The following is a 115,343-nucleotide window of genomic DNA, read 5'->3' as shown; positions in this document are numbered from 1 at the left end:
GAAACAGTAGATATTTCTACTCAATTGCAAATTTCCCTGTCAGTCAAAAACTTTCAAACTAGCCCGTGTCCTATAGTTCTTCAACAAGCACACATATTTTTTGTGATTAAAACAAATAAAATTTTCCCAGTCGTCCTCAGTCACACTACATAGTGCAACTTCCCAGACGACTAATTATTTTGCTCGACGTCTACAATAGATATCTTACAAAAGATACTGTTGCACTCTAGTGGTTATAGGTTACAAGGAAAAAGAAGACGGTTAAAGGGAAAAGGGGAAACAAAAGCATCCCTTACCGTTTTATGCCTTAATCCTTTCCCCTGAACCTTTGCCCAGGTTCTGCAAAAAGTTTAAGGACTGCTTGGTGAATTTAGAGTTTTGTGGTGGTAATTACCGTACAAAAGCGAATTTACCAGTAATTTAGTAGAGTTTGTTATGGTATAGTTAAAAAGTTAAGACTAGCTTTACCAAAATTACACCACTCTACGATCCGGCAACAATTGCAGAATGGGAAGCAGTTTTAATTAAGTATTTACCAACAAAATCTGAATTCAATCGAGGTTATGACTCAGCAAGTGATTCACCCAATGGTGAAATTGCAGCGCAACGTGCAATCACTCATAGAATCGAACATTATCAAGCCAAGCGATAGCATCTGGAAAATCGCCTTGCTCTACGGTAATGAATGGCAGCACTGGAAACAGGAACTGCTTGACTTTGGCTTTAGTATGCAAGACCCAGTTAGTGAATTGCTAGCTGTAGAGACTTGGGATGAGGAATAGGGAATAGGGGGAATGAGGGGGATGAGGAAGCAGGGGAAGTAGGGGAAGAATTCTAACTCCTAACTTTTGTAGAGACGCGATTAATCGCGTCTCTACTCCTAACTCCTAACTCTCTAAACTTGGCAGCCAGCTAACGCCGCAGCTAATTCCTTTGCAGTTTGATAGCGATCGCGTGGCAATGGTTCTGTAACGCGATCAATTACATCCCTTAATTGGGAACTAATAGTGGGAACTTTTGCCACATCAAACCTGAAGTTTCGCCCTTGTTGGCGGTAATACTTGAAAGGGTTTTCGCCTGTGAGCAGAAAAATCACCGTTGGCCCAATTGCATACAAATCAGATTGAGTCAAAGGTTGTCCTCGTTCTTGTTCAGGAGCGCAATAACCTTCTGCACCAATGCGAGTACCGGGCGCTGTGCCAATTTCCTTAACTGCGCCAAAATCTAGCACCACTATGCGATTTAGTGAACTTCGCACCATTAAGTTGGCGGGTTTAATGTCGCGGTGAATCAGTGGAGGCTCTTGGCTATGAAGATATTCTAAAATATCGCAGGTTTGGATCATCCAAGCGATCGCTTGGTTTGGCGTAACTGGCCCAGTAGTATAGACACGTCTCTCTAAATCCTGTCCGTGGATTAGTTCCATTGCCAAGTATTTTTTTCCGTCTTCTACAAAGAAATCGTAATACTTGGGAATTCCCGGATGGTTAAGGGATTTGAGAGTATACGCCTCCCGCTCAAATAATTCTTGAGCTTTGGCAATTTTTACCATATCAGCATTCATTTGCTTCAACACCAGCAGTTGTGGCATACCCGCAATCTGACCAGCCGCATCCCAAGCCAGATAAGTAGTACCCATGCCTCCTTGTCCGAGAGTTCGCAACACCTGATAATGGCGAATTTTCTGTTGTACTGAGAGAGGTTGGCCGCAGTGGATGCAAAACAGATTGTTTGGCGAATTGCCTTCATGGGTGCAAGTGGATCTACCTTCGGCTGAGTGGAGTGTTGCAACGGCGTTTTCGTCTGTTTCTTGCAGCTGTTGCGATCGCACACCAGTTTCCAGTACTGTTACATCCTGAATTTGGAATTTCAGTATTGGGCCTCCCTGTGCCAGTTGCAACAGGGAATTATCTGGTAACGGACTCTGAATTACAAGGACACCGTTGAGGAAAGTCCCATTAGTACCCTGACTAATCAGCCGCCAACCACCGCCATTGTCAGCAGAATCTACTTGTCTCAGTTCTAGATGATGCCGCGAAACTAAAGTATCAGTTAAAACAACATGATTATCTGCCGCTCGACCAATCCGAATTATGGAAGAGTTCTCAAAGCACCACTGCTGGAGGGGCGTTTTCTGTTGCGGTTCTAACAGAGTCAGACTAACCACAATACAACCTAAAAGGTAAGAGGGAGTGGGGAGTGGGGAATAGGGAGTGGGGAGTAGGGATTAGGAGAATTATTTCCCAGTCTTTATGCCCCATTCGCCACCCCCCATTTTTTTTAACTTTCCAGATTTGGACGTACTTTTGCTCGAATAAGTATACCAGTAATATTGTCGTGACCATTGTGTTGGTTCGCCAAATCAATTAAGTCTGTAACGCCCCGTTCTAAGTTAACGCCAGAACTAAGTAACGGTTCTAAGTGAGTCTGCCAATGGGTTTCTATTAAATCATTATCTGATAGACCATCCGATGCCAACAGCAGAAGAGTATCTTCATTGATTTCAAAAAAGCCCACATCGGGATTAATCGACTTTTCGTCACGAGGCCCCAAAGCTTGGGTGAGTTGGTAGGCATCTGGGCGGGCGTAAGCGATGCTTGCTTCCACTCCGCGGATAATTTCCCGTTGCCCAACTTCATGATCTACTGTGACTTGTTCTAGTCCCCGCTTGCGCGTTAAACGATAGAGACGGCTATCTCCCACATGAGCAACTGCGGCTTGAGTGTCTTGAATTAACAGCATTACCAAAGTTGTACCCATGCGCCCAACTCCAGAACGGGCATCTTCTTGATTGAGCTTGTAAATCGCCTCATTCGCTAAAAACACTGCCTCACGAATGCTATCTTCCGTTGGCAGTTGGTTGGTAATCCAGTATTCTTGAAAGTATTGCCGTAGGGTGGTGACTCCTAACTCACTGGCTATTTCGCCGCCAGCATGTCCACCCATGCCATCACAGAGAATATACAAACCATGCCCTTGGAGAACTCGACTTTTTGGCAACTCCAGCTTTTGAATTTTGGTTTCAATGCCAAAGTAGTCTTCGTTATGATGACGCTGACGCCCCACATCTGTGCGTCCTGCATCTTCTAAGCTACTTAACTGCATCGTCAGCACAACCGTCGGCATATCATCACTTTTGCTAATGATATCTTCTGGCTCATCTGATTGCGGTATAGTGGGCACAGCAGTATTTTTCTCCTTTATTGGGGGTAAAGTTTCGGTTCCTAGTGCTTCCAGTTCAATAGAGATTTCCTCCAAACGCGATCGCACTTGTGTGAGCGTCTGAATCTTACCTACCTCTAAATCCCCCAACATCTGGACTACAGGGCCAAATTGAGTGCGTTGAGATTGCCTAAATAGCGCTTGCCAAACCCGTCCCAAAGCTTGAATGCTTAAGGGTTGCTCTGCCATAGCAGATATTTGGGCTTCGGCATCTTCTGGCGACTCGGTGACAGGCAAAGAATTGGATGATTCCACATACAACCTTTGTAGCGCCAGCGTTTGGTCTTCATCCAATCGCAAATTCGACAAATCTAAAAGGCTTTGACGACAACCTACTGGTTCCAATAATGCCCAAAGTTGGGTCATTTCATAACACCAGTGTAAAATTTTTAACGAACTTGTTGTTTCTTCTTGCCATAAATCGAGTAAAAACTGCCAATGTGAGCGGTCTTCGATTATGACTACCTGCATATTGCCCTGCTGCCATGCATCGTGAATCGGCGGTATCCCCGGCTGACCTTCGCATTGTAAGGCAATATAAAGTTTAGCAAGGTGAGGAATTCCACTTGCTTCCACTGATGGCGTTAGCAAATCCGATTGCTGACTTGCTAATATTGCCTCAATGGGTGATATTTGATACGGCTGGCAGTCTAGAACTCTCACACCAACATCAGTAATGGTGGCAGTTTCCGTTTGAGCAGGTAGCGGATCTAACAATTGATAGCGCTCTTGGGAGTCTAAATAGGAACCTAATGCAATCTGAGAATTAGCGGATACAGGAGATGAAGAAGATATTGCTCCCTCATCTCCCTCATCTCCCTTTTCTGCTGCATCCTCCTCTACTCCCAAAGCTTTCGCAGTCGTTTCCTGAGCAATAATTGCCCAAAACACTGTTCCACATTCTGTGCCACAGTTATGACAACTTAGTGCATTCAAAGGTACATCATCGGTACTGCATTCAGGACAAACCTTGTGAGTCAGGGATGTGCCACAGCTTTGACAAAATTTATTGCTATTGGGGTTTTCAAATTTACACTGAGGGCAAATCAGCATAGTGGAAGTTCCTTTATTCCTGCTCCAAGGTGCTTCTAGCCACTAAGATCCAAGGTGCCACAATTGGCTGTCCCTGACTACAGTAGACCTATAAGAGATTGTAGTTTATCAATGAATTTTGGTGGCAGTATTAATTGTGACGCATATTAGGTAAATATTTAATATATTGGCAGGCAATTGCTTATAAATGGGGAGTGGGGAGTGGGGAGTGGGGAGTGGGGAGTGGGGAGTGGGGAGTTAGGAGTTAGGAGTGAGGAGTGGGGAGTTAGGAGTGAGGAGTGAGGAGTTAAGAGTTAGGAGTTAGGAGTTAGGAGTGAGGAGTGAGGAGTTAAGAGTTAGGAGTTAGGAGTTAGGAGTTAGGAGTTAGGAGTGAGGAGTTAGAATTCCTGCCCTGCTTCCCCTGCTTCCTCATTCCCCCTATTCCCTATTCCCAAGAATCTGGCAATTGCGGGGGGTCAACGTTAAACCATTTTAGATAAATTTGCTTGTAAGTGCCATTGGATAACAAGGTCGCTATACCGAATGGCACTAAGAAAAGCGCAAAGGCTTGTGTCGCCTCGTTAAGAGCCTCCAGGCTGGGAATGTATTCTCATAGGCTCTGCCTCTGGTCAAGCTACTGGAGGCGGAGCCTCCTAGAATGGGTTCCCAGCCTGGAGGTTGGGAATCAGTCAGGACAAGGTCTGTATCTTTTCTTAGTGCCATTCGTCGCTATACCTTTGTTAATTGCATCTAGATGGGGGGAGTCTTTAGGTGTAGCAATCCCGTAGTATTCTTGAGTGAGCAGGTCGGCAACAACTCTGATGCCTTGGAGTTTACCATTTTTAATCGCATACAAAGTTGCGAAAGCATCACTAACGACAGCATCAATATTGCCATTGAGTAAGTCTTGGAAAAATTCTGGCCCAGAACTAAAAGTACTAATTTTGGCGTTGGGGATGGTTTTGGCAAAATCTGCCCCAGTGGAACCAATTTGGACAGCGATTTTTTTACCTTTGAGACTATTGAAGTCTTTAATATTTTCATTGTCTTCGCGGACAGCGTAGGCGTAGCCCGTCGTAGACATCGCTAGTCCGGCTTTAAAATAAGGTCGTGAAAAAGCAATTGTTTTTAGGCGTTCAGCGGTAATTGTGATTCCGCTAATTGCTGCATCGACTCTTTATGACTTGCAAAGTTGAGATCATGCCATCAAAAGGCAGACTTTCAAACTTGACTGCAAAACCTGCTACTTTAGCGATGCCTGCGGCGGGCTGCGCCAACGCATTCATCAAATCAATATCAAAACCTTCCAAGTTCCCGCTAGCCCTTTGGATTTCAAAAGGGATAAACGTAGGATCTGTGGCAATTTTGAGAAGTTTAGGATCTGGGTTAGTAGTGGGATAGAAACTTTTACAGGCAATAATCAGTAGTAGACAGCCTAAGCTTAGAATTAGCTGCTGCCACTTGAGGTTAATTAATTTCACTGTCAGTAATTCCGTTCTATCAGTCATCATGTTATAAGGAAGAATACATCCGTCAGCAGCCAGAATCCACCATGAATTCTGGGCGATTAACGAAAGTTTAACACCCCCACTTTCTTGAAAAGTGATGCTCGTTCCGACGCTGCGCTAACAGATCGAAGGCTTCCTCCAATCTGACTTTTCACTAATTGTCTTCTTGTCTGTATTCTGACTTCCAATTTTAAACTTCTTATGGCTGCCACTACCCCTGCTTACCGAATTACTGATTTGTTCGCCGAACGGGCTAGAAACATCGCACCACCAACCTATAGTACAGAGTTAAGCAAAATCACCACTGTCAGCTTTACCTATGGTCTAGCTGACCCAATTCTTTTTCCTCACGCTCACTTGGCTACTGCAAGTGCTGCTGTGCTGGCAGAAGAGGCCCCCCTTGCTCTCAATTACGGCCCACCTTCAGCTCAACTATACGAGCAAATTATCCTCCGCTTGCAGGCTAAAGGAATCAGTACCGATCGCGATCGCCTAATCATTGGCTATGGTTCTGGTCAGATTCTGGGCTTGCTACCAGATGTGTTTATCGAACCTGATGATGTGGTAATTGTCGAAGGCCCAACTTTCCTGGGAGTAGTTGCTAGATTTGTCCAAGCTGGCGCACGCATAATTACCATTCCTGTGGATGAGTTGGGGATGGATGTAGATGCCCTAGAAGTAACTTTGAGCGACTTGAAGAAGCAGGGCATCCGGCCCCGGTTTATTTACACCATCCCCACCTTTCACAATCCCACAGGCACTACTATGCCGTTATTTCGCCGTCAAAAACTGGTAGCATTAGCGGCTGAATATGGCGTGGTGGTGGTGGAAGACGATGCTTATAGCGATTTGCGTTTCCAAGGTGAAACTGTGCCCCCCCTGGCAACCCTCGACCAAGAGGGGTGGGTATTATATGTAAGTACCTTCTCGAAAATTATTGCGCCTGGTATCCGTCTGGGCTGGGCTTGCGGCGCTCCAGCGATTATTGAGCGGCTAGCAATGTTCAAAAGTGAGGGGCCTGTGGGGCCATTTGTCAGTCATGTGGTCGCCCGCTATTGTGCCACAGGCAAACTAGATAATCACATTCAAGAGTTAATTGCCTGCTACAAGCATAAGTGCAATTTGTTATTAGAAGCGATCGCTCAAGAGTTTCCCAGTGATGTAGTTGCAAAGCGTCCTGATGGCGGCTTCTTCGTTTGGTGTAAATTGCCGTCAGACATTAGCGCCAAAGCACTCTTAATGGCTGCCAGTGAACACGGCGTCACTTTTCTGCCAGGGACTCGCTGCTACACCAATGGACAGGGGGATGATGCTATCAGGTTAGCTTTTAGCTTTCAGCCAACTCAGAAGATTGTTGAGGGAATCGCTACATTAGGAGCAGTATTACGCGGATGGCGGTAATTCGTAATTCGTAATTCGTAGTTCGTAATTCGTAATTCGTAATTAATTACCTCGTTCCCAGTCTCCGACTGGGAATGCTTTTTGGGAGGCTCCCGCCTCCCGTCTTAGGAATAAGAATTAAATAACATACAATTTATGTCCCTGGCTTACCTCACCCTCAATCCCTCTCCGATATATTGGAGAGGGAAGCTAGATATTGTCAATATTTAAAAAATTTGTTCTAATCGTTGAAAATCGCGCTGCACTTCATACCAGAGACTTTTATTATGGGGGTCTGTCTTCAGAGCTTTTTTGAGATAAATTCTGGCTTTGAGCAACTGGTTTTGCGAAATTAGCGCCCGTCCCCAAATTTGATAAGCGATCGCTAGCCATTGGCGAACTTCTGCATCTGTTGACAAACGATCTGCTAAAGCTTCCGCTAGGGCGATCGCTTGCGGAAATCGTCTTTCTTGCAAAAATCGCTGCAATTGATCGTAAGTCTTCCACTTCAGCCGTTCTTCTATTTCCAACACATTAGGCGGCTTTGGTTTCCCTGGTTCTTGGCTTGTCACCGTTGTTGTCGGCGTTTTCTGCCTATGCGTTGCCTTAGCGTCATCACGCCCACCAGATGTTGACACCTGAGTTGAATGTGCCACACTTTCCTCTGGCAGTACCACAGTCAGCAGGAGTTTGTACGCCTCTGTCAACGCAATAAACTTATCTTTGGCTTTGTTGTCATCTGGGTTGATATCGGGGTGATATTGCTGCGCCAATCGTCGGTAAGACGCTTTGATGTCAGCAAAAGAAGCTCCTGATCTCAAACCTAGTAAACGGTAACAATCTCCAAGATCCATCTTGAGCTATGAGCTATCGAATATCCAGCAAAAGGCTATCAGCTATCTGCTTCACGCCTAAACTATTAATAATAAGGGCTAAGTTGCTATTTTTAAGTTCAATGTTGACATTTCGTTTAGGGGAGGGAGTGGGGAGTTAGGAGTTAGGAGTTTTTACTCTCCCCCTGCTCCCTGCTCCCTGCTCCCTGCCCCCTGCCTTCCTACTCGCCTGTTACTATCGAGGTTCGGTCTTCAATCACACGGTCAATTAAACCGTATTGTTTTGCTTCTTCGGCAGACATGAAAAAGTCGCGATCCATATCTTTTTCAATCTTTTCTATAGTCTGACCGGTTTTATCGGCATAAATGCCATTGAGCTGGTGACGAATCCGCAGAATCTCTCTAGCTTCAATTTCGATATCGCTTGCTTGTCCACGGGTGCCACCTGAAGGCTGGTGAATCATAATCCGTGAGTGAGGCAATGCTAGGCGTTTGCCTTTGGTGCCAGCAGCCAGCAGGAAAGACCCCATTGAAGCCGCTAAACCGACGCAAATAGTCACTACATCTGATTTGATATGTTGCATGGTATCAAAAATAGCCATGCCAGATGTAACCATCCCACCGGGGGAATTGATGTATATATAAATATCTTTACCTGGATCGTCTGAGTCCAGATACAGCATTACAGCGATAATTTGATTGGCAATTTCATCATCAATATCTCGCCCCAAGAAGATAATCCGTTCCCGGTAAAGGCGATCGTAGATGCTAATCCAATCTGTATATTGTCCACCGGGCATCCGGTAAGGAACTTTAGGAACGCCTATAGGCATAATTTACTCCGTTTTTAATTAGTCATTGGTCATTGGTCATTGGTCATTGGTCATTAGTCATTGGTCATTAGTCATTAATAATTTTTGGTTATTAACAAAGGACGAATGACAAAGGACAAAGGACAAAGGACAAATTAAAGGACACTGGCAGGGAGTGGGGGATTGGCGAGTTCTTCTTTCTCAAAAACTCGGTCAATAAGCCCGTATTCCTTAGCTTCGTAGGGTGTTAAATATAACAGCCGATCCATGTCTTTGGTAATTTTTTCTGGGGGTTGTCCAGTGGTGCGATGTAAGATATCAACTAACGCCCCTTTATTTACCAAAACTTCCCTGGCGCGAATTTGAATATCCGTTGCTTGACCTTGGGCGTAGCTCTTGGGCTGATGCAGGATAATCGAGGAGTGAGGCAAACTAGCACGGCAACCTTTTGTACCAGCACTGAGTAGCATCGCTGCCATTCCCATCGCGGAACCGACGCAAATGGTGTGGATAGGAGGTTTGATATATTTCATGGTGTCAAAGATGGCGAAGGCTTCGGTTTCAAAGCCAATGGGTTCGCCACTGTAACCGGAAGTGCCGGTGGAATTGATATAGATTTTAATCGGTTTTTCGGGGTCGTCGGATTGCAAAAATAGCAATTCGGCCACGATTAATTCCGTGACAGCAGGCACCAGAGGCATCCCAATATAGACAATTCGCTCCTTCAATAAGAGGGAAGGTAAATCTGGCGGTGGTGTCCGGTAAAAGTTATCGCCGTAATATGGGGCTTGAACAGCCTTAATTGGGGAAATGTCCATAGCAACTGATCGCCTGAAACTATGCCGTTAACTGTAATACATCCTAGCGCGATGCCAGCCTGACTCAAGGTGCGGATTTCTCCCTAATGCTGAAGGTGGCTTCGCATCTGCCAATGCTTGGCTTCTAAGATATTCTGATTATATTAGTGTATTTGTGTTGGATAGGTTTTCCGTAGAGTTAAAGTGTTGCTTTGAAGTTATTTTTTAATATGTATATCCTGAATAGGGACTTTGAGTTATGAAGGTTAATTTGCAGCCTGCCTTGAATGATGGTAATTTGGACGCGAATCAACTGAATAGTCAACGTCAGTTGGGAATTTCGATTTCAGCGATCGCAGAAAATCTAGACCGCGATGTACCCCTGAATTTATGCTTAATTCTCGATCATAGTGGTTCGATGAGTGGGCGATCGCTAGAAACGGTCAAAAAAGCCGCGAATCGTCTGGTGGATAGACTCAATCCTGGCGATCGCCTCAGTGTTGTAGTTTTTGATCACCGTGCCAAAGTCTTAGTACCCAGTCAAAGTGTCGAAGATCCAGAGAAAATTAAACAGCAAATTAATCGCCTAGCCGCCGATGGTGGAACTGCGATTGATGAAGGATTGCGCTTGGGGATTGAGGAGTTGGCGAAGGGCAAAAAAGATACTGTTTCCCAAGCTTTTTTATTAACCGACGGTGAAAATGAACATGGTGATAATAATCGCTGTTTAAAATTCGCTCAATTGGCTGCTAGCTATAATTTGACTTTAAACACTTTGGGATTTGGTGACAATTGGAACCAAGATGTTTTAGAAAAAATTGCTGATGCTGGCTTAGGTACTTTATCTTATATTCAAAAACCCGAACAGGCAGCCGAAGAGTTTAATCGCCTGTTCAGCCGTATTCAAACAGTGGGATTGACTAATGCTTATCTGTTATTCTCCTTGATGCCCAATGTCCGGTTAGCAGAACTTAAACCTGTGGCGCAAGTTTCCCCAGACACAATTGAGTTACCACTGCAACAAGAAGCTGATGGACGTTTCGCTGTGCGGTTGGGAGATTTAATGAAAGATGCAGAACGGGTAATCTTAGCTAATATTTATTTGGGACAATTGCCAACAGGTGAACAAGCGATCGCTAATGTGCAAGTCCGCTACGATGACCCAGCCGCCAATAAGGTAGGTTTAGTTACACCAAATATCCCAGTTTACGCCCATGTACTCAAAAATTACCAAGCAGACCCAAATCCCCAGGTGCAACATTCTATTTTAGCATTAGCTAAGTATCGCCAAACCCAGCTAGCCGAAACGAAATTACAACAGGGCGATCGCTCTGGTGCGGCGACAATGTTACAAACGGCTGCGAAAACTGCCTTGCAAATGGGAGATACTGGGGCGGCGACGGTGTTGCAAACTTCTGCCACCCAGCTACAATCTGGTGGAGATTTATCTGAAAGCGATCGCAAGAAAACCAGAATTGTCTCCAAAACAGTTTTGCAAGATACCCCTCCCCAGTAAACTCAGGTTTAGATGAAAGTTAAATTGCTCTCGGCGTTAAATGACAATAATGTTGATGTCGCTCAAACAAATAGCCAACGTCAATTAGCAATTACAATTTCGGCGTTGGCGCAGCCCGCCGAAGGCATCGCTGGTGAGTCCGATCAAAATCTCCCCCTTAATCTCTGCCTGATTTTGGATAAAAGTGGTTCCATGCATGGACAACCAATTAAAACGGTGATCCAGGCAGTGGAAGGATTAATAAATCGGTTGAAAGTAGGCGATCGCATCTCAGTTGTGGCTTTTTCTGGTTCTGCGTCAGTCATTATCCCCAACCAAGCGATTGAAGACCCCGAAAGCATCAAATCTCAAATAAAAAGCAAACTGACTGCTAGCGGCGGCACTGCGATCGCTGATGGTTTGGAACTGGGAATTACAGAATTGATGAAGGGGACAAGAGGCGCTGTTTCCCAGGCGTTTCTGCTGACGGATGGGCATGGTGAAAGCGGTTTGCGGATTTTGAAGTGGGATATCGGGCGAGATGACAACAAACGCTGTCTTCAACTCGCGCAAAAGGCTGCCAAGCTGAACCTAACTATCAACACTTTCGGATTTGGCAATAGCTGGAATCAGGATTTGCTGGAAAAAATTGCTGATGTCGGTGGTGGGACTTTAGCTTATATTGAACGCCCTGAACAAGCTGTGGAGCAATTTAGCCGACTGTTTGGACGGATTCAGTCGATTGGGTTAACTAATGCCTACCTGCTGTTATCTTTAGTGCCTAATGTGCGATTAGCAGAATTGAAACCCATTGCCCAAGTTGCGCCAGACACAATCGAGTTACCAGTGGAACCGGAAGCTGATGGTAGCTTTGCTGTGCGTTTGGGAGATTTGATGCAGGATGTAGAAAGGGTAGTTTTGGCAAACATTTATCTAGGACAATTGCCAGAAGGTAAGCAAGCGATCGCTCATTTGCAAATCCGTTATGATGACCCGTTGGTTAACGAACAAGGCTTACTTTCGTCCCTCATGCCAGTATATGCAGATGTAGTGCGGGCATATCAACCGACATCTAATCCCCAGGTGCAACAGTCTATTTTAGCATTAGCGAAGTATCGTCAGACCCAGTTAGCCGAGGCGAAATTGCAACAAGGCGATCGCACTGGTGCAGCCACGATGCTACAAACAGCTGCTAAAACCGCTTTACAAATCGGAGATAAAGGGGCAGCGACAGTGTTGCAAACTTCCGCCACTCGTTTGCAAGCTGGAGAAGAACTTTCTGAAGCAGAACTCAAGAAAACTAGGATTGTGTCAAAGACTGTTTTACAGGAATAGTAAAAATTCAGCCTTGCTGATTAACGGGATGAGAGTTTCGCGCTTTGGCGCAAAGCGAGAAAAAATATTTTATTCCTCAATTGAGCAACAAAGTAATAGCATATTCCTAATTTAACGTGAGTTCGATAAACCTCTCCCAGCCTTGAACTAAAGTTCAAGGCTGTCCCTCTCACCCGTCGGAGAGGGAAGATTTTGCGTAGTAAAATCTCTTAGAGGTCTTTTTGATTGAGCTAATTAAGCGGACACTATATAAGCCGTCGAATTCACGTTAACTTATTGATTAACAACTAGCGAAGAGTTTGACTTATGCTTATCCAGAAGATTGTCCAAGAATTGCAAGACATCCCTGAAGACAAACTAGCAGAACTTTATGACCTAATTCACTACTTTCGACTAGGTTTAAGTCAAGAACGTACACAACCCCTTGCGGTGAGCGAAGTCGAACCGCGCACCCCTGGTTTATTAAAAGGACAACTCGGCGATGCTTTCTTTGAACCACTGCCAGAAGAAGAACTCCAGCAATGGGAATAAGCTACCTTATCGACACCCATATCCTGCTGTGGTGGCTCTTTGATGATCCAAAACTCCACACTGACTGCCGAGACATCATTCGCAACCCAGATCATCGGATTATTGTCAGCAGTGCTTCTGCTTGGGAAATTGCCACCAAATACCGTATGGGTAAACTACCCGAAGCCAAACAACTTGTTGAGCAATATTCACAGATATTGCATCAGGCTAAATTTATCGAACTTGCCATCACCACAGCCCATGCGCTCAGAGCAGGAAGCCTAGCGATCGCCCACCGAGATCCCTTTGATCGCATGATCATGGCTCAGGCTGAACTCGAAAGTTTACTTGTCATCACCTACGACAAAGCCTTCCAGACTGGACTGATTCAGGTAATTCCTGACCTCAAGTAAAGCCAAGTATCACCAAACCCAGTTAGCCGAGGCTAAATTGCAACAAGGCGATCGCACTGGTGCAGCCACGATGCTACAAACAGCAGCTAAAACCGCTTTACAAATTGGAGATAAAGGTGCAGCGACAGTGTTGCAAGCCTCAGCGACTCGCCTGCAAGCTGGAGAAGAACTTTCGGAAGCAGACCTCAAGAAAACTAGGATTGTATCAAAGACCGTTTTACAGGAATAGTAAAAATACAGCGTTGCTGATTAACGAGGCTTTTCATAAACTAATGCTGCTTGGTGATGCCTGCGGGGAGCAATTGGGGGAGATTAAGCCACGACCTCGCAACTTCCTTGCTCGGTGGCAACTAGATCAATTGCTTTGCAAATTAAAGCTGATCAACTGATCACTACTGAAAAGCCAACCAAACCAATGCACCGAGTAACGGAAATCCAGATTATTTCAACTAGATAAAATCTGCTACTACCAAAACATAACCAAAAATTACTGATGGCTTAACCATCAACCATAAATATCTGTACTTGAATACTTAAATATTTGGATTAAAGAATTTTGGATAAATAGCAAATGAGTGAGCTATTTGGTAAAATTCTAAAATTTTTGACAATATCTGTAAATTTTTAGCTGAAAATTTCTCCAGCGATTTCGCCACTTGGTTATTAGGTGAACCTATTACTTTAACCGAACTAAGTCCAAAAGAATTATCTCTCGAACCCATTCGTGCTGATGCCCTAATTCTGCTACAGTCGGAGCAAAACATCTTACATTTGGAATTTCAAACCCAAGCTGATCCTGAAATTCCTTTTCGGATGATTGACTATCGGTTGCGAGTATATCGCCGCTTTCCAGACAAAGCAATGCATCAAGTTGTAATTTATCTTAAGCAGACAAATTCAGAGTTGGTGCAACAAAATACATTTACAATTGCTGGGACACGCCATGAATTTTCAGTTATCAGACTTTGGGAACAACCAACTGAAGTATTTCTGAGAACGCCTGGACTGTTACCCTTTGCAGTTTTGAGTAGTACAATTGATCCAGAAGCCGTGCTTAACCAAGTTGCACGAGAAATTAATAGTATGACAGAATCAAGAAATCAAAGTAATATTGCTGCTTCCACGGCGATTTTAGCTGGTTTAGTATTAGACAATAAATAATCGGTGCAGTCAACCTGCACCGATTAGTAAGTGGACTCGAATTAAACATCCCATTGTTTCACGCTAATGCTGAAGCTTGGGGTTTGGCAAAAATCATTCTTCCTGCGGTGGTTTGTAAAGCACTGGTGACTACTACTCGCAGTTCACCACCCACATAATTGCTACCTTCTTCAACGACTACCATTGTGCCGTCATCTAGGTAGCCAATACCTTGACTGGGTTCTTTGCCTTCCTTGAGAATTTTCAAATCAAGGTTGTCGCCAGGTAAATAACTGGGACGGACAGCGTTCACTAAATCATTTACATTTAAAACAGGTACTTTCTGAACACTGGCGACTTTAGACAAGTTGTAGTCGTTGGTTAGCAATGTACCGCTAATTTCTTGGGCAAAGCGCACCAACTTGGCATCTACTGTGGGAATATCTTCGTAGTCAATTGTATTAATCACGATGCGATCGGGATATTCTTCTTTAATGCGGTTGAGAATTTCTAGTCCTCGTCTTCCCCGCACCCGCTTTTGGTCTTTGCTAGCATCGGCTACTTGTTGGAGTTCTTGCAAGACAAACTGCGGTACAAGAATTTGCCCTTCTAAAAACCCTGTTTCTAGTAACGCTTCAATGCGACCATCAATAATGCAGCTAGTATCTAAAACTTTCGTATTGGCTGGTTTTAATGTTCCTTCCACTACCATTGATTCGACGGTGTTGGGATTAATGAACCGCAATAAACCTCGCCCGTGGGTGTCTGCCAAATTCATGCCAGTCACGGAGAGGATAATACTGCCGACAACTGCCACTAGTGGCTTAATAAATCCAAAGTCCGCCGGGATGGGTAGCAAAAATAGTGGGGCTAGCATCAGGTTAGCTAGTAATAGCCCAATCACTAAGCCGATCGCACGAGTTAAGATCACTTCCAGAGGCATTTCTTTGATTTGTGATTCTAGGCGACGATATGTCGTCTGGAAACTCAGCCCGATCGCACCACCAATAATAGCGGCAAAGACGGCAACAACTAATCGTAAAGCTTCAAGATTTGTTACCTGATCTAGCGTGCCATTGGGTAGCAGTTCAATGCTGTAGAACCCTATTCCCGACGCTGCTAGGATAAATGAAAAAATAATAATGGCGTCAAGCATGGTTGTCTTGTTTTCCTGCAACTGTGGTAACCGATAAAGTTAAGTATTTTTTATTTCATCGGTAAGATAAACTCATCAATATTGACTTACACTAAGGGTTTAGTAGGACAATATCTGCAATTATTATAACCAAAGGCTTTTATCTTCATATTTTTCATTGTTTCGTTGTAAAACGACAAAAACTTGTAAAGAAACTACTTATTTTGCAAGAATTTAGAATCCAGAATCCAGAATCCAGAAGTCAGAATTAAGAAGACTTTGATACCCAAACTTGATAATTTTAATAAAATCAAGAAGTTATTTCACGCTTGATTTTACAGTTATTCTGGCTCCTGACTCCAGAAGGACTGAATTCTTACCTCATTTTCATTGCCTCTAATTCGCAGTTGGCTTAACTTCATCTTTTCTCAAAATGAGTCAAAAATTTAGTGTTTCTGAAATTGCCAGTTCTGCGTATGTGCATATTCCTTTTTGCAGACGGCGGTGTTTTTATTGTGATTTCCCGGTGTCTGTTGTGGGCGATCGCTTGCGGGGCGAAACATCTGGTACTATCTCCCAATATGTTGAGGTGCTATGTCAAGAAATTGCCATTACACCAGCATTTAGTCAACCTCTGAAGACAATTTTCTTCGGTGGTGGTACTCCTTCACTGCTATCAATAGAGCAGTTACGACGGATAGTAACAGAGCTAGAGAAGCATTTTGGTATTGCCTCTGGGGCAGAAATTTCTATGGAAATTGACCCAGCCACCTTTGATTTAGCCCATATAGCAGGCTATCGCCATGTCGGCGTGAACCGCGTAAGTTTAGGTGTACAAGCCTTTCAAGGAGAATTATTGCAGAGGGCGGGGCGATCGCACTCAGTTGAAGATATTTTCGCAGCTGTGGAACTAATCCACCAAGTCGAGATTCCCGAATTTAGCTTAGACTTAATTTCTGGGTTGCCGCATCAGTCTTTGGATCAATGGCAAGATTCTCTCGCTAAAGCGGTAGCGATCGCACCCACTCACATCTCCATCTACGATCTTACCATCGAACCAGGTACAGCCTTTGGGCGTTACTACAAACCTGGTGATACTCCTTTGCCTACGGATGAAGCCACAGTCAAAATGTACCAGATGGGGCAGCAGGTTTTGACTAGTGCAGGTTATGAGCATTATGAAATTTCTAATTATGCTCAACCTGGTCATCAGTGTCGGCATAATCGAGTCTATTGGGAAAACCGCCCTTACTATGGCTTTGGTATGGGTGCGGCGAGTTATGTTGACGGGAAACGGTTCACTCGTCCCCGTAAAACTAGGGAGTATTATCAGTGGGTGCAAGCTGGTGGTGTGATTGATTGTGATGTGACTCCCCCAAAGGAAGTATTGTTAGAAACGTTAATGTTGGGGTTGCGTTTGGCGGAGGGTTTGAGTTTGACGGCGTTGGCAAAGGGGTTTGGGGAAGAGAAGGTAGAGGAAATTTGCTGGTGTTTGCAAGGGTATTTTGATCAAGGTTGGGTGGAAGTTGCAGAGGGAAGGTTGCGTTTGATTGATCCCCAAGGGTTTTTGTTTTCTAATGTGGTGTTGGCGGAGTTGTTTGAGAAGTTGGGGTAACGAACCGCAGAGGCGCAGAGGACGCAGAGAGAGGAAGAGAGGTTTATGCAGAAAAATAAAGTTAGAAAAGCTGTGATTCCGGTAGCTGGTTTTGGGACTCGGTTGTTTCCAGCTACTAAAGTTGTGAAAAAAGAACTTTTTCCGATTATTGATCGAGATGGTAGGGCAAAACCTGTGATTTTAGCAATTATTGAAGAGGCAATTAGTGCTGGAATTACAGAAGTGGGGATTGTGGTACAGCCGGATGATAAAGAAATATTTGAAGATTTTTTGAAAAACCCACCCAAAAAAGAACTTTTAAATAAACTTTCACCGCAAAATCAAGAATATAGCCGATATCTTGAAGATTTAGGTAGCAAAATTACCATATTATTGCAGGAGGAGCAATTAGGCTATGGTCATGCGGTATTTTGTGCTAAAGATTGGTTACAAGATGAGCCGTTTTTGCTAATGTTGGGCGACCATATTTATGCATCTGATATTGACAAATCTTGTGCTAGTCAACTTTTAGATGTTTATGAACAAGTTAATCAAAGCGTTGTGAGCCTAACTACAACGCCAGCAGAAAATCTTCATACATCTGGGTGTGTAACAGGAGTTTGGCAAGAGTTTAACGCGATTCTGGAAGTTACACAACTCTATGAAAAACCTACCATTGACTATGCACAACAACATTTGCGCGTACAGGGAATGGTAGAAAATGAGTTTTTATGTATATTTGGTTTGTATTTACTAACGCCGAAAATTTTTGACTTTTTAGCAGAACACATAAACCAAAATTTCCGAGAACGAGGCGAATTTCAGTTAACATCTTGTCTTGATAGATTGTGTCAGGAAGAGGGAATGAGAGGATATGTTGTTAAAGGCAAGTGTTTTGATACAGGTTTGCCAGATGCTTATCGTCAGACAATGATTGATTTTAGAAATTGCTAGATTGAATCTCAGTTCGATTCGTTTGCCTGGGAGCATCTCACCTTTACTGAGTAGTTTATTCCTTGGAAGTCTCTTGTGTAAAGTTGAAAATTAAGCTAAATCAATCACAAAACTATCTCAAAACTAGCGGTAGTTAGAGCAGGAAAGGAGCTAGCACCCAATTGTGCAAATTTACCCCCCCCGGAATTTAGATCAGCAAAATCATCCGCCGAACCATTGGGGTTATAAAAGAGACTACCATTTGCGCTATTGTAAACAATCACCGCACTACTACTTGCTGCTAAAGTATCGTTCGTCACTGTGGCAAAGTCTGCGAAATTTAATTCAGTTGGAAAAACTGAGTTACTTAGAGCGATAAAGGTAGATTTAGATAGTTGGATGTTGTCTTGCGTAGGATTGAAGTCATCAATAATATCAACTCCGAGTTCGTTAATATCAAACTTTGATCCTGTTGCAAATGCAAACTTATCTGAACCACCGCCTCCTTTTAAGAAGTCATCCCCACTATCTCCCTGTAGGTAATCGTTGCCTTGATTCCCAATCAGAATATCTTTTCCACTACTGCCAAAAAGAATATCATTACCCTTGCCCCCCAGAAGGTTGTCGTCACCACTACCCCCATCTATTCTGTCTGCACCATTTCCACCAATAAGGATGTCAGAACCTGCTCCCCCATCAATGTAATGATTACCAATAACACCAGAAAGCGAAATACTGTCATCACCGTTTCCAGCAAAAATAACCTTATCGCCATCTGAGAAATTCCCCCAACTAAAGGTATCGTCTCCATTTGTGGTAATAACATCAGTACTTATCACATTTCTGGCTCGAGCAACTGCCTCTTTTATGGCATCAGCAAAATTCTCACTTTTAGAATCAAGAGTCAGTACACCACCTCTACCAAGCTGGGTAACTAGTATCTCGTAATCGAGTGCAACATCACTCGTAGTTAGAAAAATTGGAATAATGTTATTTGCTTCTAGTGCAGTTTTTACTTGTCCAATCTCTGGATAATCTTCATTAGGATCAATTACACCATCTCCATTATTGGGAATAGTATGACTTGGACTAACTGCTGCCCGATCGCCAGCAACGTGATAAAGAGCATCGGTGGCTATTATAACAACACGAAATGAACCCACTCTATAACCGAGACTACCACCGCTATCTAAAGCTGTGTACAAGAGTGCGTCTAATTGTGATTCGGAGCCATCATTCCCACCAAAAGCTTCCAAATCAAAGATTTTGTCTTTAATTGTTGTTACATTATTTGTTAAAGCGACTTCTGGTTTATATACATAGTCAGCGAAACCCCCAAAAGGCGGTATTGGCTTATCCTTGAAGGAAGCAATACCAAATTTTAGGTCATTACCAAAAATTCTTGCTAATTTCGGGTTAGTTAACCGATTTACCGTCGCCGGAAGTACGGATTTTAGCTTGCCCAAATCATCATTAGATGACGATGTTAAGTCTTTTAGCAGAACAATATCAGATACGAAAGTCATAGCTTATCCCTCTGGCTATTTTAATTAATGGGTTGTATTGCAAAGTGCCTGAACACTTCAGATTGATGTTATCAGGGTTAATTAGATTTAAGATAGTACTTAAAATGAAGAAATAATAATCTCTGTCCACAAATATTTGCTGTGTCCTTACTCCGGCTTAATTTCCTTTGTCTGGGGCTTGTTATGCTGGCGTTGCTGATTAAATGTATAAGTCTGGGTGTAGGAAAGTTTTGAAATCACGCAAAATCATTTTTATACCTCAATTCAGCAACGCCAAAAGGTTATAATCGCAGACTTAACAGAGAATGTCACAATATATGAGTTAAGCTAAAGTGCGTCAATGGGTCAGCAGTGAAGACAATGCTTTGGATTAGAGGATGAATCAGTATTTTGCAACGGTTGCTCGTGGATTAGAAACCCTTGCGGCTCAGGAGTTAGAGCAGCTAGGCGCTCATTCAGTGGAGCCTGGGTTTTGCGGTGTAGCCTTTGAGGGCGATCGCACCCTACTTTATCGCGTCAACCTCTGGGCTAGGCTGCCGTTCCGAATTTTGGTGAATATCCATGAATTTCCTTGCCTTGATGCCAAGGATCTCTATCGCGGCATTCAGACTATCGATTGGCAAAACTATCTCACGCCAGATATGACGCTGGCAGTGAATACCACAGGTAAAAACAATAATCTCAACCACACCCACTTCACATCTCTCCAGATCAAAAATGCGATCGTTGATCAGCAGAAAGAAAATCTGGGCGAACGTTCAAATGTAGAGCTTCATGAACCAGATGTGCGGGTCAATGTTCATATTGAACGCGATAGTTGTACCGTTAAACTCGACAGTTCTGGAAATAGTCTGCATCGCCGAGGCTACCGTCCTGCGGTTGGCGCAGCCCCTCTAAAGGAATCTCTAGCTGCTGCCCTGATTCAACTTTCGGGTTGGCAGACAAACCAAATGTTTTATGATCCTCTCTGTGGATCTGGCACTTTACCTCTCGAAGCTAGCTTAAAGGCACTGAATATCGCACCAGGATTGTTTCGTGAATCCTTTGGATTTGAAAATTGGCTCGATTTTGATTTAGCCCTTTTAGAAAAGCTGCTGCAAGAAGCTAAGGATAGCCAACTGGATACTCTACCCGCGCCGATTTGGGGAAGCGATCGCGATGAAAATATAATTGAGCAAGCGATTAACAATGCTCAAAACTGCGGCGTTGATAACCATGTATGGTTTTCTCAAATGGAGCTTGCTGATATTGTCGCCCCCGCAGACAGTGGGGTTTTATTCTGCAATCCACCTTATGGCGAACGGCTGGGGCGAGATAGCGATTTAGGGGCATTTTACAAACTTTTGGGCGATGTGCTGAAACAACGCTTCAAAGGCTGGACTGCGTTTGTGCTAAGTGGCAATAAAGAACTGTCTCAATCGATTGGGCTAAAATCATCGCAGCGAATCGCGGTGTATAACGGAACGTTGCCCTGTCAGTTAATGAAATATGAGTTGTACTAAGATAGAATCGAGCAGATTTTGCAATTTGGATTATGGTTTAGCGATCGCTCTCAACTACAATTTTTTTAATCTCCATAAATTAATCTAGTTGCTCTGCATCCAAATTATTTTTTGGTCATCAAAAACAGTCAACCGTTTTGGTGTAACCGGATTTTTTAAAGGCAGGCGAATATGCATACTGTAATTACACCTGAAAGAATAGAGTTGCCACCTGGTACAGTCGTAAGGATGTTGGGATCTTGGCAAGATTATCAAGTGCTGAGTCAGCAACTTGGAGATCGCTCCTCACCTCGCATTAAATATCGACCTGGAGAGATTTTGCTAATGGCACCGCTACCAGAGCATGGAAGAGATGCAAGCTTGCTGGGATTGATAGTAACAGCTTTACTTGACCACTTAAACCGCACATACGACTCATTTACGCCCATCACCATGAGCAAGCCTCTTGTTAGCGGTATTGAGCCTGACTATTGCTTTTATATTGAAAATTGGAGATCCGTAGTAGGTAAGAATCGTATCGACTGGCAGAATGACCCTCCACCAGATTTAGTGATTGAGGTAGATGTTACTAGCTATACCAATATTAATGACTATCTTCCTTATAAAGTGCCAGAGGTTTGGCTGTTAAAGAATAAGCAGCTATTAGTTTATAAATTGCAGGGTGAAAATTACGCAATTACAGAAAGCACCTATTTTCCTAACATAAGAGAAATTGTCCAGCAATGCCTTCAAATTGGAAACGAGCAAACAACAAGTGAGGCGATTAAGTGGTTAAGAAACTTTTTGCGTGGGTAAATAAAAGTAGTAGAAGTAAGCGAATTTGTTTCTAGTACTTTCTTCAAAAATTGGTTCTTGTGTTATCGAAACCCTAGTCCGTTTGCCTACAAGATTATCCCGTTATATTGAAAGGCATTATCCCAAACATAATCAATCACTGCTTTAGCATCATCCAAGGGGAGAACTTGACACGCTCCCTGCTGATTATAGGTTAATAAAGGGATTTCTGGTACATTGTCTGTTGTTTTGCTGTTGGGAATTACTTGACCACGAATATCTTCTAGATTGCTTAGAGGCCCTTGAATATCAAAGTTAATCTTTGTGCCTAATTTATTCTCCATCCAAGTTTCGATGCGAGAATCTAATTGTTCAGGCTTTAACGGTGTCGGGCTGGTAAGTAAGTGATAGTATGCCAGAATAATTTCCTTACATTCTTCTTCTTCTGCCAATTCAATAAACATTTGAAAGACACTGGTATTGTTGGCTAAATTCTGGAAAAATAACGTATCGGTAACTGTTTTTTGGAATTTAATTTTTTTATTTTTGTAATTAGTGTATTGCTTAAAGGCAAATCCACCCAAAGATATCGTTAATGATAAAGTTGCCACCAAAATTGGCATAAAATTTCTGACTTGCTCCAACTCTACATTTAATAATTCAATTAAAAATGATACATTTAGTACTAGTAAAATTGCCGCAACCAGCAATAATAAATTCGGCAATGTTCTTAATATCAAAGGAATTGCTGCCCCAATAGCAGGAATTCCAAATAGTAAGCGATCTTTCCAAGTCATACTCGTTTTCACGTTGGGAAAGAGTAAGTCAATATCTAGCTTGGGAATATTTTTGTAGCAGTAAAGATACATCTTACCGGGAATGAATTTTAAATCTTGGATGTTGGCTTTTTTTGCACGAAAGTAAGCCGCTTCTTTGAATTTGACAAATAAAACAATCCGTTCCAAGATATCAATAGTCTTTTCTTCTCGCCAAAAGAAGAATTTTTTTACCGAAATTTTTTTATAACTATCACCCCGGTAGTAACAGATAAAGCGGTCAAAATCCTCAAAATCGACTTGAGTTTTCAAATCAATTAGAGATGTGGTTGCCAGCGATCGCTTGACAATCGATTCAGGCAAAAGAAGATAATTCGCTCTTTCGACAATATGCTGAAAGGCATCAACTACCTTTAACTCCATTTCATCATATTGCTCGAAGGTTGGTGGAGTTATTGGTTGAATATCTTCATTGGGGTTAAAGGGTACATAATTATCTTTGATAATTTCTAAGGTTTTATGAAAGCGAAAGTGATAGTATGCAGTGAGGATTTTGCAGAAATCTTGAAATTTTTGGGCATCAGCTTCATTTAGTTGACCGTCTTGCAGGCAAAGTTTGATAATATCGCTGCGAGTATAAGGAATGAATGCTTCTCGATTTTTGTCAACAACCATGTTCTTTTTTAACGAACCGCCAAGGACGCAAAGGACGCAAAGAGAAGAAAGAAATGCTTAACTGACCTGTATTGGTTTTTATTAATAACTAAATTTTAGTATCTTGCGTGGGAAGTCTGACAATTTTTCCTGAGCAGAGAGGGTAAATAAAGTTCGTAGTAAGGACTTTAGTCCTGGATTTTTAAGCACGTTTTGTGCTTAGGGACTTCCAAGAAATAAACGAACCACAGAGACACAGAGAACACAGAGGAATAAGGAGGAGAGAGTTTTTTCGCCAGTTTGTTGAGTATTTTTTATTTGGAAGTCTTTTACTAAAAACTCACATTCCTCAAAATACTTAAAGCCACTGCCTCTGCCACCTTGATACCATCGATACCAGCTGAGAGAATTCCCCCTGCGTATCCTGCGCCTTCACCAGCCGGATAAAGTCCGACTGTATTTAAACTCTGATAATCTTCTTTGCGTTTAATCCGAATCGGTGATGAAGTGCGGGTTTCTACCCCAGTCAACACGGCATCATCCATCGCAAATCCTTTAATTTGTTTGTCAAAAGCAGGAAGTGCTTCGCGGATGGCTGCGATCGCATAATCTGGTAAACTCTCACTCAAATCACCCAAATGTACCCCTGGTGTATAAGATGGTTTAACTGTACCGAATGCTGTGGAGGGGCGATGGTTGAGAAAGTCTCCCACCAACTGCCCTGGCGCTTCATAAGTTCCACCGCCCAATTCAAAAGCTCGTTCTTCCAAGCGCCGTTGGAAGTCAATTCCCGCCAAGGCATTGCCCGGATAATCTTCGGGGGTGATGCCCACAACGATCGCACTATTGGCATTGCGCTCATTGCGAGAGTATTGGCTCATCCCATTGGTGACAAGTCGCCCCGGTTCTGATGCGGCTGCAACTACTAAGCCTCCTGGACACATACAGAAACTATAGACGGAACGACCATTTTGGCAATGGTGAACCAGTTTGTAATCGGCAGCACCTAAAAGCTTATGACCAGCTTGAGCGCCGAAACGACATTTATCGATGAGAGTCTGGGGATGTTCGACTCGAAAGCCGATGGAAAAAGGTTTCGGCTCGATGTAAACTCCACGATTAAATAGCATTTGGAAGGTATCGCGGGCGCTATGACCGACTGCGAGAACTACATAATCGCTGGCGATATATTCCCCACTAGCGAGGGTTACTCCCCGCACCTGTCCATTTTCGATGTTGATATCTTCCACCCGGCTTTGAAAGCGAATTTCACCGCCGAGGGATTCGATTTTGGCACGCATACTTTGGACGATTCCCACCAGTTTGAAAGTGCCGATATGCGGTTTGTTGATATAGAGAATTTCCGGTGAGGCTCCCGCATTGACGAGTTCGGTTAGTACCTTACGCCCATAATGCTGAGGATCTTTGACTTGACTGTAGAGTTTGCCATCGGAGAATGTACCCGCGCCACCTTCGCCAAACTGGGCATTAGATTCGGGGTTGAAGTCTGATTTTTTCTTCCAAAAGCCAAAAGTATCAGCAGTGCGATCGCGGACTTGTTTGCCACGTTCTAAAATGATGGGACGGAACCCCATTTGCGCCAGCATCAAACCCGCAAATAAGCCACAAGGCCCAGTACCAATGACGATGGGGCGAATCGTCAAATTGCTTGGTGCTTGTGCCACTGGGCGATAACTCATGTCTGGCGTAGCCATCACATGAGGATCTTTTTTCAGGCGCTTAAGTAGATGAGTTTCCTGAGTCGTTTCTACATCCAGAATATAAACAAGGGTAATCTCTCCTTTCTTACGGGCATCATAGCTACGCTTGAAAATGGAATAGCTGATCAAATCTTCGTCCGTGATTTGCAGCTTTTTAAGGATGGCAGCCTTGATCTCATCTTCAGGATGATCAAGCGGAAGCTTTACTTCTGTTAGTCGTAACATGGCGAGGAGAAATGCATACTGTCTATCAAAATTTTAATCAAAACCATCTTATTTTAGATTTTAATTTTTGGATTTTGGATTTTGAATCTTCAATCCCAAATTTAAAAAGGTCTAAATGTGAATTTATCTCTAAGAGTTGCGCCCGAATTTATACTCGCTCCCCAATAAGCAAGCTACGCAAAATAAATCTAAAATCTAAAATTATTTGACTTTTGACTTTTGACTTTTGACTTACCCAAAGGGGCTGACTGCCTCCTCTAACATTCTTATTGTCCCAAGTTCAGCATTTATTTCCACTTCCACACCGATTGGCAAAGTAAATTTATCCTTAATATGACCAATCATTGAACCATACCAAGCAGGAATACCTAAAGGTAGTATGTGTTGTTGCAATACTTGCATTAATGTAAACGATGGTTCATCTCCAAGACTACATTTAGTGCATTGCCCAAAGATAAAGCCAGCAATTTGGTTGATTATCCCAGCAGTTTTTAACTGCGTCAGCATCCTATCTATACGATAAACATCCTCGCCAACTTCTTCCACAAACAGAATGCTTTTGTTCCAAGAAGGTAAATAAGGTGAACCTACCATTGCTGATAAAACTGACAAGTTTCCACCTACAAGTTTACCCCTCGCCTTTCCCGGTGCTATAATCTCCATCCGCACTTCGCTAGGGTTGAGATTTTGCATAGTCACAGCTTCAGCATTAAATAGGATGCGCTTGAAGTAATCGACTGTAAATTGATTCCAGGTAGACGTAGCAACTGGCCCATGAAAAGTAATCATTTGACTACGGGCATTAATTGCCAACAACAGCGTCGTAATATCGCTGTAACCGATGATAATTTTCGGATGGGAGCGAATTAGCGAGTAGTTGAGTAGGGGTAAAATGCGATTACAACCCCAACCTCCACGCATGGGAATAATTGCTTTTATGGTGCGATCGCTAAACATTAAGTTTACATCCTGGGCGCGATCGCCGTCTTTACCCGCTAAATAGCCGTAACGATCTAAAATATGCTTCCCCAGCTTGACTTTTAACCCTAACTGTGAAATTGATTGTTGCGCTGTTTCAATGTCTTTAGCGTCAACGATACCCGCAGGGGAAATCAATCCTACGGTATCGCCAGCTTGCAGGCGGGGCGGCTTGCGGATAGTGTTTAAAGATGGCTTACCCTCAGCAGTAAGTGGTGATATTTGGGTGGCTAGGGTAGCTAGTCCACAAGTTGTGAGAAATTCCCGACGTTTGATATTCATAATCATTTAGTTGGGGATTAGGGATTGGGATAGTGATACCATTTCACGAAAATCCTGATACATATAGATTTATCGTAGGGGCATGGCAAAGACAAGCCCAAACAGCAGCGTATTTGTATCATTATTAAAGTGAAATGGTATGACGAATTGTAATAGGTTATAGCAACGCCTAAATTAGATCCCCGACTTCTAAAAGAAGTCGGGGATCTGGACACCGCGAATTTTCACAGAGATTAAAATTAAACCTCTTATACCGAATCTGAAACCAAAAACTCATTTTTAACAAACTTACCAACACTATCAACCGAATCACCAATCACAGGCAAAAGATTGTCATATAATTGCATCGTCTGTAAACAACTATTAATACTAGAAGCTGCTGAATTATATGCTGCAATATTTTCTTCAACAACACTCAATAATCGGCGATTATTCGCAATTTTTTCTTCAGCTTCTTGTTCTAATGTTTTCTCTAAATAAGCACGCGCTTGTGGGTATTGCTGCAAAATTTCATCTGCTTGCTGATCTGCCATTGGCAATAAGTGAGTTTTGAGCGTTTGATTAATGGTTTGACGGAAAGATTTACGAATAGTGTGGGAAACTTTTGGTTCAAAATCTAACTTCAATAATTGCCTAATTGCCGGTTCTGCTTCCACAATACTTTCAGCGTCGTAACCTTGAGAAGTTTGTGATAAAGTTTGGCGAAATTGATATATAGAAAAAGTGCCTTCATCATAAAATCTGGGACTTTCTCGCACAAAGCGATCGCACTCTACACTAGCTGCACTAAATAATGCTTGAGCAACTCCTTTTTCTAAAATTCTGATCTCTAGTTCAATACCACCATCATTATCTAATAAACGATACAACTGGCGATAATATTCTGACTTGCGAATCTTTTCAATCAATCGCTGGAAATAATTCGCCACTACTTGCTGAGAAGATTCAACCAAAATATCTTCTAATTGATTTGCTAAGTAATAAAATGCCTCTACTAAAATAGCAAGCAAAGGTGCGGTAGCGTTGCGAGGATGGCTGATGGTTGCACGTTGATAAGCAGAAGCTACAGAAAAAGTATCTAGCAATTCATCTAAACGGCGAATCATTCGTGATTGCAATTGCTTAAAATCTGCTTCAAAAGCATCACAAGAATTATTAATTATTTGGTTAACTTCTTCTGTGATATGCTCATGAAAGTCTCTACCAATTTGCTGGAGTTGCTGATTTAGGCGTTGTAATTCTTGCGCCTTCATCGTCTCAATTTCTTGGGGCTGACTATCTAAATCGCGTTGGACACTCTGATAATGTTTCTTCAGCTTAATACAAACATCTTCTAAATCATCAGCAAGATTTTTAAATAATTGGGGGCGCTTTTCTTCGGTAAGATAGCGAGTAATTGCTGTGCGGAATTCTTCAGTACCACTATCTTTAATTAGCTGTTCGATAATTTCATTTCCCCAATCTCCTAGAATCCGCACATAATTTTGATTTGGGGTTTCAAAGCCGTTAACAGAGACACGGAATTTACTAGAAGACAGCTTTCCTGAATTTACACAGTAGTTGTTAAACGCATAGACAAATTGTGGTGTTTCTTCTTTACCATCTAAACCTTTAATACTTTCTGCAAAAACAGAATCTAAACCAAATCTATCTTGTTGGCTTGTCTGTTTAATCTGACTGCCATAAAATCCTAATAATCCACTCGTTTTATAAACCTTGTTTGAATTGTGAAATTGCCCAATAATTAAATCGTCTAATCGTTGCCGTAGCTGAGTATTATACCAAGTTTCATCGATGCGGTTGAAAATATAGAAAACGCGATCGCGTACTCCCCCATTCTCCCGCATTAGTTCCAAAAGTTCTGTTTCTTCTTTTGTCATCTCACCCGCCGCAGCAGGCTTTAGCACACACACCACCGCCGAAGTATCAGGATGTTGAATTTTGGCATAAGTTAGTTGGGCATCTTTCTCTACTGGTGCATCTATACCCGGCGTGTCAATAATTACATTACCATCTTGTAGCAAAGGATGATTGCAATAATATTCTATTCGCTTCAATACTGCACTATTACTACCACGACGGGCATATCCAGCCGCTTCCTTGAGATTAGAAAAGTTAAATTGTTCCATTGAGTATGTAGCATTATTAACCGTGTTGATGCGATCGCGGTTTGCTATATATCCCTCTACCAACAACATTAACGCCTTCGCCTGTTTTGCACGTTCTGATTTATTCTCACCACCCTCCTGCTGAATAATAGTTTCAGAATATTGACGTAGCAAGTTAATTAAATCAGCTTGGTTGATATTAGGTACTGTCTTAAATCCTAGTTGCTGACACAAATAAGCTACTTGTTCTCGAATCTCTACTTCACTTAAAAATGTCAAAACAACACGTTCTTTATCTACTTCTGCATACTCAATTTTGCATTCTGTACCTGTAGCGTGTCCCTCTGCACTGTAAAGTAATTCCCTCTCCAATAGGGCATTGATTAGCATTGATTTCCCGGCACTAAACGCACCCGCAAATACAATTTCAAACTTGGGAGAAATAGCTTTACTTAGGGAAGTTCGTATAGGTGTAATATCTTGAGAACGTAGCGTTGGTTCTTGTTGTAAAAGTTGTAATATAGACTCAACCTGCTCTTTCAAATTTTTGCACTGAAGCGGTAAATCTGACATATTCAGCATCCTGATAACATTTATGTATATATTAGTAATATTTATTGTGGAGATGGTTCAGAAAAATTACTGATAAAGTTAATGCTGTTTAAGCTGCTGGATATTAGATAAACGACTAATTAATGACTAATTAAAATTTTTGCTATCAGATTAAAACCCCATGACGATTTAAGACAAAGCTTAAAGAATTTTGTCAAATGAAATAGTCATTGGTGCAAATGAAGAATTTAGGTTTAATAGAAGTTTTGACAAACAAGTGTAGGTTGGGTTGAGGAACGAAACCCCACAATATGTTGGGTTTGTTGGGTAACACTAAAGTTCAACCCAACCTACAAATATTCTTAACTGTTGTAAGGGTAAAGCGCATTGCTCATTTGTGTCAACTTAACGTGAAACCCTTGTCAAAACGTGATATTCAATTCTTTGGCTGACCATCACTCAACGCGTTACCCCACCCTAACCCTCCCCTTATAAAGGGGAGGGAACTGGATTTTCTTGTTTCCCCCCTTTATAAGGGGGGACTAAGGGGGGTAAAACGTCTGTGGGATAAGCGCTTGAGCTTAAGTTGACACCTATGAGCAATGCGCTTTACCCCTACCGCATGGTCTATTTACCTGAAAATAGCTGTAAATAAAATGCTTTTGAACCGCAGAGGGCGCAGAGAGAAAAAAAGAGATTTTACCAGTCACCTTGAAAGGGTTAGAAAAAGCATCTACTCAATCTTCAAGTTGAAAGGCAAGCGGGCGTAAACCCCTCGTGGATCGTTCATATTTTGCAGAATTCCGATTTCCTGTTGCAACTTTTGGAATTCATTGGTGAGAGGATTGGATTGTTTGAGTTGCGTTCCCTCAATTCCTAAAGCAGTCCGCACTTCTTCAGTTGCACGCCCAAAAAACCGTTCTCCAAAAGTGCTAGTGCGAGGATATTCTTGCACTTCCCAATCTTCTCCTAGTTTCGCCTGCTTGGCAGTGTATGCGATCGCATTATTCAACCCGCCAATTTCATCCACTAAACCAATTTCTTTAGCCGCTACACCAGACCAAACCCGTCCTTGAGCAATTTCTGCTACTTTTTGTTCTGGGAGTTTCCGACCTTGAGAAACTTTATTCAAAAACATATCATAAATTCGGTTCACACTCCGTTGATAAAGTGCCAACTCTTGAGGCGATTTCGGACGCGAAACTGTTTGACTATCAGCATAAGTTGCAGTTTTCACCGAATCCCAGGTGATGCCGTTATTACTCGCTAGCTTTTCACCATTAAATAGCAACCCAAATACACCTATTGAGCCTGTAATGGTATTTGGTTCGGCAAAAATGCGATTAGAGTCGCTAGCAATCCAATAACCACCAGAGGCGGCTACATCACCCATTGACACTACAACCGGTTTCGCTGCACGAGTTAATTTCACCTCTCGCTGCATAACTTCGGCTGCGGTAGCGCTACCACCAGGACTATTAATTCGTAATACAACAGCTTTTACATCCTTATCTTGTCGGAGTTTCTTGAAGATTTTGGCAAAGCGATCGCCTCCTACTTGCCCATCTTCTCCTTTACCATCGACAATCTCGCCCTCAGCATAAACCACGGCAATTTCATTTTTTGAACTACGTTCTACACCGAAAGATTTGCCAGAAACTTCTGCATAGCTATTCAGGCTAATTTGTCGGAATGTTTTGTCGTCTTTATCGCTATCTGTCAACTTTTTCAGGTCAGTTACCACTTCATCAGGGTATTGGACTTGATCAACTAAACCGCTAGTTTTAGCTTCTGTGGCTTCTAGTATTGCTTGACCATCTGCGATCGCTTGCAACTGCTTAGGTTGAATTTTCCGACTTGCGCCTACAGTAGTGCGCCACTCTCCCCAAACATCATCCAACAATTTCTGAGTTTGTTCGCGGTTTTCTGGACTCAATTTTGTGAGGATAAACGGTTCTACAGCCCCCTTAAATTTCCCCACCCGCACGACTTGAACACCAATGCCATATTTTTGCAATGCACCCGCTAAGAACATCGGTTGTGAACTCAAGCCGTTGATTTCCATCATTCCCAGAGGATTAAGTACAATGGAATCTGCCACTGAACTAAGATAATATTCCTTTTTACTCCAATCGCTGCCATAAGCAACAATCTTTTTCCCCGCCGCGCGAAACTCCTCCAACGCTTTCCGAATTTCTTTCAGGGAGGCATAGCCCAGGTTACTAGCTTGGCTTGTGCTTGTTGCATCTAAATAGATCCCGACAATTCGCGGATCGCGCCGCGCCTTTTCCAAAGTTTCCACAACTTTGCGGAGTGCCATCCTATCGTCATCCACACCTGATAATGTGTTTTGAAACAGTTCGCCAGAACTAGGTTCGCTATCAGTAATTTTCATTGACAAGTCAAAAACCAGCATTGACTTATCTTTCACATTTGGCCCAGTATCTTTAGAGGAGCTAGCAGCCAATATTAGCAAGAATAATCCAGTAGTTCCCAGACCACCGAAAATAATTAGTCCTAATAAAGTGCCAAGTAAACTAGCAAAAGTTTGTTTGATAAAATTACGCATTAGTTATTAGTTATTAGTTATTGGGCATTGGGCATTGGGCATTGGGCATTGGGAATTGGGCATTGGACATGGGGCATTGGGCATCCCTTCGGCTTCGCTCAGGGCAAGTGGGCATTGGGCATTGGGTATGGGTTAATTCTTGTCCCTCATCTCCCTCATCTCCCGGTTGGTGAGCGAAGTCGAACCACATCTCCCTCATCTCTTCATTCCCCATTCCCTATTCCCCATTCCCCATTCCCCATTCCCCATTTACTTATTCTATGCGCTGTAAACTACCAGAGTGCTTTAACTGATACAAGCTAGCGTTACCAGTGCAAAATAAGACTGTGGTGATTTCGGCGATTAATACTTCAGCGAGTTCTGCAACTGCTGTCTCTGATGTTGCTGCTGCTTGCAAAAAAGGCATTGCTAAACCAGCTATATCTGCTCCCAAGGCGATCGCGGTTGCAACATCCAATCCATGACGCAAACCTCCCGAAGCAATTAAGGGCACGTCTTTGGCCATCGCTCTAATAGTTGTAATACACTCTGCTGTCGGTAAACCCCAATCAGCAAAAGTCCTTCCTAAGCGACGTTGTAAGGGATTTTCAGCCCGTTCGCTTTCTACTTTTGCCCACGAAGTACCCCCCGCACCAGCCACATCAATTGCTGCTACTCCGGCGGCGAGAAGTTTTTGGGCGATCGCTGCTGAAATGCCGTTACCAACTTCTTTTGCAATTACTGGTACTGGCAGTTTACTGCACAAATCAGATATCTTGTCAAGCAAACCCCGAAAATTAGTATCACCTTTGGGTTGAATGCACTCTTGTAGAGGGTTAATGTGTAAAATCAGGGCATCAGCTTCTAGAATATCAACTACCCGCAAACATTCATCTAAGCCGTACTTGTAGTTAAGTTGCACAGCGCCCAAGTTTGCAAATAGCAGAACATCGGGGGCATACTTGCGGACAGCAAAAGTATCAGCTACTTGGGGTTTTTCTACTGCTACGCGCTGGGAACCGACACCCATTGCAATTTTGTAGCGTTGCGCGACTTGGGCCAAACGTTGGTTAATGATTGCAGCTTGTTCTGTTCCCCCAGTCATAGAAGAAATTAACAAAGGTGCGCCAAGGTGTTTCCCCAGGAAAGTTGTACTGATATCAATATCGTCGTGGTTGAGTTCGGGTAAGCAAGAATGGGTAAAGCGATAACGTTCCAGTCCATTGGTGATTTGGTGAGACTGAACATCTTCCTCTAAACAGATCCGAATGTGATCGGCTTTGCGATTCTGAGTTTGTGCAGAGATGTTGGTAGGGGCGTTCACTGGTGGGTATGGCTAAAAGTATTGGCTTGCGATCGCTATTGTTACATTGTCTGCAACCGTATTTTTATAACAAAAATATTTATTTTCCCTATCTTTAGGGTACGTTACGCTATTGATAACATACCCATTCCCTCATTTTGTGAGTTAATTAATATGGTTTTACAAACAGAAAAGCGCTACTACACTCCAGAAGAATATTTGGAATTAGAAGAGAAGGCTGAATATAAAAATGAATACAGAGACGGAGAAATTATACCCATGACAGGTGGAACAACTAACCACAACAAAATTGCACTTAATTTTTGTCGCAAGTTTCCCTTGACAGTGCAAGGGCAAGATTCTGAGATTTACATAGGGGATGTGAAATTATCAATACCTCGTTATCGCATTAATACTTATCCTGATGTTATGGTCATCAAAGGTAAGCCTATTTATGAGGGAACAGGTAAAACAATTATCACTAATCCCTTATTAATTGTTGAAGTCTTATCAAATTCAACTAAAAATTATGACAAAACAGATAAGTTTAAATATTATCGTTCAATTCCTGGTTTTCAAGAATATATTATGATTGACCAGTATAGTTTTGCTGTGGAACAATTTGCAAAGCAAGCAGAAGGTCAATGGATTTTTAAGGAATATGAAGGTGAAGAAGCAGTTTTAGTTTTAGATTCTATCGATTTTCAAATTGCCTTGCGTGATATTTATGAGCGAGTTGATTTTGAGTTGATTGAGGAATATAGCAATCCGATTTGATTTCTGAATCACTTGTAGAGGTAAGGGACTGGGGATTGGGGACTGGGGACTGGGAAGAAAGAATAAAGGTGTACTGAGTTTTGTTCAAAAATCAAATATGAGTCCTATATTAACCAAGTTATTAACGCAGCGATCGCGATACTCAGGTTCAGCAAGCAACCGATCAATATTTCCTATCGTAATAACAGGAAGCGATGTCGGCGTATTCTCCTCGCGCATCACTTTTACTAAACTTTATCTTTCTAGAGTGTCTCAATGGGACAGTATAGTGGTTCAGTAAATGCAAAAAAAGGTGTGTTTTGTAATAGGATTGGATTGCTAGCTCAGTAATTACACGATAACAAACTTGTGTTCTGGACGAATGGGGTTGTGTTCTGAACGAATGGGGTTGTGTTCTGGACGAATGGGGTTGTGTTCTGGACGAATGGGGTTGTGTTCTGGACGAATGGGGTTGTGTTCTGAACGAATGGGGTTGTGTTCTGAACGAATGGGGTTGTGTTCTGAACGAATGAGGTTGTGTTCTGGACGAATGGGGTTGTGTTCTGAACGAATGGGGTTGTGTTCTGGACGAACAAGAGAGACGCGATAAATCGCCGTCTCTACAAGGCGTTTTTGTTATCTATTATCATTTTTATCAAAAAACCCGATCCGAACCGGATTGCACGCAATCGAGAAACGTAACAAATAGACCATACATCTTGTAGAGACGCGATTCATCGCGTCTTAAACCAAGGATGTGTTGCAATCATTAATTAAATTGTTATTAGATTTTTTCACGCGATTAAACCGGATTCCTATATAAATCAACCAATATAGCCACAGCCCCTCTTTGCTTGCAGAGAGGGGCTTGTGATCTTATTGATCCTCAGAATAATGAATGGGTAAAATTTATCACACCAATTCCACAGGAAGCAATGACAGCAATGCTTCAGACAAATCGCATAAAAGCGATCGCTGTTAATAAAACAGATATTGTGAACAGAATGGGAATGCGTAGGCGTAGCCCGCCCCAGGCATCGTTTTTGCGATCGCCCCTTGTAGAGACGCGATTCATCGCGTCTTCTTCCTTATTTCCCATCATTTACATAGCGCCAATAATTCCGAGTTTTTTGGGTTGGCAATTACATCAATGCAAAGCAATAATTGCATAAATTTTTGTATCAACCAAAGATGTAATCATGAATCATTCCGATCCTCAACCAGAAAACAACAAACCCAAATACAAAGGTAAATATCGAATTGACTCAACCCGTTTGCCAGCATGGAGTTATGCTAGTAATGCTGGATATTTCGTTACTATTTGCACCAACGGTAAAAAATGCTTTTTTGGTGAGGTTGTGCAGGGTGAAATGCACTTATCATCAATTGGAGAAATTGCTCATAAATTGTGGTACGAGATTCCTAATCATTTTTCTAATTGCCAGATAGATTCGTTTTGCGTCATGCCTAATCATATTCATGGGATTTTGGTTATTAATCAAATACGAGAAGGAGACGCGATGAATCCACGAACACAAGAAGAAGACGCGATGAATCCACGAACACAGGAAGAAGACGCGATGAATCCACGAACACAGGAAGAAGACGCGATGAATCGCGTCTCTACAAGTCAACGGGGGGATGGTGAACGGGGTGGGGTTACTGGGTTATTTAATCCGATGTTGTCTAAAAATTCCCTTTCTAAAATTGTTAGGTGGTATAAAGGACGATGTTCATTTGAAATTAATCAAATTTATGAAGGTTTTGGATGGCAAGGAAGGTTTCATGACAACATAATTCGTAATGAATTCGCCCTCGATCGCATTAGGCAATATATTATCAATAACCCAATCAATTGGGAACACGATTGCGAACAACCACCCCATCCCCCCTTGTAGAGACGCGATTCATCGCGTCTTCTTGTGTTTGATTCATCGCGTCTTCTTGTGTTTGATTCATCGCGTCTTCTTGTGTTTGATTCATCGCGTCTTCTTGTGTTTGATTCATCGCGTCTTCTTGTGTTTGATTCATCGCGTCTTCTTGTGTTTGATTCATCGCGTCTTCTTGTGTTTGATTCATCGCGTCTTCTTGTGTTTGATTCATCGCGTCTTCTTGTGTTTGATTCATCGCGTCTTCTTGTGTTTGATTCATCGCGTCTTCTTGTGTTTGATTCATCGCGTCTTCTTGTGTTTGATTCATCGTTATTGACGCGTATAACGATGTTTCACCCCAATAGGAAAATATTCAAAATCCCCCATTGGCGCTAATGTAACCTGTGGTGTTTGATATTCTGCGGGAACATAATTAGCAAACTCGCTATTTAGACGTAACAGTTGTGAAAGAATAGAAGATGCGATCGCAAGTCTTCGATCTTCACTACCCTCTACCCCTGCTCCTAATTCCACAACCACAGATAAAAATCGATTCTTATCTGCATCTTCCTTCACCTGCAACACAAATTTACCCGTCACCCATTCTTGAATTCCTGGTTGTTCTAATCCCACCGTCACATTTTCGGGATAGATATTTGCACCAAAGTAAGAAACTGTAAAGTTAGAACGCCCGAAGACATAAACGAAAGGTAGCTGATGAATACCTCTAGGGGAGTGGGGAGTAGGGAGTGGGGAGTGGGGAGTGCTGTTAGCGATAGCGGGGCGTTGAGGCAGTGCTGAGTTTTCTAACGCTGCAACAGGGTTAAATCTCCATTCAGCTAAAAATTGCAGCATGGCATCATAACTAACTATCCCCCCAGTATCTAAAATGTCATAACGCACTAAGGGAATACCGTTGTCTCCCGAAAACAGCAATCCGCCATCTTGAACCTCAAAAAAGCGAGTGAAAGGATCATATTGTACCAGCGTGGGTAAACGCGATTCCCCAAATAAAGCTCTAGCTGCATCGGGATTTTGTGCCAAAAAACGACGAATGCAGATACTTAACGGTGTTTCATTACCTAAAACTCCTGCATCCGCAGTACCATAAAGTGATGCAAAATCATAGCAAGGATTTTGTGAACCAACTCTTTCACCAACTAAACTCCGCCATTCTTCACTAAATACTTCTCCCGCCATCACTAATTTAATCTGATATTGCTGCCACTCCACACCACGGGCGATACCAGTATCAATCACATCTTTCAAAAATGGCGGGTATCCCAATAACACCACTTGTTCAAATGCTGAACCTAATTCTTCGACAACTCGCAAGATTTCTTCTTTGTTGTTACCAGGAGTAATTACAGTGATGGGATAACCTTTGCTAGCAAGATAACGACAGCAATTGCTGGTGAACATTCCACCTACCCAAGTGCCTAAAGTGAAACAAATCACTGCTAGGGTACGTCTGGTATCTGTGTAGAAGCTATCGTGAAAAATTTGTTCAAAGCGTGTGGCGATTTGGAGTTCATCTGTGAAAAAACGAGGCCAAAATGTCGGTTTACCACTAGAACCTGATGAAGCAGCTATCATGTCGCACCCTTGGAGTTGTCCGTTGCGGCACAAGTCACCCAAAGGATAACGCAGTATATAATTTTGTTTAGCGATCGCTGGTAGTTGTTGAAACTCCTCTAAGGTTTGAATAGTCGCGGGATTAATTTCCCTTTCTGCTAAAAACGCCTTATAAGCTGGCACATTAGCCGCTACATCGTGAAATAAACTCAAAGCTGCCGAAGTTTGAGTGTTAAGATGCCGTTGCAGTACTGTTTCTAGGGGGGTAGACAAAAAATCTTCAAATGCTTTAATTACTTGCTGCTGTCTTGATTTCGGGTTCATAATAATTCGTAATTCGTAATTCGTAATGACGCTCTCTACGAGACTCTGCGCGTAGCTTGCTTCCCTGCAAGGGTACGCCGACTCGCTACTGCTTTGCTAACGTAATTCGTAGAATATCCGAAAATGAGGGTATGCGAGTTGTAATCATTCAATAAAACCTTAATTCATCCTTGGGCACCATGCAGCTCTATTGCAGTAAACAACACACAAATAATGGTGGGAACCGCTTTTGCACCCATTGCGGTGAACCATTACCTCTTGCTGTGGGACAGATGGTGGATAATCGCTATCAAATTATCCGTCATCTAGGACAGGGTGGCTTTGGACGCACCTATTTAGCGGAGGATAGAACTAAATCCCATCAAACCTGTGTGCTGAAGGAATTTGCACCCCAAGTAGAAGAAAAACAAGATTTACAAAAAGCTAAAGAGTTATTTGAACGAGAAGCAAATGTTCTGAAAACACTTCAGCATCCACAAATTCCCCGTTTTCACGCCTCGCTACAAGTGAAGATAGGTACTAAAGATTTTTTCTTTCTAGTGCAAGATTATGTGGATGGTGATAATTATTACCAATTATTAGAACAGCGTGAAACTCAAGGAAAGACCTTCAGTGAAGAAGAAGTAATCACCTTACTGCAACAGATTTTACCCGTATTATCATACATCCACTCACGGGATGTAGTTCACCGTGATATCTCTCCTGATAATTTGATTTGGCGGCGTTCTGATAATCTCCCCGTATTAATTGATTTTGGTGGTGTCAAACAATTACCAGCTTCTCAAGGGTTTTGGCGGACTAAGTTGGTTGGAAATAACACCTTGCTGGGTAAAAAGGGTTACGCGCCAGAAGAACAGTTACGGCAAGGAAAAGCATTTTTTAGTAGTGATTTATATTCTTTAGCGGTGACATCACTGGTGTTGCTCACCGGGAAAGAGCCACAAAAATTATACGATAGCTATCAGGGAATTTGGGGATGGGGAAAGGAAATTAGAGTTAGTCCGCAACTGGAAGCGGTGTTAAAAAAGATGCTGGCTTATAAACCGAGCGATCGCTACCAACGAGCCGAGCAAATCCTCAAAGATTTACCATCACCAACTGCGACTAAATCCACAGGTAATTATATTACCACCAAGATTAAGACGATGGTAGTTGCTCCGGGAAGACAACACGCCAGTGCTGTTGTCAGTAGATTCCAGAACAAAACCCAAGCGATAGCGAAACCAATATCTTGGCCTGTTTGGATTCGCCCTTTTGTGATGAGTTTAGGGGGAACAGCAATAGTAGGATTAACTGTGGCGGTGGGAAATGCAGTGATTCGTAGCGTATCTTCAATTACCATTCCATCAATCTCATTACCGCAAATCCCACAATTACCAAATCCAATCGGTAAACCAGTCAGCGACAAAGGAAAAAATCGCAATCTTCAGGAAATTATCAGTCGTCGTCAACAGCTAGAAATTACTGAAGGATTTTTTACTCCCTTTGTAGATGATTTATTTTATACAAAAAAACCAGAATTAAAGAGACGTAGCCTAACATCTAAATCTGAAGACGCTGGTTTACGAGATGAATGGTCTGGTATCGCAGACGATTTATTGGATAAAATAGAACGGGCTGACCTCAGTACAGCATCTCGTCGGAAATTGGGTAAATATAGTCAAAAAGATTATACAACATGGAGACGACTTGCGCGATCGGGGCAGTTTGGGAACTATACAATTGATCAGTTGACCAAAGACGCAAATGAAAAATTTGATCGGTTGTTTCCCGATCAGGATCGTGGGAAACTCAATCAACAGACTTTCGGTCAAATTTGGTATGCGATCGCAGCCGATCAAGTCAGTAAAGTACAAAAATAGAGTTAGGAGTGAGGAGTTAGGAGTTAGGAGTTAGGAGTTAGGAGTGAGGAGTTATAAATTACGGCAATTTTCTTTCTTTATAGACCACGGTTTAAGACACGGAGTAGTGTAGTTTAATCAATTGAAAAACGCTACTCTCTACTCCCTGTTGACTATTAACTCCTAACTATTAACTCCTAACTATTAACTCCTAACCCCTAACTCCTAACTATTAACTCCTAACTCCTAACTCCTAACTTTCCAATGAATTCAATATATTGTTCTCAAGGACATGAAAATTCCCCGGGTAGTCGCTTTTGTCTCCAGTGTGGTGAAAAGTTGTTGGATACGCCCATGAGTTATAGTATCCAACCGGGACTAACTTTAGGCGATCGCTATGTGATTGTACGTCAAATTGGCCAGGGTGGTTTCGGAAGGACTTATTTAGCTGAAGATGTCAACCGTTTCCGCGAACTTTGTGTCTTAAAAGAATTTTCCCCCCAAGTTCAAACCGCTTACGTTGTTCAAAAAGCTGAAGAACTGTTTGAGAGAGAAGCGAGTGTTCTTTATAAACTGCAACATCCCCAAATTCCCCGCTTCCGGGAACTGCTTCGCATAAACTTAGGGGGGAAAGAATATCTGTTTTTAGTGCAAGATTATGTAGAAGGAGAAACTTACAACTCCTTGTTAAATGCCCGACTACAGCAGGGTTTGCGCTTTACAGAAGTAGAAGTACGCCAATTGTTGATTTCAATTTTGCCAGTGTTGGAGTATATCCACTCCATAGGCGTTATTCATCGAGATATATCTCCAGATAACTTAATGCTTCGCACTGTTGACAAACTGCCAGTGTTAATTGATTTTGGCGGTGTAAAACAAGTAGTAGCAACCGTAGCTTCCCAATATTACCAACCGGGTATGGTCGCACCTCCTCCAGCACCAACCCTATTAGGTAAAATAGGATTTGCGCCCCCAGAACAGATGCAAACTGGGTTAGTATCTCCCCACAGCGACTTGTATGCTTTGGCTGCAACAATGTTGGTTTTACTGACAGGGAAACAACCCCAAGAATTAATTGATACGTATAACCTTACCTGGCAGTGGCGACGCGAAGTAAGCGTGAGTCAAAGTTTGGCACAGGTATTAGATAAAATGTTATCTGCCAGACCAAGCGATCGCTATCAATCAGCCCGTCAAGTAATCCAAGCCCTAAACCCGCCCCCAGCTAACTTTCCCCCAACTCAATACCCCACCCCACCACAACCCACAGCCGCCACCGTCGCCGTCTCCCCCTCATCCCCCTCATCCCCCTCATCCCCCCCTCCCCCTTGGTGGACACCAACAAAAATCTTCCTTGTGGCGGCGATAGTAGCCGGTACTGTTGGATTATTTTGGTGGGGACTGAATAGCAACCGAGATATAGGAGACAAACCTAATCCTACAGTCACCCCGACCCCAACCGATTCTTCACCGCAATATTCACCAGCCGAACGGGAACGCAAAGAAAAATTAAGCGATCGCCGTGAACAATTGGGTATTAGCTCTAACTTTTATGTAAACTTGGTAAATCAAGTTTTTTGGGACAGAAATCCCAGTTTACAAGGACGCACTCTCAGTGATGGCCCTGTTGATGAGAGTTTGCGGGCAGAATGGGATAAAACAGCCTCAGAATTGCTGGAAAAATTAGCCTTACTGAGTTCAAATGCCCGCCGACAACTGGGAACTTATACAACTGCTGAACGCGATCGTTGGAAAGTAGAAGTCAACAGAATCAACGTTGGTAGCCGTTCTTTGTATGATTTGGGAGATACTGCTTTCTTAAGTGTATTCCCCCAACAGCGTGGTAAAGATTTTCGAGATCAGCCCATTGGACAAGTTTGGTACGGATTTGTTAGCGATCGACTCAGTGCTATCCTTGCCGGTAGCGCTTTCCAGAAACTTGTCTTTGATCCGGGCGCTATCAGCAAAACAGTCAATGGTACTCTCGAACCTGGTGGTGGTAAAGTATTCATTGCTGGACTTGCCAAAGAACAATCTTTGGAATTAAAGCTACAAGCAAATTCCCAAGTTTTGTTATCAGTCTATTCACCCTCTGGGAAAATCAAATTTTTAGAAGATTCTAAAGAGCGAAGTTTGTCTACTAAATTACCAGAAAACGGATTTTACGAGTTTGTCGTGGTTTCCACAGCATCGAAACCAGTAGATTATCAACTCAGTATTACAGCAGAAAATCCCACCCCTCCCCCATCGCCAACACCAACGCCCACAGAAACACCAGCGCCCACAGAAACACCCACGCCAACGTCAACTCCTACAGAAACTCCCACAGAAACCCCCATTCCTACGCCGACACCAACGCCACAGACAACGCCACAATAAAGGGCGTTGCATAGTTGCGGTATGATTTAGCAACTTCCAAAATTCCCCCCCTGCCTCAACAGTTATCAGTTAAAAATTGTAAGTCAATTGGGAGTCAGCCCTGTACTGAGCTATGTCGAAGGAGTCCCCCACTTCTGAACAGTTATCAATTATCAACTATCTGCATCATCAGTTAAAAATTGATAACTGATAACTGTTGACTGTTGACTGATTTAAATTATCCCTTGTCTACAACACCTAAACGCAACGCAATTCGCTTGTATTTCGTTGCATCATAGGGTCTACCTCTGTGCATCACCTGGGAGTTGTCCCAAAAAATAATATCTCCTGGCTGCCAAACATGAGAGTAGATTGGTGTGCATTCTAGAACAGTCGCAAACAAATCCTGCCAGAAACGTTTTGCTTCCTCTGGTCTATCTTCCATACCAACTGCGATCGCAGTGTCCGAACCTAGATATAATCCCTTTTTACCAGTGACTTTGTGAGTAGACACAATCGGATGCACTTTCCTCGGTATATCAGTATCTACATCGGGATTTTTAGAAAACATTGGTGGCGAGTGATACATCGACATCTGCTCTAACTGCTGCTGATGTTGATGATCTAGGTTATTATAAGCCTCTATCATGTCGAGAAACTCTGTAGTATGGGGCTGCCCATTTTCACCTTCCGGCACTTCTATTCCATAAAGCATCACAACATATAGTGCGTTCATATCCAGTCCCTCTGTGCGGGGCAGACCATCTTTATCATGATGCCATTGCCACGCATATTTCTGCGCTGTATCAGGAAACAGCCCTTTAGGATTGCCCAATATATAGACATATTGGCTTTGTAAGTCTGGACTAATATCAGGATCTAATGTTTTAGGAGGGCCGCCAAACATAAAATCGCCAAAAGTCTCCTTGGCAAATTCTTTTAATTGTTGTGCGGTAAGCTGTTGCTGTCTGACTACTACAACGCCATGTTTCCAAAGTGATTCCTTTAATTCACGCGACTCTAGATTTGTGAGGGAGCTAAGATTGCAACCCCGCAGGACTTCAACTCCCAGTCTTGATTGGTGTTTAGTTATTGGAGTCATTGCTATGCACTTCTTTTTGGAGCAAACTATGATGTCTAAATATTATCCAAGCTTTTCGCTCTTGATAAACATGAGAATCGCAATGATAGAAGCCTTTGCTGGGCTATAGGACTTCTCGTTTGCGTAAGGTACACTCGTAGGGGCACGGCACTACCCATTGGTGTCAATTTAACGTAAAAGCCATGTCTCGCAAGGAACTTCAGTTCCTTGGCTTTTAGCTCAAGTCTTCTTTTGATACCAGAAAAGTTAGTAGATTGAAACAATAATTCATTAAAATTTACATATATTTTTCTTCTTGACAATTTAAAGTTTTGATAAAGTAGTTGATGTAACCTCGTACTTCATTATAATTAAATAATTACAGCGTCGGTTCAAAAAAGTTTGGAAAAAGAACCAAAATATTTGATCTTTTGGGTGATCAATTTAAGGGACTTTCAAAAAATAAATTATCTAATTTTTTAGAGTAGGCGTCTCGCTCACCTGCAAGCAAAGGCGGGCTTTTCGGGTTAGCCCACAATAAATAACTGGATATTTTTGTCTTTAAAAGTTATTAACCAAATAATTAGTGGTTTCTACCTTAGATTACGCAAATGGTAAGTAATCTACATTGAACTGATGAATAGTTCTTTAACTAAGGCTGAACTTACGTATTAGTGAGAAATTCAGGATAAATAACATGGCATTTATTTTCGGCAAAACAACTGCTGACAATCTCTTTGGGACTTCGGCAAATGACACGATAGTTGGTTGGGCTAGTGGTGGTAATGCCAATAGTACCTCCGGTAACGACACTTTGAATGGTGCAGATGGTAACGATTCCCTCGCAGGTGGGACGGCAAACGACAGTCTAATTGGTGGAAATGGCAATGACACACTTGATGGGGGCACAGGAAATAACACTCTAATAGGTGGTGCAGGCAATGACACCTTCATAGGCAGTCAGGGTAACGACAGCATTAATGGCGGAGATGGTATTGATACCGCAGACTACAGTCAACTAGATCAAGTCATTATTTTGTCAGGTGTTGGAACCATTGAAAAACCTGGCGGATTTGGGCAAGACCAACTCTTTAAAGTAGAAAGGGTTGTTGCTAATGCTAATGTTGCCAACAACACTATAGATGCATCCCAATCTTTGACTGGGGTATCTATCGCTGTTAACCTCAGAACCCAAAGCTTGGCTGCTGATAACGTTCCTGGTTTGGGAAAATTGTCATTTACCGCAGTCAACTTTGACAATGTTAAAGGCACAAATGGAAATGACAGCATTACTGGTGATAGCCAAAATAACCAATTGTTTGGTAATAATGGCAATGACACACTTGATGGGGGCTTGGGTACTGACACTTTGATTGGGGGAGCAGGCGACGACACTTACTTGGTTGACACTAGTCTTGATACCATTACAGAGGGTGCAAATTCAGGCACAGATACCGTCCGGTCTTCTGTCAACTACACACTACGCCCCAATCTGGAGAATCTGACGTTGAGGGAAGGTAGCGACATCATCGGCACAGGTAACAGTCTTAACAACTTTATTTTTGGTAATACTTCTAACAACATTTTAAATGGCGGAGCAGGCAATGATACTCTAGATGGTAGTAATGGCAATGATGTCCTCAATGGTGGCGATGGCAATGATAGTCTACAGGGCGGCCCCGGCAATGAGGTACTCAATGGCGGGGCTGGAGACGATATCCTCATCGGTGTTTTCCCTGGTAGTCCGCTTCCACCTGGAATAGGGGAAACTGAGAGCTTCACAGGTGGGGCTGGGGCAGATAGATTTATCCTGGGTGACGCTGCAAATGTTTTCTACGACGATAACAACACTACGAATCCTGGTTTTGGGGACTTAGCTAGTATTACTGACTTCGACTCTAGCCAAGATCGAATTGAACTCAAAGGAGCTCCACAGGACTACCGTCTGCAAGTTGCTGGAAGCAACACACGAATATTCTTAGAAAAACCCGGAATAGAGCAAGATGAAATCATAGGTATTCTGGAAGGGAAAATCAATCTCAGACTTGATAGTGATGACTTCCTTTTCTATGAGCGGGAAAATGCTGGAGAAGGTATAAACAACTCACTAGACAGTGCCGAAGGATTAGGTTCCTTATCATCAGGCTCAAACGTTAATCTCTTGGCCGAGTTAGCAATAGTTCAACCAGGGGATAATTCCGATTTCGACTTTTTTACATTTTCTTTAGCAAATCCAGAAACTGTCACTATCAGTACGGTGACATCTGGAGATACAGTTCTCGGTCTGTTTAACATTGCAGGGAATTTAGTGACTAGTAACGACGATAGTGGCGGTGGCAGTTCGTCATTAATCACCACTTCCCTACTCTCCGGTACGTACTTCATTTCAGTGAGTAAATTTGCTTTATTGCCTGAAGATGGCGGAATTTTCTCTGGTAGCACTTCTAACGCTGATTTTTCTTATACCCTACAAGTCAGTTTGGCATAAGAATGTTATCAACTTAAAGATTGTACTCACATCAGAATGCAGATTCAAGGATAATTTTCCTCCTAACTAGGGGAACACGGCAACGTGTCCCCCTTTACCCAACAAAAGACTGCTAATTTTCCACTCATTGGAGGATGTTTGAAAAGTATTATTGCTAACATCTAAGCCTCAGAAACCTAACCCCCCTTCCCTACACAATACTGCTCGGTTAAGGAATTTCTTGGTTGAGGCAAGCAGGGGGAGCAGGGGAGAAATGGAGGCTGGCGTTGAGTTTTTGCCTCCCCTGCCTCCCCTGCTTATCCGAGCAGTATTGCTTCCCTACAAGGCAATGGGGGTTTCAAAGACTCTCGACCTTTCGGGGAGGGGAATGGAAGCGGGGTTTGCAGTATTGGGACAGATTTGAACTTTAGTTAAAGTCAGGGAGAGGTTTATCTAACTCACCTTACTTTATGACTTTTCAAACATTCTCTAAACTCGACTTTATCCATTTTTGTCGCAACACGATACTCCTGCGGAGTCGTTGCACGATCGCTATCGCTGAAACCTTTGTGGGACAGTATTTTTACTTTTTTAACTTCATCGATAATCAAAGAAAGTGGAAAAAGTATTTGCCAAAAAGCCAGGTTTTTTCCCGAATCAAAAAAACCGAGTTCTTAATTTTGGATAAAGTCGAGCTAAATAACTATATAAAATTTATGTAAAGCCTAAGTGTTATTAAGTGCAAAATTTTCTGGTATGCATTGTGGCAATGCATTTTTTAATCGAAAATTATCTTTTGGTAAAAAAAATGATATTGAAACTCAACTTAACAAAGATACCATATTTATCTGAAAAATATCGCAAAGCTCACCAATTAATAAATATGATCTATATATATAAATAAATATATTATCAATCATATTTATTAAAAGTTGATAAAAAAGTTGACATAATATTGGATTATATGATATTTAAATACTTAGAAAGTGAGTTCCAACAAAAATTGAAAAAAAAACCAAAATATTTGATATAATTACTTACCATTTGGGTCATCAATTAAGGGACTTTCAAAAAAAAAATTAGATAATTTATTTTTTTAGAGTAGGCGTCTCCCTGTCCCGCAAGCAAAGGCGGGCTTTCTGGGTCAGCCCACAATAAAAAAGTGGATTTTTTATTTAGAAGTTATTAACCAAAGAATTGGTGGTTTTTAACTTAGATTACACAAATGGCAAGTAATTTACATTGAACAAGAGGCAAGGGAGCAGGGAGCTTTCTAGCAAGGGGGAAAGTTCAAATGGGGATTCGACCCAATCAATTCGAGAACCACTTTTAAGAAGTGGGGCACGTAAGAACATGTTCCCCCCTTCATTTCCACGACAGGAGGAAGAGTGCATTTCCCCCTGCCCCCTGCCCCCTGCCTCTTCGTTGAACTGATGAATAGTTCTTTGACAGAGGGTGAACTCACGTATTAGTGAGAAATTCAGGAGAAGTAACATGGCATTTATTTTCGGCAAAACTAGTGCTGACAATCTTTCAGGGACTTCGGAAAATGACACTATAGTTGGTTGGGCTAGTGGTGATAATGCCAATAGTCGCTCCGGTCAAGATATCTTGAATGGTTTAGCTGGTAACGATTCCCTCGCAGGTGGGACGGAGAACGACAGTCTAATTGGTGGAAATGGCAATGACACACTTGATGGGGGCTTGGGTACTGACACCTTGAATGGGGGAGCAGGCGACGACACTTACTTGGTTGACACTAGTCTTGATACCATTACAGAGGGTGCAAATTCAGGCACAGATACCGTCCGGTCTTCTATCACCTACACACTACGCCCCAATCTGGAGAATCTGACGTTGAGGGAAGGTAGCGACATCATCGGCACAGGTAACAGTCTTAACAACTTTATTTTTGCTAATACTTCTAACAACATTTTATATGGCGGAGCAGGCAATGATACTCTAGATGGTAATAATGGCAATGATGTCCTCAATGGTGGCGATGGCAATGATAGTCTACAGGGCGGCCCCGGCAATGAGGTACTCAATGGCGGGGCTGGAGACGATATCCTCATCGGTGTTTTCCCTGGTAGTCCGCTTCCACCTGGAATAGGGGAAACTGAGCGCTTCACAGGTGGGGCTGGGGCAGATAGATTTATCCTGGGTGACGCTGCAAATGTTTTCTACGACGATAACAACACTACGAATCCTGGCTTTGGGGACTTAGCTAGTATTACTGACTTCGACTCTAGCCAAGATAAAATTGAACTCAAAGGAGCTCCACAGGACTACCGTCTGCAAGTTGCTGGAAGCAACACACGAATATTCTTAGAAAAACCCGGAATAGAGCAAGATGAAATCATAGGTATTCTGGAAGGGAAAACCAATCTCAGACTTGATAGTAATGACTTCCTTTTCTATGAGCGGGAAAATGCTGGAGAAGGTATAAACAACTCACTAGACAGCGCTGAAGGATTAGGTTCCTTATCATCAGGCTCAAACGTTAATCTCTTGGCCGAGTTAGCAACAGTGCAACCGGCGGACGGTCCCGATTTCGACTTTTTTACATTTTCTTTAGCAAATCCAGAAACTGTCACTATCAGTACGGTGACATCTGGAGATACAGTTCTCGGTCTGTTTAACATTGCAGGGAATTTAGTGACTAGTGACAACGATAGTAGCGATCGCCGCTTCGAGTCATTAATCACCACTTCCCTACTCTCCGGTACGTACACCATTTCAGTGAGTAAATATTCTTTATTGCCTGAAGATGGTGGAAATTTCTCTGCTACTGGCAAAATTACTCCTGATCTTTCTTATACGTTACAAGTCACTTTGGCATAAGAACTTTGTCAACTTAAAGACTGTACTGACATTAGAGCGCAGATTCAAGGATAGTTTTCCTCCTAGCTAGGGGAACACGGTAACGTGTCCCCCTTTACCCGACAAAAGACTATTTACAAGAGAGGGCTATTTCCCTCTAAATGTAGACAGGAAGTAACAAGCAGCGCTCTCTTCCACAAGCAAAAGAGAGCGCTGCTTGTTTTGGAACATCCAGAATTACCCTTGCATAATAATCCTACGGAGTTAGCTGCTAGGACTATGGTGCAGCGACGCAAGATTAGCTATGCTACCCAAACCCAACAAAGTACGAAAGTATGAGATATTTTTATCTCAATCAGATTTATTAAATTTTGAAACATTGGTAAAAAAGTTGACAGAACATTGGATTTCATGATATTTAAATAATTAGAACATGGGTTGAAAGAATTTTGGAAAAAGAACCCAAACATCTGTTCTAATTACTTACCATTTAGGTCATCAATTAAAGGACTTTCAAAAAATAAATTATCTAGTTTTTTAGAGTAGGCATCTCGCTCACCCCCAAGCAATGGCGGTCTTTTCGGATCAGCCCACAATAAATCAGTGGATTTTTTTATTTAGAAGTTATTAACCAAATAATTAGTGGTTTTTAACTTAGATTACACAAATGGGAAGTAATCTACATTGAACACATAAATAGTTCTTTGACTGAGGCTGAACTCACGTATTAGTGATAAATTCAGGAGAAATAATATGGCATTTTTTTTCGGTACTACAAGTCCTGACAATATTTCCGGGACTTCGGGAAATGACACCATAGTAGGTTGGGCTGGTAATGGTAATGCCAATAGTCCCTCAGGTAACGATATCTTGAATGGTTTGGCTGGTAACGATTCCCTTGCAGGTGGGACTGACAATGACACACTTGATGGGGGCTTGGGTGCTGACAGTTTGAATGGAGGAACAGGCGATGACACCTACATCGTTGACAGTGCTGTTGATACGATTACCGAAGCTGCAAATTCAGGCACAGATACCGTCCTGTCTTCTGTCACCTACACACTAGGCGCCAATCTGGAGAATCTGAGGCTGACGGGAACTAGCGCCATCAATGCGACAGGTAACAGTCTTAATAACATCCTCATCGGTACTAATTTGAGCCGCAACACTCTGAATGGAAGAGCAGGCGATGACTCAATAATCGGTGGTAGCGGCGATGATATCCTCAACGGTGAGGAAGGCGATGATAGACTACGAAGCGGACTTGACAATGACAGACTCAATGGCGGGTCTGGAGATGATGTCCTCATCAGTGTTTTTGCTGGTGGTTTTCCTGGTGGTAATCTGCTTCCACCTGGATTAGGGGAAACTGATACCTTGACTGGTGGGACTGGGGCAGATAGATTTATCCTGGGGGACTTCATAAATGTTTACTACGACGATAACAACAGTGCGAATCCTGGTTTTGGGGACTTCGCTACTATTACTGACTTCGACTCTAGCCAAGATCAAATTCAACTCAAAGGATCTCTACTGGACTACCGTCTAGAAGCTATTGGAAACAACACACGAATATTCTTAGACAAACCTGGAGCAGAGCCAGATGAAATTATAAGTGTTGTTCTGGGGAGAAACAATCTCACACTTGATAGTGATGACTTCCTTTTCAATTTTGAGGGGGAAATTGCTGGAAAAGGTACAAACAACTCACTGTTAACCTCTGAAGTGTTAGGTTCCTTGTCATCAGGCTCAAACGTTAATGCTTCAGGCCAGATAGCAACAGTTCAACCGGGAGACAATTCCGATTTCGACTTTTATAATTTTTCTTTAGCAAATTCAGGAACTGTCACTATCAGGACGGTGACATCGGGAGATTCAGTTCTCGGACTGTTTAACGATATTGGGACTTTGGTGCAAACTGACGACGATGGTCGCAGTGACAAGTCGTCATTAATTACCAGTTCGTTGAGTGCGGGTACATACTCCATTTCAGTGAGTAAATATCCTTTATTACCTGAAGATGGCGGAACTTTCTCTGGTAGCGGCTCTACACCTGATTTTTCTTATACGCTAGAAGTCAGTGTGGTATAAGAACGTTGTTAAATTAACAAAGTCTTGACATTAGGGACTTCCAAGTAAAAAAATATTCCATTGCTATTGTTCACTGTTGACCGTTGACCGTTGACGGTTCACGAGTTTTCAGTCAACAGTCAACAGTCAACAGTCAACAGTCAACAGTCAACAGTCAACAGTCAACAGTCAACAGTCAACAGTCAACAGTCAACAGTCAACAGTCAACGACTTGAATGTGGAATAATTTATTTTTTGGAGTTCCCTTAGAAAGCAGATTCAAGGATACTTTTCTTCCTGGCTAAGGGAACACGGCGATGTGTTCTCTTTTACTCTTGTAATTTTTGCGCCCATTCCAGCTATTTAGTCTGAATAAATTTTTCTGATATCGGGGGTTGGGAATTGGGTACTGGGGATTGGAAAATAGTATTTTTAATCTTATTCCCCAGTCCCTAGTCCCCAGTCCCTACTTACGCATCATCTAAAGCTGCAATTCCAGGCAATACCTTGCCTTCAAGTAACTCTAAGCTAGCGCCGCCGCCGGTAGAGATGTGGCTCATTTGATCGGCTAAACCAACCTTTTCCACAGCCGCTACCGAGTCACCACCGCCGATAATGGTGGTTGTGCCAGTTTTGCCAATTTCAGCAAGGGTATGAGCGATCGCTTCGGTACCTACCGCAAACTTATCAAACTCAAATACACCCATTGGCCCGTTCCAAATTACCGTTTTGGTATCTGCAAGGCTCTCTTGGAAAAATTTCACCGAGTCTGGCCCAATATCCAAGCCCATCCAACCGTCGGGGATATTCTCAATACTAACGGTTTGAGAATTGGCATCAGGGGCAAAGTTATCTGCCACTACCACATCTGTGGGAAGCAATAAAGCAACGCCCCGTTCTTTAGCCTTAGCTTCCAAAGACTTCGCTAGTTCTAGCTTGTCTTCTTCTACCAACGACTTACCAACATTCAAACCACGGGCTTTGTAGAAGGTGAAAATCATCCCACCACCGATGATTAGCTTGTCGCACTTCTCCAGCAACGTTTCAATCACGCCTATTTTACTGGAAACCTTGGAACCGCCAATAATTGCCGCCAAAGGACGTTGGGGATTTTCAATAGCGTTTTGCAGATATTGCAATTCCTTCTCAACCAAATATCCAGCCACAGAAGGGCTGAGGAATTTAGTCACACCTTCGGTAGAAGCATGGGCGCGGTGTGCAGTACCAAAAGCATCATTTACATAAAAATCAGCATTAGCTGCCAATTTTTTCGCAAATTCTGAGTCGTTTTTCTCCTCTTCTGGGTAAAAACGGACATTTTCCAGTAACAGCACTTGGCCATTTTCCAGGGCGCCAACTTTAGCTGCAACTTCATCGCCAATGGAGTCATCAGTTTTAACGACTTCTTGCCCCAGTAACTCCGAGAGACGCTTGGCAACGGGAGTTAGGCGTAATTTGTCATCCACACCTTTAGGACGGCCAAAATGGCTGGCGAGAATGACCTTAGCACCCTTCTGCGTCAAATCTCTGATGGTTGGTAGAGCGGCGCGAATGCGAGTATCGTCGGTAATGTTGCCTTGATCGTCCACAGGCACATTAAAGTCAACCCGCACTAAGGCACGTTTCCCAGATATATCAGCCGAAGATAAACTTGCTAAACTTTTTTTGGACACACCAAACTCTCCTGATTGCCTTTTTGTTATTGTTTTGAAAGTAGAACCATCAAGATTTTACCGGAGTCAGGGGTACCCAAGTGACAGAGATATTTAAGACAGTACTATTTCCTATCGATCAAAGCCGGGAAACGCGGGAAGCTGCTGATGTGGTGACCAACGTAGTCAAAAAGTACAGCAGTCGCTTGGTGCTGCTGTCTGTGGTGGAAGAACCACCAAAAGATGCGCCTAGTGCAGATGATCCGATGGTGTCACCAGAGGTAGTTGCCAAGCTGCTGTCCAATGCCCAATCTTTATTTTCTGGGCAAGGAATTCAATCTGAAATCCTGGAAAGGCGGGGTAAACCAGCTTTTACTATCTGCGATGTCGCTGATGAAATCGGCGCTGATTTAATCATTATGGGCTGTCGGGGGCTAGGCTTGACTGAAGAGGGAGCGGATGATAGTGTTACCACTCGCGTGATTAATCTTTCCCCTTGCCCAGTGCTGATTGTGCCCTAGCAGTGACCGCAAGGCAAAAGTCAAAAATCAAAAGTCAAAGAACCGAGAAAGCTGACGAAATGCTCGCCTGGTCTTCCCGCAGCTTCACGGTCGATGAGAAATACTGGTATTTTTGCCGCTCTCGCTGTTTCGAGAGCAGGTGTAAGACCCTCATATTCGCGTGGCGCGAGAAATATGGCCTCGACTTGTCGGGCGATTAAATCTTCGATGTCGGAAAATTGCTTCGATGTCTGCCCCTGAGCATCCGTCATCAGGAAATCGTAAGTTTTCTTACGCTTGGCAGCTTCCTCTTCCTATAAAAATACTCTACTGATTTATTTGCCTCAGTAGAGTATATAGATGTACATGTATCTTATGCCTCTAAACATTATCTTATCCAAGAGTAAATCTTTATACTACAGTGTAAATACTGCTGTTTTGAACAGCACGCGACTTGTGACGGGTGTGGACACGAAAACGGCGATATTTCTTGAAAGTGGGGTGAGTTGTTCAAAATATCATGCGTCGTCAGCCTGGTATCAAGATAGTGCTTTAAAGAAGTTCAATAATCTGGTAGTAAATGCGGAAAGTTGAACATTAGCAATGACGCAAAATTTGGAAAGTAATATCGGATTTGGGATTTGGTTAACTCACTATTAAAATTCAATCCCAGCAATAGGAAATCAACCCAAACAGTTAAGCGCCCACTCGGATAAACGCGCTAACTTTTTTGGTAAAACTCCAAAAACATCGTCATACAGTCATACATTCACTTTTACTAAATCCACATCCGCAAGCCAGATAATTCTACTTTGAGCCGATGCCATTTCTGACAAAGTTGGGGAACGCCATTCTACTGCATAAAGCCAATTGTTTTTCAGGCTAAAAATCCCTTGAATAATCCGCCGTGCTGGTTCTTCACTAAAATCAACTTCCACCACATCCCCTAATTGAAAAGCTGGTGTAGGAACTGTGGCTTTTTCCACTAAGTTTGTTCCAGAAAATTCTTCTTGAGACAAGTAGAGTATTTCACGACAGCAGATAATGGCATAAATCCATTCCTCTTTCTCCCATTGGACACCACAACAGTAGCCTGATATATCAGAGTTTGATAAGAAAACTTTTTCCAGGATTTGAACTGCTAATGGTGGCATGGCTTTTCCCCACGGTAGAGAACTATGCCAACAAGATTCTAAAGTGACAATTTGATTAATCATGCAAAGCAATCTCTTTTTTATACATAAACTACTTTGCACTTGTGTAATCCGGATGTAATTTCAAAATCCAGTCACAGCAGCATTTTATTGACGCTCAGTCAAAAATTTACCAAGCCCATAAATTTATTTAGGGGGCAAGGGGACAAGAGGAGAAATCAGATGGGGATTCAGATCCGAATGGCACGCTTGTAAAGCCCAAAGGCTTATGTTGCCTCGTTAAGAGCCTGGAGGCTGGGAATGTATTCCGAGAGGTTCTACCTCACGTCAAGCCACTGGAGGCGGAGCCTCCCAGCATGAGTTAAGAGCCTATATGGAACGGAAAACTACCTTTAAACTTAGTATTTACGCACGAGTTACAGAATAACGAACCGCAGAGGCGCAGAGGGCACAGAGAAATGAGAGTTTGAGAGATATTTTGCGTAAGTCCTAAAACCATCTCAGAAATAAATTCTCTATTTTATACCGATACAACTCAATTTTAGCCTTATTAGTCTCATAAAATTCACACGCCAGTTGTATCTCCCTTTGCCAGAAGGGGGAAGAGACGCTTGCAAAAAAACTCCTAACTAATAACTCCCAAGACAAATTCACCTTCATTCACAGCTTGATTGGTTGCAACATCATAAACTAATCCATCTTGTTGAGCGTAGACATCAATTACACTAGGTAACTTACCTTCTTTATTAAAACTGAGAATTTGATACAGCTTTTGTCCAGCTTTGACTGTACTACCTAATTCGATTCTGGATTGAATCATACCACCTGCGATCGCATAATATTTTTTCCGGTTGCTGCTAGATGCAAAAGTCATTTCATGGGTTTTTATATCATCTGATAAATCAGGAATTTGCAGTACACCTTTTTGGGCTAAATAGTTTTTTACACCTCGTATACCTTTATCAACTGAATCAGGGTTCATTTGCATTCCTGAGCCTAATTCTAGCGTCCAAGCTTCCACATCAAACTTGATATCTCTACCCAACTCTTTAAAACAAGCTTCTAGTGCTAACCAAGGTTTGATAAAAGCTTCATCAAAAGCATCACCATCGTATTTATCAAGTAAGATCCCGAAATCGAGTAAGAAGTATTTTGCACTATCTTCTCGATTTCGGAAGTAATAAACGTAGTCTAAAGCTTGATTGGTAGAACTATGTAAATCAATTAAGTAGTCTGCATCTAAACTGAAATTTTGCAACTTATAGCTAAAAAGCTCAGTGTATGGCACTGCACTAGGAGAATTAATTTTTTCTAAAATTTTTGCAAATTTTTGCTTAATTATAGTTAGATAATTTTGTCGAATGACCTTTGGATCAATATGAAGTTGAGATTTAGTAAAAGCTACTAAATCATCAGCTTCTTTCTCGTAATCCCAAAATATGCGATTCCAGTCTTTGGCTTCGTAAATGCAATATCGTCCAGGGGAAAAATGATGAGCGCGTTCATTTGTACCCATTGGATTACAAACGGGAACCAGCCAAATTTCTCCAGTTAAATCTGTATCATTTACTGTTAATAAAAACTCAATTAGCTGGTGAATTACGGCATTACCAGCAATTTCTGCACCGTGCAGATTAGATTGAATGTATACCTTTTTACCAGGTTGAGCGCCGATGAATTTGTATAGTTGTAAGTAGAGGCGATCGCCCAAAGCCATTTGACGTAATACAATGCTTTCAATAACTGGTAGCATAAAACAACTCGGTGATGATTTGAGTAAATTATCGCTGTATCTGTACTGTTAAAATAGGACTTACACAAATTACCTCTCAAACTCTGATTTCTCTGTGCCCTCTGTGCCTCTGTGGTTCGTTATTCCGTAACTTGTGCGTAAGTCCTATAAAACTCTAACCCAATAGAATAATCAGCTAAGGGACTTCCAAGAAATAAATTATCCAAATCAACGAACCACAGAGACGCAGAGAACACACAGACAGGAGAAATAGAGAATATCTATGATTTAGCGCGAACACTCAAACAGTTAGGCGAAAGTCAGTTTCAAGCTATTTGGTATAAGGGGACGGGTGAAGAGTGCGCGGGTGATCTGCGTCAGGTAATTTGGACAGTGCGAGATAGGCTAGAAACAGAGTCTTAGGGTGCAGTGCAAGATTTATTGCCAACGTCAAATCATTCATAAGTTTTATTTAAGCATTGCTTGCGATGTCTACGACGGGCTACGCCTACGCACACAGCGCACTACCCTAAAGAGCGATCGCATAAGCTTTTGTCAAAAAGTTGTAACTTTAAGCCTTAATGTCGTAACCTTAAGCCTTAATGTCGTAACCTTAAGCCTTAATGTTGTAACCTTAAGCCTTAAAGTTATAGCGTTAAGCCTTAAGGTTATAAGGTTAAGCCTTAAGGTTGTAACGTTAAGCCTTAAAGTTATAGCGTTAAGACTTAATGTTGTAATGTTGGTGACGACAAGACATTCACTTATAACTGCGATCGTTGATTCAGGTACTATTTTGCAACCAGTTCCATCCTTTGAGTCACAGCCAGAAAAGCCGAAAAGACAAACAAAAATCAAAGCTTTACAAGGCTGGTTTGAAAAAACACAACCTACGCCTTCTGATTTTGACCCAGACCAAGCCAGATGGGAAGCTTTAAAGGAGAAACATAATCTGTGAAATTGCCTGAAATATTATTTAATTATATATAGATGAGGAAAAGCAATATGCAAGCCTACAAGCTAAACGCCACAATTGACGAATCAGGTCATTTAATTATTGACGAACCTCTAAATATTGCTCCTGGAAAAGTGGAAGTGATTATTTTGCAGCCAGTTCCATCCTTGGAAACTTCTACTGAGTCACAGCCAGAAAAGCCGAGAAGAAAGTCTAAAGTGAAAGCATTTGAAGGTTTATTTGAAAATGCCCCACCGACACCACCAGACTTTGACCCAGACCGAGCCAGATGGGAAGCTTTAAAGGAGAAACATAATCTGTGAAAATCTTGTTAGACACCAACATCATTGTAGATGATGCCCTTGAGCGTGAACCTTTCCTAGAGGCAAGCGAACAAGTGTTGGTGCTAATTGAGCAAGGACAGGTAGAAGGTTATATTTCCGCTTCAACTTTTAGTGATTTGTATTACATCATCCGCAGGGCAAGAGGTCGAGAGTGGACACTTACTTATTTAAGGCAGTTGGTCAACTTCTGCCGTGTCGCTACTGTAGAAAGTACCGCAATCAATATGGCACTAAACCTTAATTTTAGAGATTTTGAAGACGCTATTCAATACAGCGCTGCGGTACTCAATCACTTGGATGCTATTATTACTCGCAACCCTAGAGATTTTCCAGTTGCTACTCCCAGAATTATCACACCTGAAGAGTTGATTCAGGAACTAACAAATACTCAATAAATAATTAAGTCAAATATATATGAATGCTCAATTAACCCCTGTCGAAATCCAAGAATTTCAGCAACTTCTGCCAAACGACACCCCAGCCCAACAAGCGCTTACTACCCTGCAACAACACAACGGCAATCTAGAAAGCACTTTTGATGAACTTTGGCAAGAGAAAGTCGGCAAAACAGATTATAGTAAGGGCAAAAAATCCCTTTTACAGCTGACCCTGAATGAAATCCGCGCGGAAATCTGTGGTGATGATGGTTTACAGGGCAAAATCAAAGAATACACTAAGAATCCTGGTAGTGCTTCTCTGCTCAATAGTATTATTGGCTCACTGGTGGCAGTTGCAGCAGTAAATGGAATACCGATGGATGGAGCGATCGCCACAATTGTCGTATTATATATTTTAAAAATTGGAATAAACGTTCTCTGCAAATACACTGAGCCAGATAGCGAGGGGGAGCAAGGTAAAAATAATAACTCTTAACTCTTAACTCCTAACTCCTAACTTCTCTCACGTCCCCGGTAAATTTCGCAAACCCTGATCCAAATGACTACGGTCTGCCAAAACCTTTACCAGCGGCCCATGTGAGCTAAATTCCACAACACTGACCGAAGCCACAGGGCATCCCAACCGAAAACGGAAGCGTCCCACGTCAACCCCCAGAAAACTACACAGAAGAATAGGGAACTCCAAAAAATAAATTATTCCACATTCAAGTCGTTGACTGTTGACTGAAAACTCGTGAACCGTCAACGGTCAACAGTGAACAATAGCAATGGAATATTTTTTTACTTGGAAGTCCCTAAGCGATCGCTTATCTGGCTCATTTTAATAAGCAAAAAATAAAGGTGGGTAATATAACCCACCTAATCTCTTACTCATCCTCCAAACTTAAAATTCAGAAGTTACTTGCGACCACCCAACCACTTAGCCGCCGCAATTCCGAGAATGCCTGCTACTACAGGATTGCTGAGAAACTTGATAATCCCTGGTTGCTCCGCCAACACTTCGCGGAAAATATCGGGGTGGTTGTGATACACAAAGGACGCTAGTTTGCTAACATCATCAGCACTCATGCGGCTGGGGTGGTGTGTAGAAAGCCCCAACTGTTGCTCTAGATGCTTCTCGTCTAGTTTTCTTTCCTTCAAGTGTTTGAAAAAGGCTCTTGCTACATCATCCCGTTCATTGGGTTTAATTTGTGCGATCGCCTGTTGTAATTCTGGCTCCATTTGGCTGGTTGGAATGCGATCGGGATGTAAAGATTTACCAAATAAGTGGCGACGTTGATCTGGTGTTGTCCGTTGAGCAAAATCATCAAAATTTTGATATTCCGCCGTTGATTCGGCTGTAGTATCATCCAGAGATTCAACATCACCTTTAGCCAAATCTTTCATTATTTGACGCTTATAATCTTCGCTGGTTGCCACTTTACTTATCTCCTTTTTTTATCAAATTCTTTGGATGGCTAATATTTCCAAGCCTTAATTCCAAATTTATCAAACTATCTTCAAGTTTCCATTGCAAATACAGCAATTAGGTATATTTAACTTGATTAGTTTGAGTGTCATATTCAGTAGTCAAAATCAATTGCTTATCAGGTGCGTAAATCAAAACCTTTAAATCTTGTTTTGGAAAGTTTTTATGAAAACCTTGAACTAAAGATTTTGCTAATGGTCGCACTTCATTAGGACGAACTTTAGGGGAAATCACAACACCTAGTTTGTTGTTATCACGAACAAAAGCGTCCTGAACTAATCCTTGAGATGCTTGCACAACCCAGTTACCAAAGGTTTGTCCTCCTGGGGTATTGCCTCGCTCTAACTCTGCATAAGTTACATCTCGGCCAATTGCTGAGGGAGTAGTTGGGCGGTCAAGTTGTGATACCGCACCACCACCACAGGCGGTAGTTATCATCAGTACTCCGATTAAAAGGAAAGTCGCCAATATTTTGCGACCTTGCTGAAGCAGAATCATTTTTTTCCTCCTGATAAAACACTTTAAACAACAGATAGAATAAGTTGTATATTCAAACTAATTGCTTGCATTTATAAACTTGGAATTTTATAGAGGTTATTCCTCTAATTTGTAATACATTTCATTTTTAATGCAGAGACGTAATTTATTACGTCTCTACAAAAAATTCTGCCAATCAGGCTGGTTCTCTAACTTTCCACACTTGCTAAGAGGAGAAGAAAGAGGTATAGACTTGAATCTTCAATCCTTCATGCTTTTTTGCAAAAATGGAATCCACCCCATTTATATTCCTATTTTTGCAAAAAACTTGATTGAATTATTGATTAGTCAATATTTTTCTTGACATTATCTTTCACGTCTTCAATTCCATGACGGACTTCGCTTTCAGCTTGCTTTGCTTTACCTTTAGCTTTATCTTCTGGATCTCCAGTGACATTTCCTAAAGCTTCTTGGGCTTTACCTTCAACATTTTTAGCAGCTGCTTTTGCGCGATCTTCTATGCTCATTTTGTACTCCTGATTTAATCAAAAACTTATTTCAAAGTTTGTTTACAGCTTTGAAATCTTTTGTTATTACCTTTACACACTAGCTTAAAGTTTTTGCTAAAGCCTTCCACCACAAGGCAGATTCAATAATTCGTAATTCGTAATTCGTAATTCGTAATTAAGAAAGTTAGTTGTAGTAAGCGTTCTGGGTGTTGGTTGAATATAAAATAAAGTAAGAATAGTTTAGTTGCCTATGCTAAAAGACATAGAACAAGTGCAAATACAGGGCTATTTCATTCTCATTTAGCCCGCCTTAGAATAAATTCTGAGGCTAATAACAAAAGTCATCTAAAGATGACTAAGAAAGGTTTTTAATCCACTTTAGTGGACTTAAGCTATGAGCCGAGGAACTTTAGTTCTGGGCGGTTTATGTTTAGAACGAAATAGCCCTAGTGCAAATCTGGTAATCCCTTTTTTTGACTGTTTAACTAAAAAAACCCAGCTTCTACACGAAGCTGGGTTTATAAAGTTATGGGGATATTTTATTGTTCTAATCTAGGAAACCCATCAGGCTTTCAGAGTTGTCAACCTCATTTGATGCTATTGGACGATTACCGAAGGTGGAATAGCTTTCATCAATTACCAATAAACTTGAGCCAATTGGACGAATCCCAGAGAGATTGATACTTTCAACAACTTGGAATGTATTAGCACCAATTGGACGAATGCCCATTGAGTTATATGTTTCAACTACTTCTAAGGTACTGGTGCTAACGGGACGCACCCCAGCAATTGAGAGGTGTTCAGCAACTTCTAAGTCGCTAGCCCCTATGGGACGAATTCCAGAAATGGCGAGTGTTCCCGAAGCTCCCACTGGCAGTTCATTAACTTCATCGACTTTCTCAGCATTCAAGCTCTGGTCTTGTTGATTTTCAACTTCCTCTGTTGTTTCCCCTGGAGACTTGGCATACTTTTGCCGAGAACTGGTTGCTTTGCCAGTGTTGCTAATAGTCATAAACGAAGACCTCTGGTTTGTTAATTGAATTTTACAATAATTAAGGAAGAATGAAATTTTTTCCCATATACCTTAGAGTTTAACCTTAAAAAACCTCATATAGATATAAGAATCTTTAAAACTGATACATAAGTAAATTTAAATTAATAAGTTTTGTAAAAATTTATTACTATTTATTTGCTCTAATAACCCCGCTACAATGGATACAGGGCGGAATCGTCACCATGAGATAGGGTATTTCCAGCAAAACTGTATGACAGAATTTTGTCTTCAAGCTCCCTTTAGTCCCACAGGCGATCAACCAGAAGCGATCGCACAACTGACTGCTAGTATCCAAGCGGGTAATCGTTACCAAACTTTACTCGGAGCTACTGGAACTGGTAAGACATTTTCGGTAGCAGCAGTTATTGAGAAAATTGGCAAGCCTACTTTAGTTCTGGCGCATAATAAAACCCTTGCTGCCCAGCTTTGTAACGAGTTGCGAGATTTCTTTCCCAACAACGCAGTCGAGTATTTTGTCAGCTACTACGATTATTATCAGCCAGAAGCGTATATTCCCGTTACCGATACTTATATTGAAAAAACGGCAGCGATTAATGATGAAATAGATATGTTGCGGCATTCAGCGACGCGATCGCTTTTTGAACGCCGTGATGTCATTGTCGTTGCTTCCATCAGTTGCATCTACGGTTTGGGTATGCCAGCAGAATATCTAAAAGCTGCCATCCCCCTTCAGATAGGTATGGAAGTAAATCAACGCCAAATTTTACGGGATTTGGCAAATGTTCAATATAGCCGCAACGACATAGAAATGGGTCGGGGAAAATTTCGCGTCCGAGGTGATGTCTTAGAAATTGGCCCAGCTTATGAAGACCGAATTATTCGTGTGGAATTTTTTGGTGATGAAATTGACGCGATTCGCTATATTGATCCGGTGACAGGTGAAATTCTCAAGAGTTTGGAAGCGGTGAATGTCTACCCTGCGCGTCACTTTGTCACCCCAGAAGAACGGTTAGAAGTAGCTTGTAATGACATTGCAGCAGAATTAAAACAGCAAAAACTAGACTTAGAACAAGCTGGTAAATTATTAGAAGCGCAACGCATAGATCAACGTACACGCTATGACTTAGAAATGCTGCGCGAAGTGGGTTACTGCAACGGCGTTGAGAATTATTCCCGTCACTTAGCAGGAAGACAAGCTGGAGAATCACCAGAATGTTTAATTGATTATTTTCCCAAAGATTGGCTATTAATTATCGATGAATCTCACGTTACAGTGCCACAAATTCGCGGCATGTATAACGGCGATCAAGCAAGAAAAAAAGTTTTAATTGAACATGGATTTCGGCTTCCTAGCGCTGCTGATAACCGTCCTTTGAAAGCAGAAGAATTTTGGCAAAAGGTCAATCAGTGTATTTTTGTTTCCGCAACTCCCGGAAATTGGGAATTAGAAATTTCTGAAGATCATGTAGTTGAGCAAGTGATTCGACCAACTGGGGTGGTTGATCCAGAAATTTCTGTGCGTCCCACAGAAGGACAAATTGATGATTTGTTAGGCGAAATTAAAGATAGAGCCGATCGCCATGAACGAGTGTTAATTACCACATTAACTAAGCGGATGGCGGAAGATTTAACCGAATATTTGCAAGACCACGGTATCAGGGTAAGGTATTTACATTCCGAGATTACTTCTATTGAGCGCATTGAAATTTTACAAAACTTGCGCGAAGGGAAATTTGATGTATTAGTTGGTGTGAATTTGCTGCGGGAAGGGTTAGATTTACCCGAAGTTTCCTTAGTAGCAATTATGGATGCAGATAAAGAAGGTTTCTTGAGAACCGAGCGCTCCTTAATTCAAACTATTGGTAGAGCCGCGCGTCACATCCAGGGACAGGCGATTTTGTATGCCGATAATATGACAGGTAGCATGATTAAAGCTATTGATGAAACAGATAGACGGCGTGGTATTCAAACAGCACATAATCGACTGCATGGGATTACACCGCAACCAATTATCAAAAAATCAAGTAATGCAATTTTGGCATTTTTAGATGTATCTCGGCGGTTAAATGCAACTGACTTGAAAGTTGTCGATGAACATATAGATGAACTGCCATTAGAACAGATTCCAGGGTTGATTACTTTGTTAGAAACGCAGATGAAAGAAGCAGCGAAGAAACTGGAATTTGAAGAGGCGGGTAAATTGCGCGATCGCATTAAGCATCTGCGGGATAAAATGTTAGGACGTTAACGTGAATCTTATGCTCACAAATCAGTAATTGCCCCCACTTAAATAATTCGTAATTCGTAATTCGTAATTCGTAATTAAGTTTTGTAACGGGGATTTAGACCCCGACCCAAAACTTGCTACCTAAGATTGTTGGGGTATTAAACCCTATCCTTCATTCCGTGAAATCCTTAAATCAGTTAAATCAGTGATAAAGGTTATTACGTCAACCGTTATGTGACAAAGTTTTATTAAGAATCTAGTCACCAGTGCAACTTGATGATTGCTCGGAACCAGAACCAGATGGTCTTGCTATAATGCTTTCAAAATTCTAACTTTTAATAGATCCCTATGACCTCCCAGCAACTTGAAGAACGCTCTCAACAACTCGAAGCGCGAGTTGCAACTTTGGAGAAAGAACTGGCAGAAATGAAACAGATGTTGTATGGGTTTGTCCAGAAAAAATCTCCTTGGTGGTTAGAAGTCGCAGGTAGCTTTGAAAACGATCCTACCTTTGAGGAAGCGGTTCGCTTTGGACAAGAATGGCGGAAATCTGCTGAGTAGGTTGTTAAGACTGCAAGATGTATAGAACAGAAGACTGGTCAAGAACATAGGGTAAATGCAACAGCGTAACCCCTTCTCTGACTGAATACCTTACTTTGATACACAGAAAGTTTCCGCACAACAAATAGTTAATGACAAGCTTCAGCGATCGCATTAAACATCTGCGGGATAAAATGTTAGGACGTTAGTGCTTGGTCAGGGTAGCAATAAAAATAGTGCAGTTTGAAACCGAAGCAACCGAAAATTGAATAGATGGGCAATGAAGATGCGTAGATGCCCAGAGAAATATACAGTTTGAGGTTGAAATGAACAGTAGAAGGCAGATTTAGGAGGCTTACTTGATAAGATCAAGAACAGTTATACACATTTTTTATTATCGAGTAGAATATGAGACAGGTAATTGTGTATCGAGATGAAGATGGTTGCTGGGTTGTAGAGTGCCCAAGCCTAAAAGGTTGTATTAGCCAGGGTAAGACTAAAGAGGAAGCCCTTTCCAATATCAAAGAGGCAATCGCAGGTTACATCGCCGCGTTGCAGGAGGATGGTTTACCTGTTCCAGAAGATAACTTTGAAACGTTTCTGGTACTCGTGTGAGCAAACTACCGAGTATTTCAGGAAGAGATTGCGCCAAAGCGTTAGAAAAGGTGGGTTTTTACGAAAAGCGTAGGCAAAGTAGCCATATTATTCTACGACGAGATGAACCGTTTGCTCAAGTTGTTGTCCCAGATCATCAGGAATTAGCTAAGGGTACGTTGCGGGCAATAATTCGGGATGCTGATTTAAGTGTAGAGGAATTTATTGCATTGCTATAGGGCGGGACTGGGTGAAGCGATCGCATTAAACATCTGCGGGATAAAATGCTAGGACGTTAACCTGAATTTTACCGAAAAAATGGGTTTAAAGCCCCGTCGTTCTACGACGGCTTTTGTTTAATTTCCGAATTATTTCTCTGAATACATCATTTTGGGTGCGGTCTGTTTGGGTACAGTATTCAAGAAGTATTTTATATTCTTCATCAGAACATCGCACAGTTAATTTTTTCATGCCGTCATAATGCCGTCTATTAATGGTACAATATTAGCATGAAAACACTGAAGTTCAAGTTATATCAACACAAGCGTAATAGATTGCTCAAACGCATGATTAATGCGAGTGGTGTAATCTACAATTATTGTATTGCTCTCCACAGACGCTATTATCGAATGTGGGGAAAACACTTGAACTGTGCAAAACTTCAGGCTCATATTGCCAAGTTGAGAAAGCGTAATTCTTTTTGGCAATCAGTAGGCTCTCAAGCAGTGCAAGACATTTGTCAACGTATTGAAAAAGCCTACCAGTTATTTTTTAAACACAATAAAAAGGGAGTTAGACCACCGGGGTTTAAGAAGGTCAGAAAATATAAATCATTCACCTTAAAGCAAGCTGGTTATAAGTTTCTGGGTGGTAATCGAGTTAAAATTGGCAGTCGAGTTTATCAATTTTGGAAGTCTAGAGAGATAGAAGGAACAGTCAAAACTTTAACTATCAAGCGCACACCATTGGGTGAGTTGTTTATGGTTGCGGTTGTTGATGAAGGTGGTAAACCAGAAGTTGAAATTAAGACGGGTAAAATCGCTGGTTTTGATTTTGGGTTAAAAACATTTCTCACTTGCTCAGATGGTACAACAATTGAGTCTCCCCAATTTCTTAAGCAATCGCTGAAAATAGTTCATAGTGCGAGTCGTCACCATTCCAGAAAACTAAAGGGATCAGCTAACCGAGAACGGGCTTTTGAAAACTTAGTACGCAAATACGAAGATATTTCTAACCAAAGACGCGATTGGTTTTGGAAGTTAGCTCACGAGTTAACTGATAAGTTTGATATTCTCTGCTTTGAAACTTTAAATCTCAAAGGGATGCAACGACTTTGGGGTAGAAAAATATCAGACTTAGCTTTCGGTGAATTTCTACAAACCCTTGAATGGATTGCCAAAAAGAAGAAAAAGAGGGTTATTTTCATCGACCGATGGTATCCCAGTAGTAAGACTTGTTCCCACTGTGGAAACGTTCTAGAAAGTTTGGATTTGTCTGTTAGAGAGTGGCGTTGTCCGTCATGTCAATCCGTGAATGGGAGAGACGAAAACGCTGCACGTAATATTCAAGCAGTCGGGGCATCGACTGCTAGCTTAGGTGATGTCAGACAGGCTATGCCTGCAATTGCTGTTTGAAGCTAGAATCCCTGCCCTTATAGGGCGGGGAGTATGTCAAGAAGGTATTTCGCAAGAAACTTGATGAACTTCCTGCATCAGTTCAAGAACAAGCGGCCATTGCCTATGCTCTTTGGCGTTCAGATCCTTACCACAATAGTCTTCAGTTCAAACGAGTTAGCCAGCGCCAACCAATATATTCGGCTCGTGTTAGTTTAGACTACCGCGTTCTTGGCTTGTTACAGGATGATCATATTTACTGGTTCTGGATTGGCGCACATGGAGAGTATGACGAGTTGCTTCAGAGGTTGTAGCGCCAGCAGCCTAACCTTTAGCTTCTCCAAGCGCGTAGGCGTAGCCCGTCGTAGCGATCGCATTAAACATCTGCAAGATAAAATGCTAGGACGTTAACGTGAATCTTATGCTTACTAATATTCGCCTAATTAGTGTTCGAGAATATCACAAAATGGCGGAAACGGGAATTTTTCATCCTGAAGAACGCTTAGAATTAATCGCGGGACAAATCATCAGAATGTCAGCAAAAGGTACTGCTCACGAATCAGCAATTACCCGCACAGAAAGGTTATTACGTCAACGGTTGGGTGACAAAGTTTTATTAAGAATCCAATCACCAGTGCAACTTGATGATTATTCAGAACCAGAACCAGATATTGCAGTGGTGAAGCTGAATCCATTAGATTATGAGGATCACCATCCCAATGCTTCAGAAGTATTTTTACTGATTGAAATAGCTGATTCCAGTCTTAAATATGATCGAGAAGTAAAAGCGATCGCATACTCTAAGTCAGGTATTATTGAGTACTGGATTTTAGATGTCAATGGGCGTAAGTTGTATATGTATCGTCTCCCCAGTCCAGACGGATATCACAGTGAGAGCATACTTGCAGAGGATGTGACAATTTCACCTTTAGCTTTTGGTGATTGTGCGATCGCTATTCGGGAATTATTGCGTAAAGTTTAGGAGGCGATCGCCAGAAAGCATCTGCGGGATAGGTGCTTGGTACGAGTAAATTCAGCAAAAGTCAAGACCTCGCTGGCTTGCTCTTGGGGAAGGGATTTAACGAGTGCGTAAATCTGTTCAGCGATGTTCATAATCGGGTTTGAGATCAATGGGGACTTCCAAATAAAAAAATATCCAATTATTTATTGTGGGGTGGGCGACACGAGAGCCCGTAATCAAGGGCGCTCATGTTGCCCACCCCACAAGATTGTATAGTTTATTTCTTGGAAATCCCAATGGCATCAAGCATCTGCCAGATAAACTATTGGGACGTTAGAGGTCTAATATATTTTAACTTCATGAAAGCTTCAGTTCCTTCATGATAGCTTTAATGTTAAGGCTTAATGTTGTAACCTTAAGCCTTAATGTCGTAACCTTAAGCCTTAATGTTGTAACCTTAAGCCTTGATGTCTTAACCTTAAGCCTTGATGTTGTAACCTTAAGCCTTGATGTTGTAACCTTAAGCCTCAATGTTGTAACCTTAAGCCTCAATGTTGTAACCTTAAGCCTTAATGCTTGATGGCTAGTGCAGTGGCATCCAACGATCGCCGTTGTTTAAGCAAAGCTTTCATTAAGATACAAAGGGCTAGACTTGAGGGCGCGTAGGCGTAGCCCGTCGTAGACATCGCCAGAAAGCATCTACGGGATAAAATGCTAGGACGTTAACCTAAAATCTTATGCTTTTTAGTATATAAAAGTTATTACGTCAAGAGATAGTTTACAAGATATTATAAGGGAGTTCCAAGAAATAAATTATCCATCTTGTGGGGTGGGCAACATGAGCGCCCTGAATATGGGACAGGTGAGGACACCCATCCCACAAGAAAATTTGGGATGTTTTTTTATTTGTCAGTTCCTAAAGTAGTAGTAGGTTGGGTGCAGGCTTTGCGTAACCCAACATTCTGATCATCAGTTGGGTTGCGCTCCGCTCCACCCAACCTACGTCTACTTTGGTGCGATCGCCAGTGATATCAAATCTGGTTAAATGCAGATAGTTAAATTGTTGTTTGTTTCTGGTCACCAGTGGTAATAAGTTAGACCACGAATATAAATCACGCTCGTTAGATAGTAGCTTGCAACGTTGAAATAAAACGGACTCTAGCTCATCTAAGGAATCAAATGACTATCGCCTGATTCGTGACAGGCCATAACCGCACACACGGTTTCTAGAAAATGGTGATGATACCACTGGAAATCGGGAGTGAGCCGAAAATAGAGGAAACTCTCGCAATCTGAGTGTCTTCAACGAACAGTGCGCCTGTACTTCTGTCGAATGTAATCGCATCGAGAGCGTCTGTATCTATTCCGAAACCTTCGGCGGAAATCCAAATCTCATCATCAAAGTAGTCGAAGTCAGTGATGGTATCAATTCCTTCATCTAGGGAATTAAAGTAAAATCTATCGTCACCGGCTCCGCCTGTAAGTACGTCCCTGCCCAAGCCTCCAACTAGGACGTCATCACTGACATTACCTTCTAACACGTCATTGCCATCATTGCCAATCAGGCTATCATTGCCAGCGCCACCGAAAAGGCTGTCAGCACCCGCCCCACCTTCTAAGGTGTCATTACGGGTGCCGCCAGTCAGCACGTCGTTGCCATCATTGCCAATCAGGCTATCATTGCCAGCACTACCCAAAAGGCTGTCATTACCAGTACCACCATTTAAGATATCGTCACCCAAGCTGCCATTCAGGGTGTCATTACCAGACGGGCTATCAGCATTGCCACCCCTAGCCCATCCATATAATATGTCATTTTCCGAAGTTCCATTTATTGTTTCAGAACCTGTGGTGCCGAAGATAGTTGCCATTTTTGTTTTTTCCTAACTTTCCTAATTGATGGTCAAAGTGAGCTTATCACATTACTAGTAGGCGATCGCAAGTCACCCAACTCTAGAAAATTCGTTGATATTGTGATAAGCTAAAAAACATCTAATTTGCATAATCGAATTAAATATAACTCTTGTGGGGTGGGCAACATGAGCGCCCATATACAAGGGCGGGCGAGACGCCCACCCCACAATAAGTAGTTGAGTATTTTTTTATTTGGTATCGTCCTGATTTGAGCCGTTAATGAAAAGTTTCGGCGATCGCATTAATCATCTGCGGGATAAAATGTTAGGACGTTATTATGGCGATGTCGAACTGCGACAGATTCTGTTAAAACGATAAGTTGCGATCGCCCATTTGTACCGCGAAGTGCAGTTTGAAACCGAAGCCACCGAAAAATAAAATCCCTTCCAGAAATTCCCCTAAAATTACAAGCAGGAGAAACTCTCAGGAGAAATCATGGCTATTGATGCAGAAATTTTACAAACACTAGATCAAATGCCAGAGCCACTTAAACAAGAACTCTTGCATTATGCCAAATATTTAGTTGAGAATTATTCAAAGGCCATTTCTCAGGAAAGTATACTACAACAAAAGCGTCGATCTGGCATCTTAAAAGGAACTTTTGTTTTACCTTTGCCTGATGACTTTGATGAACCTCTCGAAGTTTTTAAGGAATATATGGAATCAGTGCTTTCCTTTTAGATACTCATGCCTTTATCTGGTTAACTGAAAATGACTCCAGCCTTCCAGAGAATCTGAGGATGATGATCAATAGTGCAGATATCGTTTATCTGAGTATCGCTAGTCTTTGGGAAATTGCCATCAAGTTGAACCTTGGCAAATTATCGCTTCAACGGAGCTATGAAACGATAGGTTCTGCGATCGACGCTTGAGATATCCTCATACTTCCGATATCTTTTGCCGATACGGTTCAAGTTCGGAATCTCCCACTACATCATGGTGATCCATTTGACCGAATGTTGATTGCACAGGCAATGAATCACTCCTTAATTATCATTAGCAGGGATAAAAAACTCGATGCTTATTCTGTTGAGAGGATGTGGGAATAGTCATACCAAAAGAGAAGGCTCTTTTTTCGCTATCCTAGAAAAGTAACTCATTCCCCGAAGGCTACGATGGTTGCTTTACCTGACAACACTTTGATGAGTGCAGAAGAATATCTGCTTTGGGAACCTACCCAAGAGGAACGCTACGAGTATTGGGATGGCGAAATTGTGATGATGAGTGGTGCTACACGCAACCATAATCGGATTTCTCTCAATTTCTCAAAGCTTTTAGATGATGCTCTAGCGGATCGCTCCTGTGAAGTGTACATTGTAGATGTAAAGGTACAGGTAGAACCGGGGCAAAAGTATTTTTATCCAGATGTTGTGGTAACTTGCGATGAACGAGATGACGATCCACAATTGGTACAATTTCCCTGCTTAATTATCGAAGTGCTATCACCTTCAACAGAAGCAGTCGATAGGGGGAAAAAGTTTGCCAAATATCGCCAATCTCCAACCTTGCAAGAATATGTCTTAGTACAAGTAACTCAACCAGTTGTAGAAGTGTTTCGGCGCAATGAACAGGGAAAATGGGTGTTGTCGGAGTATAATTTGGATGAAATATTGCGACTGGAATCTGTAGATGTAGAAATAGCGATCGCTGACTTGTACCGCCAAGTGCAGTTTAAAACCGCAGCCACAGACAATTGAATTGATGTGGTTAGTTTTAGCGATCGCACTTTTATTAACTAGTATCATTCCTGTGAGGATTGCGATCGCTTTGCATCAAACCCCAGTACCACAGGCTATTTTTGTGTTGAGGGATGCAGTTGAACGGATGACGTTTGCAAGGCAAGGCGGCGAAGGAGACGATTTTGGTGGCGAGAAGGGAGCAGGAAGAATAAAATAAATTATTTTTGGTGTTTCCTAAGTGCCTACAAAGGATAAAATATTAAAAGACTGGAGATTTTTCGTTTCATCAAAGCGATGACAACAGCAACCTCTTTGACTCTCGAAGAATTTCTCAAACTGCCGGAAACTAAGCCAGCCAGTGAATTTATAAATGGTTGTGTTTCCCAAAAACTTATGCCTCAAGGTAAACATTCGCGCTTGCAACTGAAGTTTTGTGATGTAGTTAATAATGTTGCAGAAACAGCGAAAGTTGCCCTAGCTTTCCCAGAATTGCGTTGCACTTTTGCTGGACGCTCGATTGTTCCAGACGCTAGCGTGTTTCTTTGGCAGCGAATTCCTTTTGATGCAGATGGTGAAGTACCCAATGCCTTTAAAATTTATCCTGATTGGACAGTAGAAATTCTTTCACCCGACCAGAAAGCTACTAAAGTTATTAGTAATATTTTGCACTGTCTCAAACATGGTACTAAGTTGGGATGGTTAATTGACCCTGAAGACCGAATAATTTTAGTATTTATTTCTGGACGAGAACCTGTGGAGTTGACTGGTAACGATACTCTTCCGATTCCTGAATTTTTAACGCTTGATTTGACCGTCGAGCATGTTTTTGGCTGGTTGAAAGTAGGCTGATTTTTATTTTGGCTTGGGTTTTTAAAATCACGATTATAGCAAAAGCCTTGGTGATTAGGACATCAACAGATGATAAAACTTAGACACAAAAAGACTTTTCATCCAGTAAAGAGTCCCTTGCTATATATGAAATGAAACGCAAGTTGAAATTGGTAAAGTGGGTTTTAGCGATCGCTCTTCTATTATCTAGTATAATTCCTGTGAGGATAGCGATCGCTTTTTATCAAACCCCAGTACCACAGGCTATTTTTGTGTTGGGGAGTGCTTCTGAGCGGATGAAGTTCGCGGCGCAATTTTGGCAGTATCACCAGAATTTAGATATTTGGGTTTCTGATTTTCCTTGGAATTTAGAGAATAATCGCCGGATATTTTTACAGTATGGTGTTCCCAATGTAAAGTTACATTTGGATGGTAGAGCAACGGATACTGTGACTAATTTCACGACTTTGGTAGAATATTTCGCTCACCAGAGGTTACAGCATATATATTTGATTACGTCAGATTATCACATGAGACGGGCGCAGGCGATCGCAACTATTGTTTTGGGTAGCCAGGGGATTGCAGTTACACCTATAGCGGTAGCTTCTCAAAATCAGCCATCAGAATCAATGATAAGAGTATTGCGAGATTGTGGGCGATCGTTTGTGTGGATTGTGACTAGGCGGAGTGCTGCCAGTTTTAACTCTCGTTTGAGATAATCTCTTTTATCTACCAACCTGTAACTCTCATAAATCTGCGTCTAAATAGCTGATATGCGTAGCCAGAAAAGTGAGCAAGTGGCATGGTTAGCAACGTAACTCCACAGAAAAACCACAGATTTAAACAAGAAGGAAGTTCGTCTTTGCCACCGCGCCAAAGCTCTGTAGTAAAGTTGTTACGGAATTTTAAAGTTGTGCGTAAGCTTTCCCCGAATGGAAAAACTAAGGCACTCAAAATCAATGCTTCTGTATGTAGAGATAACTGAGGAACGATGAAATCAATCAGCGATAACAACAGCGTTGCTGATATAAATAAAAATGGTAGCTTTCCTCTCAGTTGCAACTGATTTTTGTGTTTAATACTAGTTAAGTAACGTCCTCTACCGTATTTGAAGTATTGAACATAAATAGATTTCCAAGTTTTTCTAGGATAGTACCATACATGTATATTTGAACTTATATAGATAGCTTGTGGATTTTTGTTCAATAATTTTTGATTTAATCCGGCATCCTCATTGGTAATTTGTGAAGTGTCAAATCCAGAAGCATCACGTAATTCTTTTGTCCAAAAGCAGCCTAAATAAACTGTGTCAGCATAGCCGTTATAGTTAGGATTTCTATATTTAGCTCCACCACTGCCTAAAAAGCTTTTAGAAGCCAATGCAACCCCTGCTTGAAAGGGAGTTTTAGCTACAAATCTTTGTGCGCCACCGACGTTAAGGGCTTTAGAGTCTAGTAATGCTTCTACACATCGTTCTATATAGTCTGGTGCATAATCAGAGTGAGCATCGGCTCTGAGAAATATATCACCTGTGCATTCTTTAAGTATCAAATTTAGACCAGCCGATTGAACTTTTAACGGATTGTGTAGCAGCTTGACTCTAGAATCTTCTAATGAGAGTTTATTGACAATATCTAATGTGTCATCAGTACTACCACCATCAGCCACAATTATTTCAATTAATTTTGGATATTCGGTTGTTAAAAAACCTCTAATCAGACGTTCTATATTCCCTGCTTCATTGTATGCAGGGATAGCTAATATCAAGCTTGGATAATCTATATTTGAAATACTCATAAATATAGCTTAAATGGGATCATTAAGAAACGTTTAATTGCTTTTATAAAGCCAACAGTATCAATTTTAAAATTACGTTGACTGTCATATATAAAGTATTTTTTTCTAATATCGCTATGTGCTTTATGAACTTGAAACACTTTCAGAGAAGATACACCTGTAGTATCGTAGTATGAAACCGGAAATTTTAGAAGGTATGGTGGTTCGATTAAAGAGGCTCTAATGTTAAAGTCATAATCCATACCTAAAGTAAATGTTTCATTATATAAACCTACTTTTTCTAAAATTGTTCTAGTAAAAATAGTAGACTGATGACATATAGGATTACCATATAAAAATAATTCTTGTCGCCATTCCCCATACTGCTTAATATGTCTTTTCAAATATCCTTTACGGCTAACTGAAATAGTTTCTCCAAATGCCCAAAGCCAGTTATGATTATTATATGAATCTACTATGTTAGTTATAGTTTTTTCATCTACTAGTAAATCTCCTGCATTCAAAAATATTACTAAGTCTCCTAATGAATAACGTAAACCTTGATTAAAAGCTTCTGTAATACCAAGTTTTTGTTGATAGTATATTTGACAATTTTTTGTATGAGAAAATTTTCTAATTACTTCTGCGGTCAAATCTGTTGATTGACCATCAATTATGATGTGATTAATTGAAGGATAATTTTGACTGCTGACGTTTTTGAGAGTTTTATAAATAATATTTTCTGCATTTCTAGCTATTGTTATTACATCGCATATAGTCACTGAAGGCTACTCCTAAATATTTACAATTAATACTTATAAATTAAAAGTGATTAAGGCTTGACGATTTTAATTAATTTTGTTTAATTTAATTTGCTCATAATCATAAATTTTATGACTTACCATATCACAACGATTCTGATTATCAATAATATAAATCATTGTAAAAAATATAGTATATTGAACGATCATAAATGAACCATTAGATAATAATCCTAAAATATATATAGAGATAAAAATATCTTTATCTTTTAAATTTGCAAACATAATGTTTAATAAGAAACAAGTCAACACAATAATTCCAGAAAACAATCCATAACCTCTAACAAGTATCGTAATTGCATCTAATCCTTCAGCTTCTCCTGTTGAGCTAGGGAGAAATCCTTGTCCAAATACATCAAACTCAAAAATTGAACTTATACTATTTTGAATATTTGTACTTCTCTCTGCAAATGCAGGAAGGTTTTGACCAAGGTAAATAATTGCATCATTATAAAAAGCTATAAAAAATAAGCTGTTAAAGCAACTAGAAATATTTTAATAGCATTATTTATATTTTGTGATAATTTCAAAAGCGAAATTAGTTTATTGACAGCAACAACGATAAAAAATGCATAAGAAAACTTAGATCCTGATATAGCTATTGCAATTATAGTAATAATTTGAATTACATTTATAAATATTGATTTTTTATTACTGTTAATCTGCGAAAGAAATACATAAGAAGAGCATAAATAAAATATCAGAGGAGAAGATTCGTTAAAAAGACCACTAAATCTATATGTATAAGGCAAGATAGAAGGGGGAATTGAATATTCACTAATGGATTGGCTAGGTAAATTACTATGTATCATTGTCAGCCTATTTAACCCAATATTCGCCAAAAATGTTTGAATAATTCCATAGACTAAGTTTGCAACAGTAAAAATTTTTATAAAATTAATAAATAATTTAATATTTTTATACATTGACTGAGCAAAAAGGATTAAATATAAAAAGCTTAATATATATCCAATATCAATTAAACTAAAATTTCTATCAGAAACTAATCCTAAAATTGGTACTATTATAGATATCAAAAATGGGAAAATTAGAAAAATAAGACTTTTTCTAATTTCTATATCTTTGTTAATTATATAAAATGCCAATAATGGTAGCCCTAAAATTCTAGATTGAAAGTATATCCCAATAAATATATAAGACAAAGAAAATGCAGGAAAAAACATCAGAGCCAAATTCAAATATAAAAATACTTTTTGCATAGTTTATTTTTGCTGTAACCTTTAAAATTTTAAATCAATACGGTTCAGTTAGAGCCAAAAACCTTAAACTGCGTAGGTTGGGTTGAGGAACGAAACCCAACATTTATCAGAATTTATTGGGTTTCACTTCGTTCAACCCAACCTACGTAGAAGTTAAGTTTTAGGCTTAACTGAACTGTATTGAATTTTAAATTATTTTTTAGCGAAAAAAGTTGCTCCAAATCGGAAAAAATAATATTTTAATAATTTTGTATTTGTGAGTAGTCACCACAACTTTGTTGATAAAGTTCGTACTCTTGACTAGAGTAACAACTGCTTAATAGTTTCGTGTAATTCATTAAAAATTGTAATTTCAACAGGGGATATATTTTTAATATTGTTGAATCGAAAGAAATTACGGGTCTACCAAAGCCTAAAGACTTAAAAAACCTTTCATTTGTCCAAGAGCTTTTTGAATTGAAGTTACAATGGTAAAATCACTAGATGAATCTAGTTAGTCTTTAATAAATCTAGAAATCTCCTTGCTGTATTATATACAATTAAACTAATTAGCTTTTTAGTACCTATATCCGAAGTAGTTGCGGCATATTGTTTTACTTTTTTAAATTCTATTTCCTTGAGACAATCACCCACTTTACATAAAGTATAGAATGAACCAGGCTGCTCAAAAATAATATTAAGCTCAGGTGGAACTAAGCTGAAGCCATAAGATAACGATGCTTTTCTGGTGTCACGTATTGTTAGCAAATATTCAGTGGATATCTTATCGAGGTTTTTAGTCCCATATAGGTCTGTTGTAAAATTGATGCCAGCAAGGTTACTGTTCAGCCCTTTTATACAGTCAGATGTGAGTTCAAAGTAACTGTCGTAGATAACTGTAGACTCGCTCAATAGAGAAAATTTATACTGCTGAGGCAGCACTTGCAAGGGTACCTGAAGTCTAAAAGTTGAGTAGGCATAATTTTCTCCTGCATCAGAAAAATTAGTTGTTAGAGACTTTCGAGGTACTACAAAAAACTTGTCCTTATCAACCATATATTTAATAAAGTATTTCTTCCATGATTTTTCCGGCCAACATAGTACTTGATCAGGAATTAAAAGATTGTTAGCTGATATCAATTGCTTACTTTCACATTCTTCATTTGCAAACCATTCTAAAAAATCTTTCCACTGACGTTTTGTCCACATCTGTCCCCAAGATGTTGCACTTTGAATAAAATAATTATCAAATTCATCGTTAATCGGAATAAACCTTTGTTGAGCATACTCGTTATATAAATACGAATAAAGTGATATTCCGCCTATACGATTATCATCTTTGTAGAAAGATAATGCTTGACAGGAATAGTTATAGAATTCAGGTGAAACAAACAAATCATCTTCTAGAACTATTACAGCTTCGCACTGCTGTGAAATACTCCCACAATAAATTATATGTTTCTTTAAACCTAAATTTATAGATTGCAAAACTACTTCTTTCTCACCATATTCCCAAATAAATTCTTGCGCGATTTTTGCAACATGAGAAGAACCTCCATAATCAATACTGATTATGAGCTTAATATTTGAGTAACCCTTAAAAGATGCCTTAGATAAGGAATCTAACAATCTATTCAAAGATAAAGGTCGATTATAAGCAGCAACAACAATTGTTGGTTGTATTTTACAGTCTCTCATGGTTTATACACTTTTCTACTTTACTAGAGCGGGCACTACGTGATCTATCTGCGACAACCAAAAGTTTTGGAGGTTTTGCTTGACAGACGCTACCGTATAAATCGAAATTGCAAATATTGTTTTTGACTACTGTTTGCTTTTGACTTAGTATTCCCATTATTTAATTCCCATTAGGTGTCGAAGTTTTTCAGCTTGTAGTTTCCATGAAAAATGCTGTTGCGCTATTTGCCAACCAGCTTTTCCCATTTGAAGGCGCAAGTGAGCGTCATGAGCTAGAGTAATTAGATATTCAGCCATCTTTTTACTGTTACCCTCTTCGACTAATAATCCTGTCTCGCCATGTTTGACAGCTTCGGGAATTCCTGCATGATAAGTCGATACAACGGGCAAACTGTATGCCATTGCTTCTAAAATGGCTACAGGTAGACCTTCTTCATCTCCTGATTCAGGATCGATAATGCTATGTTGTACGAAGATATCTGCCTCTTTCATTAGTTGTAGGATTACTTGATTGGGTTGGCCTCCATGTAATGTCACTTTTTGCTCTAAATTCCAGTCCTGAATAAATTTTTGTACAGATTTAAATAAAGGACCAGTTCCTACATAATCAAGGTGTAAATCAGGATAAACCTCTGTTGCTTGACGAAAAGCATCTAGCATCAAGAGAGGAGCTTTTTTCGCTACCATTCGTCCAACTGCTATGCAGCGAATGATTTCTTGTTGATTATTCCTAACAAATGGTTGAAAGGGAACTTTGACACCATAAGGGATAAGATGAATTTTTTCAGTCTTTAAACCTAGCTCAATTAATCTCTGGCGCTGGACTTGATTGACTGTGATAATTGCATCCGCTTGGTTATAACGCAAATATTCAATTTGCCATTTCTTTTGACGCAGAAGAATCGAAACATCCATTCCGTGAGCATGAGCAAAAAAAGGAATTCCTAACTTTTGAGCCAAAGGAAGCCAGTAAATAGGATAATTTAAGTATTCTCCAAGAATGACATTGACATTTTGCTTGCACAAAAACTGCTTTACTGGGGAGTAAAATGTATGATATCCAGGGAAGAACGTCTTGGAAATTTTTCCAAATCCTCTTTCAATCAAACTGAAGCGATTGAAAATTAATTTGGGGCAGTCAACGTCCCAGTGCCCACTATAAGGAAGTCTATTACTAGATGTTACAACAACAGTGTTTCCTGGAAGCAAATCTTCCATATGTCGTCGGATAAATGTTTCAGACAGAGCGCCAATCTGTGGTGCAATAACAGCAAGAGACATAATTTAAAAACCAAAATAAAGGAACCTAATTAGATAGAATATTCTAGCGTTTCCTATAATCCAATGTAATATTTTATTTCTGCAACTCTGTAATCTGTTGGAGGATTCACGTCAAATAATGCGCCAATATACCCACACATTGGACATTCATCTTTATCTTTAAAACTACTTGTAGTATATTGGCTAATGAATGATAATTTTGTTTTTATTCTGTTTAATTTATGTAGCATTTGATCTATACCTCTAGAGCAGAAAAGCAGAAATTACACAGTTATTGCAGATGGTTTTCTAACCGTACCAGATATCCCAGTTATCATTGAAGATTCGCGGAATTCCTCTGGTGGTTTATCAAATCTATAAAGTATCCATACAATCGGTAAAACTATTACTGAAATTATTAATGAAATCAATAATCCAAGTGCCTTATGATTGATTGAATATCCGAATCTTCTTCGTCCCCACAATCCTATCATTTGGGCTAGAGATGCATCCCATCCACCTAAAGCTTGCAGTTGAATGTTGTCAAATCCAGCGTTCCTAAGATGGCGTTCTAACGAAAATGGTGTGTAACGATATTCGTCATAGGGAACAGTGTGGAGTGGCCATAAAAAAGGAACTGTAAAAAATAAAATACCTCCAGGTTTCAAGACTCTTAGAATTTCTTTAATTACTATTTCTGGTTCTGGGCAATGTTCAAATACTTCAGTTGCGATAGCACAATCCATACAAGAATCTGCTAGAGGAATGCGTTTTCCATCCCAAATTAGATCAGGTTTAGTATACAGGTTATCCTGGAAATCTAAACCAATATATTTCTCAACTAGACTTGGTGGTTCTAATAAGAGAGATTTGTAAGGCATATAACCAGCACCTACATCTAAAAGAGTTCCTGAAAAATCAGGTATAGTTTTTTCTAAAGCTTTAAAAATACTTTTTCTATGTCCAAAATTATCTATATTGCCAATCCCGATTTTTGGGGACAAAAAATCTCTTTCTTTATTATTAATCACCTTTTCTATTAACGTAAGTTTCAGCTTCATTATCAACTTATTAATCATTTTTTTGATATTAATGTAAGAGTATGTTTTCAAAGGGTATTTATGCTTTTATAGTTAGTTAGCATAGTGAGGCATCTAAATACATGGCTAAAACCTTAATTTTTCGTTTCACTTAACCCAGTAAAGAAATTAATCAATTAATTGTTCTTTGCTACAAGGGGTTATAAAATTTATAAATTCTAGTAATTCTTGCCGATTAATCCACCAACTTGCCAATAAGTAGCTAAGAATTCCTAGTGGAACTAAAATTACTAATATCCAAATACTCGCTAGAGAGATAGGCAATATAAATTTTAGTGCTGAAAGAACTATCAACATTATTAAACTAGTAACCCACGGTCGCCAAAGCACTAAACCTAAATCGCCCATAGGTAGTTCAATGAGGCGAAAAGGAATAGCAAAACAGGGATAAGTTACCAAACACAAATAATAGATATTATAGGCTGTAGCAACTCCAATAATCCCCCAGTGTAAACCGATTCCAAAAGCAATAATAGCTGGAAATCCTGTAGCTATGCCCCAATAAAACAACAAGTCTGTACGATCTTTAATATTATAGATATAACCTACAGTCATCGCTACAGATTGTATAAGCCCTAGAGGAGATAATATCATTATAAGTATAATGACTGGTCGCCATTGCGAACCAAAAAATGCAAGTATTAAGGGTTCAGATAATACAAATACTCCAGTCATTAAAGGAAAAGTAATTAAGCTAATTTTTGTAATCGCTTTTAAATAAATGCTCCTAAATTTAGCATTATCATCTTGAATTGTAGACAAAACAGGAAACATAACCCTACCAACAACGGCAGAAATACCTTGGATAGGGTAAAGCATAATACGATATGCTAAAGTATAATAGCCTAAATCTTGGGAACTTAAAAATCGACCAATCAAAATATAGTCACTGTTTCGGACAAAATAATTAAAAATACTAAAGCCAGTTAGATTTAAAGTAAAGCTACTAATTTCTTTTAAATCGCCGAAGCAAAAAATAAACTGAGGTTTCCATTGACTTTTACTCCATAGAAGTATTGATGTAATAGCGGCAACCGTTAGTGTTTGTATTACTAAACTCCATACACCAAAGCCAGTAAATGCGGAAATAATACCTAATATAGCTCCTAAAAAAACAGATGCAATTTCTATTTTAGCTAAAGTGTTAAAGTCTAAATTTTTTTCTAAAATTGCTTTATGAGCAATACTAAAACCAGAAATTATAAACGTTAATGCCAGAACTCTTAAAATTTCTGTGACTTTAGGCTCTTGATAAAAGTAAGTCACTAAAGGAGCGCAAACTATAAGGATAAAGCTTGCTAATATTCCCAAGATTCCATTAACCCAAAATAATGTACTTACAAGGGAATCAGAAACTTGTTTGCGTTGGATAATAGCTGCTGATGTGCCTAAGTCACTGAATAAAGTCATAAATCCAGTAGTAATGGTTGCCATACTAACTAAACCAAAATCATTAGGTGAGAGTAACCTAGCTAGAACAACGGTTGTTAGTAACTGCATTATCTGTCTTCCTAATTGTGAAACTAAAGACCATTTAATACCAGATACGGCAGATTTTTTAAGAGACATTTATTTTTTGTGTCACTACTTTATTATCATTACCAATCAATCACCCCAACTCATCTTAAATCAACAACGGAATACTATAGACAGTTACTAGCAAATCAGCCGATGATGGTAGATGTATATCACCAAATAATGATGAAATGCAGTTTGGATAAATTGATGTTGTTTTTAGTTAGATATTTAGTCTTATTAATGCTGATTAAAAGTAACTTAACGAAATAAAAAAGCAATTTTTTATCACAAGGCCCAATTAATCAGTATCAGAATAAATCCCATATCATATTTTATTTTTGAAATACACCTTAGATATACTTAGATTTTTTCAAAAATAAAATATGATTGCTATATTCTCTTAACTGAACCGTATTGCTTTATGTTTCGCCTATAACTTTACACAACCTAAATCTTTAACACCTCAGAGATAATACGGGCTTTTCTAAGATATTAACCAGCTACAGCAGTTTTAACCCAGTAATCTTACTTAAGTTAGACTTAATCCTATCCTTCTTGCCAGACTTACTCTCTCCAGTATTTTTATCGAAGTAATAGTAACCGTAGTCATTATTATCCGTAGCCACACAATTCACCACCAGTCCTAACACTGGCACACGAGAATGTTCTAACAATCCTTTTGTAGTCTTAGCCGCAGCAGAAGTAACTATACCAGGACGTGCAACTAACAACATTCCATCTGCCATTTTGCCTACTATCGAGGCATCAGGCATAATACTTAAAGGCAAAGTGTCAATAATTATGCAGTCATAATCTTGAGCAGCTTGTTGGAGTAACCTTTTCATCGATTGTGAGTCTAGTAGTGCAGCAGGGTTAGGCGGTATAGTGCCAGAAGTGAGCAATTCTAGGTTTATCATCACTTCCTTGGCAGCTTCTGCTAAGGTAGCCTGCCCCACTAAAACATTACTTAACCCCATCAAGTTAGGTTGTTGCCACATTTCATGTTGATGGGGGCGGCGCATATCTGCATCAATCAATAGCACTCGCCGTCCCATTTGGGCAGTTGCTACCGCCAAATTAGCTGCGATAAAAGATTTACCCTCATTCATCACAGAACTGCTAACCACAACTACCTTCAGTTCCTTATCATAAAAAGTGAACCCCAGCTTAATCTGGAGCATTTCAAAGGCAGCATTGACTGATGAATAAGGGTTATTGAGTACCGGTAATTCGGTTATACTCTCACCACGAGCCAGTCTAGTTTTTTGATCAAAAAGTGGAATTGTACCCAACAAAGGATAGTCCAATAACTGTTGCGCTTCTTCTGCTGTCTTCACAGACTTGTCTTCTGCTTCTAGCAATAAAGCTGCTCCAATACCTAAGAAAAATCCTAAAAATCCCCCCAGTGCCAAATTCAAGAGGATAATAGGAGAAACTGGTTTTTTCGGAAGTAAAGCTTCGGAAAGAATCCTGGCATTACCCACGTTCTGGTTTTCCAGTATTTGAGTTTCTTGCAATCGTTTCATCATTTGTCCGTAGGTTGTTTGAGCAATCTCTAGCTCTAGTTGTAGTTGTAGTTGTAGTTGTTCCAGTTTCGGTAAGCTTCTAATCCGTGCTTGATAAAGTACAAAATCCTTCCTCAACACACCAACTTGATTCTCCAATCCCAACCGTTGTACTTCCAGTTGCACCAAATTAGCAGTTAGAGTCTGCTTGAGTTCTCCTATTTGTAAATCTTGCTCTGGGATAGGCTGTGAACTACTCAGAGTTTGACTCACTCTTGCTTCTAGCTGCTTTCTAAGAGCTTGTTCTTTATTTAACAAACTAGTAATCACTGGGTGTTCATCAGTCAATCGTGACCTCTCCACAGCTAACAGGTCTTGAACCTTATGATATTCCAATAGCACTTGTTGTACTGCTATGGATTGACTTAAGCTGGTCAATGCCATAGCTTGCTGTGTGCTCAATGCCAATTGATTTTGCAAAGCACCAGAACGACTCCTAAAATCAACCAACTGCGCGTGTAGTTGGGTCATCTGGCTGGATAATTCATTCAGCCTTTTGACTCCTTCTATAGCTTCTGCTTCTAGAGAAACAACCTCGTGCTTTTCTTTAAACCGACGCAGTGCTGCTTGTGACTCTGCGAGTTTTGCCTGGACTAGAGGTAATTGCTTGTTTAAAAATTCCCGTGTTGCTGTGGCTTCAGAACGGTTAATCCGAATATTATTTTCCAGATAAGCACTCATCAATCTATTGAGAATAGCTGTGGCTTCTTGAGGATTAGCACTACGATAATAAAGTTGTAAAATATTCGTCCCTCTGATATTTTTGATTTTCAAGTTACGCAGAAAATCACGTAATTCTAATGGTTGTCCCAGATTATCCTTGATGTGCAACTCATCAATAATTTTTTGAGTCAGGGGGTGAGAGCGAATAATTTCGGCTTCGGTTTCCAAAAGGTTTGAGTTAGTTGTCAGCCCGCTGAGTTGTCCCAGCTGCTGACTTACATCTGTAAGGGAAGCACTACTTTGGTTATTAAAAAGGAGTTTGGACTCGGCTTCATAAATTGGTTCTTGATAAAAAGTAACCAACCCTGTGACTCCAAAGACCGACCCCATAATGGTTATTATCAGTAACCAACGTCTTTTTAGAGTCAGCCAATACTGTTGAAAATTAATCAGGTCTTGCTCGTCTTGATGGGAAGGCATAATTCACCTAATACCCTAGATATAAAAACTGTTAAACATTTAATTCGCTCATTTCTACTGATATATAGCGGGGAAGTAAAACTGACAATTCAGGTTATGTGGAAAAGTCCACCAAAAACCTAACCCCCAACTCGTCGCGGGAAGGGGGAAATTCAAAGTCTCTCTCCTTAAAGGAAGAGAGAAATAGAAGTGAGGTTTTCCTTTCTAAGAGGATGTTTGAAAAGTTCTCTTGCCAGTATCAAAAATTTTAGATCCCCCTAAATCCCCCGATAAATTGCGGGACTTTGATTCTTCCCCCTTTTTAAGGGGGGTTAGGGGGGATCTAAAGTGCCTAAAGTCACAGCGAAATACTTGTTCATTCAACCTCTAAGAGTGAAAAGTCAGATATATCAACTAATCTAATATTCTTTGAAACTGCTCCTTGTTGATTACAACTGGGTCTGAATAATCTATAAAGATTATCAAGCTTTTTCACCAGATAAACCTACGTATTATTACGGTTTTCTCCTCATCGTTGTACTTAAATATTAATGTAATTTCTCATATAAGTACTTGATAATGTTTGGAATGGCACTAAGTTAAGATACAGCCCTCCTCTTTTTTGACGAGAGGCAGAGCCTCTCGGAATACATTCCCAGTCTTAAGACTGGGAACGAGGCAACGAGGCAAGATTGGGAACGAGGCAACACAAACTTTTGGGCTTTTCTTAGTACCATTCGGTATTGATTTAAAAGCAATCTTAGGAAGCCCATACTAAGACTGGGAACGAGGCAACGAGGCAAGATTGGGAACGAGGCAACACAAACTTTTGGGCTTTTCTTAGTACCATTCGGTATTGATTTAAAAGCAATCTTAGGAAGCCCATACTAAGACTGGGAACGAGGCAACGAGGCAAGATTGGGAACGAGGCAACACAAACTTTTGGGCTTTTCTTAGTGCCATTCGGTATTGATTTAAAAGCAATCTTAGGAAGCCCATACTACGTTCGGTACTCCGAATCCGTATGTGGAGGATGTCACCATCAAATCTTGCTGGTGCTTTTCCCAGGCTAGGGTAGTATACACAATTTGATCTAAGTCATTATATTTTGGTTGCCAACCAAGTAATTTACGGATTTTATCAGCACCAGCTATCACACAAGCAGGATCACCCGGACGACGTTCTGTTTCAATAACCGGAAAATCTACCCCAGAAATAACCTTAACCCGTTCGATAACTTCACGGACACTGTATCCTTGTCCATAACCACAGTTGAGAATTTGGCTTTCGTTACCTTGCTCTAAATAGGCCAAAGCATCTAAATGTGCTGCTGCTAAATCTTCAACATGAATGTAGTCTCTAATTGCCGTTCCATCTGGTGTCGGAAAATCTGTACCAAAAATTTTTACTCCTAGTTTGCGTTTGAGTGCAGCATCACACGTAACTCTAATTAAATGAGATGCTTCTTTTGCCATCTGCCCCAATCGCCCACCAGGTTCTGCTCCAGCAACATTAAAGTATCGTAAAATTACGTAACGTAAATCAGAAGCTTTTGCATAGTCACGAATCAGCCATTCACAAGAAAGTTTTGATCGCCCATAGGGGTTAATCGGTTCAGTTGGTGTAGATTCAGTGACAGGACTAGTTTCTGGTTGCCCATAGACAGCTGCTGTACTAGAAAAGATAATTTGGTTTACACCCATATTGCTGCAACAACGGAGTAAATTCAGGGTGTTGCGAGTATTGTTAGCGTAGTAGTCTAAGGGATGAGCAACAGATTCGGGTACATTCAGACTCGCGGCGAAGTGTAACACAGCCGTAAATTGATGCTGACGGAATACCTGGGAAAGAAGTTCTGAATCTTTTAAATCACCAATAATTAACTCACCATGCAATACTGCTTGCGGTGAACCTGTAGAGCAATTGTCATACACCACAACGTCGTAACCGGCTTCGCCCAACTTACAAACTACATGGGAGCCAATGTATCCTGCTCCACCAGTAACTAAAACTTTTTTATTCATCTGCCTTTGCCCAGTAATACTACTCGAATGGTTTTGAAGACGATCGCTAAATCCAAAGCTAGTGAATAATTTTTGATGTAGTAGAGGTCGTAAGCTAATTTCTCGTAAGCATCCTCTACTGATGCGCCGTAGGGATACATTACCTGCGCCCAGCCTGTGATTCCGGGTTTGACGACATAACGTAATTCATAGTAAGGAATTTCTTGTTGCAGCTTGATATCAAATTCTGGCCGTTCTGGACGGGGGCCAATCAGGCTCATTTCCCCCCAGAGAACGTTTAAAATCTGTGGTAATTCATCGATTCTAGTCAGGCGTAACCAGCGTCCTACTCTGGTAATCCGAGGATCTCGTTCCTTCGCCCACTGCACTCCCCGTTTTTCGGCATCCTGATACATGGAACGAAATTTATAAACTTTAAAAGGCTTTCCTTCCAAACCAGTCCGCATCTGTGTGTAGAAGACTGGGCCTGGACTATCTAACTTAATTGCCAGTACTACTAGCAATATCAGTGGAAATAAAAACTGAAATAATAACCATGCCAAAATAATGTCTAATAACCGCTTGAGCTTTTGATTAATGCTGTCAGCCGTTAAATTAAAACCAGCACCAAAAGCCAGCCAGTTATCCTGAAGCAGAAATGAGGGAAGTTTTTGCCACAAGGTTTCACAAATATCGGGAATCCCGTAGATGGAGACACCAGATAAACGTAACTGCATCAACTGCTGTATCTCTGCACCAGATAATTCCGTTGGGGTTGTTACTACTACCCCTGACCAAGATTGTTGACTCCATTGGGGTAAGTCATTGAGGCTCCCCACATAAACTCGATTACTTTCTCCTAACTCACTGGTGTTTGCCTCTGGTGTTGCTAGAACAACCAAGCGCCCTAATGAACTGTGTTTGAGAAAAGTCTTGCCAAATAGAATGGCTTTTTTATCTGCACCCAAAATCAGCCAACGGCTGTGTTGAGCTTGCGATCGCACCCACTTTGCTGCCCATAATCTTGATACCATAGCCCAGATGGTAAATATGCCTAAGCTGGGGAGCAAAATTCCTCGTTTCAAGACTATATCTTTCCCCCAGACACCACTAAAGTAAATGAGAGCTGCAATAACGCTAGCAACAACAACATTACTAATCAAAACGCGGGATGGAGCGCGTAACCCTGCTATTTGGGTATCTGGATGGTAGGTATCTCCTAAATATAGCCCTGCGAGAACTAGGAAAACAAATAAATAAATTAAAGGGTCAAAACTATTCAGATTTTGTTCCAATCGTAACCATAAAGAGAGAGACAAACTCAACAATAAACCCACAATATCCCCTAATAACAGTAATATACAGAGGATGTTGTCGGTCTGATATAACTTCTTGGCTTTTTTGCCAACAGCAAGGTTAATAGTCATTTGCATATACTATAAATTACAGTATAGACTTCATATAATTGGACATAAGCAATAATTATTCCGAAACTTTTAGCATAAAACTTTAACATTTAATAAATAATTCAAAACACGTCAAAAAAAGATATTATGAGCAATCGGAAACGAAAACTTAGTTTTCATATCTCAAACAAAGTTTCGTTAACTTAATCAAAATATTTTTCTTATGTGTTTTTTCCAGTCTTTTTTGATGCTTTATTTTTAATCTTTATTTTAGGTATCTCACCATGTGGAAATTACGTAAATATTTGAATTGATATAGAATTCCTGTTTATTTTTACATCTGCAAAGACATAAAAATTATTAAATAGGTCTATTGTAAAGTTTTTATGGTAGGATGGTGTATTTTAAAAATTTGCTTTCTATCTTTATCAGACATCCCAACGAGGTAACAAAAATTCTCTGCATGATTCTGATATGGATTTTTTATAAAGCTTTTAATCACACCACAAAACTTTTCTGCAAGAAGTCTAATACAATGGGCTGGGCTTGCTGAGGCGATCGCATAAACACCCACGTCATAAAATCCTGGGATATTACAGCAGATTGCTACAATCCTGAACAACATCATCCAATATTATTTTGCGATCGCAGGCTACAATGTGTATATGGGAATTGATCAGCGATCGCATTCTCTATAGACCTTCGGGTATTGGGGACTTCCAAGTAAAAAAATATTCCATTGCTATTGTTCACTGTTGACCGTTGACGGTTCACGAGTTTTCAGTCAACAGTCAACAGTCAACGACTTGAATGTGGAATAATTTATTTTTTGGAGTTCCCTTGCTCCCTGCCTTATGAGTTCAGATGGTATTTGAATCTCCTGTACAGACAATTACGAAATAGTTGTTTGAGATTTTGCAATGAACGTAAAATTATGCACATTGGAGGGGCATATAGTGCCAATTGATTATATTGCCATGAGTAGCGATCGCTAGTTATAGCATTGATATAAAAATTAAAATTTGGGGGTTGCCAGAGTCAATTAATAGCTCTAGCAACCTGTAAATAACGTCCGAACTGAGAAGACATTATTTGCAAACAGCTGGTAGTTTATCTAAGAAAAACCTTAGTTCATCCTCGTAACTTTTTGTGTACCTGTGCCAGATACCACATATAATCATCAATTTTGTAATTATCAACAGCCTTAACTATATATTCCTGAGCCAAATCAAGATTATTCTCGACTTCGTAATATAATCCCAAGTAAAGATGACTGTAAAAATTTCCCTTTATCCCTTCTGATTGACCAACAGTTAAAACTTCATCTGGAGTACAATTTCCCGAATACAAATCATATACGCGCTGCATGATGCGCCGAGGGTCATTTTTGACAGTTAATAAAGAATGACGCGCCTCTTCAACACCTAACGAACGAGCTATGCAGAGATATCGCCATACTGTTTCTTCTATATCTTGAGCATTTACGGTCAAATCTATTTCAAATTGTTCAGCGCCTTCAGCAAATCTTTCTGCATAATAATACGATAATCCCCGTTGCCAGAGGTAAGGTTTAATACTTGCATCCAATTGCTCTGCCATGTCAAAATCTTCAATAGATTCATTAATTTTGGCTAGTTGAAAGTTAACCATGCCTCGACGAATGTAAGCATTAGGGTTTTTCGGCTGATTGCGAATAGTTTCGTTCCAGCGCTGGAGTTGATTTTCCAGAGAATTTGAAAAAAACATGAGTTTTTCAGTAGATTTGGTCAGCGATTCAATTGGAATCAGATGCGGTGAATGGTTTAGAGATTGCGATCGCCTACATTACTATAAAAAGCGATCGCATTGGGTACTTGCAAGATAAACTCTTAAAACAATTCGCAATACTTCGGCTCCCTTCGGCTTCGCTCAGGGCAAGACGCTCAGTACAAGTTCGCTTTTTCGCCCATTCGCAATTACGTTTTGTGACGGGGATTTAGACCCCGACACTTTCACGCGCTGCTTGATAGAAGCAGGGGACTTAAACCAATTCGCAATTCGCAATTCGCAATTACGTTTTGTGACGGGGATTTATACCCCGACACAAAACGCGCTGCCTGTCTTACTGGGGACTTAAACCCCCAAAGTTCGTTAAACCCCTACCACTTGTTAAACTGATACCTTGAAAATAAAAAATCCACAGAATTACAAATGAGCGATGCCTACGACGGGCTACGTCTACGCTGGACACTGACAGGAAGGAAAGCACTGATTACAGGTGCTACCAAAGGCATTGGACTAGCTGTTGCCAATGAGTTTTTATCTCTAGGTGCAGAAGTCACAATTGTGGCACGAAATTCTCAGGATGTTAACCAACAACTACTTATCTGGGAACAAGCAGGATTGCCTGCTTATGGTATTACGGCAGATGTTGCAACCCCTGATGGGCGACAAGCCATTTTTGACCAGGTTGGCAAAACCTGGGATAAATTAGACATCCTGGTTAATAATGTGGGAACCAATATTAGCAAAAAAGTAGTAGACTACACGGCTGGTGAATATGAGTTCATCATCCAGACAAACCAGACATCAATTTTTGAGATGTGCCGTCTGTTTTACCCTCTACTTCAAAATGGGGAAAACAGCAGCATTGTGAATATAAGTTCTGTGGCAGGTTTAGTCTCGAATCGTACAGGCGCTCCTTATGGTATGACTAAAGCAGCTATAAATCAACTGACGCGATCGCTATCAGTTGAATGGGCTTGCGATCGTATTAGGGTAAATACCGTAGCACCTTGGGCAATTCGCACACCTCTAACCGAGTCTGTACTCGATAATCAAGATTTTCTCAAATTAGTTCTATCCCAAACACCTATGGGAAGGGTTGGTGAACCAGAAGAAGTAGCGGGTTTAGTGGCATTTCTTTGTATGCCTGCGGCATCTTTCATCACTGGACAATGTATTGGAGTCGATGGTGGATTTTTGGCTTTTGGTTTTTAATCTGATGTCATACCACCAATTTTGGGAAGTTGTGCTTATACTTTTGAATACTAATTTAGTTTTAAGCAAAAATTAATCTGAAAAAAATTCCTTGCCGCAATTTTGACACTTATAAGTTTTCTTATAGTTATGATATCCAGATTGAACAAATTGAGCCGAGCCGCAACTACATTTACGTTTTATATTTTTGCGATCTGCCAAACTTTGATTAATGGCATACTTTTGGTTTATGCTATTAAATAGCTCAGTTTGATTATGCTTCTTGGCAATACCCCATAAATCGGCAATAGCATCATAACTGCCATCAGCATTGCGTGACCAGCCTATGTCATATTCCCCTTCAAGAAAAGCAACAACGTCAGAACGAACCCTTTGACCATTGGAGCCACGAACGTCTGCATAAGTCTTGACAGAAATACCCAAATCTCGGAGAGAATTTATGAGTATATCAGCATCAGTAATCTTAGTCCGTAAGGTACTAAAATGGCCTCCTTTTTCTTTTTGATAACCAGCTTTCTTGAGTAGCTCAGTTGCTTCTCTCCAATTGTTTAATGTGTTTATCGCCATCTTTTTGTAATTTCTTTAATATATGGATATAGGCTGAGATTAGGGTTATTTAATTCTTCTTCTATTTGTTCAATTTCTTTTTCTGATAAGCGTCCCAACTCATTATGTTCATTATTACTAAGGTAAAGCATCACATGTAAGCATTGTTTTTCATATTCTGTCAATTCCTTTTCTTTGCCAGGACTTAACCTTTGTTTAGCTGATAATAAATCTTCATATAATTTATCTAAATCCCATTCTTTAGGCTCTGCTAAAAATCTACTTTCAATCTTTTTGAATAAAATCTTTAAAGTATCTATTTCAACTTCATCTTCTTCTTGGTCAATTCCTAATGTGTTCAGAAGATTATGTGAGAGTAACTGTAATGTATTCTTGTCTATCTTGCCTTCTAATTGTTCTTGCCTAATTTTTTGTGTTAAAGCTTGTTCATCTCCATAAAGCATTTTTGCTACAACTCGGGAGTTATTAATCAAATATTGATATTTATCCCAATCTTTTGTATGCTGAAGTGCATTTTTTAAAATTTCTAGCATTTTAGCAACTTGTATTTTCTGCGAAAGGCTCAAAATTTTATCTTCATTCTTTTGAGATAGACTTGACTGTAGTAAGTCAGTCAGTTTGATAATTGTTTCATCTGCATTACTATAGGCTTGTGCAATGAAGTCTTGAGTATCAGCTGCTTTTGAACTTTTCTTTGAATCAGATTTTTCAGCTAAGTAGAATTGTAAAAATTTTGCTAATAAAAATGGACGTTGTAAACCAAAGTTATTTTCTAATTCTAAAATCAATACTTCTCTGATTGATGGTTCGACTTCATAGACACCATCATCAATCGGGCGACACAAAGGTGAGAGCAGAAAATCAACTTCAGCAAACCAAGGAATTTGTTCTTTATCCAGAATGTTGATATGGATTAAATTCAAGAGTTCTTGTGTTAAAACCAATGGCAAGGCAGCATGACAAGCAAGCATCAAATGCTTGGAACCAAAGCTTCGTTCAAATGTCAATACTTGCCGTACTGCTAGATTAGAAGGCAGCCATTGTTCTCTAACCACACTGGGAGCTTTAATAATCTCTTTAAGGGTTTTGCTCATCGATACCAACTCCCGGAGGGAATGGATGCCCTCGTAAAATGTTTACCGCATCACTCAAACCTTCTCGGTCTAAAGGAAACATTGGTATCATGCAGGCAATATCTTCTGCTGTTGTTGCTACCCAACGAGATTTCGGCATGGGATTAAGCCAAGCGTAAAGGTAAGTGTAGGTACTAAGGGTTTGGAGAAATAATTTGGTTTCTTTTACTCGCTGGAGATCGTAATAGCCACGGGCTGCACCTGCATCACCGATAATCAATATACTATTACCTTTAGCTTTCTCATTTAATATTGTTTCTAAAAGTAGGGCATGTGTCAAGTTAGGGCGTTGATAAAGTAGTTTTTCTGGGCAATCATGAAAATAGTAAAGATTCGTCTTGCCAAGTAAACCACCTCGTAAGATACTTTCAATTGTCGCTTCAATTAAAGAAGCAAAGGGAGCCATTGAACCTTGCTGATCCACTAATACCACTAATTGAGCTTGATTGCGACGACGAGGCCTCAACACGGGTTGTAGCAACCAGCCAGAACTACAGAGGTTCCTTATTGTAGCTTCGACATCTAACTCTTCAAGGGCACCTACTCGTTGAGGACGGCGTAGATGTCGCCAGACTCCTACCATCTCTCGCCGACTTATAGGCAATCGGGTTGTTAACTGGTAGGAATGAGGTTTTTCTGTTGGCTCGGTTGTCGGTACAAATAACTTTACATCTTTTGCAGGTAGTTGCTCCCACTGCTGTTGTGGTTCCAAAAGTGGTTCAGTTTTAGGCAAATCATCAACTGGATGCTCCCTATATTTTTGGGTTTGGAGTTGAGAAATAAAACGCGCTCGCAAATTTTTAGCAGACCCTTTCCTAGGTGGAATAGCGCGATCAAGAATAGTTGAGTTATCAGGTTTAGTAAGAGTTTGCAGTTCGGGTTCGACTAATTCTGCAAAAGCTAGATCGAATAGTTTTTGATCTTCCCGGGACTTTGCCCAGATCAAGCGAAATAGCCCTTTGAAGCTGTCAGAATTTTCTAACCCTACTCTGCTTTCAATTGCCTCGATCGCTGTGAGATAATCTGATACTCCCAACGGTACACCCTGCTTGCGTAACCGTTCAAAAACATCAAGCAGTAAGGAATTTAGTTTTTGATCTTCTCGGGACTTTGGCCAGAGGCAGCGAAATAGCCCTTTGAAACTGTCAGGATTTTCTAGCCCTACTGTGCTTTCAATTGCCTCGATCGCTGTGAGATAATCTGATTCTCCCAACGGTACGCCCTGCTCGCCTAAACGTTCAAAAAACTCAAGCAGTAAGGAATCTAGTTTATCCATTCTCCCTTCTCCTACTATTAAGGGCGTTGCGATCGCTTTGAGTTTTCACCAGCGTCTCTAGATAAGGTAAATTCACTACATCGGTATTTTTAAAGTCTTCTGCATTTAGTTGGTTATCCGACTGGGCTTTCTTTAAAATTTCTAGCCAATCCAAAAATTCACTGGTTCCTGGTATTTTTCGCCAACTTTTTAACTCATTCCGCAAAGTCAAAAATTTTGTCAGCGCTAATTCAAATATAGGTGTAGTCTCGTTATCAAAATGCCTCTGGATAATTTGTTTGAGTGTTTCTTTACTAGGAAATTCAAGATAGTAGAATAAACAACGCCGGAGAAAAGCTTGTGGCAATTCTTTCTCTCGGTTACTAGTGATGATAATCAGTGGTAAACAGTCTCGCCGTTCCTTACGTGTCTTGCCCTTTAAAGCATCATATTTCATGTCCGGCGCTTCTTTAACTTGGAATTGCAACCGGTCTAGTTCTAGTAACAAATCATTGGGAAAATCAATATCGGCTTTATCAATTTCATCAATTAGTACAACTGAGGGGATATCTTCTTGGGACTGTTTGATCGCGTTTCCGAATTCTCCTAACGTGACATACTTCTCCTTTGATAGTGCTTTAACTTGTCCAGTTGTATTATTTGCTACTTTTCCTTCTTGAATATCATACAATCGCCTTAAGGCATCATAATCATATAGTAAATCCTGCGCTCGACTGGAAGAACGGATATAGCATGTATGAAGTGGATAACCTAATTCATAAGCAACTGCATAAGCTAAACGAGTTTTACCGCAACCAGGTTCGCCTTCGAGCAATAAAGGACGACGCAGATAAATGGCAGTATTGACTGCATCTATTAAAGATTTAGAGGTAATATAAGGTTCTAGCTGCGCCCATGCATCTGCAAATGGACTGTCGTGGCGGTTACCCTCACCTTTGTAAATTCTTGAATTATCCATAGCGCTTAGTGCCTCCTTCTAGTTCGCGGATAATTGCGTTTATTTCTTGATAAGTTGGCCTAAAGTATCCTTTCTGATTCTTGAGGCGATTAAGGTATTGCTGAATCTGAGCGTCTTCCATGTTTTGCTCTTGGAAAAGTTGGTGTGCCCAAGGAATTAGTTCTAAAAGCTCATATTTATTTGGAGTATCTAAGACAGTCAATCCATTTATTTCACCTAATATATGATGATTTATTTCACTTTGAGAACTGATGTCAACATTAGCCAAAATAATAATAATAAAACGATGAGTATCTATTAACGTTGGATAGATAGAATTGATATATTCAAAAAATGATGTAGCTGATGATTTTATATGATTAACTGGAATATCATAATTCCAAATCAATAGTACAATATCAGAATTGATTTGTGCATTCAGTAAATCAATAAAATTGTTGGAATTGCATTGTTTGAGAAATGCATCTAACATAGTTTGATCATTATTTTCCAAATGGATTCTGATTTCAAAGCGTTGTTTTGAACGTTCAGGTTGGTGTTGTTTTAATTTCTGCTCTATACGCTCGATAATATACTCATTCAAGATTGAAGCATCACCTTGAATAGCAAAGGTAAATACTCCCTGTATATCTACTTGAAAGACTTCCCTATTTAGTTGATTCATAATAGCTTCTAAGTCATATTCGATAATTCTATAATTCTATTTCTGTCAATTCTAATGGGTGGGTGAACTGAAATAGATGCATTTACATCCTGTCTTACTTTATTCAAATCGCTATTAATCCTTTCTTTCCATTCGTCAATTATTTGTTCTTTAATAAATTGGTCATCTTGTGAGTTGGCAACAAAATTAAACTTAATTATCACATGGTCTAATAAGCGAATTAATGCTGGTTTTTCTTCAGAGCCGATTCTTATAATCATTCTAAATTTGCTACAAATATTAGAAACAAACTCAGATAATCCTAGATTGAAATCTATCGAACTACAGCATTCCTCCAAACCAGAGTTGACCAATAGATGTCGTCGGGAAGTAGAATTATAAGTTTGAAGATCGGGAATATTGGTTAAAATATTCTCCAAACGAGCACACTTTCCAGAATTTAAAATATTATCCAAATGAGTACAGTTCTTTCCATCATTTACAATCATATACTCGTCTTGAGACTATGCTAGTTAAAGCTGATAGTAATTTTGCACATACTCTATTATGTAAATAACTGTTCTAAAGCTGCCAACTCTGCCTCTGTCTGAGCATCTACAAATGGTAAAGGACGCTGCATAATTGAAAAGAGCGATCGTTTTTGTGTAGTTGCGCCTTGCAAACCAATCTCACTCAGCTGAGCTTGAATTTTTAGCACCATGTTTTGACGATCAACTTTTGTCACATCTTGGCTAGAATAAATTGCTGTTTTAATTGCAGGTAATAGGATAACTTTTACATTGTCATATTCACCTTTAAATACAGCCTCCTGCGCTCGGGTGACTAATTCATTAATTTGGGTTAGCGAATCCCAATCTTGATATGTACGCTTTTCTATGCGGAATAGCATATAGCTGTAGCCTTCCAGTGGTTGGGCATATCTGATGAAATCTTTGGATCTTCCAGATGCAGTATCATTGAGCCTGTAATTAACCATTTTTAGACTATCATCTACAATACACAGTGTATCTGGATTAATTTGGTTTTCCTCAGCTAAGATAGCGACTAAATAACCCGCTTTCAAGTCATTTTTACCTCCACCGCCAGCAGCCGAAAATGTTTGTTGATAACCTAGCTCTAAACAACTTTCTCCAGCACCAATTAAGTCTTCAATTCCTCTATATATAGGTTCTATTATTTTCATTACAGATGATATATTTGGCGCTACTGATAATAATTTTGAAAACCGTCCCATTGTTTTCATAAATTTGCCAATTGGATCACTATTCACAATACTGAATAAACCTGCTTGTAACTCCACCAAACCATCATTAAAAGGAAATAGAGGTGTCAGCGCATAGTTACATTGAATCACTCTATTCAAATTTTCTGTTGACAGTTCTTCTAGATGTCCTGGTTGAGCAAGATAGGGTATTGTCTTAGATTCACCACCATGATTGAACCGAATAGCAGCATGAACTACTGGATATCTTTCCCTGAACCAATCCACGTCTTTAGCTAAACGCATCTCCACTAGCCATAGGCGACAATAAGCTTCCCCTGCGTTGATTGGTGTGGAATCGTAATCTACATCAATGCGATATTCTTCTAGAAAGCGGGCTTGATACTTTCGGGAGTTTCGTGTGAACCATTCTGAAAATTGTCGCTTCATAAATCACTTCCTAAATAATATTAAATTAGTCGATTAGTCGATTTTGAATCTTTTCCCAGAAGGCAAAGAGAGGGGCACCAGAGGTTGTGCCTGAATTTTGCTCTCGCTCCGCAGCTATACCTAAATTCCCTCGATGGATAGCCACTAATTGCCAATCACTATTGAAGATTGGCGCACCAGATGAACCATTCTCAGTGCTAACATCATGGTTGATGTAATCTTGATCCACGTGTTGAATACTACCCCAATCTGAAATTACTGCATATTTTCCTTGCGGATGATGAATCAAACGAATCTTTTCATCTTGATTTAGTATATTATTATTAACTTTAGCAATTTTTTGTTTTGGTACAATTTTTTCTTTAGCCACAACTTTAGCCACAACTTTAGCCACTGCATAATCCAGTTGAGGAGATTCAACTGGATTATGCTGTATTTTTGTTGTTAAATCTAGTTCAAATATATCTGAGTCTAATTCATGACTTCCTTGAACGTAATTAAACCTTGCCCAAGCTTTTGTCACCTGACTTTTGCTAAAAATATGATTGCAGGTGAGTACCCATGTTTGATGGATCAACACACCTGTTCCAATAGGAGTGCCTTTGGGTGACTCTATTCTTGCAACACTATTACGAGCAGCCAAAGCCTTGAGATTTTTTTCACCCTGTTGAGCTAGCCTCTTAAATAAAAGCACATCATCTACTTCATCTTCCCCATAAATCTCAGACAGGTACGTGAGCAGTTTTATCATGGGGTGATAATCTAATCTTTGATTAGAGACATGGTAAGTTTTAAACTTTGAGACTAACTCTTGAGCAAAGATGAATGGTCTGTCATTGAAATTTAGGTTGTTCAGGAAAGCTTGATGGATACTAGCGTTCTGCATAACAGACCTGCGTTGATCAGCACTGTTAAACTTCATTGCAAATCTGTTCAGCGACTCAATTAATGGCACAACATCTTCCTGTTCCAAGAATAATTCTGGATTCATAATTTCATTTGCTAGGCTCAAGTTAGGTTATTGGCAATCAGCTTTATATATTGAAAATGTATTGTAATGATTATGAATCTTGCAAGTACACTGTCCTAGATAAAGATATCATGAAAAATGCTTCAAAATCCTTATGCCTTACGCACTGTACAAATACATCGTGGTGTGCATTACCTAAAATAGGAAGTTTTCAGGCTTTTATTAATTATCCTGCGATGCCTACGGCGGTAAACTACGTAAATAGGACTTACGCACACTCTACGAATTCTCGGCGCTCTTGGCGTCTTGGCAGTTCGATAAATTAAGCTTTTTAGCAATTTTTGCGTAAGTCCTAGTAAATAGACCATGCTGTAGGGGCACAGCATTGCTGTGCCCTTACGAAAGATATGGTTTTTAACCTTAATTCATATTTAGTATTTCTTGTCAATGCGTAAGTCCTAATCCCTAGCCCTTTTAAGGTGGTGAGATTTAGAACGAGAATTGGTTATTTCAACCTTTAAAAAGCCCAAAATCTGAGCGGAAGATTCAAGATGGTAGCACTGAAACAACGTATCTTCGTTGGCCACCTTGAAAGGGCTAGTCCTAATCCTATTCAATAGAGCATTTTTAATTTTTAATTCCGTGCAGAGGTACTAGGTGAGCAAAGAATTTGAAGCGATCGCCTCGCCATCTCTTCTCGAAGTTAATCAGCACTCAATCTCAAATCCAAAGGGGAGATCCATCCATGAGGTAGAAGAAACTACTTACAAAATTCCGTATTGTAGAATTGCTGTCTTAAAATTCAGGAAAAAACGCTCGTGGTTCCCATTAGAGATAATAATCCGACAAAAATTACGCCTTATGTGACTTATGGACTGATTGCTGCTAATGTTCTCGCTTTTCTTTATGAAGCAAGTCTTCCCCCCCAAGCATTAAATGGGTTTCTACACCTTGCGGCTGTAGTTCCACGAGAACTGACTTTAAGCTTTGGTGGTATCTCTTTACATCAACCAGTGCCAGAGTGGGCAACTTTGATTACCTCACAATTTTTACACGGTGGTTTCTTGCACTTAGCAGGTAATATGTTGTTTCTCTGGATTTTTGGTAACAACGTTGAAGATAAATTAGGTCATGCCAAATATTTACTGTTTTATTTATCTTGTGGAGTTTTGGCATCCTTGACTCAGTGGTTCTTCGCTCAAGATTCCAGCATTCCTTCCTTGGGTGCAAGTGGTGCGATCGCAGGCGTTTTAGGAGCGTATATTCTCCGCTTTCCCAACGCCGAAGTTCTCGGCATAGTCCCTTTAGGGTTTTTCTTCCCGACTTTCCGCGTTCCGGCATATTTCTTTTTGGGATTTTGGTTTCTCGAACAAGCTTTCTACGGGCTTGCTAGTCTGCAAACACGTACCAACATCGGTATGGAAAGCGGCGGTATTGCCTATTGGGCACATGCAGGCGGGTTTATCTTTGGGGCAATTCTCGGCCCACTCTTGGGTTTGTTTAACGATAAATCACAGGAAGAATCTTGGTATCAGTAACAGGACTTACGCAAAAATTGCCGAAAAGCTTAATTTATCGAACCGCGAGACGCTCGATGACTCGCTACCGCTTCGCTATCGTGCTTCGCGTCTCCAAGAGTTGACGCCATCGCGCAGCGTCTCCAAGAGTTGACGCCAACGCGTAGCGACTCGTAGAGAAGAATTCGTAGAGTGTGCGTAAGTCTTAAGTAATTCTTCAAGGTATCATCAGGGCTTTCAATCAGGCTAATTAATTAAATAGGTGAAATTGCCTAAGCTTCGCAACTGCTAGCCTTACAACGCTATATTGCAGTTAGTCAATAAATTAGGAAAAACATTTGTGTTTCCCCTCTACGACGAAAATCCGACGCGAGCCACCCCGTATTTCACCTACGGGTTAATTGGCATGAATATTTTAGTTTTTCTTCACGAGGTAAGCCTGCCAAATGCACAATTGAATCAGTTTTTAAGTCAATATGCAGTAATACCTCAAGAGTTAACCACCAATTTGAGTGGAGAGTGGATAACATTATTTACGTCGCAATTTTTACACGGTGGTTGGTGGCACTTAATCTCCAATATGGTGTTTCTCTGGATTTTTGGCAACAATATAGAAGATCGATTAGGTCATGTCAAATATTTGATTTTTTATTTAACGTGTGGTGCATTAGCTGCCTTGTGTCAATGGTTTATTGGCATGAATTCGGAAATTCCTTCCTTGGGAGCAAGTGGTGCAATTTCTGGGGTTTTAGGTGCCTACATTATCCGTTTTCCCCAAGCTAAAGTTATGACCTTAATATTTTTAGGGTTTTTCATCACCACAATCAGAGTTCCAGCACTAGTAATAATTGGACTTTTCATTGTGCAAAATGTGATATCCGGTCTTGCTACCCTGCAAACAGCCGCTAATATGAGCGTGGAAACTGGTGGAGTTGCCTACTGGGCGCACATCGGTGGTTTTGCTTTTGGGATAATTCTCGCTCCCATATTTGGATTGTTTCGGCAGGACTAAGTACAAAATTTCCGAAATCATTAACGAAACAATTGCTACTTACAGCAGATTTTACGTAAATGAAGTACATATATAAAACCCAAAACCTTGTAAAGACGTAGCACTGCTACGTCTCTACGTGTATTCGATTAGAGCGCAATCTGCTGTATAAATCCTTTGCGTATCCTCTGCGAGACGCTTCTGTACAAGAGGCTGACGCTCCTAACGTCCTACCGCTTCTCTACGAGATACGAGACGCTGCGCTAACGCTAATGCGATCCTCTGCGTTGAAATTTCCCCTATTTGGGAACCTATTAGTTTTTGCTGGCACCTGCTGAAAGTTCTTCTGATTCTTCTGCCTTAGATGTAAATGTTGATGATTCTACGATTTGTTCAGGTAGAGAAACAATGATATCAGCGCCATTGATAATTGCTCCCAATAACCCCAGTTCCGATTCAACTAGTTGATCGATCGCTTCACCTAACATGTTCTCTTGTGTATAGTGTGGTCGCGCCACAAGTACTATACCATCGCTGTAGGGTTGGATTAACAAAGGGTCATTGGATATGCTCAGAGGACTAGTATCTAAAATCACTAAATCAAACCGTTCGCGGACATCCTCCATCAACCGCCGCATTTCGCTAGATTCAAGAATAGCAGCTGATTGCCGCACAGGGCCAGGGCTGGGTATGATGTATAAATTTTCTACATGAGGAACTAAACGAATACATTCACTTAAGTTAGCGTAATAACGCAGGGGTTCAATAGTGGCGTCGGGGTCAGGAATTACATTCAGGGATGCACAACGAGAAGGCGATCGCAAATCAGTTTCGATAATCAAGGTTCTTTTACCAGCACGGGCTGAAGCTATACCCAAGTTATAAGCACTTGCGGTTTTACCCTCTAGACTACTGGTGCTAGTAATCAATACCACCTTTAAAGCTTTACCACCAACTCGGCGCAGATTACTACGGAATTTCTCATAAAATTCTAAATAAGGAGAATCCGCAGAAAGTACCACCGGCACTGCTTCTTGCGGCAAATCATCAACTGGCATTAAAGGCAATTCTCCCAACAGTGCCACTTCCCGTTGCTTGAGGCTCTCGCGGATATCCTCCCTGGTTTTGAAAGTACCTTCCAGCGCTCCCAACAAAAATATCACCCCGCCACCAATCAACACACCTAAGAAACCACCCACCGCAAGGGTAATAGGTACACTCTTAGAAGGTTTGATGTCCGCAGTTGCTGTGGGGCGTCTGGCAATGCTGAGGCTGCTGGTAGTTTCTGCCTCTGCGGTTTTGGCATCGGTTAGCTTCGCCTGCATTTGGTCATAGATGGCTTTTTTAAGTCCAACCTCTTGCTCTAAACGCGATCGCTCTAATTGCTTATTGGGTATTAAAGAATATTCTCGCCGGAGTTGCGCTTCTTGTTGGATTTCTTGAGCTAGTTGTTGTTGCAGCGTCTCCCGTTGGGTTTGCAAAGACACCATTTGGTTTGCCAACTGCTGGCGGGCTGGATCTAAGCTACTTTGGGCGCGAATCCCGGTAACGCTACCCTGAAGCGGAGCCGCCGTTCCATCACCACCTAATACTTCCGCAGCCCGTTGTTGCAGTAATTCCTCAGCAGCTTGTTTCTGACGCAGCAATTGAACCATCGTTGGGTGTTCCGGCCGTAAATCTTTTCTGAGTACGGCGATTTGCGACTCACTTTGATAAATTTGCGATCGCAAGTTCCCAATAATTGGATCGGCACTCAAAGCAGAAGAAATATAAGCCTGTCCGACTGTTAAGCCTAACTTATTTTGTAAACTCTTAACTTGACCATCAACCCCAGAAATAGTTAATTGAATTTGCCGTTGGAGATTTTGGCTGGCAGTAATAGCGCTTAACAAGCTGCCATTCTCCGCCGCTAATATTGCCGTTCGCTCTATGCGATCGTACTGTTCCAGCTTCTTTTCGGCAATTTGCAATTCCCGTTTAGCTTGTGGTAAACGCTCGTTAATCTTTTCAATAATTGCTTGTAATCGCCCAGTATTGATGTCACTGCTCAACTTAATCATTGATTGCATCAATGCCGTCAAGACCTCTATGGCTCGTTTGGGGTCACTATCTACATATTTCAGTTCAAAGATACTCGTTTCTAAATCTCCAGTCCTGGGATTTTTTTTAGGTAAAGAAAGGACAATACTTGAACCGAGTTGTTTAGGTTTGATATTTACTTTCTCTGCCACTGTCGCAATTATTTGGTTTGATAATAAAACATCCTCATTTAGTTCCTTTCCTTGCTGTTGGATTTGAGTACCAGTTGTAGAGAAAGAAACTGGTGGGCCAGCATAGGTAAGTGCGGCAGATGCTATGTAGCTAATAGGTGGCTCTGGCTGCATAGCCACCACCGTTGACCCCACTACAACTAAACCAAAACTAGCTAGTCCAATCCACTTATATTTTTCAAAAGCAATAAGATAGCGTTTAACAATTGGTGGAGTCATGGCAGGGGCAGATAGAATTAGTTATTAGTTATCAGTTATCAGTTATCAGCTTTATGTTTGTCACTCTCATTTTCCCCTCTTTCACATTCGCTAACAATCGGTGAAGAGGTGAGAGTTACTAATTTGAGCCGCCACCGAAGTTGTCAAAAAATCGGAGAAAGGACTGGACATTGAAGAAGGGTTGGGTAATGGTAGTCAAGAAATTAGTAATTCTACCGATGAGGTTCCGACCAACAACAAGAACATCATTATCTTGAAGCGCCACATTTTGAGATGCATCCCCTCCTAGAGCTTTTTTAGCATCAAGTTTCTGGGTAACAGCTTGACCTCGTTCAGGATCAAAGCGAACCAGAGCGATATCTCGGAGATTAGCAGTGTCGAGATTTACTCCTCCCAAAGCATCTACAAATGTACTTCCGTTAGGTAGTGCTTGAATGGAAAGACCTCCCGCAGCGTAGTTTAAAACGCGGATTTTAATCTGTGGTGTAGCTAAGGATGAACGTGCTACCAAATTGCGGTCATAATCGTCATTATTACCAACTTCGCGACGGGGGACGAGGATTGCATCTCCGTCTTGTAAGCGTAAATTAGGGATTGAACCGCCATTTTGCAGTGCTGCATATAAATCAATAGTTTGTGAAATCACAGAACCATCAATTAACTTTCGGCGTACTTGCACTTGTCGCAGGTCTGCATTCAAAGTTGAACCACCGGATATTAGCAAGGCATCAGCAACACGGGGTGTTGTTGAATTAATTGGATAAATTCCTGGTTTAAATATTTCCCCACTAATAGTAACTTGAACTGGTCGCGTCCCTGCCAAGGATACTACTACAATTGGATCGGGTAAAATGCTACTTAAACCCAAGCGAATTTTTTCTTGAGCTTCTTCCAAAGTTAAACCTTGTAATGCTACCGTTCCCACTTGTGGCACTACGATGTTACCTTCTGGACTAATTACAGCTTGAAAACTTAAGTCTTGACGCTGCGTTGCTAAGGCTAAAACAATTACTGGATCAACCACATAACGATTTAAACCCAAGCGGATTTTTTCTTGAGCTTCTTCCAAAGTCAAACCTTGTAAAGAAACTTTTCCCAGTAGCGGCACTACAATGTTACCTTCTGGGTTGATTAAAGCTTGAAAGCTCAAATCTGGAAAGCGCTGAACCGAAACGCTAATTCCATCTCCTATTCCTAAGCGGTACGGCCCAGGAGGACGCTGAAGCACAACACCAATTGCATCTCCTGGCCCCAAGAGATAGCGGCTGAGTTGGGGGGAAATTTCGTCATTTGCACCTGGAGGTATAACCTCAGTACCTGGCACAGGCGAGGGGGGCTGTCTTGGAGATTGTCCTTGGGATGGAAAAGGCTGGGCAACAACAAGTTGGATAGGTGTTGTTAAGAAAACTCCTACTTGAAGACTGACAAAACACAGGGCGCTAAATGCACGCATATAAGAATTTGTATCGATGAACATCGGTGCAGAAAAACTGAGAGAAAAATTAGTCGCGCCGAGTGGTAATTTTACTGTAAAAATGTCCTAAATGTATCTTTTCTCTGCAAGTATTTTACCAACAAAAAATAGAAAAATTTTGCCAATTATAATTGATAAATTCATATTTTTAACCTAAAGGTGATTGTAGAGATCCAACTGAAGAATCTCTGCACAAATGCATCTATAGCAGACTCTACAAAGAGTCTGCCATCAATTTAGCTTGCACTGTTTCTCCAATAGACTGTGCTAAAGGCCAAGATGTTTCTACCTGCCCCAAAGGTTCCATTGGAATCAAAATGCTCACACCCACCCAAGGAGTGCGTTGTTTACGCCACTGGGCCAATTGATCCGCGAAGAACCAGTGGAAAGGTGATGGATTTCCGCCGTCTGGCATAGCGTACCATTGCAAGACAGCGAAGGTTTGCTGTGGTGTGACGGCGCGAAAGAACCTAGCTTCTACTTTAGTTACGACATTTGAAGCTAACTTTGCAGGCGGTTTCACAGTAAATTCAGCAGAACGAGATTGAGCTATATCCCACTTTCCCCAGCGTGACCTTCCCCAGCCGTTAACGTCTGTCCACTCTACTTCTGGTTGATCCATAGGCCCATTTTGCGGCAGCAATAGCAAGATTGCCTGGGATTCGGAACCTTCTTTTTTAACTACCTGCAAAGACCATTTATGTTCGCCAATTTGCTGTTCTGCTTGTTCAATAGTTTGCCAACCAGGAAGGGTTAACCCAGCTTTGCGGATTTGTTTTAACTCCTTGAGGGTGGTAACAGGTGGCGGCTGTTTCCATTGCCAGTGTCCTGTCAGGTATCCAGGAATCCCTGCGATTGCCAACAACAGTAGCAATAACAAAAGTGCTGCCACCTGACTCAATTGGTTTTCCTTAAAAAACTTGGAGAAGGAAATCATCAGTAAAATTTATGATACTTAGGCAAAATTTTACTTCATAAAATCACACCATGAGTTCAGTAATCTGGAAAACCTCTCTCTAAATCTCTCTCCTAAAAGGAGAGAGACTTTGAATTTTCCCCCTTCCTGCGACGTGTTGGGGGTTAGGGGGTTAGGTTTTTGGTGGACTTTTCCACATAACCTGAATTGTCAGGGGAAGCAGGGGGAGAAAGAATGACTAATGACCAATGACTAATGACTAATGACTTTCCCCTTCTTGCTGAGTTTCTGATACTGAAAAATAGCTATTAATCCAATTCAGTAAGGGCACTAATGACACCAGCATACAAGCTGAATAGAGATCACCACCCCAACCGTCATGTAGCCATTTAAAAGCTGCTTCTTGACCTGTGCCGTGGAAGAAAGTCAGTAAAGTATTACGAATGATATTGGCACAAATACTAATGATCACAGCAAGAGATAAAAACCCTATAACTGTGCGGCGTGAAGACAAAGCGTCTGTCCAATAAAGCAGCATCAAGCCGACGTAGAGAGTAGTAAACAACATTTTCAGCCCTGCACAATAGGGGGCAACTTCTACAATCCGTCCTCCCACGTAGAGATTGATTTCATCTACGGTTACGTCCATACCAAATTGATTCAGTATAAAGCCTGCTGTGCCAGCGATAAAGCTTTGAAGAGGCAAGGTATAAGGAGCAATGAGATAGGGTACTGCGGTTGGGGTTGCTAAAAATACTAGTAGTAGGGGGAATCCTTGCGATCGCAAACCTGCTATTCCCTTAAACCACAAGCATAATCCTACCAGTATAACGGGCAAGGAAAGGTTAACCCACTCTGTAACACCGCTAAGATAAAAGACTGCCCCCAATAACAACAAAACAGGGCCCAAAGGATGGATGCTATTTGGTAAACGTTTCCACTTTTTCCGGTTCATCCAGCCCAGATAAGCCGCAAATGGTAAACCAATAATCCCGTGGCTGAAATATTCGTGTTCTGTACTGATATTTTTGTTCAGCCAACCATCCAACCAATGTAGCAATATAGGAGCATAAAGCAGCAGCAAAACGCCTAAAATAGCTAAATTTAATAATTCTGAGGCGTTTCTGTTTTTAATCTGTTGCGAGAGTGCCATAATTTTCAATAATTCAAAAACTCTCAGTGTTCAAGGAAATGGGGAGTGGGGAGTGGGGAGTGGGGAGTGGGGAGTGGGGAATGGGGAATGGGGAATGGGGAGTGGGGAGTGGGGAGTGGGGAATGGGGAATGGGGAGTGGGGAGTGGGGAGTGGGGAATGGGGAATGGGGAATGGGGAATGGGGAATGGGGAAGCCCATGAATAAATTCAGTTGCTTTGTATTAAGTAGAAGTTAGGACTAGTACCGCAAGGCGGAAGTCAAAAGTCAAAAGTCAAAAGTCAAAAGTATTATGGAATAAGCTCTTTAGGGCTTTTTGAAGGTTGAAACAACCAATTCTCGTTCTAAATCTCACCACCTTGAAAGGGCTAGTCCTAGAAGTATTCCTCATTCCCTTATTACCCTACTCCCCACTCCCTACTCCCTACTCCCTCTTTTGCTTCTGTTTTAGAAGTTGAGACTGCATGAGCGATCGCAGCTACAACTTCTTTGACTTGGCTACTGCTCAAACCAGGATACATCGGTAATGATAATATTTCTTTTGACAGTTTTTCTGCTTGCGGAAAATCTCCAGGCTGATAGCCTAAGTTGGTGAATGCCGGTTGGAGATGACAAGGAATTGGGTAGTGAATGCCAGTTTGAATTCCTACTGCTGTGAGTTTTTCCTGGAGTTGCTGGCGTTCTATGGGGCAAGAATCATCAACTCTAATCACATAAAGATGATACACATGCCCTATATCACTTTGGTTTTCCATAGGGATAATCCCAGCAGTTGCCAAAGGTGCTAATTCTTTATCATACTGCTGGGCAATAGTCAAGCGATCGCTATTCCATTGTGGTAAATATGGTAATTTTTGGTGTAAGACTGCTGCTTGTAAAGTATCCAAGCGGCTATTTGTACCTGCTTCAGTATGAAAATACTTTTGCGATGCACCATAATTTCGCAAGCGTATCATCTTCTGGGCTACATCTGAATCTCGTGTTAGCAGCATTCCTCCATCGCCAAATGCTCCCAAATTTTTGCTGGGATAGAAACTAAAAGCTGCTGCTATGCCTACGGAACCAGCGTGATATCCATCTCTTTGGGCGAGGTGTGCTTGTGCCGCATCTTCAAAAATTAGTAGTTTGTAGGTATCGGCAAAGTTCAATAGTTCACTTGGTGATACCATTTGACCATAGAGATGCACAGGGATAATTGCTTTGGTATGAGGCGTAATTGTCTTTGCTGCTTCTTTTAAGTCAATTAAAGCTGTTTGGCGATCGCAATCTACCAGAATCGGCTTCGCGCCAGCCCGGATAACTCCAATCAAGGTTGCGATAAAAGTGTTTGCTGGTAAAATCACTTCATCACCAGCCCCAATATTACACGCTTGCAATCCGAGAGCGATCGCATCTGTTCCTGATGCAACACCAACTCCATAAGCTGCCCCAGACGCTGCCGCAAATGCTACTTCAAAATCTGAAACTGCTTGCCCTAAAATAAAATCTCCCTGTTCCAATACAGATTGGATTGCTTCTTGCAATTGCCTTTGAATTGGTTCGTGTTGTAACTTCAGGTCTACAAAAGGTACTCTAATGGTTATTTTATTCATTACCAATCGTCCTCAAAAAAATATCTCCTCAGGTGGAAAAAATAGAAAAGCCTGCACAATTTTCAGCATGAAATTGTAATAGGTTTAATCTATTGGATCGAGACTTATATAAACTATCTAGGATTGTTAGCCATTAATCCTACCTGTTATAAGTAATAACAGCTATAAAAATTACATTGTTGTACTTATTATAAGTAAATTTACTTTGAATATTCCAGCAAGAATTTTTCCTTCTGTACATAAAGAATGACAGCCCCTTTGTATTGTATCCTTAGCATTAGCTTACCCTGGCTGAATCCAAATCTAACGCAGTCTAGCTTTAAAATCCCCAGCAATAAAGGCTACACCAGCACTAAATTAAGAAGATTCAGCATCACTAACTAGTAACTTGTAGATACCGCGTGGCCGACTTAAATATGGGGATAAAAAATTTTTGCCCCAAATTTGTTTGTCAGAGGCAAAATTAGGGAATGCTTAAAATAGCAATTGATAACCTAGAAATAGGGATTATATCAATTACAGTATCGAGAAATTATTAAGGTAGTAGTGGCAATGGTAGAGCCTGAAAATAAATTATTTGCCCTAAAGGATGGTTGGGACTCTCATGAATCAAGAGAACAACAACGCCTCAAAGCTTTGTCCGATTTAGGTTTGCGGCAACCAGAAACGATTCCAGTTTTTGAAGAAGCCACACAAACTGCTGCCCACTTTTTGGAAGCACCAATTTCCATATTGGGGTTTGTAGATCAAGAACGCCACTGGTTCAAGTCGGCGGTGGGCTTATCTAGGCTGGGGCTAATGAATCATTTGGCACAAAGCCGCCAATTGTCACGCCGGGAATCCTTTTGCACTCAAGTAGTAGAGAGTCTTCAAGTATTTGTAATTAGTGATACGCATAACCTTACAGACCCACTACTTGCTAGCAGCAAGTTAGTGCTGGATTATGGTATTCGTGCTTACTTAGGAGCGCCACTGATTGATGCTGAGGGACATTGTTTGGGTGCATTGGCGGTGATGGATTTAGTGCCGCGCAATTTTACAAACCGAGACATTGAGTTTTTACAAATCATAGCTCGTTGGAGCATGAGTGAATTTGAACGTAACCGACTCCTGCAACGGAGACTCGAATCAAGCACTCCCGCGATCGCTCCGATATTTTCACTCAATGACGAACGTAATACTGAGATTAAAATCACCTCAGCCACTACAGAAAGCGGCTCTATTTCTACCAAGGAACTGAAACTGGAACTTTTGGATCAGCTAACTCAGGAGTTACGCACGCCTTTAACATCTGTACTCGGTATGGCTAGTGTTTTAGGACGTGAGATTTATGGCCCTTTGACGACTAAGCAGAGAGAATATTTAGAAATTATCCAACACAGTGGTCGGTACTTACTTTCCTTAGTAAACGAAATTACCGAATTAGGAGCTATGGATCAAAATTCAACTGTCCTAAATATAGCTCCTGTGGATATCGAAATGCTGTGTCAACAAGCTATAAATACTCTTGAAGAAGCGGCTAATCGCCGCGAACAAGATATCCGCCTCTCTATAGAACCGGGACGCAATCGCATTTGGCCTTTAGATAAAGACAAGGTGCGGCAAATGCTCTATCACCTGGTTTTCAGCGTGATTCAACTTTCGGCTACAGGTAGCATTGTTCGCATTCATGTTTCTTACAAGGAGGATATGCTCAACATTACTATTTGGGTTTCCCATCCTTGGCTAGGGGACGGTATCACTGAAGTTGATCCTTATTTCCGTCTCAATTCTTTGTCGCTGTTGGAGTTGACAGGTGAGGTAGCAACTTACAATACTCATGCACAAAGCCAGGAGCAAGGAGATATTTCATCAGTAGCAGTGGATAATTCAAAAAACTTGAGTGCGAATCACTCAAATTTCTTTGCTGCTAGTTCAGGTATAAATTTAGCTAAATCACATGGAAATATTTCTCGTGAAAGCTTGGGTCTGTTGCTCAGTTGTCAACTGGCAGAATTACATAGCGGACAAATTTTGATTCAAGGTTCACCAGAATCAGGATATCGTTATGTGCTTTCTTTGCCACTGCAAGTAGCGACTAGTTCACAAGCAATTAGCGATGTCTAATCATATCAGGATTGGGTATTAGGGATTAGAAAAGAGGTATATTTCATCTATTTGGTGTGTGCTAAGTAGATGAACGGTTATCTTAACTTAGTATCGGCTCAAGTGGTCTTTGATTAAACGTAGTAGCTAATGGCTACTACCGCAAGGCGGAAGTCACGCATAATTAATTGTATTCCGGTCTTTTGCGCCGTATTGTGCTATGAATAAGAGCGCCATCATGGGAGGTGCAATTTTCGTTATTACCTTTTTATAGCCATAGGCATTATGATCAATTCCAAGTTCTGCGTCGGCAGGCTAATTGATCGCAATGTTTTTTATGAATTTAGTCTGGCAACGATTTACTTTATCATCTTTACCGCTTAAAGAATACCTTGCTACCAGTTACGTACATCGTTTTTTGGTGGGATTGTTAAGTTCTTGGCGGCAAACCAGCGTGTTGATTGGGTGGGGAGATGCGATCGCAACTGCTTTACTCAGTTTAGTATATGCGCTAGCACCTTTTGCTTCGAGTACATTGGTGGGCTTGTTGCTGGTGGCTTGTGTAGCGTTTTGGCTGTTGTTGACTTTATCTGATCAAGTAACACCAGCAAATGTCTCTTCAGTCACTCCCATTCACCTGCTGGTATTGCTCTACTGGGGGGTTGCCGCAGTCGCAACGGCATTGTCACCAGTGAAAAAGGCGGCACTTAACGACTTGGGAACGTTAACGTTGTATTTGCTGCTATTTGCCCTTTGTGCCAGGATACTGAGGTCGCCTCGCCTCCGATCTTGGATTATCATCCTTTACCTGCACGTATCGTTAATTGTCAGTGTATATGGATTGCGGCAATGGTTTTTTGGAGCCACAGCACTAGCAACTTGGGTTGATCCAGAATCTCCCCTGTCTAAGACTACCAGAGTCTACAGTTATTTAGGCAATCCCAACTTATTGGCTGGATACCTCTTACCAGCAGTAATTTTTAGCTTAGTGGCAATTTTTGCATGGCAAAGCTGGATCAAAAAAGCTTTAGCATTAACAATGTTAATTGTCAATACTGCCTGCCTAATCCTCACCTTTAGTCGTGGCGGGTGGATTGGACTAGTGGTAGCAGTTTTGGCTGTGATGACATTGCTAGTTTATTGGAAAAGCGTAGAAATGCCTCGTTTTTGGCGCACTTGGTCAATACCGATTGTCTTAGGAGGTTTGATCGGGGTATTGATACTAGCAGTGATATTTATAGAGCCTGTGCAGATCCGGGTCTTGAGCATTTTTGCTGATCGCAAAGATAGCAGTAATAATTTTCGCCGGAATGTCTGGGATGCTGTTTTCGAGATGATTCGCGATCGCCCGATTTTCGGCATTGGCCCTGGACACAACTCTTTTAATCAAGTTTATCCTCTCTACCAACGCCCTCGTTACACTGCTTTGAGTGCTTATTCTATTTTGTTAGAAGTGGCTGTAGAAACTGGCTTTGTTGGTTTAGCCTGCTTTCTCTGGCTAATAATCGTCACCTTCAATACGGCATTTCTACAGATGCGACGATTGCGACGATTGAGAAATGTAGAGGGATTTTGGTTAATTGGAGCGATCGCTATTTTGTTGGGGATGCTAGCTCATGGAACCGTAGATACTGTTTGGTATCGTCCTGAAGTTAATACCCTCTGGTGGCTCATAGTTGCCTTAATTGCCAGTTACTGGACACCTTTAGCTCAAAATCAGACAAATTCATCTAACTTAGAACCAACAGTAAATTAATATGATTAAGTTGTCAGTTGTTTTTCTACTGAACAACTGACAACTTAATGAATTTTCTATTGTCTAGTCTCTGTAGGTAGTGGCCCCTGGAGCATTAGGGTCGCGGTATGCGGTGGGTTCGTTCCCACTCTTTTTACCACCCAAACCAGCCAAACCAGCTAGACCAAGTAATCCTAGCCAACCCCAATCAAAACCGTTGCGATCGTTGCGATCGTTATTGTAAGTGGTCGTTCCTGAAGTTGACGTTCCCGAAGAAGTACCGCCTCCTGGGTCAGTTGTCGTCTGAGCTTGTGCGGATAGAGTTAAGGGTAAAACTGCCATACTCAAGGTGAGAACGCCAGCACCAACAGCTGTAATGAAATTACTTTTCATAAGTTGTGACAATTCCTTATGCCATCCGAAGTTACTCACCACTTTATCGATTCCCAACCTTAAGAAAATCAATCTGTGGCTATAAACTAGGAATTTTCACAACTCACGCCGTGGACATACAACATACTTTTTACAGCAATTCACTTCTCACTCTAGTAGTCTGTTTCATAAGTTCTGATTGATTAGTTTGTTATCAAAACCCTGTAAAGACGCGAAATTTCGCGTCTTTACAACCTAGTACAGTAAGGCGTAAATAAACTACTCATTCCAAATCCCCAAAAAGTCTGCCCTATTAAGCCTTTTGAATGCGTGACCTTTGACTCCCGCCATACGACACTGAGGCTCAATAATTTTTCATTGCCCGTTGAATGTCACGCTGGTCTTGGCGTCGTTTCAGGTCTTCTCGCTTATCGTGGAGCTTTTTACCTTTGCCAAGGGCTATACTCACTTTTACCCAGCCACGTTTGAGATACATTTTCAAAGGGATTAAAGTTAAACCCTGCTGTTCTACTGTGCCAATTAGCTTGCGAAGTTCTTTTCGATGCAACAGCAGCTTGCGTGTACGCCGTGGTTCATGATTAAAATATTGTCCACTAGCGTTATAAGGCGAGATATGCACATTGATCAACCATGCTTCACCATTACGAAGCAAAGCATAGCCATCTTGGAGATTGACTTTACCCGCACGAATCGACTTAACCTCAGTTCCTGTCAACTCAATTCCAGCTTCGTAAGTTTCTAGAATTTCATACAAATAACGGGCTTGGCGGTTGTCGCTAATAACTTTGTAACTGTCGCTCTTGTCGCTCTTGTCGCTCATTGATAATTTGGTGTGCTTAAAATGTACCTAACAAATTATTTGGATTGGTTTGTTAATTATAGGCTGTATCTTAGAACCGCTATAAATTCTGAACTGTATATCACTAATTTAGCTTTTATTAGTTCACAATTAAGAGTCTTATGGCAACTTTAAGTTATATGATACCGATTACCTGTGAGCTTGCTAAGACTTGAGGCTTAAGCCCCAGGTCTTAGAAAGTTTCATTTTGTGTAGTTTCACAAAGAATTGGATGATGCCAATAATCATTAGTGATTAGCTAAAAATTAATTACAAAGGGCAAAAAATAAAAGATATTGATCCGTACTTAGCTTTTAGTAAATTATTTATTAAGTTAATATTAATTTACACTATGCTAGTATTTACTGTGCTTTATTGATGAGTTGTTACAAACTACAAAGCTCTCTATGCCTCCCAAAGAGAGCTAGTCAAAGGTGAGTTACACTTCTTTAACCCTTTTTAAGGATTTAAGATTTTCTTTATAAATCATCCCTAAAGGCAATCATTAGGTGGTAATCCTGTCATAGTATGAAACATAAGAACACTATTATTGTCTGTGTTCACTGATGAAGCGCGTAAAAGCAAATTTCTGAGTAAAAAAAATGCTAGGGGTGTATTGTCCATGCCCTTGACGATCCTTGTAGTGGATGATGATTTGGGCACTCGCCTGTCTGTTAGTGACTATCTTGAACTGTCTGGCTACTCGGTGATTACGGCTAATGACGGTCAAGAGGCTTTGGTTATGGTGGATGAGCATCATCCAGATTTGATTGTCACAGATATCGTGATGCCACAGATGAATGGCTACGAACTAGTGCGCCGGGTGCGTCAACAACCAGTGTTTCGGTTATTACCTGTAATTTTATTAACAGCGCGAACTAAGACCCAGGAAAGAATTTTGGGCTACCAGTCAGGGTGCGACTTATTCTTACCCAAGCCTTTTGAACTGGAAGAGTTAGCAGCAGCAATCCGCAATCTTTTGGAGCGATCGCAAATTATTCAATCGGAGTATCGATTTTCTCATAAAGAGAGTTTGGGCATTTCCGCCTCGACAAAAGCGGTGGATGCCCATAATTCTTTGTCTACTCAAATTCAGAAATCCCACTTGCACTCATCCCTAACTCATAGAGAACAGGAAGTCCTAGAGTTATTGACTCATGGTTTTTCTAATGCTGATATGGGTCATCAGTTACACCTGAGTCCTCGCACAGTGGAAAAGTACGTTAGCAGTTTATTGAGAAAAACCTCAACCAGCAACCGAGCAGAATTAGTGCGTTTTGCAATAAAGCATGGTCTAGTGGAATGAAAAAAGTTAGGAGTTAAAAGTGAGGAGTGAGGAATTAAAACTTTTAATTTTTCACTCCTAACTCCTAACTCCTAACTCCTAACTCCTAACTCCTAACTCCTAACTCCTAACTCCTAACTCCTAACTCCTAACTCCTAACTCCTAACTCCTAACTCCTAACTCCTAACTCCTAACTCCTAACTCCTAACTCCTAACTCCTAACTCCTAACTCCTAACTTTTGCCAGCAGACCTTCACAAGCATCGATCAGTAAATCAATAACCCGATTAAATCCCTCTTGACCACCATAATAGGGATCTGGAACTTCCTTCAGGGTGTGTCGAGAGCAAAACTCGCACATCAAACGCACTTTATGCTGATACTGCTTAGTTTGATCAAGAGTGAGGATGTTCTCATAATTTTCTTGATCCATCGCTAAAATCAAATCAAAGTCTTGAAAGTCTGACTTTTGAAACTGGCGTGCTTGACCACGTAGTTTAATTCCCAACTTTGTAGCAGCCGCAGCACTCATGCGCCTGTCAGGTGGGCTACCAACGTGATAACTAGATGTACCAGCAGAGTCACAGAGTATCTGTTCGCTCAAGCCAGCCTGCTCAATTAAATGATTCATAATGTTTTCTGCCGATGGCGATCGGCAGATATTACCTAAGCAGACAAATAGCAACTTGTAAGCCATACATATATTTTGTTTTTTGTCAATAGTCATTTGTCCTTTGTCAAATGACCAATGACTAATGACTAATGACTAAAATCCAGGAAGTTCTAGTCCACTGGTCAATTCTTCCATACGTTCCCGCATTGTTGCTGTGGATTTGTTGTAGGCTTCTTTCATTGCCACTGTCACCAGATCAGAAAGTACTTCTGCACCTTCTCCTAGAGCATCTGGAGAAATTTCTACTCGCTTGGGTTCTTGGTTCCCACTGACAATCACCTTGACCAGACCACCGCCAGATTCTCCTAGAATCTCCATTTGCTCCAATTCTTCTTGGAGTCGCTTTGCGCCTTCTTGAACTTGCTGCGCTTTCTTAAAAGCGTCAGCCAATTCTTTCATTTTTCCTAAGCCAAAGCCGAATCCTTGTCCTTTACCTGTCATAATTAGTTTTACGCGTATGCGTTGAATAACAAATCAAATTCAATTATAGATGCGGTAAGTAATTTGCCTCTTTTTTTACCAATAATTAATGCGTCATAGAATGGGGCATTGGGGATTGGGGATTGGGCATTGGTTGTTATAGCTATTTTCAGGTAAATAGACCACGCGGTAGGGGTTTAGCAATGTGCTTTACCCTTACAACAGATGTGGTTCAAATAGATGAAAACTGCTATAATTCTTCTTCGCCATTCCCCATTCCCTATTCCCCATTCCCCATTCTTTATCCACAAGCACCTTGAAACTCTCCGAGCATTTTGACTTCTGGCTCTAAATTAATAGACCAACGTTCTTGTACTTGATGTTGGATGTGGCGAATGAGACAGAAGATATCACTAGCTTTGGCTCCACCACGGTTAACGATAAAATTAGCATGGAGTTGTGCTACTTGCGCTCCACCAATTTGGTAGCCTTTCAAACCAGTTTGTTCAATTAACCAGCCAGCACTGTAAGGTTTGGGATTGCGGAACACACTCCCACAGCTGGGGAAGTTGTATGGTTGGGTGCTTAACCGATGCTTTTTGTGTTCTCTGGTGATTGCCACAACTGTTGCTGGGTCTGCACCTGGCGCGAGTTGTAATGTGGCTTGGGTGACTATGCGATCGCCACCTTGCAATAATGAAGTTCGGTAGCTATAACCTAACTGATCGGGGCTAAGAGTTTCCAACGTGCCATCGGGTGAAAGTACCTGGGCACTAACTAACATATCTGCGATACAGCTATTATGTGCCCCTGCATTCATCACTACAGCACCTCCGGCTGTTCCAGGGATACCAACAGCCCACTCCAATCCTTGCCAGCCTAATTCTGCTGCTGCCAATGCCAAACTGGGAATTGATTCTCCAGCAGCAACGGTTAATTGACCGGTTTTGGGGTCAAAGTTGCTGAAGCGGAGATGACGAGTAGCAATGACTAAACCTGATATACCGCGATCGCTCACCAGCAAGTTAGAACCGGCTCCCAGTGTTGTCACCTTTAAATTACGTTCTTTTGCGTATTTAAGACTTGCTTGCAGTGCTTCTAAGTTTCGGGGGGCAACGTATAAATCAGCTGCTCCCCCAACTCGATAGGAAGTGAATGCTGACAAAGAAGCCTGGGGCTTGATCGTACAATCAGTATTGGGTAAGTAGATTACTTCACTCTCCACCGAATTAGTTGTTTGGGGTTGCTTTGTATTCAAAGCAGAAACTGTGCAGACGTTTCCAGCTGCCTGGGAAATGGTCATCTTTA

General features: G+C 40.9%; 103 protein-coding genes and 5 pseudogenes. 46 read left to right on the top strand and 62 right to left on the bottom strand.

Going from position 1 to position 115,343, the window contains the following annotated elements; all coding sequences use genetic code 11:
* Positions 1-563: 563 nt before the first annotated feature.
* Positions 564-782 (top strand): DUF4327 family protein, encoded by a 219-nt coding sequence (locus tag D1367_RS05675; protein ID WP_012407469.1) that lies wholly within the window; start codon positions 564-566, stop codon positions 780-782.
* A 113-nt stretch (positions 783-895) separates the two neighbouring features.
* Here the strand turns inward: D1367_RS05675 and D1367_RS05670 are convergent, their stop codons facing one another.
* From D1367_RS05670 to D1367_RS32655, 4 genes are all read right to left on the bottom strand, one after another.
* The gene (locus D1367_RS05670) at positions 896-2,167 is read right to left on the bottom strand and encodes an FHA domain-containing serine/threonine-protein kinase (protein WP_118164326.1); all 1,272 of its coding nucleotides are present in this window, start codon (positions 2,165-2,167) and stop codon (positions 896-898) included.
* Positions 2,168-2,280: 113 nt separating this feature from the next.
* Positions 2,281-4,275 carry a serine/threonine phosphatase gene (locus tag D1367_RS05665; protein ID WP_118164321.1) on the bottom strand — a complete coding sequence of 665 codons (1,995 nt, stop codon included), beginning with the start codon at positions 4,273-4,275 and terminating at the stop codon, positions 2,281-2,283.
* 664 nt (positions 4,276-4,939) lie between these two features.
* Positions 4,940-5,377: a type 2 periplasmic-binding domain-containing protein gene (locus D1367_RS32660; RefSeq protein ID WP_276469605.1), complete on the bottom strand. Its 438-nt coding sequence runs from the start codon at positions 5,375-5,377 to the stop codon at positions 4,940-4,942.
* 34 nt (positions 5,378-5,411) lie between these two features.
* Positions 5,412-5,765, bottom strand: a complete 354-nt coding sequence (locus D1367_RS32655) for a transporter substrate-binding domain-containing protein (protein ID WP_267255556.1) — start codon at positions 5,763-5,765, stop codon at positions 5,412-5,414.
* Between the two features lie 198 nt (positions 5,766-5,963).
* Between D1367_RS32655 and D1367_RS05650 the strand changes: the two genes are divergently transcribed.
* Positions 5,964-7,163, top strand: coding sequence for an aminotransferase-like domain-containing protein (locus D1367_RS05650; RefSeq protein WP_118164316.1), 1,200 nt, complete (start codon positions 5,964-5,966; stop codon positions 7,161-7,163).
* A 206-nt stretch (positions 7,164-7,369) separates the two neighbouring features.
* Here the strand turns inward: D1367_RS05650 and D1367_RS05645 are convergent, their stop codons facing one another.
* From D1367_RS05645 to D1367_RS05635, 3 genes are all read right to left on the bottom strand, one after another.
* A complete protein-coding gene (locus tag D1367_RS05645; protein WP_118164313.1) occupies positions 7,370-7,996 on the bottom strand; it encodes a J domain-containing protein in 627 nt (208 codons plus the stop codon).
* Between the two features lie 200 nt (positions 7,997-8,196).
* A complete protein-coding gene (locus D1367_RS05640) occupies positions 8,197-8,808 on the bottom strand; it encodes an ATP-dependent Clp protease proteolytic subunit (protein ID WP_118164310.1) in 612 nt (203 codons plus the stop codon).
* 134 nt (positions 8,809-8,942) lie between these two features.
* On the bottom strand, positions 8,943-9,605 hold the full coding sequence (locus D1367_RS05635; protein ID WP_069072491.1) for an ATP-dependent Clp protease proteolytic subunit: 663 nt from the start codon (positions 9,603-9,605) through the stop codon (positions 8,943-8,945).
* A 238-nt stretch (positions 9,606-9,843) separates the two neighbouring features.
* Between D1367_RS05635 and D1367_RS05630 the strand changes: the two genes are divergently transcribed.
* From D1367_RS05630 to D1367_RS05605, 6 genes and pseudogenes are all read left to right on the top strand, one after another.
* Entirely contained in the window at positions 9,844-11,100 is a 1,257-nt protein-coding gene (locus tag D1367_RS05630) for a vWA domain-containing protein (RefSeq protein WP_118164306.1), read from the top strand.
* Between the two features lie 12 nt (positions 11,101-11,112).
* Positions 11,113-12,414 (top strand): vWA domain-containing protein, encoded by a 1,302-nt coding sequence (locus tag D1367_RS05625; RefSeq protein WP_118164303.1) that lies wholly within the window; start codon positions 11,113-11,115, stop codon positions 12,412-12,414.
* A 306-nt stretch (positions 12,415-12,720) separates the two neighbouring features.
* A complete protein-coding gene (locus D1367_RS05620) occupies positions 12,721-12,945 on the top strand; it encodes a hypothetical protein (protein WP_118164298.1) in 225 nt (74 codons plus the stop codon).
* A complete protein-coding gene (locus D1367_RS05615; RefSeq protein WP_118164294.1) occupies positions 12,936-13,337 on the top strand; it encodes a type II toxin-antitoxin system VapC family toxin in 402 nt (133 codons plus the stop codon). Before D1367_RS05620 ends, D1367_RS05615 begins: the two co-directional genes overlap by 10 nt.
* 1 nt (position 13,338) lies before the next feature.
* Positions 13,339-13,566: pseudogene (locus D1367_RS05610) on the top strand (hypothetical protein); the annotation flags it as partial.
* 371 nt (positions 13,567-13,937) lie between these two features.
* A pseudogene (locus D1367_RS05605) lies at positions 13,938-14,489 on the top strand (Rpn family recombination-promoting nuclease/putative transposase); the annotation flags it as partial.
* Positions 14,490-14,556: 67 nt separating this feature from the next.
* Here D1367_RS05605 and D1367_RS05600 read toward each other — a convergent pair.
* On the bottom strand, positions 14,557-15,633 hold the full coding sequence (locus D1367_RS05600; protein ID WP_118164291.1) for a PIN/TRAM domain-containing protein: 1,077 nt from the start codon (positions 15,631-15,633) through the stop codon (positions 14,557-14,559).
* Between the two features lie 412 nt (positions 15,634-16,045).
* Here D1367_RS05600 and hemW point away from each other — a divergent pair, with 412 nt between their 5' ends.
* Positions 16,046-17,227 carry a radical SAM family heme chaperone HemW gene (hemW, locus tag D1367_RS05595; protein ID WP_118164287.1) on the top strand — a complete coding sequence of 394 codons (1,182 nt, stop codon included), beginning with the start codon at positions 16,046-16,048 and terminating at the stop codon, positions 17,225-17,227.
* Positions 17,228-17,272: 45 nt separating this feature from the next.
* A complete protein-coding gene (locus tag D1367_RS05590) occupies positions 17,273-18,160 on the top strand; it encodes a UTP--glucose-1-phosphate uridylyltransferase (RefSeq protein WP_118164284.1) in 888 nt (295 codons plus the stop codon).
* Positions 18,161-18,264: 104 nt separating this feature from the next.
* Here D1367_RS05590 and D1367_RS05585 read toward each other — a convergent pair whose 3' ends face one another.
* Entirely contained in the window at positions 18,265-19,665 is a 1,401-nt protein-coding gene (locus D1367_RS05585) for a hypothetical protein (protein ID WP_118164281.1), read from the bottom strand.
* A 377-nt stretch (positions 19,666-20,042) separates the two neighbouring features.
* Here D1367_RS05585 and D1367_RS05580 point away from each other — a divergent pair, with 377 nt between their 5' ends.
* Together D1367_RS05580 and D1367_RS05575 are read left to right on the top strand one after the other, a co-directional pair.
* Positions 20,043-21,167 carry a THUMP domain-containing class I SAM-dependent RNA methyltransferase gene (locus D1367_RS05580; protein WP_118164278.1) on the top strand — a complete coding sequence of 375 codons (1,125 nt, stop codon included), beginning with the start codon at positions 20,043-20,045 and terminating at the stop codon, positions 21,165-21,167.
* A gap of 171 nt (positions 21,168-21,338) precedes the next feature.
* Complete coding sequence (locus tag D1367_RS05575; RefSeq protein ID WP_118164275.1) at positions 21,339-21,962, top strand: Uma2 family endonuclease; 624 nt, start codon at positions 21,339-21,341, stop codon at positions 21,960-21,962.
* 86 nt (positions 21,963-22,048) lie between these two features.
* Here the strand turns inward: D1367_RS05575 and D1367_RS05570 are convergent, their stop codons facing one another.
* The 7 genes from D1367_RS05570 to fni all read right to left on the bottom strand — a co-directional run bounded on the left by D1367_RS05570 (position 22,049) and on the right by fni (position 33,109).
* Positions 22,049-23,392 (bottom strand): TMEM143 family protein, encoded by a 1,344-nt coding sequence (locus D1367_RS05570; RefSeq protein ID WP_118164272.1) that lies wholly within the window; start codon positions 23,390-23,392, stop codon positions 22,049-22,051.
* 311 nt (positions 23,393-23,703) lie between these two features.
* Entirely contained in the window at positions 23,704-25,317 is a 1,614-nt protein-coding gene (locus D1367_RS05565; protein ID WP_118164267.1) for an NAD(P)/FAD-dependent oxidoreductase, read from the bottom strand.
* A 231-nt stretch (positions 25,318-25,548) separates the two neighbouring features.
* A complete protein-coding gene (locus D1367_RS05555) occupies positions 25,549-26,577 on the bottom strand; it encodes a S66 peptidase family protein (RefSeq protein WP_118164259.1) in 1,029 nt (342 codons plus the stop codon).
* A 248-nt stretch (positions 26,578-26,825) separates the two neighbouring features.
* Entirely contained in the window at positions 26,826-29,258 is a 2,433-nt protein-coding gene (locus D1367_RS05550) for a dynamin-like GTPase family protein (RefSeq protein ID WP_118164255.1), read from the bottom strand.
* Positions 29,259-29,970: 712 nt separating this feature from the next.
* Positions 29,971-31,806, bottom strand: coding sequence for a signal peptide peptidase SppA (sppA, locus tag D1367_RS05545; RefSeq protein ID WP_118164251.1), 1,836 nt, complete (start codon positions 31,804-31,806; stop codon positions 29,971-29,973).
* Between the two features lie 13 nt (positions 31,807-31,819).
* Complete coding sequence (locus D1367_RS30035; RefSeq protein WP_147337336.1) at positions 31,820-32,020, bottom strand: hypothetical protein; 201 nt, start codon at positions 32,018-32,020, stop codon at positions 31,820-31,822.
* A 39-nt stretch (positions 32,021-32,059) separates the two neighbouring features.
* On the bottom strand, positions 32,060-33,109 hold the full coding sequence (gene fni, locus D1367_RS05535; protein ID WP_118164243.1) for a type 2 isopentenyl-diphosphate Delta-isomerase: 1,050 nt from the start codon (positions 33,107-33,109) through the stop codon (positions 32,060-32,062).
* Between the two features lie 153 nt (positions 33,110-33,262).
* On the opposite strand from fni, the gene D1367_RS05530 reads away from it, so the two are divergent.
* Entirely contained in the window at positions 33,263-33,865 is a 603-nt protein-coding gene (locus D1367_RS05530) for a Uma2 family endonuclease (RefSeq protein WP_118164240.1), read from the top strand.
* Between the two features lie 928 nt (positions 33,866-34,793).
* On the opposite strand, the gene D1367_RS30505 is transcribed toward D1367_RS05530, so the two are convergent.
* Positions 34,794-34,946, bottom strand: a complete 153-nt coding sequence (locus D1367_RS30505; RefSeq protein ID WP_181985080.1) for a hypothetical protein — start codon at positions 34,944-34,946, stop codon at positions 34,794-34,796.
* 97 nt (positions 34,947-35,043) lie between these two features.
* On the opposite strand from D1367_RS30505, the gene D1367_RS05520 reads away from it, so the two are divergent.
* A complete protein-coding gene (locus D1367_RS05520; protein ID WP_118164236.1) occupies positions 35,044-35,742 on the top strand; it encodes a transposase in 699 nt (232 codons plus the stop codon).
* Here D1367_RS05520 and D1367_RS05515 read toward each other — a convergent pair.
* Entirely contained in the window at positions 35,696-36,043 is a 348-nt protein-coding gene (locus tag D1367_RS05515) for a hypothetical protein (RefSeq protein ID WP_118164233.1), read from the bottom strand. The genes D1367_RS05520 and D1367_RS05515 overlap by 47 nt on opposite strands.
* A 2-nt stretch (positions 36,044-36,045) precedes the next feature.
* A complete protein-coding gene (locus tag D1367_RS05510; RefSeq protein ID WP_118164230.1) occupies positions 36,046-37,614 on the bottom strand; it encodes a phenylacetate--CoA ligase family protein in 1,569 nt (522 codons plus the stop codon).
* Between the two features lie 179 nt (positions 37,615-37,793).
* Here D1367_RS05510 and D1367_RS05505 point away from each other — a divergent pair, with 179 nt between their 5' ends.
* On the top strand, positions 37,794-39,476 hold the full coding sequence (locus D1367_RS05505) for a serine/threonine-protein kinase (protein ID WP_118164227.1): 1,683 nt from the start codon (positions 37,794-37,796) through the stop codon (positions 39,474-39,476).
* A gap of 243 nt (positions 39,477-39,719) precedes the next feature.
* Positions 39,720-41,834 carry a serine/threonine-protein kinase gene (locus D1367_RS05500; RefSeq protein ID WP_118164223.1) on the top strand — a complete coding sequence of 705 codons (2,115 nt, stop codon included), beginning with the start codon at positions 39,720-39,722 and terminating at the stop codon, positions 41,832-41,834.
* 217 nt (positions 41,835-42,051) lie between these two features.
* Here the strand turns inward: D1367_RS05500 and D1367_RS05495 are convergent, their stop codons facing one another.
* Positions 42,052-42,915 (bottom strand): TauD/TfdA dioxygenase family protein, encoded by an 864-nt coding sequence (locus D1367_RS05495; protein WP_118164220.1) that lies wholly within the window; start codon positions 42,913-42,915, stop codon positions 42,052-42,054.
* 676 nt (positions 42,916-43,591) lie between these two features.
* Here D1367_RS05495 and D1367_RS05490 point away from each other — a divergent pair.
* From D1367_RS05490 to D1367_RS32650, 4 genes are all read left to right on the top strand, one after another.
* On the top strand, positions 43,592-45,382 hold the full coding sequence (locus D1367_RS05490) for a pre-peptidase C-terminal domain-containing protein (protein WP_118164217.1): 1,791 nt from the start codon (positions 43,592-43,594) through the stop codon (positions 45,380-45,382).
* Positions 45,383-46,855: 1,473 nt separating this feature from the next.
* Entirely contained in the window at positions 46,856-48,205 is a 1,350-nt protein-coding gene (locus tag D1367_RS05480) for a calcium-binding protein (protein WP_118164211.1), read from the top strand.
* Between the two features lie 732 nt (positions 48,206-48,937).
* Complete coding sequence (locus tag D1367_RS05470) at positions 48,938-50,275, top strand: calcium-binding protein (RefSeq protein ID WP_118164202.1); 1,338 nt, start codon at positions 48,938-48,940, stop codon at positions 50,273-50,275.
* Positions 50,276-50,358: 83 nt separating this feature from the next.
* Positions 50,359-50,490, top strand: a complete 132-nt coding sequence (locus tag D1367_RS32650; protein WP_267255557.1) for a hypothetical protein — start codon at positions 50,359-50,361, stop codon at positions 50,488-50,490.
* 234 nt (positions 50,491-50,724) lie between these two features.
* Here D1367_RS32650 and D1367_RS05465 read toward each other — a convergent pair whose 3' ends face one another.
* Positions 50,725-51,927 carry a phosphoglycerate kinase gene (locus tag D1367_RS05465; RefSeq protein ID WP_118164198.1) on the bottom strand — a complete coding sequence of 401 codons (1,203 nt, stop codon included), beginning with the start codon at positions 51,925-51,927 and terminating at the stop codon, positions 50,725-50,727.
* Positions 51,928-52,016: 89 nt separating this feature from the next.
* Here D1367_RS05465 and D1367_RS05460 point away from each other — a divergent pair, with 89 nt between their 5' ends.
* A complete protein-coding gene (locus D1367_RS05460) occupies positions 52,017-52,427 on the top strand; it encodes a universal stress protein (RefSeq protein WP_118171141.1) in 411 nt (136 codons plus the stop codon).
* A gap of 20 nt (positions 52,428-52,447) precedes the next feature.
* Here D1367_RS05460 and D1367_RS05455 read toward each other — a convergent pair whose 3' ends face one another.
* The 3 genes from D1367_RS05455 to D1367_RS05445 form a co-directional block, all read right to left on the bottom strand.
* Positions 52,448-52,678: a substrate-binding domain-containing protein gene (locus D1367_RS05455; RefSeq protein ID WP_244944982.1), complete on the bottom strand. Its 231-nt coding sequence runs from the start codon at positions 52,676-52,678 to the stop codon at positions 52,448-52,450.
* 489 nt (positions 52,679-53,167) lie between these two features.
* Positions 53,168-53,623 carry a DUF1392 domain-containing protein gene (locus tag D1367_RS05450; RefSeq protein WP_118164195.1) on the bottom strand — a complete coding sequence of 152 codons (456 nt, stop codon included), beginning with the start codon at positions 53,621-53,623 and terminating at the stop codon, positions 53,168-53,170.
* A 562-nt stretch (positions 53,624-54,185) separates the two neighbouring features.
* Entirely contained in the window at positions 54,186-55,313 is a 1,128-nt protein-coding gene (locus D1367_RS05445; RefSeq protein ID WP_118164192.1) for a succinylglutamate desuccinylase/aspartoacylase family protein, read from the bottom strand.
* 721 nt (positions 55,314-56,034) lie between these two features.
* Between D1367_RS05445 and D1367_RS30030 the strand changes: the two genes are divergently transcribed.
* Genes D1367_RS30030 through D1367_RS05425 form a run of 4 tightly spaced genes read left to right on the top strand, consistent with a single transcriptional unit; the run spans position 56,035 to position 57,461 of the window.
* Positions 56,035-56,247: a hypothetical protein gene (locus D1367_RS30030; RefSeq protein WP_147337335.1), complete on the top strand. Its 213-nt coding sequence runs from the start codon at positions 56,035-56,037 to the stop codon at positions 56,245-56,247.
* A 47-nt stretch (positions 56,248-56,294) separates the two neighbouring features.
* On the top strand, positions 56,295-56,567 hold the full coding sequence (locus tag D1367_RS05435; protein ID WP_118164184.1) for a hypothetical protein: 273 nt from the start codon (positions 56,295-56,297) through the stop codon (positions 56,565-56,567).
* Positions 56,564-56,983 carry a type II toxin-antitoxin system VapC family toxin gene (locus D1367_RS05430; protein WP_118164180.1) on the top strand — a complete coding sequence of 140 codons (420 nt, stop codon included), beginning with the start codon at positions 56,564-56,566 and terminating at the stop codon, positions 56,981-56,983. The genes D1367_RS05435 and D1367_RS05430 overlap by 4 nt, the downstream gene beginning before the upstream one ends.
* A gap of 19 nt (positions 56,984-57,002) precedes the next feature.
* Positions 57,003-57,461, top strand: coding sequence for a hypothetical protein (locus D1367_RS05425; RefSeq protein ID WP_118164176.1), 459 nt, complete (start codon positions 57,003-57,005; stop codon positions 57,459-57,461).
* Positions 57,462-57,488: 27 nt separating this feature from the next.
* Here the strand turns inward: D1367_RS05425 and D1367_RS31660 are convergent.
* The 5 genes and pseudogenes from D1367_RS31660 to D1367_RS05400 all read right to left on the bottom strand — a co-directional run.
* Positions 57,489-57,659 (bottom strand): annotated as a pseudogene (locus D1367_RS31660) (histidine phosphatase family protein); the annotation flags it as partial.
* A gap of 224 nt (positions 57,660-57,883) precedes the next feature.
* Positions 57,884-58,405: a hypothetical protein gene (locus D1367_RS05415; RefSeq protein ID WP_118164173.1), complete on the bottom strand. Its 522-nt coding sequence runs from the start codon at positions 58,403-58,405 to the stop codon at positions 57,884-57,886.
* Between the two features lie 106 nt (positions 58,406-58,511).
* The gene (locus tag D1367_RS05410; RefSeq protein WP_118164170.1) at positions 58,512-58,952 is read right to left on the bottom strand and encodes a hypothetical protein; all 441 of its coding nucleotides are present in this window, start codon (positions 58,950-58,952) and stop codon (positions 58,512-58,514) included.
* Positions 58,953-59,275: 323 nt separating this feature from the next.
* The gene (locus D1367_RS05405) at positions 59,276-59,458 is read right to left on the bottom strand and encodes a CsbD family protein (protein WP_099103871.1); all 183 of its coding nucleotides are present in this window, start codon (positions 59,456-59,458) and stop codon (positions 59,276-59,278) included.
* A 529-nt stretch (positions 59,459-59,987) separates the two neighbouring features.
* Positions 59,988-60,452 carry a hypothetical protein gene (locus D1367_RS05400; RefSeq protein ID WP_118164166.1) on the bottom strand — a complete coding sequence of 155 codons (465 nt, stop codon included), beginning with the start codon at positions 60,450-60,452 and terminating at the stop codon, positions 59,988-59,990.
* A gap of 253 nt (positions 60,453-60,705) precedes the next feature.
* On the opposite strand from D1367_RS05400, the gene uvrB reads away from it, so the two are divergent.
* The 8 genes from uvrB to D1367_RS05360 all read left to right on the top strand — a co-directional run bounded on the left by uvrB (position 60,706) and on the right by D1367_RS05360 (position 66,411).
* Positions 60,706-62,703 (top strand): excinuclease ABC subunit UvrB, encoded by a 1,998-nt coding sequence (uvrB, locus tag D1367_RS05395; protein ID WP_118164161.1) that lies wholly within the window; start codon positions 60,706-60,708, stop codon positions 62,701-62,703.
* Between the two features lie 327 nt (positions 62,704-63,030).
* Positions 63,031-63,243 carry a hypothetical protein gene (locus D1367_RS05390; RefSeq protein WP_118164156.1) on the top strand — a complete coding sequence of 71 codons (213 nt, stop codon included), beginning with the start codon at positions 63,031-63,033 and terminating at the stop codon, positions 63,241-63,243.
* 387 nt (positions 63,244-63,630) lie between these two features.
* Entirely contained in the window at positions 63,631-63,837 is a 207-nt protein-coding gene (locus D1367_RS05385) for a type II toxin-antitoxin system HicB family antitoxin (protein WP_118164153.1), read from the top strand.
* On the top strand, positions 63,834-64,055 hold the full coding sequence (locus D1367_RS05380) for a type II toxin-antitoxin system HicA family toxin (protein ID WP_118164149.1): 222 nt from the start codon (positions 63,834-63,836) through the stop codon (positions 64,053-64,055). Before D1367_RS05385 ends, D1367_RS05380 begins: the two co-directional genes overlap by 4 nt.
* A 270-nt stretch (positions 64,056-64,325) precedes the next feature.
* Positions 64,326-65,450 (top strand): RNA-guided endonuclease InsQ/TnpB family protein, encoded by a 1,125-nt coding sequence (locus tag D1367_RS05370; protein ID WP_118164141.1) that lies wholly within the window; start codon positions 64,326-64,328, stop codon positions 65,448-65,450.
* A gap of 98 nt (positions 65,451-65,548) precedes the next feature.
* Positions 65,549-65,743, top strand: coding sequence for a ParE family toxin-like protein (locus D1367_RS33215; protein WP_420845986.1), 195 nt, complete (start codon positions 65,549-65,551; stop codon positions 65,741-65,743).
* Positions 65,676-65,840 (top strand): hypothetical protein, encoded by a 165-nt coding sequence (locus D1367_RS30500; RefSeq protein WP_181985079.1) that lies wholly within the window; start codon positions 65,676-65,678, stop codon positions 65,838-65,840. The genes D1367_RS33215 and D1367_RS30500 overlap by 68 nt, the downstream gene beginning before the upstream one ends.
* Before the next feature lie 10 nt (positions 65,841-65,850).
* Positions 65,851-66,411: a Uma2 family endonuclease gene (locus D1367_RS05360; protein WP_118164136.1), complete on the top strand. Its 561-nt coding sequence runs from the start codon at positions 65,851-65,853 to the stop codon at positions 66,409-66,411.
* Here the strand turns inward: D1367_RS05360 and D1367_RS05355 are convergent.
* From D1367_RS05355 to D1367_RS05350, 3 genes are all read right to left on the bottom strand, one after another.
* On the bottom strand, positions 66,408-66,542 hold the full coding sequence (locus D1367_RS05355) for a DUF2281 domain-containing protein (protein WP_244944981.1): 135 nt from the start codon (positions 66,540-66,542) through the stop codon (positions 66,408-66,410). The genes D1367_RS05360 and D1367_RS05355 overlap by 4 nt on opposite strands.
* 764 nt (positions 66,543-67,306) lie before the next feature.
* Positions 67,307-67,471 (bottom strand): hypothetical protein, encoded by a 165-nt coding sequence (locus D1367_RS30495; RefSeq protein ID WP_181985078.1) that lies wholly within the window; start codon positions 67,469-67,471, stop codon positions 67,307-67,309.
* A 145-nt stretch (positions 67,472-67,616) separates the two neighbouring features.
* The gene (locus tag D1367_RS05350; RefSeq protein WP_118171138.1) at positions 67,617-68,261 is read right to left on the bottom strand and encodes a calcium-binding protein; all 645 of its coding nucleotides are present in this window, start codon (positions 68,259-68,261) and stop codon (positions 67,617-67,619) included.
* A gap of 478 nt (positions 68,262-68,739) precedes the next feature.
* On the opposite strand from D1367_RS05350, the gene vapB reads away from it, so the two are divergent.
* The 6 genes and pseudogenes from vapB (at position 68,740) to D1367_RS05320 (ending at position 71,530) form a co-directional block, all read left to right on the top strand.
* On the top strand, positions 68,740-68,985 hold the full coding sequence (vapB, locus tag D1367_RS05345) for a type II toxin-antitoxin system VapB family antitoxin (protein WP_118164132.1): 246 nt from the start codon (positions 68,740-68,742) through the stop codon (positions 68,983-68,985).
* Positions 68,958-69,353 (top strand): annotated as a pseudogene (locus D1367_RS33050) (type II toxin-antitoxin system VapC family toxin). The gene vapB and the pseudogene D1367_RS33050 overlap by 28 nt, the downstream one beginning before the upstream one ends.
* Before the next feature lie 66 nt (positions 69,354-69,419).
* The gene (locus tag D1367_RS05335; RefSeq protein WP_118164127.1) at positions 69,420-70,001 is read left to right on the top strand and encodes a Uma2 family endonuclease; all 582 of its coding nucleotides are present in this window, start codon (positions 69,420-69,422) and stop codon (positions 69,999-70,001) included.
* Position 70,002: 1 nt separating this feature from the next.
* Positions 70,003-70,200: a hypothetical protein gene (locus D1367_RS05330; protein WP_181985077.1), complete on the top strand. Its 198-nt coding sequence runs from the start codon at positions 70,003-70,005 to the stop codon at positions 70,198-70,200.
* A gap of 77 nt (positions 70,201-70,277) precedes the next feature.
* On the top strand, positions 70,278-70,832 hold the full coding sequence (locus tag D1367_RS05325; protein WP_118164120.1) for a Uma2 family endonuclease: 555 nt from the start codon (positions 70,278-70,280) through the stop codon (positions 70,830-70,832).
* A 131-nt stretch (positions 70,833-70,963) separates the two neighbouring features.
* Complete coding sequence (locus D1367_RS05320) at positions 70,964-71,530, top strand: YdcF family protein (RefSeq protein WP_118164116.1); 567 nt, start codon at positions 70,964-70,966, stop codon at positions 71,528-71,530.
* A gap of 10 nt (positions 71,531-71,540) precedes the next feature.
* Here D1367_RS05320 and D1367_RS05315 read toward each other — a convergent pair whose 3' ends face one another.
* From D1367_RS05315 to D1367_RS05255, 12 genes are all read right to left on the bottom strand, one after another.
* Positions 71,541-72,608 carry a glycosyltransferase family 2 protein gene (locus D1367_RS05315; protein ID WP_118164112.1) on the bottom strand — a complete coding sequence of 356 codons (1,068 nt, stop codon included), beginning with the start codon at positions 72,606-72,608 and terminating at the stop codon, positions 71,541-71,543.
* A complete protein-coding gene (locus tag D1367_RS05310) occupies positions 72,605-73,369 on the bottom strand; it encodes a glycosyltransferase (RefSeq protein ID WP_118164109.1) in 765 nt (254 codons plus the stop codon). Before D1367_RS05310 ends, D1367_RS05315 begins: the two co-directional genes overlap by 4 nt.
* A gap of 497 nt (positions 73,370-73,866) precedes the next feature.
* A complete protein-coding gene (locus D1367_RS05300) occupies positions 73,867-74,628 on the bottom strand; it encodes a hypothetical protein (protein ID WP_118164102.1) in 762 nt (253 codons plus the stop codon).
* Positions 74,629-75,117: 489 nt separating this feature from the next.
* Complete coding sequence (locus tag D1367_RS05295; RefSeq protein ID WP_118164099.1) at positions 75,118-76,305, bottom strand: glycosyltransferase; 1,188 nt, start codon at positions 76,303-76,305, stop codon at positions 75,118-75,120.
* A 156-nt stretch (positions 76,306-76,461) separates the two neighbouring features.
* The gene (locus tag D1367_RS05290; RefSeq protein ID WP_118164096.1) at positions 76,462-77,586 is read right to left on the bottom strand and encodes a glycosyltransferase family 4 protein; all 1,125 of its coding nucleotides are present in this window, start codon (positions 77,584-77,586) and stop codon (positions 76,462-76,464) included.
* 263 nt (positions 77,587-77,849) lie between these two features.
* Positions 77,850-78,644, bottom strand: a complete 795-nt coding sequence (locus D1367_RS05285) for a class I SAM-dependent methyltransferase (protein ID WP_220451006.1) — start codon at positions 78,642-78,644, stop codon at positions 77,850-77,852.
* Positions 78,645-78,773: 129 nt separating this feature from the next.
* Entirely contained in the window at positions 78,774-80,234 is a 1,461-nt protein-coding gene (locus D1367_RS05280; protein ID WP_118164091.1) for an MOP flippase family protein, read from the bottom strand.
* Between the two features lie 449 nt (positions 80,235-80,683).
* Positions 80,684-82,891 (bottom strand): GumC family protein, encoded by a 2,208-nt coding sequence (locus tag D1367_RS05275; RefSeq protein ID WP_118164088.1) that lies wholly within the window; start codon positions 82,889-82,891, stop codon positions 80,684-80,686.
* A gap of 965 nt (positions 82,892-83,856) precedes the next feature.
* Entirely contained in the window at positions 83,857-84,894 is a 1,038-nt protein-coding gene (gene galE / locus D1367_RS05270; RefSeq protein WP_118164085.1) for a UDP-glucose 4-epimerase GalE, read from the bottom strand.
* Positions 84,891-86,300, bottom strand: coding sequence for a sugar transferase (locus D1367_RS05265; protein ID WP_118171133.1), 1,410 nt, complete (start codon positions 86,298-86,300; stop codon positions 84,891-84,893). The genes galE and D1367_RS05265 overlap by 4 nt, the downstream gene beginning before the upstream one ends.
* A 603-nt stretch (positions 86,301-86,903) precedes the next feature.
* Entirely contained in the window at positions 86,904-87,053 is a 150-nt protein-coding gene (locus D1367_RS30490; protein WP_181985076.1) for a hypothetical protein, read from the bottom strand.
* 357 nt (positions 87,054-87,410) lie between these two features.
* Positions 87,411-88,025, bottom strand: coding sequence for a tetratricopeptide repeat protein (locus D1367_RS05255; RefSeq protein ID WP_118164078.1), 615 nt, complete (start codon positions 88,023-88,025; stop codon positions 87,411-87,413).
* 444 nt (positions 88,026-88,469) lie between these two features.
* On the opposite strand from D1367_RS05255, the gene D1367_RS05250 reads away from it, so the two are divergent.
* A complete protein-coding gene (locus D1367_RS05250) occupies positions 88,470-89,258 on the top strand; it encodes an SDR family oxidoreductase (RefSeq protein WP_118164073.1) in 789 nt (262 codons plus the stop codon).
* 186 nt (positions 89,259-89,444) lie between these two features.
* Here D1367_RS05250 and D1367_RS32035 read toward each other — a convergent pair.
* From D1367_RS32035 to D1367_RS05210, 8 genes and pseudogenes are all read right to left on the bottom strand, one after another.
* Positions 89,445-89,720, bottom strand: a pseudogene (locus D1367_RS32035) (DUF1257 domain-containing protein); the annotation flags it as partial.
* Between the two features lie 95 nt (positions 89,721-89,815).
* Positions 89,816-90,919 (bottom strand): hypothetical protein, encoded by a 1,104-nt coding sequence (locus D1367_RS05240; protein WP_118164066.1) that lies wholly within the window; start codon positions 90,917-90,919, stop codon positions 89,816-89,818.
* Positions 90,903-92,234: a VWA domain-containing protein gene (locus tag D1367_RS05235; protein ID WP_118164059.1), complete on the bottom strand. Its 1,332-nt coding sequence runs from the start codon at positions 92,232-92,234 to the stop codon at positions 90,903-90,905. The genes D1367_RS05240 and D1367_RS05235 overlap by 17 nt, the downstream gene beginning before the upstream one ends.
* Entirely contained in the window at positions 92,227-93,192 is a 966-nt protein-coding gene (locus D1367_RS05230) for an AAA family ATPase (RefSeq protein WP_118164055.1), read from the bottom strand. Before D1367_RS05230 ends, D1367_RS05235 begins: the two co-directional genes overlap by 8 nt.
* A complete protein-coding gene (locus D1367_RS05225) occupies positions 93,185-93,856 on the bottom strand; it encodes a hypothetical protein (RefSeq protein ID WP_118164052.1) in 672 nt (223 codons plus the stop codon). Before D1367_RS05225 ends, D1367_RS05230 begins: the two co-directional genes overlap by 8 nt.
* 8 nt (positions 93,857-93,864) lie before the next feature.
* Positions 93,865-94,344 (bottom strand): hypothetical protein, encoded by a 480-nt coding sequence (locus D1367_RS05220; RefSeq protein WP_118164048.1) that lies wholly within the window; start codon positions 94,342-94,344, stop codon positions 93,865-93,867.
* Positions 94,345-94,400: 56 nt separating this feature from the next.
* Positions 94,401-95,507: a hypothetical protein gene (locus D1367_RS05215; protein WP_118164044.1), complete on the bottom strand. Its 1,107-nt coding sequence runs from the start codon at positions 95,505-95,507 to the stop codon at positions 94,401-94,403.
* A 25-nt stretch (positions 95,508-95,532) separates the two neighbouring features.
* Entirely contained in the window at positions 95,533-96,498 is a 966-nt protein-coding gene (locus D1367_RS05210; RefSeq protein ID WP_118164041.1) for a trypsin-like peptidase domain-containing protein, read from the bottom strand.
* 797 nt (positions 96,499-97,295) lie between these two features.
* On the opposite strand from D1367_RS05210, the gene D1367_RS05205 reads away from it, so the two are divergent.
* Positions 97,296-98,015 carry a rhomboid family intramembrane serine protease gene (locus D1367_RS05205; protein WP_118164038.1) on the top strand — a complete coding sequence of 240 codons (720 nt, stop codon included), beginning with the start codon at positions 97,296-97,298 and terminating at the stop codon, positions 98,013-98,015.
* Positions 98,016-98,334: 319 nt separating this feature from the next.
* Complete coding sequence (locus tag D1367_RS05200) at positions 98,335-99,006, top strand: rhomboid family intramembrane serine protease (RefSeq protein ID WP_118164033.1); 672 nt, start codon at positions 98,335-98,337, stop codon at positions 99,004-99,006.
* A 293-nt stretch (positions 99,007-99,299) separates the two neighbouring features.
* Here the strand turns inward: D1367_RS05200 and D1367_RS05195 are convergent, their stop codons facing one another.
* The 4 genes from D1367_RS05195 to crtB form a co-directional block, all read right to left on the bottom strand.
* On the bottom strand, positions 99,300-101,474 hold the full coding sequence (locus D1367_RS05195) for a GumC family protein (RefSeq protein WP_118164029.1): 2,175 nt from the start codon (positions 101,472-101,474) through the stop codon (positions 99,300-99,302).
* Positions 101,475-101,592: 118 nt separating this feature from the next.
* Positions 101,593-102,951, bottom strand: coding sequence for a polysaccharide biosynthesis/export family protein (locus D1367_RS05190; RefSeq protein ID WP_118164025.1), 1,359 nt, complete (start codon positions 102,949-102,951; stop codon positions 101,593-101,595).
* Positions 102,952-103,162: 211 nt separating this feature from the next.
* Complete coding sequence (locus tag D1367_RS05185; RefSeq protein ID WP_118164022.1) at positions 103,163-103,885, bottom strand: cyanoexosortase B system-associated protein; 723 nt, start codon at positions 103,883-103,885, stop codon at positions 103,163-103,165.
* A 238-nt stretch (positions 103,886-104,123) separates the two neighbouring features.
* Positions 104,124-105,017, bottom strand: coding sequence for a cyanoexosortase B (gene crtB / locus D1367_RS05180; protein ID WP_118164019.1), 894 nt, complete (start codon positions 105,015-105,017; stop codon positions 104,124-104,126).
* Between the two features lie 52 nt (positions 105,018-105,069).
* Here crtB and D1367_RS30485 point away from each other — a divergent pair, with 52 nt between their 5' ends.
* On the top strand, positions 105,070-105,222 hold the full coding sequence (locus D1367_RS30485) for a hypothetical protein (RefSeq protein ID WP_181985233.1): 153 nt from the start codon (positions 105,070-105,072) through the stop codon (positions 105,220-105,222).
* A gap of 191 nt (positions 105,223-105,413) precedes the next feature.
* On the opposite strand, the gene D1367_RS05175 is transcribed toward D1367_RS30485, so the two are convergent.
* Positions 105,414-106,607 (bottom strand): DegT/DnrJ/EryC1/StrS family aminotransferase, encoded by a 1,194-nt coding sequence (locus tag D1367_RS05175; RefSeq protein WP_118164014.1) that lies wholly within the window; start codon positions 106,605-106,607, stop codon positions 105,414-105,416.
* A gap of 552 nt (positions 106,608-107,159) precedes the next feature.
* Between D1367_RS05175 and D1367_RS05170 the strand changes: the two genes are divergently transcribed.
* Entirely contained in the window at positions 107,160-108,713 is a 1,554-nt protein-coding gene (locus D1367_RS05170; RefSeq protein WP_118164009.1) for a sensor histidine kinase, read from the top strand.
* A 316-nt stretch (positions 108,714-109,029) separates the two neighbouring features.
* The gene (locus D1367_RS05165; RefSeq protein ID WP_118171129.1) at positions 109,030-110,448 is read left to right on the top strand and encodes an IctB family putative bicarbonate transporter; all 1,419 of its coding nucleotides are present in this window, start codon (positions 109,030-109,032) and stop codon (positions 110,446-110,448) included.
* 63 nt (positions 110,449-110,511) lie between these two features.
* Here D1367_RS05165 and D1367_RS05160 read toward each other — a convergent pair whose 3' ends face one another.
* Positions 110,512-110,820, bottom strand: coding sequence for a WGxxGxxG family protein (locus tag D1367_RS05160; protein WP_118164006.1), 309 nt, complete (start codon positions 110,818-110,820; stop codon positions 110,512-110,514).
* Positions 110,821-111,163: 343 nt separating this feature from the next.
* Complete coding sequence (gene smpB / locus D1367_RS05155; RefSeq protein ID WP_118164003.1) at positions 111,164-111,640, bottom strand: SsrA-binding protein SmpB; 477 nt, start codon at positions 111,638-111,640, stop codon at positions 111,164-111,166.
* Positions 111,641-112,280: 640 nt separating this feature from the next.
* Here smpB and D1367_RS05150 point away from each other — a divergent pair.
* On the top strand, positions 112,281-112,964 hold the full coding sequence (locus D1367_RS05150) for a response regulator transcription factor (protein WP_118163998.1): 684 nt from the start codon (positions 112,281-112,283) through the stop codon (positions 112,962-112,964).
* Positions 112,965-113,168: 204 nt separating this feature from the next.
* Here D1367_RS05150 and D1367_RS05145 read toward each other — a convergent pair whose 3' ends face one another.
* The 3 genes from D1367_RS05145 to murB all read right to left on the bottom strand — a co-directional run bounded on the left by D1367_RS05145 (position 113,169) and on the right by murB (position 115,338).
* Positions 113,169-113,639 carry a low molecular weight protein-tyrosine-phosphatase gene (locus D1367_RS05145; RefSeq protein WP_118163993.1) on the bottom strand — a complete coding sequence of 157 codons (471 nt, stop codon included), beginning with the start codon at positions 113,637-113,639 and terminating at the stop codon, positions 113,169-113,171.
* A 69-nt stretch (positions 113,640-113,708) separates the two neighbouring features.
* Positions 113,709-114,056, bottom strand: a complete 348-nt coding sequence (locus D1367_RS05140) for a YbaB/EbfC family nucleoid-associated protein (RefSeq protein WP_100900466.1) — start codon at positions 114,054-114,056, stop codon at positions 113,709-113,711.
* 280 nt (positions 114,057-114,336) lie between these two features.
* Positions 114,337-115,338 carry a UDP-N-acetylmuramate dehydrogenase gene (gene murB / locus D1367_RS05135; protein WP_118163989.1) on the bottom strand — a complete coding sequence of 334 codons (1,002 nt, stop codon included), beginning with the start codon at positions 115,336-115,338 and terminating at the stop codon, positions 114,337-114,339.
* Between the last annotated feature and the right edge of the window lie 5 nt (positions 115,339-115,343).

The organism is Nostoc sphaeroides (assembly GCF_003443655.1).
Classification (GTDB): domain Bacteria; phylum Cyanobacteriota; class Cyanobacteriia; order Cyanobacteriales; family Nostocaceae; genus Nostoc; species Nostoc sphaeroides.
Note: the sequence above shows the minus strand (reverse complement) of the source record. Positions and strands in the feature narration are given on the sequence as shown.

What these genes read in the sequence shown, in the direction of transcription:
- D1367_RS05675 (WP_012407469.1), top strand. Translation starts at nt 564, where the DNA reads ATGACTCAGCAAGTGATTCACCCAATGGTGAAATTGCAGCGCAACGTG.
- D1367_RS05665 (WP_118164321.1), bottom strand. Translation starts at nt 4,275, where the DNA reads ATGCTGATTTGCCCTCAGTGTAAATTTGAAAACCCCAATAGCAATAAA.
- D1367_RS32655 (WP_267255556.1), bottom strand. Translation starts at nt 5,765, where the DNA reads ATGATGACTGATAGAACGGAATTACTGACAGTGAAATTAATTAACCTC.
- D1367_RS05650 (WP_118164316.1), top strand. Translation starts at nt 5,964, where the DNA reads ATGGCTGCCACTACCCCTGCTTACCGAATTACTGATTTGTTCGCCGAA.
- D1367_RS05645 (WP_118164313.1), bottom strand. Translation starts at nt 7,996, where the DNA reads ATGGATCTTGGAGATTGTTACCGTTTACTAGGTTTGAGATCAGGAGCT.
- D1367_RS05640 (WP_118164310.1), bottom strand. Translation starts at nt 8,808, where the DNA reads ATGCCTATAGGCGTTCCTAAAGTTCCTTACCGGATGCCCGGTGGACAA.
- D1367_RS05635 (WP_069072491.1), bottom strand. Translation starts at nt 9,605, where the DNA reads ATGGACATTTCCCCAATTAAGGCTGTTCAAGCCCCATATTACGGCGAT.
- D1367_RS05630 (WP_118164306.1), top strand. Translation starts at nt 9,844, where the DNA reads ATGAAGGTTAATTTGCAGCCTGCCTTGAATGATGGTAATTTGGACGCG.
- D1367_RS05625 (WP_118164303.1), top strand. Translation starts at nt 11,113, where the DNA reads ATGAAAGTTAAATTGCTCTCGGCGTTAAATGACAATAATGTTGATGTC.
- D1367_RS05620 (WP_118164298.1), top strand. Translation starts at nt 12,721, where the DNA reads ATGCTTATCCAGAAGATTGTCCAAGAATTGCAAGACATCCCTGAAGAC.
- D1367_RS05615 (WP_118164294.1), top strand. Translation starts at nt 12,936, where the DNA reads ATGGGAATAAGCTACCTTATCGACACCCATATCCTGCTGTGGTGGCTC.
- D1367_RS05600 (WP_118164291.1), bottom strand. Translation starts at nt 15,633, where the DNA reads ATGCTTGACGCCATTATTATTTTTTCATTTATCCTAGCAGCGTCGGGA.
- hemW (WP_118164287.1), top strand. Translation starts at nt 16,046, where the DNA reads ATGAGTCAAAAATTTAGTGTTTCTGAAATTGCCAGTTCTGCGTATGTG.
- D1367_RS05590 (WP_118164284.1), top strand. Translation starts at nt 17,273, where the DNA reads ATGCAGAAAAATAAAGTTAGAAAAGCTGTGATTCCGGTAGCTGGTTTT.
- D1367_RS05585 (WP_118164281.1), bottom strand. Translation starts at nt 19,665, where the DNA reads ATGACTTTCGTATCTGATATTGTTCTGCTAAAAGACTTAACATCGTCA.
- D1367_RS05580 (WP_118164278.1), top strand. Translation starts at nt 20,043, where the DNA reads ATGAATCAGTATTTTGCAACGGTTGCTCGTGGATTAGAAACCCTTGCG.
- D1367_RS05575 (WP_118164275.1), top strand. Translation starts at nt 21,339, where the DNA reads ATGCATACTGTAATTACACCTGAAAGAATAGAGTTGCCACCTGGTACA.
- D1367_RS05570 (WP_118164272.1), bottom strand. Translation starts at nt 23,392, where the DNA reads ATGGTTGTTGACAAAAATCGAGAAGCATTCATTCCTTATACTCGCAGC.
- D1367_RS05565 (WP_118164267.1), bottom strand. Translation starts at nt 25,317, where the DNA reads ATGTTACGACTAACAGAAGTAAAGCTTCCGCTTGATCATCCTGAAGAT.
- D1367_RS05555 (WP_118164259.1), bottom strand. Translation starts at nt 26,577, where the DNA reads ATGAATATCAAACGTCGGGAATTTCTCACAACTTGTGGACTAGCTACC.
- D1367_RS05550 (WP_118164255.1), bottom strand. Translation starts at nt 29,258, where the DNA reads ATGTCAGATTTACCGCTTCAGTGCAAAAATTTGAAAGAGCAGGTTGAG.
- sppA (WP_118164251.1), bottom strand. Translation starts at nt 31,806, where the DNA reads ATGCGTAATTTTATCAAACAAACTTTTGCTAGTTTACTTGGCACTTTA.
- D1367_RS30035 (WP_147337336.1), bottom strand. Translation starts at nt 32,020, where the DNA reads ATGGGGAATGAAGAGATGAGGGAGATGTGGTTCGACTTCGCTCACCAA.
- D1367_RS05530 (WP_118164240.1), top strand. Translation starts at nt 33,263, where the DNA reads ATGGTTTTACAAACAGAAAAGCGCTACTACACTCCAGAAGAATATTTG.
- D1367_RS30505 (WP_181985080.1), bottom strand. Translation starts at nt 34,946, where the DNA reads ATGATGGGAAATAAGGAAGAAGACGCGATGAATCGCGTCTCTACAAGG.
- D1367_RS05520 (WP_118164236.1), top strand. Translation starts at nt 35,044, where the DNA reads ATGAATCATTCCGATCCTCAACCAGAAAACAACAAACCCAAATACAAA.
- D1367_RS05515 (WP_118164233.1), bottom strand. Translation starts at nt 36,043, where the DNA reads ATGAATCAAACACAAGAAGACGCGATGAATCAAACACAAGAAGACGCG.
- D1367_RS05510 (WP_118164230.1), bottom strand. Translation starts at nt 37,614, where the DNA reads ATGAACCCGAAATCAAGACAGCAGCAAGTAATTAAAGCATTTGAAGAT.
- D1367_RS05505 (WP_118164227.1), top strand. Translation starts at nt 37,794, where the DNA reads ATGCAGCTCTATTGCAGTAAACAACACACAAATAATGGTGGGAACCGC.
- D1367_RS05500 (WP_118164223.1), top strand. Translation starts at nt 39,720, where the DNA reads ATGAATTCAATATATTGTTCTCAAGGACATGAAAATTCCCCGGGTAGT.
- D1367_RS05495 (WP_118164220.1), bottom strand. Translation starts at nt 42,915, where the DNA reads ATGACTCCAATAACTAAACACCAATCAAGACTGGGAGTTGAAGTCCTG.
- D1367_RS05490 (WP_118164217.1), top strand. Translation starts at nt 43,592, where the DNA reads ATGGCATTTATTTTCGGCAAAACAACTGCTGACAATCTCTTTGGGACT.
- D1367_RS05480 (WP_118164211.1), top strand. Translation starts at nt 46,856, where the DNA reads ATGGCATTTATTTTCGGCAAAACTAGTGCTGACAATCTTTCAGGGACT.
- D1367_RS05470 (WP_118164202.1), top strand. Translation starts at nt 48,938, where the DNA reads ATGGCATTTTTTTTCGGTACTACAAGTCCTGACAATATTTCCGGGACT.
- D1367_RS05455 (WP_244944982.1), bottom strand. Translation starts at nt 52,678, where the DNA reads ATGACGGATGCTCAGGGGCAGACATCGAAGCAATTTTCCGACATCGAA.
- D1367_RS05450 (WP_118164195.1), bottom strand. Translation starts at nt 53,623, where the DNA reads ATGATTAATCAAATTGTCACTTTAGAATCTTGTTGGCATAGTTCTCTA.
- D1367_RS05445 (WP_118164192.1), bottom strand. Translation starts at nt 55,313, where the DNA reads ATGCTACCAGTTATTGAAAGCATTGTATTACGTCAAATGGCTTTGGGC.
- D1367_RS05435 (WP_118164184.1), top strand. Translation starts at nt 56,295, where the DNA reads ATGCAAGCCTACAAGCTAAACGCCACAATTGACGAATCAGGTCATTTA.
- D1367_RS05425 (WP_118164176.1), top strand. Translation starts at nt 57,003, where the DNA reads ATGAATGCTCAATTAACCCCTGTCGAAATCCAAGAATTTCAGCAACTT.
- D1367_RS05410 (WP_118164170.1), bottom strand. Translation starts at nt 58,952, where the DNA reads ATGATTCTGCTTCAGCAAGGTCGCAAAATATTGGCGACTTTCCTTTTA.
- D1367_RS05405 (WP_099103871.1), bottom strand. Translation starts at nt 59,458, where the DNA reads ATGAGCATAGAAGATCGCGCAAAAGCAGCTGCTAAAAATGTTGAAGGT.
- D1367_RS05400 (WP_118164166.1), bottom strand. Translation starts at nt 60,452, where the DNA reads ATGACTATTAGCAACACTGGCAAAGCAACCAGTTCTCGGCAAAAGTAT.
- uvrB (WP_118164161.1), top strand. Translation starts at nt 60,706, where the DNA reads ATGACAGAATTTTGTCTTCAAGCTCCCTTTAGTCCCACAGGCGATCAA.
- D1367_RS05390 (WP_118164156.1), top strand. Translation starts at nt 63,031, where the DNA reads ATGACCTCCCAGCAACTTGAAGAACGCTCTCAACAACTCGAAGCGCGA.
- D1367_RS05385 (WP_118164153.1), top strand. Translation starts at nt 63,631, where the DNA reads ATGAGACAGGTAATTGTGTATCGAGATGAAGATGGTTGCTGGGTTGTA.
- D1367_RS05370 (WP_118164141.1), top strand. Translation starts at nt 64,326, where the DNA reads ATGAAAACACTGAAGTTCAAGTTATATCAACACAAGCGTAATAGATTG.
- D1367_RS30500 (WP_181985079.1), top strand. Translation starts at nt 65,676, where the DNA reads ATGATCATATTTACTGGTTCTGGATTGGCGCACATGGAGAGTATGACG.
- D1367_RS05360 (WP_118164136.1), top strand. Translation starts at nt 65,851, where the DNA reads ATGCTTACTAATATTCGCCTAATTAGTGTTCGAGAATATCACAAAATG.
- D1367_RS05355 (WP_244944981.1), bottom strand. Translation starts at nt 66,542, where the DNA reads ATGAACATCGCTGAACAGATTTACGCACTCGTTAAATCCCTTCCCCAA.
- D1367_RS05350 (WP_118171138.1), bottom strand. Translation starts at nt 68,261, where the DNA reads ATGGCAACTATCTTCGGCACCACAGGTTCTGAAACAATAAATGGAACT.
- vapB (WP_118164132.1), top strand. Translation starts at nt 68,740, where the DNA reads ATGGCTATTGATGCAGAAATTTTACAAACACTAGATCAAATGCCAGAG.
- D1367_RS05335 (WP_118164127.1), top strand. Translation starts at nt 69,420, where the DNA reads ATGGTTGCTTTACCTGACAACACTTTGATGAGTGCAGAAGAATATCTG.
- D1367_RS05325 (WP_118164120.1), top strand. Translation starts at nt 70,278, where the DNA reads ATGACAACAGCAACCTCTTTGACTCTCGAAGAATTTCTCAAACTGCCG.
- D1367_RS05320 (WP_118164116.1), top strand. Translation starts at nt 70,964, where the DNA reads ATGAAACGCAAGTTGAAATTGGTAAAGTGGGTTTTAGCGATCGCTCTT.
- D1367_RS05315 (WP_118164112.1), bottom strand. Translation starts at nt 72,608, where the DNA reads ATGAGTATTTCAAATATAGATTATCCAAGCTTGATATTAGCTATCCCT.
- D1367_RS05300 (WP_118164102.1), bottom strand. Translation starts at nt 74,628, where the DNA reads ATGCAAAAAGTATTTTTATATTTGAATTTGGCTCTGATGTTTTTTCCT.
- D1367_RS05295 (WP_118164099.1), bottom strand. Translation starts at nt 76,305, where the DNA reads ATGAGAGACTGTAAAATACAACCAACAATTGTTGTTGCTGCTTATAAT.
- D1367_RS05290 (WP_118164096.1), bottom strand. Translation starts at nt 77,586, where the DNA reads ATGTCTCTTGCTGTTATTGCACCACAGATTGGCGCTCTGTCTGAAACA.
- D1367_RS05285 (WP_220451006.1), bottom strand. Translation starts at nt 78,644, where the DNA reads ATGATTAATAAGTTGATAATGAAGCTGAAACTTACGTTAATAGAAAAG.
- D1367_RS05280 (WP_118164091.1), bottom strand. Translation starts at nt 80,234, where the DNA reads ATGTCTCTTAAAAAATCTGCCGTATCTGGTATTAAATGGTCTTTAGTT.
- D1367_RS05275 (WP_118164088.1), bottom strand. Translation starts at nt 82,891, where the DNA reads ATGCCTTCCCATCAAGACGAGCAAGACCTGATTAATTTTCAACAGTAT.
- galE (WP_118164085.1), bottom strand. Translation starts at nt 84,894, where the DNA reads ATGAATAAAAAAGTTTTAGTTACTGGTGGAGCAGGATACATTGGCTCC.
- D1367_RS05265 (WP_118171133.1), bottom strand. Translation starts at nt 86,300, where the DNA reads ATGACTATTAACCTTGCTGTTGGCAAAAAAGCCAAGAAGTTATATCAG.
- D1367_RS05255 (WP_118164078.1), bottom strand. Translation starts at nt 88,025, where the DNA reads ATGTTTTTTTCAAATTCTCTGGAAAATCAACTCCAGCGCTGGAACGAA.
- D1367_RS05250 (WP_118164073.1), top strand. Translation starts at nt 88,470, where the DNA reads ATGAGCGATGCCTACGACGGGCTACGTCTACGCTGGACACTGACAGGA.
- D1367_RS05240 (WP_118164066.1), bottom strand. Translation starts at nt 90,919, where the DNA reads ATGAGCAAAACCCTTAAAGAGATTATTAAAGCTCCCAGTGTGGTTAGA.
- D1367_RS05235 (WP_118164059.1), bottom strand. Translation starts at nt 92,234, where the DNA reads ATGGATAAACTAGATTCCTTACTGCTTGAGTTTTTTGAACGTTTAGGC.
- D1367_RS05230 (WP_118164055.1), bottom strand. Translation starts at nt 93,192, where the DNA reads ATGGATAATTCAAGAATTTACAAAGGTGAGGGTAACCGCCACGACAGT.
- D1367_RS05225 (WP_118164052.1), bottom strand. Translation starts at nt 93,856, where the DNA reads ATGAATCAACTAAATAGGGAAGTCTTTCAAGTAGATATACAGGGAGTA.
- D1367_RS05220 (WP_118164048.1), bottom strand. Translation starts at nt 94,344, where the DNA reads ATGATTGTAAATGATGGAAAGAACTGTACTCATTTGGATAATATTTTA.
- D1367_RS05215 (WP_118164044.1), bottom strand. Translation starts at nt 95,507, where the DNA reads ATGAAGCGACAATTTTCAGAATGGTTCACACGAAACTCCCGAAAGTAT.
- D1367_RS05210 (WP_118164041.1), bottom strand. Translation starts at nt 96,498, where the DNA reads ATGAATCCAGAATTATTCTTGGAACAGGAAGATGTTGTGCCATTAATT.
- D1367_RS05195 (WP_118164029.1), bottom strand. Translation starts at nt 101,474, where the DNA reads ATGACTCCACCAATTGTTAAACGCTATCTTATTGCTTTTGAAAAATAT.
- D1367_RS05190 (WP_118164025.1), bottom strand. Translation starts at nt 102,951, where the DNA reads ATGTTCATCGATACAAATTCTTATATGCGTGCATTTAGCGCCCTGTGT.
- D1367_RS05185 (WP_118164022.1), bottom strand. Translation starts at nt 103,885, where the DNA reads ATGATTTCCTTCTCCAAGTTTTTTAAGGAAAACCAATTGAGTCAGGTG.
- crtB (WP_118164019.1), bottom strand. Translation starts at nt 105,017, where the DNA reads ATGGCACTCTCGCAACAGATTAAAAACAGAAACGCCTCAGAATTATTA.
- D1367_RS05175 (WP_118164014.1), bottom strand. Translation starts at nt 106,607, where the DNA reads ATGAATAAAATAACCATTAGAGTACCTTTTGTAGACCTGAAGTTACAA.
- D1367_RS05170 (WP_118164009.1), top strand. Translation starts at nt 107,160, where the DNA reads ATGGTAGAGCCTGAAAATAAATTATTTGCCCTAAAGGATGGTTGGGAC.
- D1367_RS05165 (WP_118171129.1), top strand. Translation starts at nt 109,030, where the DNA reads ATGAATTTAGTCTGGCAACGATTTACTTTATCATCTTTACCGCTTAAA.
- D1367_RS05160 (WP_118164006.1), bottom strand. Translation starts at nt 110,820, where the DNA reads ATGAAAAGTAATTTCATTACAGCTGTTGGTGCTGGCGTTCTCACCTTG.
- smpB (WP_118164003.1), bottom strand. Translation starts at nt 111,640, where the DNA reads ATGAGCGACAAGAGCGACAAGAGCGACAGTTACAAAGTTATTAGCGAC.
- D1367_RS05150 (WP_118163998.1), top strand. Translation starts at nt 112,281, where the DNA reads ATGCCCTTGACGATCCTTGTAGTGGATGATGATTTGGGCACTCGCCTG.
- D1367_RS05145 (WP_118163993.1), bottom strand. Translation starts at nt 113,639, where the DNA reads ATGGCTTACAAGTTGCTATTTGTCTGCTTAGGTAATATCTGCCGATCG.
- D1367_RS05140 (WP_100900466.1), bottom strand. Translation starts at nt 114,056, where the DNA reads ATGACAGGTAAAGGACAAGGATTCGGCTTTGGCTTAGGAAAAATGAAA.
- murB (WP_118163989.1), bottom strand. Translation starts at nt 115,338, where the DNA reads ATGACCATTTCCCAGGCAGCTGGAAACGTCTGCACAGTTTCTGCTTTG.